The sequence below is a fragment of the Arthrobacter sp. NPDC057013 genome (assembly GCF_042674585.1).
Lineage (GTDB): Bacteria > Actinomycetota > Actinomycetes > Actinomycetales > Micrococcaceae > Arthrobacter.
This window is the reverse complement of the sequence record NZ_JBHUSE010000006.1, coordinates 1-112,772: the sequence shown is the minus strand read 5'-3', so window position 1 is coordinate 112,772 and position 112,772 is coordinate 1. Positions and strand designations below refer to the sequence as shown.

Annotated in this window: 104 protein-coding genes, 1 tRNA gene, 1 other RNA gene, 1 pseudogene and 1 riboswitch (1 of these 108 running past the window's edge); of the genes and pseudogenes, 34 read left to right on the top strand and 73 right to left on the bottom strand. The window is 66.0% G+C overall.

Going from position 1 to position 112,772, the window contains the following annotated elements:
* Together ACFTSA_RS10635 and ACFTSA_RS10630 are read right to left on the bottom strand one after the other, a co-directional pair.
* Positions 1 to 377, bottom strand: partial view of an alpha/beta hydrolase gene (locus ACFTSA_RS10635; RefSeq protein WP_377951228.1) — the beginning only. Its footprint begins 421 nt before the window's first position; only the first 377 of its 798 coding nucleotides appear in the window; it begins with the start codon at positions 375 to 377; its stop codon lies beyond the left edge, outside the window.
* A 69-nt stretch (positions 378 to 446) separates the two neighbouring features.
* Entirely contained in the window at positions 447 to 803 is a 357-nt protein-coding gene (locus ACFTSA_RS10630; RefSeq protein WP_354258593.1) for an ATP/GTP-binding protein, read from the bottom strand.
* Between the two features lie 119 nt (positions 804 to 922).
* Between ACFTSA_RS10630 and nucS the strand changes: the two genes are divergently transcribed.
* Both nucS and ACFTSA_RS10620 read left to right on the top strand, forming a co-directional pair.
* Positions 923 to 1,618: an endonuclease NucS gene (nucS, locus tag ACFTSA_RS10625; RefSeq protein ID WP_377951227.1), complete on the top strand. Its 696-nt coding sequence runs from the start codon at positions 923 to 925 to the stop codon at positions 1,616 to 1,618.
* 295 nt (positions 1,619 to 1,913) lie between these two features.
* Positions 1,914 to 2,117 carry a cold-shock protein gene (locus ACFTSA_RS10620; RefSeq protein ID WP_003804766.1) on the top strand — a complete coding sequence of 68 codons (204 nt, stop codon included), beginning with the start codon at positions 1,914 to 1,916 and terminating at the stop codon, positions 2,115 to 2,117.
* 124 nt (positions 2,118 to 2,241) lie between these two features.
* Here ACFTSA_RS10620 and ACFTSA_RS10615 read toward each other — a convergent pair whose 3' ends face one another.
* From ACFTSA_RS10615 to ACFTSA_RS10560, 12 genes are all read right to left on the bottom strand, one after another.
* Positions 2,242 to 2,673: a DUF2550 domain-containing protein gene (locus ACFTSA_RS10615; protein ID WP_377951225.1), complete on the bottom strand. Its 432-nt coding sequence runs from the start codon at positions 2,671 to 2,673 to the stop codon at positions 2,242 to 2,244.
* A 10-nt stretch (positions 2,674 to 2,683) separates the two neighbouring features.
* Positions 2,684 to 2,968 carry a F0F1 ATP synthase subunit epsilon gene (locus tag ACFTSA_RS10610; protein WP_306924356.1) on the bottom strand — a complete coding sequence of 95 codons (285 nt, stop codon included), beginning with the start codon at positions 2,966 to 2,968 and terminating at the stop codon, positions 2,684 to 2,686.
* Between the two features lies 1 nt (position 2,969).
* The gene (gene atpD / locus ACFTSA_RS10605) at positions 2,970 to 4,424 is read right to left on the bottom strand and encodes a F0F1 ATP synthase subunit beta (protein WP_377951224.1); all 1,455 of its coding nucleotides are present in this window, start codon (positions 4,422 to 4,424) and stop codon (positions 2,970 to 2,972) included.
* 72 nt (positions 4,425 to 4,496) lie between these two features.
* Entirely contained in the window at positions 4,497 to 5,387 is an 891-nt protein-coding gene (locus ACFTSA_RS10600) for a F0F1 ATP synthase subunit gamma (protein WP_377951223.1), read from the bottom strand.
* A gap of 76 nt (positions 5,388 to 5,463) precedes the next feature.
* Positions 5,464 to 7,101: a F0F1 ATP synthase subunit alpha gene (gene atpA / locus ACFTSA_RS10595; RefSeq protein WP_377951347.1), complete on the bottom strand. Its 1,638-nt coding sequence runs from the start codon at positions 7,099 to 7,101 to the stop codon at positions 5,464 to 5,466.
* Between the two features lie 83 nt (positions 7,102 to 7,184).
* Entirely contained in the window at positions 7,185 to 8,012 is an 828-nt protein-coding gene (locus tag ACFTSA_RS10590) for a F0F1 ATP synthase subunit delta (protein WP_377951222.1), read from the bottom strand.
* The gene (locus tag ACFTSA_RS10585; RefSeq protein WP_377951221.1) at positions 8,012 to 8,569 is read right to left on the bottom strand and encodes a F0F1 ATP synthase subunit B; all 558 of its coding nucleotides are present in this window, start codon (positions 8,567 to 8,569) and stop codon (positions 8,012 to 8,014) included. The genes ACFTSA_RS10590 and ACFTSA_RS10585 overlap by 1 nt, the downstream gene beginning before the upstream one ends.
* A gap of 53 nt (positions 8,570 to 8,622) precedes the next feature.
* Positions 8,623 to 8,841, bottom strand: a complete 219-nt coding sequence (gene atpE / locus ACFTSA_RS10580) for an ATP synthase F0 subunit C (protein WP_003804776.1) — start codon at positions 8,839 to 8,841, stop codon at positions 8,623 to 8,625.
* A 78-nt stretch (positions 8,842 to 8,919) separates the two neighbouring features.
* Complete coding sequence (gene atpB, locus ACFTSA_RS10575; protein ID WP_102972065.1) at positions 8,920 to 9,720, bottom strand: F0F1 ATP synthase subunit A; 801 nt, start codon at positions 9,718 to 9,720, stop codon at positions 8,920 to 8,922.
* 81 nt (positions 9,721 to 9,801) lie between these two features.
* Complete coding sequence (locus ACFTSA_RS10570; RefSeq protein ID WP_377951220.1) at positions 9,802 to 10,140, bottom strand: hypothetical protein; 339 nt, start codon at positions 10,138 to 10,140, stop codon at positions 9,802 to 9,804.
* Positions 10,133 to 10,636: a hypothetical protein gene (locus ACFTSA_RS10565; RefSeq protein WP_377951219.1), complete on the bottom strand. Its 504-nt coding sequence runs from the start codon at positions 10,634 to 10,636 to the stop codon at positions 10,133 to 10,135. The genes ACFTSA_RS10570 and ACFTSA_RS10565 overlap by 8 nt, the downstream gene beginning before the upstream one ends.
* 91 nt (positions 10,637 to 10,727) lie before the next feature.
* Entirely contained in the window at positions 10,728 to 11,855 is a 1,128-nt protein-coding gene (locus ACFTSA_RS10560) for an MraY family glycosyltransferase (RefSeq protein ID WP_331574934.1), read from the bottom strand.
* 312 nt (positions 11,856 to 12,167) lie between these two features.
* On the opposite strand from ACFTSA_RS10560, the gene ACFTSA_RS10555 reads away from it, so the two are divergent.
* The gene (locus tag ACFTSA_RS10555) at positions 12,168 to 13,064 is read left to right on the top strand and encodes a glycosyltransferase (RefSeq protein WP_377951218.1); all 897 of its coding nucleotides are present in this window, start codon (positions 12,168 to 12,170) and stop codon (positions 13,062 to 13,064) included.
* 20 nt (positions 13,065 to 13,084) lie between these two features.
* On the opposite strand, the gene ACFTSA_RS10550 is transcribed toward ACFTSA_RS10555, so the two are convergent.
* The 10 genes from ACFTSA_RS10550 to argS all read right to left on the bottom strand — a co-directional run bounded on the left by ACFTSA_RS10550 (position 13,085) and on the right by argS (position 26,101).
* A complete protein-coding gene (locus tag ACFTSA_RS10550; protein ID WP_377951217.1) occupies positions 13,085 to 13,861 on the bottom strand; it encodes a WecB/TagA/CpsF family glycosyltransferase in 777 nt (258 codons plus the stop codon).
* Positions 13,858 to 14,682 carry an L-threonylcarbamoyladenylate synthase gene (locus ACFTSA_RS10545; RefSeq protein WP_377951216.1) on the bottom strand — a complete coding sequence of 275 codons (825 nt, stop codon included), beginning with the start codon at positions 14,680 to 14,682 and terminating at the stop codon, positions 13,858 to 13,860. The genes ACFTSA_RS10550 and ACFTSA_RS10545 overlap by 4 nt, the downstream gene beginning before the upstream one ends.
* A 15-nt stretch (positions 14,683 to 14,697) precedes the next feature.
* Positions 14,698 to 15,612 carry a peptide chain release factor N(5)-glutamine methyltransferase gene (gene prmC, locus ACFTSA_RS10540; RefSeq protein WP_377951215.1) on the bottom strand — a complete coding sequence of 305 codons (915 nt, stop codon included), beginning with the start codon at positions 15,610 to 15,612 and terminating at the stop codon, positions 14,698 to 14,700.
* A 15-nt stretch (positions 15,613 to 15,627) separates the two neighbouring features.
* The gene (gene prfA, locus ACFTSA_RS10535; RefSeq protein ID WP_377951214.1) at positions 15,628 to 16,701 is read right to left on the bottom strand and encodes a peptide chain release factor 1; all 1,074 of its coding nucleotides are present in this window, start codon (positions 16,699 to 16,701) and stop codon (positions 15,628 to 15,630) included.
* 255 nt (positions 16,702 to 16,956) lie between these two features.
* Entirely contained in the window at positions 16,957 to 19,116 is a 2,160-nt protein-coding gene (rho, locus tag ACFTSA_RS10530) for a transcription termination factor Rho (RefSeq protein ID WP_377951213.1), read from the bottom strand.
* Between the two features lie 438 nt (positions 19,117 to 19,554).
* Entirely contained in the window at positions 19,555 to 20,520 is a 966-nt protein-coding gene (thrB, locus tag ACFTSA_RS10525; protein ID WP_377951346.1) for a homoserine kinase, read from the bottom strand.
* An 11-nt stretch (positions 20,521 to 20,531) separates the two neighbouring features.
* Positions 20,532 to 21,638: a threonine synthase gene (thrC, locus tag ACFTSA_RS10520; protein ID WP_377951212.1), complete on the bottom strand. Its 1,107-nt coding sequence runs from the start codon at positions 21,636 to 21,638 to the stop codon at positions 20,532 to 20,534.
* Positions 21,639 to 22,967, bottom strand: a complete 1,329-nt coding sequence (locus tag ACFTSA_RS10515) for a homoserine dehydrogenase (protein WP_377951211.1) — start codon at positions 22,965 to 22,967, stop codon at positions 21,639 to 21,641.
* A complete protein-coding gene (gene lysA / locus ACFTSA_RS10510; protein WP_377951210.1) occupies positions 22,968 to 24,452 on the bottom strand; it encodes a diaminopimelate decarboxylase in 1,485 nt (494 codons plus the stop codon). It abuts the gene before it with no gap.
* Positions 24,452 to 26,101, bottom strand: a complete 1,650-nt coding sequence (gene argS, locus ACFTSA_RS10505; RefSeq protein WP_377951209.1) for an arginine--tRNA ligase — start codon at positions 26,099 to 26,101, stop codon at positions 24,452 to 24,454. Before argS ends, lysA begins: the two co-directional genes overlap by 1 nt.
* A 310-nt stretch (positions 26,102 to 26,411) precedes the next feature.
* Between argS and ACFTSA_RS10500 the strand changes: the two are divergent.
* From ACFTSA_RS10500 to ACFTSA_RS10485, 4 genes and pseudogenes are all read left to right on the top strand, one after another.
* Positions 26,412 to 27,251 (top strand): annotated as a pseudogene (locus ACFTSA_RS10500) (FAD-dependent oxidoreductase); the annotation flags it as partial.
* A gap of 81 nt (positions 27,252 to 27,332) precedes the next feature.
* Positions 27,333 to 27,405 (top strand) — tRNA-Arg (locus ACFTSA_RS10495).
* Between the two features lie 99 nt (positions 27,406 to 27,504).
* Positions 27,505 to 28,545, top strand: coding sequence for a M4 family metallopeptidase (locus ACFTSA_RS10490; RefSeq protein ID WP_377951208.1), 1,041 nt, complete (start codon positions 27,505 to 27,507; stop codon positions 28,543 to 28,545).
* Between the two features lie 60 nt (positions 28,546 to 28,605).
* A complete protein-coding gene (locus ACFTSA_RS10485; RefSeq protein WP_377951207.1) occupies positions 28,606 to 28,896 on the top strand; it encodes a protealysin inhibitor emfourin in 291 nt (96 codons plus the stop codon).
* A 14-nt stretch (positions 28,897 to 28,910) separates the two neighbouring features.
* Here ACFTSA_RS10485 and ACFTSA_RS10480 read toward each other — a convergent pair whose 3' ends face one another.
* Entirely contained in the window at positions 28,911 to 29,879 is a 969-nt protein-coding gene (locus ACFTSA_RS10480; protein WP_377951206.1) for a GlxA family transcriptional regulator, read from the bottom strand.
* 81 nt (positions 29,880 to 29,960) lie between these two features.
* Here ACFTSA_RS10480 and ACFTSA_RS10475 point away from each other — a divergent pair, with 81 nt between their 5' ends.
* The 3 genes from ACFTSA_RS10475 to ACFTSA_RS10465 all read left to right on the top strand — a co-directional run bounded on the left by ACFTSA_RS10475 (position 29,961) and on the right by ACFTSA_RS10465 (position 36,157).
* Positions 29,961 to 30,128 carry a hypothetical protein gene (locus ACFTSA_RS10475; protein WP_307103811.1) on the top strand — a complete coding sequence of 56 codons (168 nt, stop codon included), beginning with the start codon at positions 29,961 to 29,963 and terminating at the stop codon, positions 30,126 to 30,128.
* A gap of 100 nt (positions 30,129 to 30,228) precedes the next feature.
* The gene (gene hrpA / locus ACFTSA_RS10470; RefSeq protein ID WP_377951205.1) at positions 30,229 to 34,236 is read left to right on the top strand and encodes an ATP-dependent RNA helicase HrpA; all 4,008 of its coding nucleotides are present in this window, start codon (positions 30,229 to 30,231) and stop codon (positions 34,234 to 34,236) included.
* 133 nt (positions 34,237 to 34,369) lie between these two features.
* Positions 34,370 to 36,157, top strand: coding sequence for an HNH endonuclease (locus ACFTSA_RS10465; protein WP_377951204.1), 1,788 nt, complete (start codon positions 34,370 to 34,372; stop codon positions 36,155 to 36,157).
* Positions 36,158 to 36,175: 18 nt separating this feature from the next.
* On the opposite strand, the gene ACFTSA_RS10460 is transcribed toward ACFTSA_RS10465, so the two are convergent.
* From ACFTSA_RS10460 to ACFTSA_RS10450, 3 genes are all read right to left on the bottom strand, one after another.
* On the bottom strand, positions 36,176 to 36,604 hold the full coding sequence (locus ACFTSA_RS10460) for an HIT family protein (protein WP_377951203.1): 429 nt from the start codon (positions 36,602 to 36,604) through the stop codon (positions 36,176 to 36,178).
* Positions 36,601 to 37,755 carry an NAD(P)-dependent alcohol dehydrogenase gene (locus ACFTSA_RS10455; protein WP_377951202.1) on the bottom strand — a complete coding sequence of 385 codons (1,155 nt, stop codon included), beginning with the start codon at positions 37,753 to 37,755 and terminating at the stop codon, positions 36,601 to 36,603. The genes ACFTSA_RS10460 and ACFTSA_RS10455 overlap by 4 nt, the downstream gene beginning before the upstream one ends.
* Positions 37,756 to 37,824: 69 nt before the next feature.
* Complete coding sequence (locus tag ACFTSA_RS10450; RefSeq protein ID WP_377951201.1) at positions 37,825 to 38,667, bottom strand: sulfurtransferase; 843 nt, start codon at positions 38,665 to 38,667, stop codon at positions 37,825 to 37,827.
* Between the two features lie 69 nt (positions 38,668 to 38,736).
* On the opposite strand from ACFTSA_RS10450, the gene ACFTSA_RS10445 reads away from it, so the two are divergent.
* The gene (locus ACFTSA_RS10445; protein ID WP_377951200.1) at positions 38,737 to 39,816 is read left to right on the top strand and encodes a PLP-dependent cysteine synthase family protein; all 1,080 of its coding nucleotides are present in this window, start codon (positions 38,737 to 38,739) and stop codon (positions 39,814 to 39,816) included.
* On the opposite strand, the gene ACFTSA_RS10440 is transcribed toward ACFTSA_RS10445, so the two are convergent.
* Entirely contained in the window at positions 39,813 to 40,469 is a 657-nt protein-coding gene (locus tag ACFTSA_RS10440) for an MBL fold metallo-hydrolase (protein WP_377951199.1), read from the bottom strand. The genes ACFTSA_RS10445 and ACFTSA_RS10440 overlap by 4 nt on opposite strands.
* Positions 40,470 to 40,564: 95 nt before the next feature.
* Between ACFTSA_RS10440 and ACFTSA_RS10435 the strand changes: the two genes are divergently transcribed.
* A complete protein-coding gene (locus ACFTSA_RS10435) occupies positions 40,565 to 41,029 on the top strand; it encodes a Fur family transcriptional regulator (protein ID WP_377951198.1) in 465 nt (154 codons plus the stop codon).
* A 31-nt stretch (positions 41,030 to 41,060) separates the two neighbouring features.
* Here the strand turns inward: ACFTSA_RS10435 and ACFTSA_RS10430 are convergent, their stop codons facing one another.
* The 5 genes from ACFTSA_RS10430 to ACFTSA_RS10410 form a co-directional block, all read right to left on the bottom strand.
* Positions 41,061 to 41,936: a metal ABC transporter permease gene (locus ACFTSA_RS10430; protein ID WP_377951197.1), complete on the bottom strand. Its 876-nt coding sequence runs from the start codon at positions 41,934 to 41,936 to the stop codon at positions 41,061 to 41,063.
* Positions 41,936 to 42,751 (bottom strand): metal ABC transporter ATP-binding protein, encoded by an 816-nt coding sequence (locus ACFTSA_RS10425; protein WP_377951196.1) that lies wholly within the window; start codon positions 42,749 to 42,751, stop codon positions 41,936 to 41,938. The genes ACFTSA_RS10430 and ACFTSA_RS10425 overlap by 1 nt, the downstream gene beginning before the upstream one ends.
* The gene (locus tag ACFTSA_RS10420) at positions 42,748 to 43,734 is read right to left on the bottom strand and encodes a metal ABC transporter solute-binding protein, Zn/Mn family (RefSeq protein ID WP_377951195.1); all 987 of its coding nucleotides are present in this window, start codon (positions 43,732 to 43,734) and stop codon (positions 42,748 to 42,750) included. Before ACFTSA_RS10420 ends, ACFTSA_RS10425 begins: the two co-directional genes overlap by 4 nt.
* 129 nt (positions 43,735 to 43,863) lie before the next feature.
* A complete protein-coding gene (locus ACFTSA_RS10415) occupies positions 43,864 to 44,934 on the bottom strand; it encodes a hemolysin family protein (RefSeq protein ID WP_377951194.1) in 1,071 nt (356 codons plus the stop codon).
* Positions 44,931 to 46,385, bottom strand: coding sequence for a hemolysin family protein (locus ACFTSA_RS10410; protein ID WP_377951345.1), 1,455 nt, complete (start codon positions 46,383 to 46,385; stop codon positions 44,931 to 44,933). The genes ACFTSA_RS10415 and ACFTSA_RS10410 overlap by 4 nt, the downstream gene beginning before the upstream one ends.
* A 370-nt stretch (positions 46,386 to 46,755) precedes the next feature.
* On the opposite strand from ACFTSA_RS10410, the gene ACFTSA_RS10405 reads away from it, so the two are divergent.
* From ACFTSA_RS10405 to ACFTSA_RS10385, 5 genes are all read left to right on the top strand, one after another.
* Positions 46,756 to 50,583 carry a multifunctional oxoglutarate decarboxylase/oxoglutarate dehydrogenase thiamine pyrophosphate-binding subunit/dihydrolipoyllysine-residue succinyltransferase subunit gene (locus ACFTSA_RS10405; RefSeq protein WP_377951193.1) on the top strand — a complete coding sequence of 1,276 codons (3,828 nt, stop codon included), beginning with the start codon at positions 46,756 to 46,758 and terminating at the stop codon, positions 50,581 to 50,583.
* A 141-nt stretch (positions 50,584 to 50,724) separates the two neighbouring features.
* Entirely contained in the window at positions 50,725 to 51,324 is a 600-nt protein-coding gene (locus ACFTSA_RS10400; protein WP_377951192.1) for a GDSL-type esterase/lipase family protein, read from the top strand.
* A gap of 90 nt (positions 51,325 to 51,414) precedes the next feature.
* On the top strand, positions 51,415 to 52,242 hold the full coding sequence (locus ACFTSA_RS10395) for a DUF4097 family beta strand repeat-containing protein (protein ID WP_377951191.1): 828 nt from the start codon (positions 51,415 to 51,417) through the stop codon (positions 52,240 to 52,242).
* Positions 52,242 to 52,847 (top strand): PadR family transcriptional regulator, encoded by a 606-nt coding sequence (locus ACFTSA_RS10390; RefSeq protein WP_377951190.1) that lies wholly within the window; start codon positions 52,242 to 52,244, stop codon positions 52,845 to 52,847. Before ACFTSA_RS10395 ends, ACFTSA_RS10390 begins: the two co-directional genes overlap by 1 nt.
* 86 nt (positions 52,848 to 52,933) lie before the next feature.
* The gene (locus tag ACFTSA_RS10385) at positions 52,934 to 53,008 is read left to right on the top strand and encodes a 50S ribosomal protein bL37 (protein ID WP_369299106.1); all 75 of its coding nucleotides are present in this window, start codon (positions 52,934 to 52,936) and stop codon (positions 53,006 to 53,008) included.
* 85 nt (positions 53,009 to 53,093) lie between these two features.
* Here the strand turns inward: ACFTSA_RS10385 and rsrA are convergent, their stop codons facing one another.
* On the bottom strand, positions 53,094 to 53,354 hold the full coding sequence (rsrA, locus tag ACFTSA_RS10380) for a mycothiol system anti-sigma-R factor (RefSeq protein ID WP_377951189.1): 261 nt from the start codon (positions 53,352 to 53,354) through the stop codon (positions 53,094 to 53,096).
* On the bottom strand, positions 53,351 to 54,079 hold the full coding sequence (locus ACFTSA_RS10375; protein WP_377951344.1) for a sigma-70 family RNA polymerase sigma factor: 729 nt from the start codon (positions 54,077 to 54,079) through the stop codon (positions 53,351 to 53,353). Before ACFTSA_RS10375 ends, rsrA begins: the two co-directional genes overlap by 4 nt.
* Before the next feature lie 420 nt (positions 54,080 to 54,499).
* On the opposite strand from ACFTSA_RS10375, the gene ACFTSA_RS10370 reads away from it, so the two are divergent.
* From ACFTSA_RS10370 to ACFTSA_RS10330, 9 genes are all read left to right on the top strand, one after another.
* Entirely contained in the window at positions 54,500 to 55,069 is a 570-nt protein-coding gene (locus tag ACFTSA_RS10370; RefSeq protein WP_377951188.1) for a DoxX family protein, read from the top strand.
* Positions 55,070 to 55,075: 6 nt separating this feature from the next.
* A complete protein-coding gene (gene aroA, locus ACFTSA_RS10365; RefSeq protein WP_377951187.1) occupies positions 55,076 to 56,482 on the top strand; it encodes a 3-phosphoshikimate 1-carboxyvinyltransferase in 1,407 nt (468 codons plus the stop codon).
* Positions 56,466 to 57,581, top strand: a complete 1,116-nt coding sequence (locus ACFTSA_RS10360; RefSeq protein WP_377951186.1) for a ribosome small subunit-dependent GTPase A — start codon at positions 56,466 to 56,468, stop codon at positions 57,579 to 57,581. The genes aroA and ACFTSA_RS10360 overlap by 17 nt, the downstream gene beginning before the upstream one ends.
* Before the next feature lie 66 nt (positions 57,582 to 57,647).
* Entirely contained in the window at positions 57,648 to 58,460 is an 813-nt protein-coding gene (gene hisN / locus ACFTSA_RS10355) for a histidinol-phosphatase (RefSeq protein WP_377951185.1), read from the top strand.
* A 181-nt stretch (positions 58,461 to 58,641) separates the two neighbouring features.
* A riboswitch (SAM riboswitch) is annotated at positions 58,642 to 58,755 on the top strand.
* Positions 58,756 to 58,789: 34 nt separating this feature from the next.
* The gene (locus ACFTSA_RS10350) at positions 58,790 to 60,208 is read left to right on the top strand and encodes an aminotransferase class V-fold PLP-dependent enzyme (protein WP_377951184.1); all 1,419 of its coding nucleotides are present in this window, start codon (positions 58,790 to 58,792) and stop codon (positions 60,206 to 60,208) included.
* Between the two features lie 100 nt (positions 60,209 to 60,308).
* Positions 60,309 to 61,103 carry a class I SAM-dependent methyltransferase gene (locus tag ACFTSA_RS10345; protein WP_377951183.1) on the top strand — a complete coding sequence of 265 codons (795 nt, stop codon included), beginning with the start codon at positions 60,309 to 60,311 and terminating at the stop codon, positions 61,101 to 61,103.
* 10 nt (positions 61,104 to 61,113) lie between these two features.
* The gene (locus tag ACFTSA_RS10340; RefSeq protein ID WP_377951182.1) at positions 61,114 to 61,827 is read left to right on the top strand and encodes a metal-dependent transcriptional regulator; all 714 of its coding nucleotides are present in this window, start codon (positions 61,114 to 61,116) and stop codon (positions 61,825 to 61,827) included.
* A gap of 6 nt (positions 61,828 to 61,833) precedes the next feature.
* Positions 61,834 to 62,307, top strand: a complete 474-nt coding sequence (locus ACFTSA_RS10335; RefSeq protein WP_377951181.1) for a fluoride efflux transporter FluC — start codon at positions 61,834 to 61,836, stop codon at positions 62,305 to 62,307.
* Positions 62,304 to 62,669, top strand: a complete 366-nt coding sequence (locus ACFTSA_RS10330) for a fluoride efflux transporter FluC (RefSeq protein WP_377951180.1) — start codon at positions 62,304 to 62,306, stop codon at positions 62,667 to 62,669. The genes ACFTSA_RS10335 and ACFTSA_RS10330 overlap by 4 nt, the downstream gene beginning before the upstream one ends.
* Here ACFTSA_RS10330 and ACFTSA_RS10325 read toward each other — a convergent pair.
* Positions 62,656 to 64,044: an MFS transporter gene (locus ACFTSA_RS10325; RefSeq protein WP_377951179.1), complete on the bottom strand. Its 1,389-nt coding sequence runs from the start codon at positions 64,042 to 64,044 to the stop codon at positions 62,656 to 62,658. The genes ACFTSA_RS10330 and ACFTSA_RS10325 overlap by 14 nt on opposite strands.
* A 22-nt stretch (positions 64,045 to 64,066) precedes the next feature.
* On the opposite strand from ACFTSA_RS10325, the gene ACFTSA_RS10320 reads away from it, so the two are divergent.
* Together ACFTSA_RS10320 and ACFTSA_RS10315 are read left to right on the top strand one after the other, a co-directional pair.
* Complete coding sequence (locus ACFTSA_RS10320) at positions 64,067 to 64,429, top strand: hypothetical protein (RefSeq protein WP_377951178.1); 363 nt, start codon at positions 64,067 to 64,069, stop codon at positions 64,427 to 64,429.
* An 84-nt stretch (positions 64,430 to 64,513) separates the two neighbouring features.
* Entirely contained in the window at positions 64,514 to 64,645 is a 132-nt protein-coding gene (locus tag ACFTSA_RS10315) for a hypothetical protein (protein WP_377951177.1), read from the top strand.
* A 59-nt stretch (positions 64,646 to 64,704) separates the two neighbouring features.
* Here ACFTSA_RS10315 and ACFTSA_RS10310 read toward each other — a convergent pair whose 3' ends face one another.
* The 16 genes from ACFTSA_RS10310 to galE form a co-directional block, all read right to left on the bottom strand.
* Complete coding sequence (locus ACFTSA_RS10310; RefSeq protein WP_377951176.1) at positions 64,705 to 65,685, bottom strand: S1C family serine protease; 981 nt, start codon at positions 65,683 to 65,685, stop codon at positions 64,705 to 64,707.
* Between the two features lie 175 nt (positions 65,686 to 65,860).
* Positions 65,861 to 66,229: a transfer-messenger RNA gene (gene ssrA / locus ACFTSA_RS10305) on the bottom strand.
* Positions 66,230 to 66,349: 120 nt separating this feature from the next.
* Positions 66,350 to 66,820 carry an SsrA-binding protein SmpB gene (smpB, locus tag ACFTSA_RS10300; RefSeq protein WP_377951175.1) on the bottom strand — a complete coding sequence of 157 codons (471 nt, stop codon included), beginning with the start codon at positions 66,818 to 66,820 and terminating at the stop codon, positions 66,350 to 66,352.
* Between the two features lie 114 nt (positions 66,821 to 66,934).
* Positions 66,935 to 68,302: a peptidoglycan DD-metalloendopeptidase family protein gene (locus ACFTSA_RS10295; protein ID WP_377951343.1), complete on the bottom strand. Its 1,368-nt coding sequence runs from the start codon at positions 68,300 to 68,302 to the stop codon at positions 66,935 to 66,937.
* A gap of 45 nt (positions 68,303 to 68,347) precedes the next feature.
* Entirely contained in the window at positions 68,348 to 69,262 is a 915-nt protein-coding gene (ftsX, locus tag ACFTSA_RS10290) for a permease-like cell division protein FtsX (protein ID WP_331574978.1), read from the bottom strand.
* Positions 69,259 to 70,050 carry a cell division ATP-binding protein FtsE gene (ftsE, locus tag ACFTSA_RS10285; RefSeq protein WP_377951174.1) on the bottom strand — a complete coding sequence of 264 codons (792 nt, stop codon included), beginning with the start codon at positions 70,048 to 70,050 and terminating at the stop codon, positions 69,259 to 69,261. The genes ftsX and ftsE overlap by 4 nt, the downstream gene beginning before the upstream one ends.
* A gap of 171 nt (positions 70,051 to 70,221) precedes the next feature.
* On the bottom strand, positions 70,222 to 71,337 hold the full coding sequence (prfB, locus tag ACFTSA_RS10280) for a peptide chain release factor 2 (RefSeq protein WP_377951173.1): 1,116 nt from the start codon (positions 71,335 to 71,337) through the stop codon (positions 70,222 to 70,224).
* 58 nt (positions 71,338 to 71,395) lie between these two features.
* Positions 71,396 to 71,809 carry a pilus assembly protein TadG-related protein gene (locus ACFTSA_RS10275; protein WP_377951172.1) on the bottom strand — a complete coding sequence of 138 codons (414 nt, stop codon included), beginning with the start codon at positions 71,807 to 71,809 and terminating at the stop codon, positions 71,396 to 71,398.
* A gap of 65 nt (positions 71,810 to 71,874) precedes the next feature.
* Complete coding sequence (locus ACFTSA_RS10270) at positions 71,875 to 72,483, bottom strand: hypothetical protein (protein ID WP_377951171.1); 609 nt, start codon at positions 72,481 to 72,483, stop codon at positions 71,875 to 71,877.
* Positions 72,464 to 72,859, bottom strand: coding sequence for a TadE family protein (locus ACFTSA_RS10265; RefSeq protein WP_377951170.1), 396 nt, complete (start codon positions 72,857 to 72,859; stop codon positions 72,464 to 72,466). The genes ACFTSA_RS10270 and ACFTSA_RS10265 overlap by 20 nt, the downstream gene beginning before the upstream one ends.
* Positions 72,860 to 72,863: 4 nt before the next feature.
* Positions 72,864 to 73,112 carry a hypothetical protein gene (locus ACFTSA_RS10260; protein WP_377951169.1) on the bottom strand — a complete coding sequence of 83 codons (249 nt, stop codon included), beginning with the start codon at positions 73,110 to 73,112 and terminating at the stop codon, positions 72,864 to 72,866.
* Positions 73,113 to 73,215: 103 nt separating this feature from the next.
* The gene (locus ACFTSA_RS10255; protein WP_377951168.1) at positions 73,216 to 74,157 is read right to left on the bottom strand and encodes a type II secretion system F family protein; all 942 of its coding nucleotides are present in this window, start codon (positions 74,155 to 74,157) and stop codon (positions 73,216 to 73,218) included.
* Positions 74,154 to 75,008, bottom strand: a complete 855-nt coding sequence (locus ACFTSA_RS10250; protein ID WP_377951167.1) for a type II secretion system F family protein — start codon at positions 75,006 to 75,008, stop codon at positions 74,154 to 74,156. Before ACFTSA_RS10250 ends, ACFTSA_RS10255 begins: the two co-directional genes overlap by 4 nt.
* Positions 75,008 to 76,231 (bottom strand): CpaF family protein, encoded by a 1,224-nt coding sequence (locus ACFTSA_RS10245; RefSeq protein WP_377951166.1) that lies wholly within the window; start codon positions 76,229 to 76,231, stop codon positions 75,008 to 75,010. The genes ACFTSA_RS10250 and ACFTSA_RS10245 overlap by 1 nt, the downstream gene beginning before the upstream one ends.
* Positions 76,232 to 76,337: 106 nt before the next feature.
* Positions 76,338 to 77,417 carry an acyltransferase family protein gene (locus tag ACFTSA_RS10240; protein ID WP_377951165.1) on the bottom strand — a complete coding sequence of 360 codons (1,080 nt, stop codon included), beginning with the start codon at positions 77,415 to 77,417 and terminating at the stop codon, positions 76,338 to 76,340.
* A 5-nt stretch (positions 77,418 to 77,422) separates the two neighbouring features.
* Positions 77,423 to 78,475 carry a UDP-glucose 4-epimerase GalE gene (galE, locus tag ACFTSA_RS10235; protein ID WP_377951164.1) on the bottom strand — a complete coding sequence of 351 codons (1,053 nt, stop codon included), beginning with the start codon at positions 78,473 to 78,475 and terminating at the stop codon, positions 77,423 to 77,425.
* Positions 78,476 to 78,820: 345 nt separating this feature from the next.
* Here galE and ACFTSA_RS10230 point away from each other — a divergent pair, with 345 nt between their 5' ends.
* Complete coding sequence (locus tag ACFTSA_RS10230; RefSeq protein WP_377951163.1) at positions 78,821 to 82,111, top strand: GH25 family lysozyme; 3,291 nt, start codon at positions 78,821 to 78,823, stop codon at positions 82,109 to 82,111.
* Positions 82,112 to 82,189: 78 nt separating this feature from the next.
* On the opposite strand, the gene ACFTSA_RS10225 is transcribed toward ACFTSA_RS10230, so the two are convergent.
* The 6 genes from ACFTSA_RS10225 to ACFTSA_RS10200 are packed head-to-tail and all read right to left on the bottom strand — an operon-like array spanning position 82,190 to position 87,279.
* Positions 82,190 to 83,332, bottom strand: coding sequence for a glycosyltransferase family 1 protein (locus tag ACFTSA_RS10225; RefSeq protein WP_377951162.1), 1,143 nt, complete (start codon positions 83,330 to 83,332; stop codon positions 82,190 to 82,192).
* 11 nt (positions 83,333 to 83,343) lie between these two features.
* Entirely contained in the window at positions 83,344 to 83,754 is a 411-nt protein-coding gene (locus ACFTSA_RS10220; RefSeq protein ID WP_377951161.1) for a DUF2304 domain-containing protein, read from the bottom strand.
* A 4-nt stretch (positions 83,755 to 83,758) separates the two neighbouring features.
* Complete coding sequence (locus ACFTSA_RS10215) at positions 83,759 to 84,424, bottom strand: glycosyltransferase family 2 protein (RefSeq protein ID WP_377951160.1); 666 nt, start codon at positions 84,422 to 84,424, stop codon at positions 83,759 to 83,761.
* 58 nt (positions 84,425 to 84,482) lie between these two features.
* Entirely contained in the window at positions 84,483 to 84,977 is a 495-nt protein-coding gene (locus ACFTSA_RS10210; RefSeq protein WP_377951158.1) for a hypothetical protein, read from the bottom strand.
* The gene (locus ACFTSA_RS10205; RefSeq protein ID WP_377951157.1) at positions 84,974 to 86,317 is read right to left on the bottom strand and encodes a glycosyltransferase; all 1,344 of its coding nucleotides are present in this window, start codon (positions 86,315 to 86,317) and stop codon (positions 84,974 to 84,976) included. The genes ACFTSA_RS10210 and ACFTSA_RS10205 overlap by 4 nt, the downstream gene beginning before the upstream one ends.
* A complete protein-coding gene (locus ACFTSA_RS10200) occupies positions 86,314 to 87,279 on the bottom strand; it encodes a hypothetical protein (protein WP_377951156.1) in 966 nt (321 codons plus the stop codon). The genes ACFTSA_RS10205 and ACFTSA_RS10200 overlap by 4 nt, the downstream gene beginning before the upstream one ends.
* A 154-nt stretch (positions 87,280 to 87,433) precedes the next feature.
* Here ACFTSA_RS10200 and ACFTSA_RS10195 point away from each other — a divergent pair, with 154 nt between their 5' ends.
* Positions 87,434 to 89,242: an ABC transporter ATP-binding protein gene (locus tag ACFTSA_RS10195; RefSeq protein ID WP_377951155.1), complete on the top strand. Its 1,809-nt coding sequence runs from the start codon at positions 87,434 to 87,436 to the stop codon at positions 89,240 to 89,242.
* Positions 89,243 to 89,275: 33 nt separating this feature from the next.
* On the opposite strand, the gene ACFTSA_RS10190 is transcribed toward ACFTSA_RS10195, so the two are convergent.
* The 3 genes from ACFTSA_RS10190 to ACFTSA_RS10180 are packed head-to-tail and all read right to left on the bottom strand — an operon-like array spanning position 89,276 to position 92,585.
* Positions 89,276 to 90,280, bottom strand: coding sequence for a glycosyltransferase (locus ACFTSA_RS10190; RefSeq protein ID WP_377951154.1), 1,005 nt, complete (start codon positions 90,278 to 90,280; stop codon positions 89,276 to 89,278).
* Positions 90,281 to 90,316: 36 nt separating this feature from the next.
* Complete coding sequence (locus ACFTSA_RS10185) at positions 90,317 to 91,438, bottom strand: glycosyltransferase (RefSeq protein WP_377951153.1); 1,122 nt, start codon at positions 91,436 to 91,438, stop codon at positions 90,317 to 90,319.
* 40 nt (positions 91,439 to 91,478) lie between these two features.
* On the bottom strand, positions 91,479 to 92,585 hold the full coding sequence (locus tag ACFTSA_RS10180; protein WP_377951152.1) for a glycosyltransferase: 1,107 nt from the start codon (positions 92,583 to 92,585) through the stop codon (positions 91,479 to 91,481).
* Between the two features lie 55 nt (positions 92,586 to 92,640).
* Here ACFTSA_RS10180 and ACFTSA_RS10175 point away from each other — a divergent pair, with 55 nt between their 5' ends.
* Positions 92,641 to 93,789: a hypothetical protein gene (locus ACFTSA_RS10175; RefSeq protein ID WP_377951151.1), complete on the top strand. Its 1,149-nt coding sequence runs from the start codon at positions 92,641 to 92,643 to the stop codon at positions 93,787 to 93,789.
* Positions 93,790 to 93,846: 57 nt separating this feature from the next.
* Positions 93,847 to 94,911 (top strand): non-hydrolyzing UDP-N-acetylglucosamine 2-epimerase, encoded by a 1,065-nt coding sequence (gene wecB, locus ACFTSA_RS10170; protein WP_377951150.1) that lies wholly within the window; start codon positions 93,847 to 93,849, stop codon positions 94,909 to 94,911.
* 71 nt (positions 94,912 to 94,982) lie between these two features.
* Here the strand turns inward: wecB and ACFTSA_RS10165 are convergent, their stop codons facing one another.
* The 10 genes from ACFTSA_RS10165 to ACFTSA_RS10120 form a co-directional block, all read right to left on the bottom strand.
* Positions 94,983 to 96,986, bottom strand: a complete 2,004-nt coding sequence (locus tag ACFTSA_RS10165) for a DUF6541 family protein (RefSeq protein WP_377951149.1) — start codon at positions 96,984 to 96,986, stop codon at positions 94,983 to 94,985.
* Positions 96,987 to 97,094: 108 nt separating this feature from the next.
* The gene (locus ACFTSA_RS10160) at positions 97,095 to 97,823 is read right to left on the bottom strand and encodes an ABC transporter ATP-binding protein (RefSeq protein WP_377951148.1); all 729 of its coding nucleotides are present in this window, start codon (positions 97,821 to 97,823) and stop codon (positions 97,095 to 97,097) included.
* Positions 97,824 to 97,826: 3 nt separating this feature from the next.
* Entirely contained in the window at positions 97,827 to 98,732 is a 906-nt protein-coding gene (locus tag ACFTSA_RS10155) for an ABC transporter permease (protein WP_377951147.1), read from the bottom strand.
* Positions 98,729 to 100,756, bottom strand: a complete 2,028-nt coding sequence (locus ACFTSA_RS10150) for a glycosyltransferase (RefSeq protein ID WP_377951146.1) — start codon at positions 100,754 to 100,756, stop codon at positions 98,729 to 98,731. Before ACFTSA_RS10150 ends, ACFTSA_RS10155 begins: the two co-directional genes overlap by 4 nt.
* Entirely contained in the window at positions 100,753 to 101,937 is a 1,185-nt protein-coding gene (gene glf, locus ACFTSA_RS10145) for a UDP-galactopyranose mutase (protein ID WP_377951145.1), read from the bottom strand. Before glf ends, ACFTSA_RS10150 begins: the two co-directional genes overlap by 4 nt.
* Before the next feature lie 111 nt (positions 101,938 to 102,048).
* Positions 102,049 to 103,227, bottom strand: coding sequence for a glycosyltransferase family 4 protein (locus ACFTSA_RS10140; RefSeq protein WP_377951144.1), 1,179 nt, complete (start codon positions 103,225 to 103,227; stop codon positions 102,049 to 102,051).
* The gene (locus ACFTSA_RS10135; protein ID WP_377951143.1) at positions 103,224 to 104,219 is read right to left on the bottom strand and encodes a Gfo/Idh/MocA family oxidoreductase; all 996 of its coding nucleotides are present in this window, start codon (positions 104,217 to 104,219) and stop codon (positions 103,224 to 103,226) included. The genes ACFTSA_RS10140 and ACFTSA_RS10135 overlap by 4 nt, the downstream gene beginning before the upstream one ends.
* Positions 104,219 to 105,310, bottom strand: a complete 1,092-nt coding sequence (locus tag ACFTSA_RS10130; RefSeq protein WP_377951142.1) for a DegT/DnrJ/EryC1/StrS family aminotransferase — start codon at positions 105,308 to 105,310, stop codon at positions 104,219 to 104,221. Before ACFTSA_RS10130 ends, ACFTSA_RS10135 begins: the two co-directional genes overlap by 1 nt.
* Entirely contained in the window at positions 105,307 to 105,906 is a 600-nt protein-coding gene (locus tag ACFTSA_RS10125; RefSeq protein ID WP_377951141.1) for an acyltransferase, read from the bottom strand. The genes ACFTSA_RS10130 and ACFTSA_RS10125 overlap by 4 nt, the downstream gene beginning before the upstream one ends.
* Positions 105,907 to 105,972: 66 nt before the next feature.
* Complete coding sequence (locus ACFTSA_RS10120) at positions 105,973 to 107,262, bottom strand: nucleotide sugar dehydrogenase (RefSeq protein WP_377951140.1); 1,290 nt, start codon at positions 107,260 to 107,262, stop codon at positions 105,973 to 105,975.
* 157 nt (positions 107,263 to 107,419) lie between these two features.
* Here ACFTSA_RS10120 and ACFTSA_RS10115 point away from each other — a divergent pair, with 157 nt between their 5' ends.
* Positions 107,420 to 111,754: an FtsK/SpoIIIE domain-containing protein gene (locus ACFTSA_RS10115; RefSeq protein WP_377951139.1), complete on the top strand. Its 4,335-nt coding sequence runs from the start codon at positions 107,420 to 107,422 to the stop codon at positions 111,752 to 111,754.
* Here ACFTSA_RS10115 and ACFTSA_RS10110 read toward each other — a convergent pair.
* Positions 111,751 to 112,122 carry a hypothetical protein gene (locus ACFTSA_RS10110; protein WP_377951342.1) on the bottom strand — a complete coding sequence of 124 codons (372 nt, stop codon included), beginning with the start codon at positions 112,120 to 112,122 and terminating at the stop codon, positions 111,751 to 111,753. The genes ACFTSA_RS10115 and ACFTSA_RS10110 overlap by 4 nt on opposite strands.
* A gap of 359 nt (positions 112,123 to 112,481) precedes the next feature.
* Here ACFTSA_RS10110 and ACFTSA_RS10105 point away from each other — a divergent pair, with 359 nt between their 5' ends.
* Entirely contained in the window at positions 112,482 to 112,730 is a 249-nt protein-coding gene (locus ACFTSA_RS10105) for a WhiB family transcriptional regulator (RefSeq protein WP_003804966.1), read from the top strand.
* Positions 112,731 to 112,772 lie beyond the last annotated feature (42 nt).

Genomic DNA, 112,772 nt, shown 5'->3' with positions numbered 1-112,772 from the left:
AAACGCACCGCCGCCTCGACGTCGTACCGCTCGCCGATGCCCTCCTCGAACGTCCCGTCGCTGGTTCCGCGCGGCGAGGACGTGCCCCGGGTGTTGAAGCGCAGCACGGCGACGCCTGCCAGCGCAGGCAGCCGGTAGGAGGCCTTGCGGTACACGTGCGAATCCATGAACCCGCCGTGCGTGGGCAGCGGGTGGAGGGTGATCAGCGTGGCGGTGACCGGACCCGATTCCGGCAGGGCCAGTTCGCCCACAAGTGTGTGGCCGTCCTCGGTGCGGATTTCGATGTTTTCGCGCCGGGCGGGGAGCACCGTGGAGGCACGGATCGCGGTGGCTGCTGATGGCTGGCTGAAAACGTACGACGCCGGGTCAAAAGTCATGCGAACCAGCTTATCTTCCGGCCGGGTTGCTCCGGACCCGGGCCCCCTGGCGTTACTGGTCACCTTGGGCTACCGGTAGCGGAAGTTGCGCGACGTCCAACAGTTGGTGTGCCAGTGGCGCCGCTCGGCAAGTCCCGCGGCAGCTCCGAACAGGTGATCGTCGGCCCAGACCACAAGGTGGGCGATTCCGGGCAGCACGGCCGTGGAGCAGCCCGGGCAGATGTACGTCTTTTCGGCATTGCGGGCCGTCATGGTCCGCACCATCCAGTCGCCGTCCGGCGCGCTTTCCCGGCGGGCGATCCCTGCGCGGGCCCGCTCCAGGTCAAGTTCCGGTGCGGGACCGGTGCCGTGCTTTCCGCCGCCCGGGGCGTTCCCGGCCGCACCGCGCCCGGTCTTGGGTCGGCGGGGACGGTTGGAGCGGGGCATGACTCCATTCTGCCTCAGCCGGCGCCCCCGCCCCGCCCAGCATGACACCGTGCTAAGGGACGGCCTCTGCAGGGAAGGCACGGCAGGAAAGGCACAGCGGAGAAGGTATGGTGTAGGGCGTGCGTCTCGTCATAGCCCGTTGCTCCGTTGATTATGTTGGCCGGCTCAAAGCCCATCTCCCCCTCGCCACCCGGCTCCTACTGGTGAAGGCCGACGGTTCCGTGCTGGTGCACTCCGACGGCGGCTCCTACAAGCCGCTGAACTGGATGAGCCCGCCCGCCGTCCTCCGCGTCACCTCCCCGGAGGAGGCCGACGTCGAGGTGGGCGTCGTCGAACAGTGGACGGTGCAGTCGGCCAAGACGGACGACAGGCTGATCATCAACATTCATGAGCAGATCCACGACAGCTCCCACGAGCTGGGCCAGGACCCCGGTCTGATCAAGGACGGCGTCGAGGCCGACCTGCAGCGGCTCCTCGCCGACCAGATTGAGACCCTGGGCGAGGGATTCTCGCTGATCCGGCGGGAGTACTTCACAGCCATCGGACCCGTGGACATCCTGGCCCGCGATGCCGACGGCGCCACCGTGGCCATCGAGCTGAAGCGCCGCGGGGACATCGACGGCGTGGAGCAGCTGACGCGGTACCTTGAGCTCCTCAACCGCGATCCGCTGCTGGCGCCGGTGCGGGGCATCTTTGCCGCGCAGCAGATCAAACCGCAGGCCAGGGTGCTCGCCACCGACCGTGGCATTGACTGCGTGACCCTTGATTACGACGCGATGCGGGGCGTCGACGATATCGAATCCCGGCTTTTCTGACCGCCCTTCCGGCCGGCACAGCGGTAGCCGAGGGGTGATCAGGCGTTTACTCGGGATTTGCCCAAAATTTGTCGGAATTCCCGTTTTGCCCGTTGACCAGACGGTTTGCCCATGAAATTCTTGTATCAGTCTTTGTGTAGGTGTTTTTCATGCTCGCAAGACATGTTGCGAGCGCGAAGCTCCTGCAACGCAATTCCGGTTATCGGAGGTGCAGGCCAGGATTCTTCTCGCGGAGTAACCCAAGACCAGTACGAGGTGTGCTGGCCTTAAGCAGTTCCATACTGAGGAGAAATAAATGGCACAGGGAACCGTCAAGTGGTTCAACGCTGAAAAGGGCTTCGGCTTCATCACCCCGGACGACTCCGATGGCGATGTCTTCGTTCACTACTCCGAGATCCAGACCGGCGGCTTCAAGACCCTCGACGAGAACCAGCGCGTTCAGTTCGAAATCGGCCAGGGCGCCAAGGGCCCCCAGGCCACGGGCGTAACCGTCGTCTGATTAGTCTCAAAACAAATGATCCTCGGCATTCGTGCCGGGGATCATTTTTTGTGTCACTAATATTTTCAGATCTTGAAACATTCACGGGTAGGCGCGGGATTGCCGCCTGGCGGGGCCCTAAACCTCAGCGCCAGGTGCCCACTCCGATGACCGGCCCGGCCTCAAGCCAGGAGGACAAACCGGTGTAGGCATCGAACTTCATGGCCAGGAAGACGTCCTCGCCCTCGTAGCGAAGCTCCACGATCACGACGTCGGGCTGCACCTTGACCAGCTCCGCCTCCGTGGGCTGGCGACGGCCCAGCAGCTCAAGCGAGCTCCGCTTGAAGCGGTGGCGTGGCCGGACGCTCAGCGACAGGAGTTTGAACCACTCAAGCTCATTGTCCTGATAACGACAAACCCCCATCCGCCAGCTCTTTCCAGCCGTACGAATGGAGGCGTCCACCGTGCCCAGGGCGCGCCGCAGGTTGAAGCGGCGCACCCCAAACAGGCACAGCGTAAAAATCAGCACCGCAAACACGGTTGCTATGGCGATGAACGGAAAGTAAGTAACGTCCATCAGGGTTGTGCTATCGGATCCCCGCAGTGGCCGCGTCACCCAGCTGGGCGTTGTCAGCAACAATTACCACCCGATTGTTGTCGACGGAGAAGAACCCGCCGTCAACGTCTACGGCAATGCGGTCGCCGGAGACCGGCTCGATCGCCAGCTGACCCTCGGCCAAAATCGCCAGCACGGGCGAGTGGCCGGGCAGGATTCCGATTTCACCATCGCTGGTGCGGGCCTTGACCATCTTGGCCGCCCCGGACCACACGAAGTGGTCCGCTGCGACAATCTCAACCTCAAGCTCAGCCATATTACTTGGTCTGTTCCTGAATCTTGGCCCACTGGCGCTCGACGTCGTCCAGGCCGCCGACGTTGAAGAACGCCTGCTCTGCAACGTGGTCAAGTTCACCGTCGCAGATGGCCGCGAAGCCTTCAACGGTGTCCTTGATGGAAACGGTGGAGCCCTCAACGCCGGTGAACTGCTTGGCGGTGTAGGTGTTCTGGGAGAGGAACTGCTGGATGCGGCGCGCACGCGACACGACGATCTTGTCCTCTTCAGAAAGTTCGTCAACACCGAGGATGGCGATGATGTCCTGGAGTTCCTTGTTCTTCTGCAGGATCTGCTTCACACGGACAGCCGTGTTGTAGTGGTCCTTGCCGATGTACTGCGGGTCCAGGATTCGGGACGTGGACGTCAGCGGGTCCACGGCCGGGTACAGGCCACGGGAGGCGATTTCACGGGAAAGTTCCGTGGTCGCATCCAGGTGCGCGAAGGTGGTGGCCGGTGCCGGGTCGGTGTAGTCATCTGCGGGGACGTAGATGGCCTGCATCGAGGTGATGGAGTGGCCCTTGGTGGACGTGATGCGCTCCTGCAGGAGGCCCATCTCGTCGGCCAGGTTCGGCTGGTAACCCACGGCGGAAGGCATGCGGCCCAGCAGCGTGGAAACCTCGGAACCTGCCTGCGTGAAACGGAAGATGTTGTCGATGAAGAGCAGCACGTCCTGGTTTTGGACATCGCGGAAGTACTCCGCCATGGTCAGGGCGGTCAGGGCCACCCGCAGACGCGTTCCCGGCGGCTCATCCATCTGGCCGAACACAAGGGCGGTGTCCTTAAGAACGCCTGCCTCTTCCATTTCAACCCAGAGGTCGTTGCCTTCACGGGTACGCTCACCAACACCGGCGAACACGGAAGTACCACCGAAGTTGCGGGCAACACGGGTGATCATTTCCTGGATCAGCACGGTCTTGCCCACGCCGGCGCCGCCGAACAGGCCGATCTTTCCACCCTTGATGTACGGGGTGAGGAGGTCGATGACCTTGATGCCCGTTTCGAGCATCTCGGTGGAACCCTCGAGGGACGCGAAGGACGGGGCCTTGCGGTGGATCGGCCAGTAGTCCGAAGCCTGAATCTCGGACTCGTCGACGTCCAGCGGCTTGCCGAGGACGTTGAAGATGTGGCCCTTGACGCCGTCGCCAACGGGCACGGTGATCGGGGAACCGCTGTCCACCACGGACGTGCCGCGGACCAGGCCGTCGGTTGCCTGCAGGGAAATAGCGCGGACGAGGTTGTCACCCAGGTGCTGGGAGGTCTCGAACGTGATGGTCTTGGTCTCACCGTTGAGAGTGATCTCGGTGGTGAGTGCGTTGTAAATCGAGGGGATTGCGTCAGCCGGGAATTCGACGTCGACAACCGGGCCAATGACACGTGCGATACGGCCGGTGGCACCGGCCGTTGCTGCTACGTGTTCGGTAGCGGTGGCAGTCATCTCTCTCACTTCACTCGTAGATGGCGTGGGGTTAAGTTTATCTTTTGTTGCAGGGGTCCGGGACCGGTCCGGCTACGACGCGAGCGCGTCGGCGCCGGCCACGATTTCGGAAAGCTCCTGCGTAATCTCTGCCTGGCGCGCGGTGTTGCGCAGACGCGTGTACTTCTTGATGAGGTCCGTGGCGTTGTCACCGGCGGATTTCATCGCCCGCTGGCGTGCAGCAAGCTCGGAAGCCGCTGCCTGCAGCATGGCCGCGAAGATACGGGATTCGATGTAGCGCGGCAGCAGCGCGTTGAGCACCTGTTCCGGCTCCGGTTCGAATTCGTAAAGCGGCAGAAGTTCCGACTCGGAGACTGCCTGCTCTTCCACAACTTCGAGGGGAAGAAGGCGGATGACGGTTGGCTCCTGCGTCACCATGGACTTGAAGCGGGTGTACACAACGTGGATCTCGTCCACGCCGCCCTCTTCGAAATCAATGGCGAAGTCCTCGAGGAGTGCCGCGCCGATTTCCTGCGCCGTGGCGAACTCAGGGGCATCCGTGTTGCCGGTCCAGACTCGCCCGTAGGGACGATTCCGGAAATCGAAGTAAGCCTGCGCCTTGCGTCCCACGAGGTACGTCTTGACTTCCTTGCCTTCGGCGCGGAGCAGTTCGTTCAGGCCTTCGGCCTGCTTGAGCACGCTGGCGGAGTAGGAACCTGCAAGGCCGCGGTCTGAGGTGATAACCAGAACGGCGGCCCGGCGGATCTGCTCCGGCTCGGTGGTCAAGGGGTGGTCGATTTCGCTTTGGCTTGCAACGGCGGAAACGGCGCGCGTGATCGCGTTCGCGTAAGGCAGTGAAGCTGCTACCCGGGCACGGGCCTTGCCAATGCGCGATGTAGCGATCAGTTCCATCGCCTTGAAGATCTTGCGCATCGACGTCGTCGAGCTGATCTTCTGGCGGTAGACCCGGATCTGGGCTCCCATACTTATCCTTTCCTAAGATCCCGGTGGCCGGGACTGCCGGACCCCCGAAGGGCTCCGGCAGTCCCTGCCAGCGAAACTAGCGCTTCTGCCTGACGATTTTTTCCTGGTCGACCTGACCCTCGGAGATAGCTTCATGCTCCTCGTGGCCGGCGCCTACCAGCTTGTCGTCCCCCTCGCCGAAGAAACCCTTCTTGAAGTCCACAATGGCGGTCTTCAGCGCTTCGACGGTGTCGTCGTCCAGGACGTTGGTCTGAGCCAGCGTCGTGAGGATCGAGGACTTGTGCTTGAGGTGCTCCAGGAATTCGGACTCGAAGCGGCTGATGTCCTCAACCGGGACGTCGTCCAGGTAGCCCTGGGTACCGGCCCAGATGGACACGACCTGGTTCTCGACCGGGAACGGCGAGTACTGGCCCTGCTTGAGCAGTTCCATCAGGCGGGCACCGCGGGTCAGCTGCTGGCGGGATGCGGCATCGAGATCCGATGCGAACATCGCGAACGCCTGCATGTCGCGGTACTGGGCGAGGTCCAGCTTCAAGGTACCGGAGACCTTCTTCATGGACTTGACCTGGGCGGCACCGCCAACGCGGGACACCGAGACACCAACGTCAACAGCGGGACGCTGGTTGGCGTTGAAGAGGTCCGACTGCAGGAAGATCTGGCCATCGGTAATGGAGATCACGTTGGTCGGGATGTAGGCGGAAACGTCGTTTGCCTTGGTTTCGATGAGCGGCAGGCCGGTCATCGAGCCTGCACCGAGCTCGTCGGAGAGCTTGGCACAACGCTCCAGCAGGCGGGAGTGCAGGTAGAAGACGTCGCCCGGGTAGGCTTCGCGTCCCGGCGGGCGGCGGAGCAGCAGCGACACGGCGCGGTAGGCTTCGGCCTGCTTGGACAGGTCATCGAACACGATCAGGACGTGCTTGCCGCCGTACATCCAGTGCTGGCCGATGGCCGAGCCGGCGTAGGGAGCGAGGTACTTGAAGCCGGCCGGGTCGGAGGCCGGGGAGGCGACGATCGTGGTGTACTCGAGCGCGCCGTTGTCCTCCAGAGTCTGGCGGATAGCGGCAATCGTCGAAGCCTTCTGGCCGATCGCGACGTAAACGCAGCGGACCTGCTTCGTCACATCACCGGAAGCCCAGTTGTCCTTCTGGTTGATGATCGTGTCGATGGCAATGGCGGACTTGCCCGTCTGGCGGTCACCAATGATCAGCTGGCGCTGGCCGCGGCCGATCGGAATCATGGCGTCGATGGCCTTCAGGCCGGTCTGCATCGGCTCGTGCACAGACTTACGCTGGGTAACGCCCGGTGCCTGGAGTTCCAGGGCACGGGTGGTCTCGGCCTTGATCTCGCCGAGGTCGTCGATGGGAACACCCAGGGGGTCCACAACGCGGCCGAGGAAGGCGTCGCCGACCGGCACGGACAGAACCTGTCCGGTGCGGTGGACTTCCTGGCCTTCTTCGATGCCAGTGAAGTCACCGAGTACGATGACACCGATCTCGCGCACGTCGAGGTTCTGGGCGAGGCCCAGCGTGCCGTCTTCGAAGCGAAGCAGCTCGTTCGCCATGACCGAGGGAAGGCCCTCAACACGGGCGATGCCGTCACTTGCGGTGGTCACACGGCCGACCTCTACGCGCTCTGCGTTTCCGGGTTCGTAGGACGCCGCGAATTCGTTCAACGCATTACGGACGTCGTCGGCGTTGATGGTCAATTCGGCCATCTGCAGTCCCTGCTCTCCTGTATTCGTGATCATCGTTGCTCACGATGACCGGGGTTTCTATCAGTTGTGTTGTGCTTGTCCGGCTAGCCGGCCAGCTGGCGCTGAAGCTCGTTCAGGCGGGTGAGGACCGAAGCGTCGAGCACTTCGTCCCCCACCTGAACCCGGATGCCGCCGATCAGCATGGGATCAACCTTGACGTTGACCTTCAGTTCGCGCCCGTAGAGGGAGTTCAATCCCGCCTGCAGACGGCCTGCCTGGGTCTCCGTCAGGGGACGAGTAACGCTGACCGTCGCAATCCAGCGCTGCTGGCGCTTGGCGGCGAGCTCGGCGAAACGGCTGACGAGCCTGGTTGCCTTGATGCCACGGGGCTGGGCCACTGCCTGTCCGATGAGGACCTTGGCTTCCTCACTTGCGGAAGGAACCAGCCTTTCGGCCAGGGCGATCTTGGCGGCGGCGCTGGCCTGCGGTTCAGACAGGGCACGCTGCACCTCGTGGCTGGCAGCCACAGCCTGGTTGAAGGAGAACAGATCGTTCTCGAGTTCTTCCAGGCCAGTGATACCGGAGGCAGAAACGGCCGACTTGTTCTCAGCAACGGCGATGACCACCGTTGCGGCAAGCGTCTCGAGTGCATCGCCGATGTCCCGCGCCGATGCCCAGCGTGAGCTGGCCAGACCGGCAGCGATGTCCACAGCTTCGGCGGAAGCTTTTCCGCTGAAGAGCTGCTTGATCAACGCCGACTTTTCCTCACCGCTGCGGGAGGGGTCAGTCAGGGCGCGGCGCAAGCCAGCCGAACTGTCCACCGTGCCCAGGATCCCGAAAAGTTCCTTTGCCAACTGCAGCGATGCAAACGGAAGCTTTGGCTCCAGCTCGGTCAGCGCCTTGGTCAGCGATTCGCTCGATACACCTGCCATTACTTAGCTACACCTGCGTTCTGGGTCTCCAGATCGGCCAGGAAGCGGTCAACAACGCGTGCTGCGCGTGCGTCGTCCTCGAGGCTTTCCCCAACGATGCGGCCCGCAAGCGTGGTGGCGAGGGTGCCCACCTCCGAACGCAGCGACACAACTGCCGCCTGGCGCTCGGATTCGATCTGCACGTGTGCCTGAGCGGTGATGCGTGCAGACTCAGCTGCCGCCTTCTCCTTCAGTTCCGCCAGGATCTGGGCACCTTCGGCGCGTGCTTCCTCGCGGATCCGGTTGGCCTCGGCACGGGCATCAGTGAGCTGCTGCTTGTACTCTTCGAGTGCGGCAGAAGCCTCAGCCTGGGCCTTCTCAGCCTTGGCGATGCCGCCCTCGATGGCCTCGGCACGCTCTGCGAACGTCTTCTCGAACATCGGGACAACGAACTTGACCACGATGAAAAAGAGGACAGCAAAGCCGGCGAGGACGACGCCCATTTCCCAAACATTGGGAACGAGCGGGTTAGCCGCCGCGGCGCCTTCAGTGGCGGCTGAGATGATCAGCTGATTCATGTTTCACCCGTCCTTATCTACTCGGTTCTGAATGTTCGCTAGGTTCTGAAGGTTTACTTGAGAACGAAAGCGAAGACCAGGCCCAGGATGGCGAGGGCTTCAGTCAGCGCAAGGCCGAGGAATGCGATCGGCTGCAGGACGCGCTGGGCTTCCGGCTGACGAGCCACGCCGTTGATGTAGGCAGCGAACACGAGTCCCACACCGATACCACCGCCGATGGCCGAGAGGCCGTAGCCGATGAGGTTGAGGGAGCCGTTGATGGAGCCTTCCATTTTTCTTCCTTTCAAGATGCCATGTATATGGCAGGTTGTTTGGGTTGCTTCATCCCCACGAGGGGAAGTTTGAGGTGCCTAGTGGCTGTCGGCGTGAAGTGCGCCTTCGATGTAGATCGCGGTCAGCAGTGTGAACACGTAGGCCTGCAGCGCCATGATCAGCGCTTCCAGCATGTACATGGCAATCGCGCCGGCGAGAACCAGCACAGAGGTGCCCTTGAGGAGGACGTTCTCCTGCATGACGAGGTATTCGATGCCCGATCCGGCAATCATGACGATCAGGTGACCGGCCAGCATGGTGGCGAAGAGACGCAGGCTGTGCGTGACCGGACGGACCAGGAAGTTGGAGATGATCTCGATCGGAATGACGATCGGGAGAATGTAGACCGGGACACCGGAGGGAACGGTGGCCAGCTTGAAGTAGCGCAGGCCGTTCTTCTTGATGCCGATGCCGATCCAGGTGACGTACACGATGGCTGCGAGCACATAGGCGCCGCCGACGTGCGAGAAGCTCGGGAGCTGGATCACCGGAATGGCGCCGTAGATGTTGTTCACCAGGATGAAGAAGAACAGGCTGAACAGCAGCGGGACGTACTTGATGAAGTCCCTGCCACCGATGATGTCCTTGGCGATGCTGTTACGGACGAAGCCGTAGGCGGCTTCACCAGCGAACTGCAGCTTGCCGGGAACGAGCTGCTGCTTCCGCGCAGCGAGCACAAAGAATGTGGCAATAATGACGACGGACAGGATAACCAGCAGCATCTGCTTGGAGAATCCGTCTGCCGCACCCCACGGCAGGATTGCCGGCAGGTGCATTTCTTCAATTCCGGGAGGTGTGAACTCTCCTGAATTTTGGGCCGGGAGCGCAAGCGCGATCAACGCGTTTCCTCTCTGCAGTGTCCATCGTTGGGCGTTGGTCGGGTTCCGGCGCGCGTCATGCTTGCCCTCCCCCGCGTGAAATTATTTGGCATTACTGTTCCCGTCCCCCGACGGGCCGCTGGCTGCACCGTTCCCGCCAGTTGGTTTCCTTGAACTGGTGAGGCCGTGCATATGGGACAGATAGAACCCTCCCGCGGCTCCAAGCAGAGCGCCTGCGAGCACAATCCAGCGGGTTCCCCACAGATAATCCAGTCCCCACCCTATCAAACTCCAGACGATGATTCCGCCAATTATGTAGCTAAAGACGGCCATTCCAGCGTTGTAACCGCCGTCGGAATTCTCGCCGGGTACAGCGGCAGAACCGGGCGTCGGTTCGGGTGTCCCGGGCTGGTTTTTTCCAGGGTGATTTGGCTTAGACATCGGTGCTGCCGCCGTTCCGTTTGGAGTCGCCGGCTGGCTCGGGGTCGTTGAAGATCTGCAGCCGGGCTTTGCTAAAGCCGTAGATCTCGGCCGCCTGCCAGGTGACCACAGCCACGACGGCGCCAATAACGAACCAGCGCCCGTGCAGCCAGTCGGGGGCACCGAGGACGAACAGCACCACGGCGAAACCGATGACCTTGACGAAGTAAGTCGCCACGAACAGGCCGACGGCACCCGAGGGGTTGTTGCGCCCCACAAAGTGGCCGATCAGGAGGCTGATCGCGAAGAACACAGCCACGAGCAGGCCACCGAGGCTGCTGGACACAACACCGGTCCAGCCGTTCAGCAGGGCGGCAACCACGCCGGTAAGAACGAGGGCGCCGCCGGCGGCTGCGGAACTGAGTCCCAGCAGACCGAGCCAGAGCGACCGCGTGGGCCCGGAGACGCCAACGGATCCTTTGCCGGACGCAGGTCCGGGCTCGGCGTTGGAGGTCATGCGAACCCAATCTTCGGGGCAGGGTGGAGTGGTGCAGGAAAGGCCTGCAGTCGAATTCTACACGAGATAGAAATTTTCCGAAAAGCGCGTGTTACTCCTGCGCCTGACCCACTCCCGTGTTTTCGCCGCGGCGGCTCAGGTACGGCCACGCTGTGACCAGGCCCATGATCAGCGTGGCGGCGACCATTATTGCCAGCACAACCTGCCAGGGGTAGACGGCAAACGCCAGGCCGCCGAAGGACAGCACCGCCGCCCACAGATACAGGAGCATGACCGCGGTGCGGTGGGAGTAACCGATGTCCATGAGCTTGTGGTGCAGGTGCCCGCGGTCCGCGGACCACGGTGAACGGCCGACGGCGGTGCGCCGCACCACCGCAAGGCACAGGTCCAGGAGCGGCAGGAACAGCACCGCAAAGGGCAGCAGGATGGGAATGATCGTGGGGATACCGTTCACGCGGTCATACAGCCCCGACGTGATCTGCCCGGTGGAGACCACACCGGCCGACGCCATCAGCAGGCCTATCAGCATCGCGCCGGAATCGCCCATGAAGATCTTGGAGGGAAACCAGTTGTGCGGCAGGAAGCCCAGGCAACTCCCCACCAGGACTGCCGTCAGCAGTGTGGCGAGGTCTGAACGGTCCAGGATCGGAGCGTTCCGGTGGACCCAGTAGGCCGTGAGGAAGAACGCGGACCCGCCGATGATGGCCACCCCGGCCGCCAGTCCGTCCAGCCCGTCGATGAAGTTGAACGCGTTCATTGTGACGACAATGAGGCCGGTGGTGAGGGCGATGTTGACCGGGTCGGACTCGAAGCGGATCGGCTCCGGAACGAACGGGATGATGGTCATGCGGACCCCCCAGACGGCCACCACGAGTGCGGCGAAGGCCTGGCCGATCAGTTTGACCCACCAGCGAAGGTCCAGGAGGTCGTCCGCCACGCCCACCAGCACGATCACGGCGGCACCCGCCAGCACACCCCACGGAGAGCCGTTGTTCCGGAAGATGTCCTTGACGAAGAAGGACTGGCTTGAAACGGCCAGCGCCACGAGCACGCCGGCAAAGATTCCCAGACCGCCAAGACGCGAGACCGGGCTGGAATGCATGTCGCGGCTGCGGATCGGGGCGAACAGCTCAAGCCTGTTGCCGATCAGGCGGGCACCCCACGTTGCGCCGTAGGAGACGATGGCGGCTGTCAGCATCATGGACAGGTACATGATCATGGTGCTGCCACCGTTCCCGTGGCATTGAGATTGCTGCCTCGGTGCATGCTGCCATGCTGCAGGCTACTCTGATGCGGATTCGGGGTCAGGCCGGGCGGACCATGCGGGCTCGTTAGGTGTGGATCTGACGTGCAATAAATGAAAGTTCTCCGTCGCCATGCGCGCACAGACAGGCAGTGCATAGTGCCTGACGGGGCTGTATTACAGTGGACTCTAGTCAAGATACTAACGCCAACGGGTACTTCGCTTCGCGTCACACGGCCTTACGCCGGCGGGAAACTTGCCGACGGCTGTGCTGAAAGGATCCCCGAAATGCCAGTGTCGGTCGCAGTTGCCGCCGTGACGTTTGACCGTCCCAATGAGCTCGCCGTCCTGCTCAATGCCATCAACGGCCAGACGGCCGCCGTGTCCACCATCTGCCTCGTTGACAGCGGCACGGTGCCGTCGAAAGACGTCGCGGCCCAGCACGAAAACGTGGACTACATCCGTTCGGAAGCCAACCTTGGCGGCGCCGGAGGCTTCTCCCTGGCGGCGCTGAAGGCCGTGGCCAGCGGCGCCGACTGGGTCTGGATGATGGACGACGACGCCGAGCCTGCGGACGCCGAATGCCTGGCCACGCTGATCCGGGAAGCGGAAGCCCGGGACCTGGAGGCTGTTGTGCCCCTGGTGGTGGCTCCGGGCCATCCCGACCAGCTCTCCTTCTTCTTTCGGCTGGACGGCAAGGTCTCCCATGACCGGGCCGCGCTGGAGAAGGTTGGATTCCTGCCGAACGACGGCCATTTCTTCAACGGCGCCCTTATCCGGTCCGATGTGTTCTTCAAGGTGGGGCTGCCGGACATGCGCCTCTTCATCCGTGGCGACGAGGTGGACTTCACCATCCGGTTGCGCAAGGCCGGCATCCGTTTCGGCACCGTCACCACGGCCGCGATCATGCACCCGCACGCGTTTTCCGAAACGAAGCACGTGTTTGGAGCCCGCTGGCACGTCATCGTCCCGGAGGGCGCCTTCAAGCGCTACTTCTACTACCGCAACCGCGGCTATCTCATTCGCCGCCACTTCCGCGTGAAGTCCCTGGTGGCCGATGTGGGCGGCTACCTCGGCTATTTCCTTCGCCGGGGCGATCTCCGCGGGCTGGCTGACTGGTTCCGGGCGTTCTCCACGGGGCTCCGCGGCAAGGGGTTTGGCCCGCTGAAGGACCAGAAGTTCTGACGTAGGCGGGCTGCGGCCTGTCAGCCCTGGCCGCGCAGCCGGCGCCGCAGCAGCAGCCCCAGCAGGACCCACGGCTCGCCAAACACCCGGTACGCCACGCGGCGCGGATGCAGCAGCAGCCGCCAGGCCCACTCCAGACCCATCCGGCCAAGCCAGCGGGGCGCGAGCTTCTGGATGCCGGCGATCTGCTCGATGGCTCCCCCGACGGCGCAGTACACAGCGGGCGGCAGCGACGGCAGTCGCCGCCACAGCACCTCTTCCTGCAACGGCATGCCCAGGCCAATCAGCACCAGCTGCGGCTGGACTTCGGCCAGCCACGCGGCGGCCTTCTCTTCCAAGTCCGGATCCCAACCCTCCCCCGGCATTCCGGACACCGCGGCTCCGGGCACGATGGCCTGCAGCTTCGCCACAGCCTTGGCGTTGGCAGCCGCGCCGGCGCCAAGGACAGCGATGCGGTGGAGGCCGTTCACCCGGCCCAGCGCGGGAATCCAGTCCGTTGAACCAAGCCGGTAGTCCATGACGGGCCGCGCACTGGCTTCCCCTCCCGCCTTTTGCCGGCCCCTCCCCCACAGCCAGAGGACGGGCGCACCGTCGAGAAGGACAACGTCGCTGTTCTGGTAGAACTTCCGGAATTCGGGTTCAGAGTGGAACAGCGTCACGCTGTGGAGATTGTGTCCGACGACGGTCCTGGTGGTGCCGTCAGCCACGAATCCGTTGAGGACGGCGGTCAGTCCGTCGACGTCCAGGGGCGTGGCATCCACGCCAAGGATCGGGACGGCTTGCCTCTGCAGCGTCATTCGGCGCTTGCGGGCTTTTCGCCGGCGTCGGGCTGTACGGCGCTTGCGGGCTTTTCGCCGGCCTCGGGCTGTACGGCCTCGGACTGCACGGCCTCGGACTCCACGGCGTCAGACTCCACAGGTGCTTCCGCAGTGGTGACCTCAGCCGCATCCCCAGCATTGCCGTTGATGTCGAGAACCCCCGGAACCACCTCACGCAGCCGCTCGATGCTGATGGCCCCCTCACGGACCACGCGCAGCGGCAGCGAGGTGGCATCCACGATGGTGGACGGCCGGGCGTCGGTTCCCTCGACCGGCCGGAAGCCGCCCTCAAGGTAGACCTCCACGGACTCCGCAAGCTGGGACCGCGCTTCGAAGGCCGTCTGGGCCGGCGCCTGGCCGGTCCGGTTTGCCGAGGACACGGCGAGTGGTCCGGTCACGGTCAGGAGGTCGATCGCCACCTCATCGTCCGGAATGCGAAGTGCCACGGTGCCCTTGGTCTCGCCCAGGTCCCAGTCGAGGGACGGCTGTGCGTGGAAGATCAGGGTCAGCCCGCCGGGCCAGAACGCCTCGGCCAGGTCACGGGCGTCCGGGTAGACGTCGGTGGCCAGCCCGTCGAGCGCAGTCAGGCGGGGAATGAGGACGGGCGGCGGCATGTTCCTGCCACGGCCTTTGGAGACCAGCAGCATGGTGACTGCCTGCGGGGAAAAGGCATCGGCAGCGATTCCGTAGACGGTGTCCGTCGGAAGGACAACGCACTTCTTCTCGAGGATCGCCCGGCGCGCGTGGGCGATTCCGGCGGTCCGCTCGTCGTCGGCCGTGCAGTTGTACGTAGTGGTCACTGCCTCATTCTTTCATTACTCCGGGTGCGGGAAGGCAAGGACGGCACTGGTGGCGCGTTCCTTGCCGTTAAGGTCAAAATGCGTGGTGACGTCGTTCCACAGCCCGGTCCGCTTCAGCATCGTGGATATCCAGCCGGCCTGGACTTCGGCGTGTTCCATCACGAAGTAGCCGCCGGGGACCAGGAGCCGCGCCGCCGAGGCGGCGGCCGCCGTCGGCAGTTCCATGCCGTCCGCTCCTCCGCCGTAGAGCGCTTCCGGAGGGTCGTGGAGCGCCACTTCCGGTTCGTTGGGGATTGCTTCGGCGGGGATGTACGGCGGGTTGGAAACCACGACGTCGAATGTTCCGTTGAGCTCCGGCAGAGCGTTACGCAGGTCCCCCAGCAGGAGGGTGACCCCCAGCGGCCGGAGGTTCTTCGCCGCCCAGGCGTGCGCGAACTCGCTGAACTCCACCGCGAAAACCTCGGCCTCGGGCACCTCGTGCGCGATCGATCCGGCGATCGCGCCGGACCCGGTGCCCAGGTCCACCACCTTGGGGCGGACCAGGCCGGCCCGTTCCAGCGCCCGCAGCCGGTCGATGACCAGTTGCACGACGGACTCGGTTTCCGGGCGGGGAATGAAGACGCCGGGCCCCACCGCGAGCTGGAGGTAGCGGAAGTGCGCCACGCCGGTGATGTGCTGAAGCGGAATCCGCGTGGCGCGCTCGGCCACGAGTTCGGCGTAGCCTTCCGGGGCGGGGGCATCACCGAGCATCATGGCCCGCAGCCGGCCCAGGCCCACACCCAGCAAATGGTCGGCCAGCAGCTCGGCGTCCACCCGGGGGCTGGGGACGCCTGCCTCGGTCAGCCGCTCTGTCGCCTCGCGGACGGCGTCCGCCAGGGACTGGCCGGACGACGATTGGGCAGGCGGCTCCGCGGTGTGCTCGGACGTCATGTGATCCGGGGGCTCCTAGTCGCCGATGGCGTCCAGCCGCGCCTGCTCGTCCATCTCGATGGCGGACTGGATGACCGGCTCGAGGTCACCGTTCATGACCTGGTCAAGGTTGTACGCCTTGTAGCCGGTGCGGTGGTCGGCGATCCGGTTTTCCGGGTAGTTGTACGTGCGGATCCGCTCGGAACGGTCCATGGTACGGATCTGGGACTTCCGCTGCTCGGAGTTGGCGGCGTCGATCTGCTCCTGCTGGTGGGCCAGAATGCGGGCACGGAGCACGCGCATGCCGGCTTCCCGGTTCTGCAGCTGGGACTTTTCGTTCTGCATGGCCACGACGATGCCGGTGGGAAGGTGCGTGATGCGGACGGCGGAGTCGGTGGTGTTGACGGACTGGCCGCCGGGACCCGAGGACCGGTACACGTCGATTTTGAGGTCGTTCTGGTTGATCTCGAGCTCTTCAGGCTCGTCGACCTCGGGCAGGACAAGAACGCCTGCGGCCGACGTGTGGATGCGGCCCTGCGATTCGGTCACGGGAACACGCTGGACGCGGTGCACGCCGCCCTCGAACTTGAGCCGGGCGTAAACGCCTTCGGCGGGGTCATTGGAGCTGCCCTTGACGGCAACCTGGACGTCCTTGTAGCCGCCGAGGTCGGACTCGGTGGAGGAGATGATCTCGGTCTTCCAGCCGCGGGACTCCGCATAGCGGGTGTACATGCGCAGCAGGTCGCCGGCGAACAGGGCAGCCTCGTCTCCGCCTTCGCCGCCCTTGACCTCAAGGATCACGTTGCGTGCATCGTCCGGGTCGCGGGGAATGAGCAGGCGCCGCAGCCGCGCCGCCGCGGTCTCCAGGGAAGCCTCAAGTTCCGGCACCTCGGCCGCGAACTCGGGATCCTCGTCAGCCATCTCCTTGGCAGCTGCAAGATCATCCCGGAGGGCCTCCCACTTGTGGTAGGCGTCCACGATGCCGTTCAGCTGCGCAGACCGCCGCCCCAGCTTCCGTGCCAGCTTCTGGTCAGCATAGACAGCCGGATCCCCCAACTGCGCCTGAATGGCATCATGCTCATCCAACAGGCCCTGTACGGACTCAAACATTCTCAAAACCTCTTTCGACTTGTAACCAAGTCTAGTTACTGCAACGCGCGGTCACTTACAGCCCGATTCCAAGGCTCTGAAGGGCCTATGACCCTGCGCTGCTCGGGCCAAGGACTCCGGTTAAACCAAAAGCCGCTCAAAATATGCCGGCCCGGGAGTGGCTTCGGGCCTGCCGGAGCCGGGTGGCGGACGATCGTAGATCGGGAGCCACCCGGCGTAGGGGCGGGGCCGGCATATTTTGAGCGGCGCGCGCAGCTACTTGTCGTTATCCGACTTCGCACCAAGCGTCGTCTTCTGAACCTGCATGAGGAACTCGACGTTGCTTTGGGTCTCGCGGATCTTGTTGGTCAGGAGTTCCAGGCTCTGCTGGGTCTCCAGGCCCGAGAGTACGCGGCGCAGCTTCCACATGATCTTGACCTCTTCGGCCGAGAGCAGGTTCTCTTCGCGGCGAGTACCGGAGGCGTTGACGTCCACGGCGGGGAAGATGCGCTTGTCGGCCAGCTGGCGGGAAAGGCGGAGCTCCATGTTGCCGGTGCCCTTGAACTCTTCGAAGATGACCTCGTCCATCTTGGATCCGGTCTCCACGAGGGCCGTTGCCAGGATGGTCAGCGAGCCGCCGTTTTCGATGTTGCGGGCAGCACCGAAGAACCGCTTGGGCGGGTACAGCGCGGCGGAGTCCACGCCACCGGACAGGATGCGGCCGGAGGCCGGGGCTGCCAGGTTGTAGGCGCGGCCAAGACGGGTCATGGAGTCCAAAAGCACCACGACGTCCATGCCCATTTCCACGAGGCGCTTGGCGCGTTCGATGGAAAGTTCGGCCACGGTGGTGTGGTCGTCGGCCGGACGGTCGAAGGTGGAGGCAATGACCTCGCCCTTGACGGTGCGCTGCATGTCCGTGACTTCTTCGGGACGTTCATCAACCAGCACCATCATGAGGTGGACCTCAGGGTTGTTGGTGGTGATCGCGTTGGCGATGGACTGCAGGATGAGCGTCTTGCCGGCCTTGGGCGGGGAGACGATCAGGCCACGCTGGCCCTTGCCGATCGGGGCAACCAGGTCGATGACGCGGGGGCCGATCTTCTTGGGGTCGGTCTCGAGGCGCAGGCGCTCGGACGGGTACAGCGGAACCAGCTTGGCAAACTCCACGCGGTCCTTGAGGTCCTCGGCGGTCTTGCCGTTCACCGAGGTGACGCGGACCAGCGCGTTGAACTTCTGGCGGGCGGACTGCTGGCCGCGGTCCTCGCCGTCGCGGGGTGCACGGATGGCGCCCACAACAGCGTCGCCCTTGCGCAGGTTGTACTTCTTGACCTGGGCCAGGGAGACGTACACGTCGTTCGGGCCCGGCAGGTAACCGGACGTACGGATGAACGCGTAGTTTTCCAGGACATCCAGGATGCCGGCCACCGGCAGCAGCACGTCGTCGTCGGTGACCTCGACGTCGTCGACGTCGGGCCCCTGGCTGCGCCCGCGGCGGCGGTCGTTGCGGTCGCGGAACCGGTCGTTGCGGCCGCCGTCGCGGCTGTCCGAACGCTCGTTGCGGTCATTCCGGTCGCGGCGGTTACGCCGGTTGCGGCGGCTGCCGCCGTCTTCGTCGGCGTCGCGGCTGTCGTCACGGCGGGTGTCGTCGCGGCGGGTGTCGTCGCGGCGGGTGTCGTCGCGGCGGGTGTCGCGTCCGCCAGCTTCGCCGGCGTCACGGCCACCGCGGCTGCGGGTGTCGCGGCGTTCGCGCTGGCCGGCTTCGCCTTCGGGTGCCTGCTCGCGGGTCTCGGCCCCGCGGGTCTCGGCCCCGCGGGTCTCGGCGCCTCGTGCCTCGGGGGCAGCCTCGGCAGGGGCGGCGGGGGCCTCGGCGGGAGCAGCTGCGGCTGCTTCGCCACGGCGGCGGTTGCGGGTGCGCGGCTGGCGGCGTTCTGCGCCTTCTGCCTCGGCAACAGCGCCCTCGGCAGGAGCAGCGGCGGGAGCCTCGGCGGCGGCCGGTGCTTCTGCCGGTGCGGAGGCCGGAGCCTCGGTAGCCGCTTCGGCAGCAGTTGCGGCAACGATTCCGTCGCTCACTGCCCGGCGGCTGCGGCCACGGCCACGTGCACGGGTTTCCTGCGCCGGAGCCTCGGCTGCTTCAGCGGCCGGGGCTGCTGCGGCAGTTTCGGCGGGGGCAACCGGCGCAGCAGCCTTGGCGGCAGTCCGCGCCGGTGCCTTGGTGGCGGTGGCGGACGTGCCTGCACGGTGCGCGGAAATGGCCGTCACCAGGTCGCCCTTACGCATGCGGGATCCGCCGGAGATACCGAGCTGGCTGGCAAGCGCCTGCAGCTGGGCAAGCTTCAGGCCGGCAAGGCCGCTGCTCTTGGCGGGAGCTTCCGTCAACGATCCGGAAGCAGAAGATGGTGTGTCCACAGCTGGCGACAGCTCAGTGGTTTCGGTCACGAAGGATCCTTCCCCCTCGACGGCGTCCAGACTGTGAGCTGGACGCGATGATTGGATCTGGGCTGCAGTTCAGATCTGCAGCCGGGATGTCGGCCTTGCCGGTTGGAGTTCGGCCAGCAGGGCCGGATACTGATCACCTTCAGATGCTCCGCATAGCTGGCGGGGCGGCGGACTGGCGGTCAGGGAACAGAAATCCATCTGTAGGTTCCTGGCCAGGCCAAGCAGGTGGCACCGGAGGATATTGCGCAATAAGAGATCGAAGCAGCAGATCGAAGCAGATTCTGACCCGATGACCGATCAAGGCCATTCTCGGAGTCGTTGACTGCACGGTCTCTTGGCTGCAGGGCCCTCTCGACTGCAGAGTCGCCGTCTGGCTGCATCAATGAATGCCGTTATGACTCAGTGAATGCGGTGTGACTGCGGAGACTGCATGCGGTGTTACCGCCGGTGCACTCCCACTTTAGCACCTTCGACGTCGACTGCCAGCTTCATCACACGCCAGCTGATGTCCGGCGTGTTTGCCTCGGAAAACGCGGCAATGAATTCCAGGACGACGGCGGCCTCTTCCCAGCCGTTGGCCAGGACCAGAACCGTGGGGCCCGCTCCTGAGACAACGGCCGCGTGGCCGGCTTCGCGGAGGGCCTTGATCAGGCTGGCGCTGGGCCTCATGGCCTCTGCGCGGTAGCTCTGGTGCAGGAAGTCCTCGGTGCCGGCGAGCAGGAATTCAGGCTTCTGCGTGAGGGCATGGATCAGAAGCGCTGCGCGGCCGGAGTTCATTGCGGCGGCGTGGTGTCCGATGGAGGCAGGCAACAGGGCGCGCGCGGCCTCGGTGGAGAGCTCGTAGTCCGGAACTGCCACGATGGGAACAACCGCAGCGTCGACAGTGGTGCAGGTGCTGCTGTACTGGTCACTGTCCTGCCACGACAGCGCCAGTCCGCCGTAGATCGCCGGAGCGACGTTGTCCGGGTGGCCTTCCAGCTCGCTGGTCAGCTGCAGGATCCAGTTCTTGTCCTGCTGCTCCCCCGCCGGCAGCAGCGCGTTGGCCGCCGTCACGGCTGCCACGACTGCGGAGGCCGACGATCCCAGGCCACGGCCGTGCGGAACGACGTTTTCGGCCGTGATCTTCAGGCCGGTGTGGCGGTAGCCCAGCCGTCCGAAGGCGGCATTCATCGCGCGGACCACCAGGTGGCTGGCGTCCCGCGGAAGGGAGTCCGCACCCTCGCCGCTGAGCTCGAAGACCAGCTCGTCGCTGTCGAGGCTCTCCACGGTGAGGGTGTCGTGCAAGCTCAGTGCCAACCCGAGGCTGTCATAGCCGGGGCCGAGGTTGGCGCTGGTGGCCGGAACCCGGACCGTCACCTGCTGCCCGGCCTGGATGGCGGGCAGCTGGGCGGTCTGCGGCAGCATGGTTTCCACGGTTATTTGTCTTCCAGTCCCAGTTCCGCAGCAACGGTCACGACGTCGTTCGGCACCTTGACGGGCTGGACGTCGCTGCCGTCCCCGGTCCGGAGGGCCCACTGCGGGTCCTTGAGGCCGTGGCCGGTGACGGTGATGGCGATGGTCTTGCCGGAGGGCACCTCACCTGCGGCGTGCTTCTTGAGCAGGCCGGCGACGCCTGCGGCCGATCCGGGCTCCACGAAGACGCCTTCACGGGAGGAGAGCCAGCGGTGGGCGGCCAGGATCTCCTCGTCGGTGACGGAATCGATGAATCCGCCGGACTCATCGCGGGCGGCGATGGCGCCGTCCCAGGAGGCGGGGTTGCCGATCCGGATGGCGGTGGCAATGGTGTCGGGTTCCGTGATGGGGTGGCCGGCGACGAACGGCGCGGCGCCCGCGGCCTGGAAGCCCCACATGGCGGGGGTCTTGGTGGCGACGGGAGCGAGCGTGCCGGCGGTCTCGGACTCGAACGGGGCGGAGTACTCCTTGTAGCCCTTCCAGTAGGCCGTGATGTTTCCGGCGTTGCCGACCGGGAGCACGTGGATGTCCGGGGCGTCGCCCAGGGCGTCGACGATCTCGAAGGCGCCGGTCTTCTGGCCCTGGATGCGGGCCGGGTTCACGGAGTTGACCAGGAACACCGGGTAGGACTCGCCCAGTTTGCGGGCGATGTCCAGGCAGTTGTCGAAGTTGCCGTCAACCTGCAGGAGCGTGGCGCCGTGGGCGATTGCCTGGCTCAGCTTGCCCATGGAGATCTTGCCCTCGGGTACCAGCACGGCACACGTCAGGCCGGCGGCGGTTGCGTACGCGGCAGCGGAAGCGGACGTGTTGCCGGTGGAGGCGCACACCACGGCCTTGGCCCCGGCCTCGACGGCAGCGGTCATGGCCATGGTCATGCCGCGGTCCTTGAAGGACCCGGTGGGGTTCATGCCCTCGACCTTGAGGTAGACGTCAGAGCCCGTCAGCTCGGACAGCTTCTGGGCGTGGACCAGGGGCGTGCCGCCCTCGCCGAGCGTGATGACCCGGGTGGCCGCCGTGACGGGCAGACGGTCAGCGTATTCGCGGATGACACCGCGCCATTGGTGAGCCACTTAAGCTCCTTCTACCCGCAGTACGGATGTAACGGAATTGATCACGTCCAGGCCCTTCACGGCCTCGACGGTTGCTGCCAGTGCAGCTTCGCTTGCGCGGTGGGTGACGATCCGAAGCTCGGCCGATTCCACGTTGGAGTCGGCATCGCGGTGGATGGTCTGGCGCATGATTTCGATGGAAACGCCGTGCTCGGCGAACAGCTGGGCGATCTTCGCCAGCACGCCGGGCTGGTCGGCAACGTCCAGGCCGATGTAGTAGCTGGTGGTCGCGGCGTCGATCGGCAGCGCCGGAACGTGGCCGGTGGTGGACTCGATGCGTCCGGGACCGCCCAGGACAATGCGGCGGGCTGCCGAGACGAGGTCACCCAGCACGGCAGACGCCGTCGGGGTTCCGCCGGCGCCCTGGCCGTAGAACATCAGCTCGCCGGCGTTCTCCGCCTCGACGAAGACGGCGTTGAACGCACCGCGGACGGCTGCCAGCGGGTGTTCGCGCGGCAGGAGCGTCGGGTGGACGCGCACGGAAACGCCCTCGCTGCCGTCTGTTTCTGTGCCGGTTACGGCAATCTTCTCGGCGATCGCCAGCAGCTTGATGACAAAGCCGGCTTCCTTCGCCGCCGCAATGTCGGCGGCGCTGACGCGGGTGATGCCCTCGCAGTAGACATGCTCCAGGTCGAAGCGCGTGTGGAAGGACAGGGACGCCAGGATGGCTGCCTTGGCGGCGGCATCGTGGCCCTCGACGTCGGCCGTGGGGTCGGCTTCGGCGTAGCCGAGCCGCTGGGCTTCGGCCAGGGCATCGGCGAACTGCGCGCCGGTGGAGTCCATCTGGTCCAGGATGAAGTTGGTGGTGCCGTTGACGATGCCCAGCACACGGGTGATGCGGTCACCGGACAGGCTGTCCCGGATGGGGCGCAGGATGGGGATGGCGCCTGCCACGGCGGCTTCATAAGACAGCTCGACGCCGGCCTTGTCCGCCTCCTCGTAGAGGGCCGGGCCGTCGGCAGCGAGCAGGGCCTTGTTGCCCGTGACCACACTGGCGCCGTTCTGGATGGCGGAGAGGATCAGCGACCGGGCCGGCTCGATGCCGCCCATCAGCTCGATCACGAGGTCGGCGTCCTTGACCAGCGTTTCACCGTCAGTGGTGAACAGTTCGCGCGGAAGGTCCACTTCGCGCTCGGCGTCGAGGTTCCGCACGGCGATGCCGGCAAGTTCCAGGCGGGCACCGGTGCGCGGCGCCAGGGTGCCGGCGTCGTCAATCAGAATCCGCGCCACCTGAGCCCCGACGTTGCCACAGCCCAGCAGGGCGACTTTCAGGGTTCGCAATTCGGTCATTCAGGCTCCCATGTCGCGGTTCAGCAGATCTTCTTCGGTTTCCCCGCGGACAATCAGCCGGGGAGATCCGTCGCGCACAGCGACAACGCCCGGCCGGGCCAGATAGTTGTAGTTGCTTGACAGGGCCCAGCAGTAGGCGCCGGTCCCCGGTACAGCGAGCAGATCACCGGCTGCCACGTCCTCGGGCAGATATACATCTCTAACAACTATGTCGCCGCTCTCGCAATGTTTGCCCACTACGCGGGACAGCTGCGGGGCCGCCGCGGAGGTCCGTGAGGCGAGAATGGCCGAATAATCCGCGTCGTACAGCACCGGACGGGCGTTGTCGCTCATGCCGCCGTCCACTGACACATAGCGGCGCGGGTGCGTAACGTTTTTAGCGTTCTTCTCACCGGCTGCGCCGGCGTCACCGGCCGGGGCGTCCACGCGGACGGTTTTCAGCGTGCCCACCTCGTACAGCGTGAAGGTGCTGCTGCCCACGATCGCGCGTCCGGGCTCGATCGAAATCCGGGGTGCTGTGATCCCCAGTTCGGTGCACTTGGAACGCACGACGGCGGCCATCGCCTGCGCGATGTCGGCTGCCGGGCGGGGCGTGTCCACCGGCGTATAGGCGATGCCGTAGCCGCCGCCGAGGTCAAGCTCGGGCAGGGTGATGGAATATTTGGCCTGCACTGCGGCCAGGAAGGTCAGGAGTTTCTGGGCGGCCAGCGCGAAGCCGTCCGGCTCGAAAATCTGCGACCCGATGTGGCAGTGCAGGCCCAGCAGCTCCACGCTGTCGTAGGACGCTGCCGCAGCCACGGCCTCCTCGGCGGCGGACAGGCCCGCTTCGTCCGTGGAATCCTCCGCCATGGAGAGGCCGAATTTCTGGTCTTCGTGGGCGGTGGCGATGAACTCGTGGGTGTGGGCGTGCACGCCCGGCGTCAGCCGCAGCATGACGTTGGCCTTCTCCCCGCGGCCGGAGGCGATCTTGGCCACGCGGTCCAGCTCGTCCAGGCTGTCCACCACGATGCGGCCGATGTTCATGTCCAGCGCCCGGTTGATCTCGGCGTCGGATTTGTTGTTGCCGTGCAGCGACAGGTTGGCACCGTCGATGCCGGCACGGGCGGCGACCGCAAGCTCGCCGCCGGAACACGTGTCCAGCCGCAGCCCCTCTTCGGCCACCCACGTCGCGACGGCAGTGCAGAGGAAGGACTTGCCGGCGTAGTAGACGTCCACTCCCCCGCAGATGTCCGCGAAGGCGTCGTCGAACGCATCCTTGAAGGCACGGGCGCGGGCGCGGAAATCCGATTCGCTCATGACGAACAGCGGCGTGCCGTACTGCTCCTTGAGGGCGCTGACCGGGATGCCGTCAATGGCAAGTTCGCCGCCGTCGTTCCGCTCCACCCCGCCGGCCCACACCGGCGTGTGGAGGGCGTTGAGGTCCGCGGGGACGGCAAGCCACTCCGGAGCCAGCGGCGAGGCTGCGTTGTTCGTGTGCACGTCCATCACATCCGTTCCGGCGCCGAGACGCCCAGCAGTTCGAGCCCGTTGGCGAGCACCTGGCTGGTGGCGTCATTGAGCCACAGCCTGGTGCGGTTGGTGTCCGTGACGGGTTCGTCGCCCATGGGGGCAATGCGGCAGGCGTCGTACCAGCGGTGGTAGGCGCCGGCGATGAGTTCCAGGTGGCGTGCCACGCGGTGCGGCTCGCGCAGCTCCGCGGCCTTGGCCACGATCGAGGGGTAACTGCCGAGGTAGGACAGCAGTTCGTTTTCCGTTGCGTGGTCCAGCAGGGAAGCCTCGAAGGCGCTCCGGTCCACGCCTGCAGCCACTGCGTTCCGCGCCGCGCCCCGGGACCGCGCGTGCGCGTACTGGACATAGAACACAGGGTTCTCGTTGGAGTGCTTCTTGAGCAGCTCCGGGTCCAGCGTCAGCGGGGAGTCAGCCGGGAAGCGCGCCAGCGAGTAGCGCACCGCATCGGTGCCCAGCCAGGAGATCAGGTCCTTCAGCTCGATGATGTTGCCGGCGCGCTTGGAGAGCTTGGCTCCGTTGACGGAGACCAGCTGGCCGATCAGGACCTCGATGTTGACCTCGGGGTCATCCCCGGCCGCGGCAGCGATGGCCTTAAGCCGGTTGATGTAGCCGTGGTGGTCGGCTCCCAGCAGGTAGATCTTCTCCGTGTAGCCGCGGTCCTTCTTGGACAGGTAGTACGCGGCGTCGGCGGCGAAGTAGGTCGGTTCGCCGTTCGCGCGGATCATGACACGGTCTTTGTCATCGCCGAAGTCGGTGGTGCGCAGCCAGACGGCACCGCCGTCGTCGAACACGTGGCCCTGCTCGCGAAGGCGGGCAACGGCATTTTCGATGGCGCCGGCATCGTGCAGTTCCTGCTCGGAGAAGAACACGTCGAAGGAAACCCCGAAGTCCGCCAGGGTGTCCTTGATGTCCTTGAGCTGGGCCTCGTAGGCCGCGGCGCGGATGACGGGCAGGGCCGCCGCGTCCGTCAGTTCACGGATGTCCGGGTGCTTCGTCAGCACCTCATGGCCGAGATCGCGGATGTATTCGCCCGGGTAGCCGCCTTCAGGCACGTCGCGGCCGTGAAGGCGCGACAGCACCGAGTTGGCAAAGACGTTCATCTGGGAGCCGGCGTCGTTGATGTAGTACTCGGCGGTGACGTCGGCACCGGAGGCGCGCAGCACCCTGGCGATCGAGTCGCCCAGGGCTGCCCAGCGAGTGTGGCCGATGTGCAGCGGCCCGGTCGGGTTGGCGGACACGAATTCCATGTTCACCGTGTGGCCGGCGAGCGCATCGTTGGTGCCGTACTCCCTGCCCTTTTCAACGATGACCTTGGCCAGCGCGCCGGCGGCTGCAGCGTCAACCGTGATGTTGAGGAAGCCGGGGCCCGCGATGTCCACGCCGTCGACGCCGTTGATGTCCTTGAGCCGCGCGCTGAGGAGGGTGGCGAATTCGCGCGGGTTGGTGCCGGCCTTCTTGGCCAGCTGCAAAGCAATATTGGTTGCCCAGTCGCCGTGCTCCCGGTTCTTGGGACGCTCCACCAGGACGGAGTCCGGTATAGCCGCCTCGGCAAGGGCGATGTCGCCGGCGGCGACGGCGTCTTTCAGGCAGGCGGATATTGCGAGGGAGAGTTCTTCGGGAGTCACACTCCTAGACTACCGGGGAGCCCGTCGCGGCGCGGAATCCGGCGACCCGCACCACGAAAAGAGACCCCGTGAAGCCTTCAATCCGCAAAACTCTTTTCGCCGGAATGGCCGGACTGCCCCGCGCCGGAACGGTGGCAGGCTGGGCGCCTTCCGCCCAACAGCCCGCAGAGCAGGAGACCGAACCGTCGGCGGCAAGCGCTTCGGCGTCGGGAACAGCCTCGGCTCCTTCTTCCTCGTCGGGCTCCGCAGCTGGCTATAAGGACGGAACCTACAGCGCGGACGGCAACTACAGGTCCGAGCACCCGTCGGCACGCCGGCCATGCTGTGGCTCCTGGTCCCGGGCGTCCTGCTGGTGCTCTACCGCACCCGGAAAACGCTCATGGCCGCCGTCTTCATCCTGGTGGCCACCGCCGTCGTGGCAGCGGTGCAAATGCCTACCGGCGTCGACCTCGGAAGTGCTGTGTGGCAGAGCCTGGCGCAGGGCCCGGTGCTGTTCTTTGCCGGTTTCATGCTCACCGAACCGCTCACGCTGCCGCCGCGGCGCTGGCAGCAGTTGGCGACGGCCGCCGTCGGAATCCTTCTGGCCACGCCGTCCAACTTCAGCTTCGTGGCGAACTCCCCCGAGCTGGCACTGCTGATCGGCAACCTGCTGGCGTTCCTGTCGGGCCAGCGCGGCAGCCTCCGGGCTGCTGTTCAGCCACTCCCGCGGTCTCACGCCCACGCCGACGGAATTCGTGTTCCGCCCGCAGGGCCCGCTCCGCCATGCGCCCGGCCAGCACCTCGAACTGGATCTTCCGCACAGCAGGCCGGACGGGCGGGGCAGGCGCCGCGTCTTCAGCCTGACCAGCCACCCGGAGTCAAAACATGTGAAGATCGGCGTCGGCACCGCCGACCCCGCCTCCGCCGCCAAGCGCAAGCTGCTGTCTCAAGCCGGGCGAGGAGCTCATGGCCACCACGGTGGCGGGCGACTTCGTGCTGCCGAAGGGCTCGGACCCTGTGCTGTTCATCGCCGCCGGGATCGGCATCACGCCGTATTCGGCGCACCTGATCTTCATTTCGGGCTCACCGGCCAGCGTCGGCTCGCTGCGCCGTGCCGCCCGGCATGCCGGCGCCCGAACGTATCCACGTGGATTCGTTCGCGGGATACTAAAGGTGGGGTCCGTTTTCCTTTCCGGCCCACCTTCCTGCTAAGCTCTAGGACGTCCGGCCGGGAACGGCAGGATCCCTGGATGCCCTCGTAGCTCAGGGGATAGAGCGTCTGCCTCCGGAGCAGAAGGCCGTAGGTTCGAATCCTATCGAGGGCACAGCCGAAACCCCCGCCGCTTACTCAAAGCGGCGGGGGTTTTCTGCATTTCCAGTGCGCCTGACGCAGAATGTCAGAGGCCGTTCGTAGTGTGAGTTGCATGGTCTGCTCAATTGTTCCGCCGTATATCCTCCGCCGCCTGGCCGCCCAGGGATCCCCCCGGTTCTCGGCAGTTGCCCGCGCCGCCAGGGAAGCCCTGCTCCACGTTGGAGCCGTGCACGCCGCCCGCATGTCGGCGCCGTCGGCTCCCGCCGGTGTCAGGCAGATGGAGCCCGCTCCGGCCAACAGGTCCGTCTTCGACGCACAGTCCGGCGAGTCGCTGCCCGGGCAGGTTGTCCGGAAAGAGGGGGACGCCGCCACCGGCGACCCCGCCGTGGACGAGGCCTATGACGGCCTGGGCCACACGCACAGCCTCTACGCGGATGCGTTCGGGCGGAATTCGATAGACGGCCTGGGAATGCCGCTGAAGGCCAGCGTCCACTTCGGAAAGCTGTATGACAACGCGTTCTGGGATGGCCAGCAGATGGTGTTTGGCGACGGCGACGGCGAGGTCTTCGAACGCTTCACCAGCTCGCTCAGCGTGATCGGCCACGAACTGGCCCATGGCGTGACGCAGTTTTCAGCCGGGCTCGCGTACCGCAACCAGGCCGGGGCCCTCAACGAATCCGTCTCCGACGTCTTCGGCGCCCTCGTGGAGCAGTATTTCCGGAAGCAAACCACCGCCGAGGCATCCTGGCTGATCGGCGAGGGTCTGTTCACGCCCCAGGTCCAGGGATCCGCCCTGCGCTCCATGAAGGCACCGGGAACGGCTTACGACGACGACGTCCTCGGCAAGGACCCGCAGCCGGACTCCATGGATTCCTACGTCCGCACCCGGTCAGACAACGGCGGCGTCCACATCAACTCCGGCATTCCGAACCGGGCGTTCTGCCTCCTCGCCCAGACGCTCGGCGGGAACGCCTGGGATGCGCCGGGCCAGATCTGGTACGACACGCTGACAGGCGGCTCGCTGAGCCCCACCACCACGTTCACAGCCTTCGCCAAAGCCACCGCAGCAACGGCGAAGGAGCTGTTCGGAGAGGAGTCCGCAGAGCATGACGCCGTGCGCGGGGCGTGGGAGACTGTGAAGGTAAAGCTCTAACCGACGCCGGGCATGTGACACTCCGCTTCCCGGCAGCCGCGGAAACCCGGGAACCTCGCCATGAAAATCACAGTCGAGCGCAGCGGCGGAATAGCCGCAGCCACCCGTGTCTGGACGGTGCTGGCCGTGACGTCCACTGACAAAAGCCGATGGCAGCCGCTCGTCGAAGCGTGCCCATGGGACGCCGTCGACGATCCCCGGCAGGCGGCGGACGGGCAGCCGGACCGCTTCATGTACTCCATCCGCGCCGGCCAGCGCCGCGCCACGCTGCCGGAGACGGCAGTCACCGGGCCGTGGCGCGTCCTCGTGGAGTCGACCCGGGCGGCTGCCGAAGAATCACACTCCGGCTGAAGACCGGGACCTAGCTAGCCCGCCGGGGCCATCTGGCCGCGGAAGGCCCGGCGGTAGGACTGCGGACTCGTGTCCAGCACCTTGGCGAAGTGGTGCCGGAGCAGCACTGGGTGGCCAAACCCCGACTGCCGCGCCACCTCGTCGATATTCAGCTCCGTGGACTCCAGCAGCTCCTGGGCGCGCAGGACACGCTGCGAGTTGAGCCACGCAGCCGGGGTGGCCCCTGTTTCAGCGCGGAACCGCCGGGCAAAGGTGCGCGGCGACATGTGCACGCGGGCGGCGAGCTCCTGGACGGGATGTTCCTCGTCCAGGTTCTCCACCATCCACCGGAGGAGTTCCTCCATGGGCTGGGAGCCGCACTCGGGCATGGGCCTGTCAATGAACTGGGCCTGGCCGCCGTCGCGGTGCGGCGGAACCACCATGTCCCTGGCGATGGCGGCTGCCACGGCGGCACCGAACTCGATCCTCACCAGATGCAGGCAGGCGTCAATACCCGCTGCTGTTCCGGCACTGGTGATGATCCTGCTGTCCTCGACATAAAGGACGTTCTCGTCCACCAGGACTTTGGGGTACTGGGCGGCCAGCTCTCCTGAGTAGTGCCAATGCGTGGTGCAACGGCGTCCGTCCAGCAGCCCGGCCCGGGCCAAGGCAAAAGCGCCGGAGCAAATCGACATTACCCAGGCCCCCCGGGCGTGTGCGGCCCGCAGTGCATCAAGGACCGACTCCGGTACATCTTCCTCCCGGCCGTAAGGCGTCATGATCACCAGGTCGGCATCGGCGGCGGCTTCCAAGCCGAGGCTGACGTTCATGGTGAGGCCTGACTTCAAAGGAATGTCCCCGGGCACCGGTGCGCACACGCGGAAGTCGAACTGCGGCACGCCGCTTCCCCGGTCCGATCGGTCGATGCCAAACACCTCAAAAGCGGTACCGAACTCGAAGATCGAGAAGTTGGGAACCGCTATAACTGCCACTGTCTTAAGCATGTTTCCAGTATGGCAGAAAATTGTACTTTTTAGGCATTTCTGCCACTTCTTTCGAAGGCCCCACGGGAGAACCATGGAGACATGGAAATCTTCGGAATCGCCCTCCTCGTCCTGGTCCTCGTTGCAGCAGCAGCCACCGTCGGCGCCATCCTCCGGGACGGCCGCGGCCACACCCCGCCCGAGCACTCGGCCCGGGACTGGTCCGCACTGGACCTGCCCAGCAGCAACTACACGATGCGCATCTTCTAGGGGCGCATGGCTGCCAGTCTCACCAACCACAATCCGTCCACCCAATCAAGGACCCGGCGCACGCCGGGTCCTTTTACGCGGCAGTAGACTTGGAGGAGCCATGACTTTTCACATCTCCTACCCCGCCGGGCTGCCGGTTTCCGAGCGCCGCGAGGACCTGATGGCCGCGATTGCCGCCAACCAGGTGACAATCATTGCCGGCGAGACCGGCTCCGGAAAGACCACCCAGATCCCAAAGATGTGCTTGGAGCTGGGCCTGGGCGAGAACGGCCTGATCGGCCACACCCAGCCGCGGCGCCTCGCGGCCCGCACGGTGGCCGAACGCATCGCCTCCGAACTCGGCGTGGACATCGGACAGGAAGTGGGCTTCCAGGTCCGTTTCACCGGTGAGGTGAGCAAGTCCACCAAGGTCAAACTAATGACCGACGGCATCCTGCTGGCCGAAATCCAGCGCGACAAGCTGCTCCGCAAATACAATGCGATCATCATCGATGAGGCCCACGAACGCAGCCTGAACATCGACTTCATCCTCGGCTACCTCAAGCGGATCCTGCCGCAGCGGCCGGACCTGAAGGTGATCATTACCTCCGCCACCATCGATCCCGAGCGCTTCGCGAGGCACTTCGGCTCGGACGAGGAACCTGCGCCCATCGTTGAGGTTTCCGGCCGCACTTTCCCGGTGGAGATCCGCTACCGGCCGCTCTCCCAGCCGGCCGGCGGCCCGTCCGCCGGCGATGACGAGGACAACTCCTCCGACGATGAACTCGAGGAGGACCGGGACCCGCTGGACGCGGTCTGCGACGCCGTCGACGAGCTCGCCCTGGAGGCGCCGGGCGACATCCTCATCTTCTTCTCCGGTGAGCGGGAGATCCGGGACGCCGCGGACGCGCTGCAGGCCAGGATCCAGTCCAACCGGCGGCTGGCCGGCACCGAGGTCCTGCCACTGTTCGCGCGGCTGAGCCTGCAGGACCAGCACCGGGTCTTCAATCCGGGCAGCAAGCGGAGGATCGTGCTGGCCACCAACGTGGCCGAGACCTCCCTGACCGTGCCGGGTATCAAGTACGTCGTCGACACAGGCACCGCCCGCATCTCGCGCTATTCGCACCGCACCAAGGTGCAGCGACTGCCCATCGAGCGCGTGTCGCAGGCGTCTGCCAACCAGCGTTCCGGACGGTGTGGCCGTGTGTCGGACGGCATCGCCATCCGGCTGTATTCCGAGGAGGACTTCGAGTCCCGGCCGCTCTACACCGATCCGGAAATCCTGCGCACCAACCTGGCGGCCGTCATCCTGCAGATGACCGCCATGGGGGTCGCGCGCGGGCCCAAGGACATTGAGAACTTTCCGTTCGTGGAGCCGCCGGATTCGCGGGCAATTAACGACGGCGTGACCCTCCTGCGTGAGCTCGGTGCCCTGAGTTCGCCGCAGGCAGCCGCTGGTGCGCCCCAGGCATCAAGTGGGACGCCGCAGGCGGCCAATGGCGAAAACGGCAAAGGTGGCGGCCGCAACGGCGGTGGCCTGACCGCCGTCGGACAGAAACTTGCCCAGCTTCCGGTGGATCCGCGGCTCGGCCGCATGATCGTGGAGGCCGGCAAGCGCGGCTGCGTGCGTGAAGTCATGATTCTGGCGGCGGCCCTGACCATTCAGGATCCGCGCGAACGCCCGACGGACAAACAGCAGCTGGCGGCGGAGAAGCACGCCCGTTTCCGCGACCAGAATTCAGATTTCACCGGTTACCTGAACCTCTGGAATTACATCCACGAGAAGCAGCAGGAGCTTTCCTCAACCCAGTTCCGCCGCCTGTGCCGCAACGAATTCATCAACTACCTGCGCGTGCGGGAGTGGCAGGATCTGTTTACGCAGCTCCGGCAGCTGGCCCGGCCTCTGGGCATCAGCCTGGACAACAAGCGCGAGGCCGACGCCGTGGGCAACCACGAGGGCATCCATATCAGCCTTCTTTCCGGCCTGTTGAGCCACATTGGCATCCTTGACGAGCGCAAGCGGGAATACGCGGGCGCCCGTGGCAGCCGGTTTGCCATCTTCCCGGGCTCGGCGCTGTTCAAGAAGTCGCCCACGTTTGTCATGGCCGCCGAGCTCGTCGAAACCAGCCGGCTATGGGCACGGGTCGCCGCCAAGTTCGAGCCTGTGTGGGCCGAACAGGTGGCGCCGCACCTGATCAAGCGGAGCTACAGCGAACCCCACTGGTCCACCAAGATGGGCGCCGTGATGGCCTACGAAAAGGTCACCCTCTACGGCGTGCCCATCATCGCGCAGCGCCGGATCAACTTCGGCAGGGTCGATCCTGTCCTGGCCCGGGAGCTGTTCATCAGGCACGCACTGGTTCAGGGCGAATGGAAGACGCACCACAAGTTCTTCCACCGCAACCGGGCCCTGCTGCAGGAAGTGGAAGAACTCGAGGCGCGGATGCGCCGCCGGGACCTGCTGGTGGACGACGAGACGCTCTTCGAGTTCTATGACGCACGCGTCGGCAAGGACGTCGTCTCGGAACGGCACTTCGACAAGTGGTGGAAGGAAGCCCGGCAGCAGGATCCGGCGCTGCTGGACTTCGATCAGGCCCTGCTTTTGAGCGAGGACGCCGACGCGCTCGACGAGTCCGCCTACCCGAAGACGTGGCTGCACAAGGGCTTTGAACTGCCCCTGAGCTACGAATTCCATCCCGTGGCAGCCGGCTCGACACCCAACCCGTCTGACGGCGTCACGGCGGAGGTTCCGGTCCTGTTCCTAAACCAGCTCGACGACGCGCCCTTCCGCTGGCTGATCCCCGGCCAGCGCGTGGAACTTGTCACCGCGCTGATCAAGTCGCTGCCGAAGCAGGTACGCAAGAGCTTCGTTCCGGCCCCGGACGTCGCCCGGCAGGCTGTAGCCGCACTCGAAGCCGATTTCGAACCCGCCGAAGACGAATTGGAAAGTTCGCTGGAGCTGGTCCTGCGCCGCCTGAAGGGCCAGATCATCCCGCCCGGGTCGTGGAACTGGGATGCGGTCCCGCCGCACCTGCGGGTGAGTTTCAAGGTGGTGGACAGCCGGGGCAAGGTCCTGGACGAGGGCAAGGATCTCGAAGCCCTGCAGGAACAGCTCGCGCCAGCCACGCGCCGGGCCATCGCAGAGTCGCTGGGCGCCACCCCCGCCACCGCAGGGCCGCGCTCACCAAGCGCACGGGCCCCGAAGAAGAACCAGCAGCAGGTTGCCCCCAAGGACGGCCGGGCGCAGGCTCACGCCGGATTCACGGAACAATCCGGGATGACCGAGTGGCGGTTCGGCACCCTTCAGCGCCAAGCCAGCGTCACCGTCAAGGGTCACACCGTTACCGGTTTTCCCGCGCTGGTGGACGAAGGCAAATCCGTTGGCCTGCGGGTTTTCCAGACGGCATCGGAGCAGCAGGAGGCGATGCGGGGCGGTGTCATCCGGCTCCTCGCACTGCGGCTGCCCGCGCCGGACCGCTACGTCCTCGAACACCTGAACAACACGGAAAAGCTGACGTTCAGCCAGAACCCGCACGGGTCCGTCTCGGCCCTGATCGCCGACTGCGTCCTGGCCGCCGTGGACAAGCTGACCCCAGCCGAGCTCCCGTGGGACCAGGCAGCATTCGACGCGCTGTACGAGCATGTCCGCGCGGAGCTGATAGACACCGTCTTCAGCGTTACCGCCGTCGTGGAGCGAATCCTCGCCAGCACGCGCCGGATCGAGAAGCAACTCAGGGGCACCACCAGCCTGGCGCTCATCAGCGCGCTCAACGATGTCCGCAGCCAGCTTGAACAGCTGGTCTTCCCCGGCTTTGTTGCCAGGACAGGCTATGCGCAGCTGAGTCAGCTCCCCCGGTACCTCACCGCCATCGAAAAGCGCCTGGAGAAGCTGCCCGGCAACGTCCAGCGCGATGCGCTGAACATGGCGGCGGTCCAGCAGCTGGAGGATGATTACGACGACGCCGTGTCGGCGTTGCTGCCCGGCCGCCGGGCAGGTGCCGAGCTGACACAGGTGCGCTGGATGATCGAAGAGCTTCGGGTGAGCCTCTTCGCCGTCGAACTTGGGACGGCCTACTCGGTGTCTGAGAAGCGGATCCGGACGGCGCTGAACAAGGTGCTGGCGGCGTAGCGTCAGCATTTTGAGAAGGCCCTGACCTGCTACCTGGGTTCGTTCTGGGGTGATTCAAAGAAGTTTTTGGATCCCGCCCAAACTTGTGCCGGATCGGCCCTTTAATGTCAGTGGCCGTTGGCAGACTGTGTTTATGGACAGCTTCGGGAATTTGGCACTGACAGCGGGGGCGCTGCGCGGCGTTGTCCTGCATGCTGCCGCGGTTCCTCACGCCCTACTTACCGACGCCGTTTTACCCGGTGCCGGTTTCCCCTTCGGTGCGTTCTCCGACCATGGGTTTACCGGCGACGGGCTTCCGTATGACGATGATCTCGATGCCGTGTATCCGGCGTCGTTTCCGGAGGACCCGTTTCCCGAAGCCCTGTTTGCCGACCGTCCTTTCGACGGAGACCTCTTGGACGACAGACCTTTGGATGACGGCACTTTCCACAGCGGCGCTTTTGACGACGGCGTTCCCTCCGACGCCGCCGCTGCCTGGCACGTCGCGCCCGGTTCCGGCGACCCTGACCGTGGATCGACGCCCGGGTGGTTTCTGCCACCAGCCGACCTCACGGCCGACAATGCCGGGCTGATCGATCAGGTCCGCGGGTACGAGAACGTCAAGTGCTGGGCTGCCGGGCAGCAGGCGCGGCTGTCGGTGACCTTCGAGGCCCGGCTCCGGCAGGAATCCACCGACCGCCCGCCCCTGGCCCCCGAAGACCTGGGCAAAGAACTGGGCGAGGCCCGCGGCAAAGACCGTGACCTGGGTGCGGCCGAGCAGATCGCACTCGCCCGGGGCGAATCCCCCAACCGCGGGCACCGGCTGCTCGGCACGGCCAAAGCGCTGGTGCAGATGCCCCACACCCAGACCGCCCTGGACACCGGGCAGCTGAACGAAGAACGCGTCACCCACATCGCGAAAGAGACCGCCTGTTTGAGCGTCGAAGACCGGGCCGCGGTTGATGAGGAACTCGCCGCCGACACCGGAACGTTCACCGGCGCCGGAACCCGGACCGTCATTGCAGCCGTCCGCGCCGCCGCCATCCGCAAGGACCCCCGTTCCGTCGCCCAACGCACCAGCCACGCCCCCGCCGAACGCAGGGTGAGCCTGCGCCCCGCACCGGACTGCATGACCCACCTGTCAGCGCTGCTGCCCGTCCACGAAGGCGTCGCAGTTTTCGCGGCGCTCACCCGGAACGCCGACACCCTCACCGCCGCCGGCGACCCACGCACCCGCGACCAGATCAAAGCCGACACCCTCGTCGAAAGGACCACCGGCACCCCCGGCGGCATCACCGGCATCGAACTCAACCTCGTCATCACCGACCGCTCCCTCCTCCAAGGCGACAGCGAACCCGCCCACATACCGGGCTACGGCACCGTCCCCGGTGCCTGGGCCCGAGAGCTCATCGTGCAAAGACAAGGACAAGGACAAGGGGAACGAGGACAAGACGGGCAGGGTCGCGTCCAGCCTGCGGCGCACGATTCAGCGGTGGGCGATTCAGCCAAGAGCCTGAAAGAACTCAAAACCTGGGTCCGTCGGCTCTACACCGCCCCGGGCACCGGAGACTTGGTGGCCATGGAGTCGAGACGGCGCCTTTTCCCGGCCCCGCTGCGCCGCTTCATCCAAATCAGGGACGACACGTGCCGAACCCCGTATTGCGACGCCCCGATCCGCCACCACGACCACATCATCCCCTGGCACAACGGCGGAACCACCTCGTTAAGCAACGGCGCCGGACTCTGCGAAGCCTGCAACCACACCAAAGAACTCCCCGGCTGGACAGTGAAACCCCGACCAGGACCCCGCCACACCATCGAAATCACCACACCCACCGGCCACAGCTACCAATCCACCGCACCGCCCCTACCGGGGACCAGACTGCCCGGAACCGGTTTGCGCGAAGCACCTCAGTCCGAACAGCCCGGCCCAGCCCCATAAGCGAGGTTGGGGAACGGCCTAGGCCTCCGGCACGAACTCCCCATAGCCGGCGTCGCGCAGGCCTGCGCGCAGCTTGTCGGCGTTGGCGTCCAGCCGCGCCGGGTCCGGGTTGTGCTCGGCGGTGGCGAAATTGAACTCCGCCATACTGTTGGAAGGCCACACGTGGACGTGCATGTGGTTAATCTCGTAACCGGCCACGATGAGTCCTGCCCGGGCTGCCCCGAACGTGTCCACCTGCACCGCGCCGATGCGCCGCGCCACTTCCATGACCCTGGCCAGGGTCTCGGGCGAAGCGTCCGTCCAGCGGTCCACTTCCTCGGTCGGGACCACCAGCGTGTGCCCGTCGGCAAGCGGACCCATGGTCAGGAATGCGGAGACGTCCGGCTCGCGCCAGACAAACCGGCCTGGGATCTCCCCGTTGAGAATCTTGGTGAACAGCGTGCTCATGCGTCAGCCCTTTCCGACGGTTCGTGCAAGGTGGATGTATCCAGGACAAAACGGTACTTCACGTCACCTGCAACCATCCGGTCATAGGCATCGTTAAGCTGCTCGGCTCCGACGAGTTCGATGTCGGAGACGACCCCGTGCTCGGCGCAGAAGTCGAGCATCTCCTGTGTCTCGGCGATACCCCCGATCAGAGACCCGGCGTATGAGATCCGCCTTCTGATCAGGGCACCGGGGTTAACAGGCGGCATGGCATCGGAGGGCAGCCCCAGCTGGAACAGCGCGCCGTCCCGGCGCAGGGTGCGGAAGAACGGATTGAGGTCATGTGGTGCCGCTACCGTATCGATGATGACGTCGATGCTCCGGTTCTCAGTTGCCATCGCTTCCCCGTCGCGGGACAGCACTACCGCGTCGGCGCCCAGTTCCAGTGCCGCCGACACCTTGGACTCAGAAGTAGTGAAGACCTTGACCTCAGCGCCCATGGCTTTGGCCAGCTTGACGGCCATGTGGCCCAGGCCGCCCAGGCCCACGACGCCGACCACGTGGCCTTCCCGGACACCGAAGTGGCGCAGCGGCGAGAAGGTGGTGATACCCGCACAGAGCAGCGGGGCAGCCGCCGCGGGGTCCACGTTTTCCGGCACCCGCAGGACGTACCGCCGGTCCACCACCACGGAGGACGCGTAACCGCCCTGCGTCACGGCATCCCCGTTCCTGGCGTCCTTGGCCCCGTACGTCCCGGTCATGCCGCGTTCGCAGTACTGTTCCAGCCCTTCGAGGCAGCTCTCGCATTCGCGGCACGAGTCCACCATGCAGCCCACGCCCACCCTGTCGCCCGGCTGAAAGTCCTTCACGTCCGAACCGACGCGGCTGACCCGGCCCACAATCTCGTGCCCGGGTACCAGCGGGTAGTTCTGGCTGCCCCACTCCCCCCGGGTGGCGTGAACGTCCGAGTGGCAGAGCCCGCAGAACTCGATGGCGATCTCGACGTCGTCGGCTTTGGGAGCACGGCGGGAAATTGTCAGCTCGACCAGGCCACCCGTGGCCGAAGATGCACCGCGGGCAGCAGCAAGGCGTCCCTCAAGGGGTCCGGCGGCGGTCTCTTCCAGCGGGATCCGCAGGTTCAGCGGCGGGGGTACAGGGCGTCCAGGAGTCATATGGCGACGCTACCGCGGCTCCCGGGTGAGTTCCAATCGCCGGTGCGCTCCTACCGGGCACACCGCCACTTACTTCCCGGCTTCGGCGCCTGTAGCCACCCGACGGGACGCATCGTTGGACCATTCGGAGAACGACCCGGGGAACAGTGCGGCGCTAAAGCCGGCGATCTCCAGGGCCGCAATCTCGTGCGAGGCCGTGACGCCGCTGCCGCAATAGACGGCGGTGGGCGTCGTGGCGTCGACGCCCAGGCTCGCAAAGCGCTCCCGCAGCTTCTCCGCCGGCAGGAAGCGGCCGTCGTCGTCGAGGTTGCCGGTAGTGGGGGCGCTGACGGCCCCGGGGATGTGGCCGGCCCGCGGATCCACCGGTTCAATTTCGCCGCGGTACCGTTCTCCGGCACGGGCATCCAGCAGCACTCCCGCGGCCGACCAGCCGGCGGCACCGTCGGCGTCGGTCACCGCCATGCCGCCGCCGGCGAGCGTCACGTCGCCCGTTTCCGGCTCCACCGGGCCACCCTCCAACGGCAACCCTGCCGAACGCCAGGCGGCCAGGCCGCCGTCGAGCAGGTAAACAGTGCGCACGCCGGCGTCCCGGAGCATCCACCACACCCGGGCGGCGGAGGTGTTGCCGGCATCGTCGTACGCCACCACGACGTCGCCGTCGCAAAGGCCCCAGGACCGGGCCGCCTCCTGGAACCGGGCCAGTGAAGGCAACGGGTGGCGTCCGCGGCCAGGATCCGCCGGATCCGCCAGCTGGGTGGGCAGGTCGACGTACACAGCACCCGGGATGTGCTCCTTGAGGTAATGGCTGCGGCCCTCGGTATCCCCCAGCGCCCAGCGGACATCCAGCACCACTGTGCGCTGACCGGCCGCCATCCGGGCGTTCAGCCCTGCCACGTCAATAAGGGTGTCCATCTGTCTCCTTGGGCATGCCGGCAAATCAACACCAACTCTAGCCGCCGCCCTCGCCGGTAGGCTGATTCCGTGAGCAGGCGATTCAGTGCACGGGCATGGGCGGACGAGGCAGTCCGGAAGATCAACGCGGAGAACAACCGCTCGGCAGACACCCACTTGTACTCGGTGCCGCTCCCGGAACACTGGGGAGTCCAGCTGTACCTCAAGGACGAATCCACTCACAGGTCAGGAAGCCTCAAACACCGGCTGGCACGTTCCCTCTTCCTGTTCGGGCTGGTGAACGGCTGGATCCGCGAGGGGACCACCATCGTGGAGGCCTCCAGCGGCAGTACGGCGGTTTCCGAGGCGTACTTCGCGCAACTCCTGGGCCTGCCGTTCGTCGCCGTGATGACCCGCACCACCAGCCCGGAAAAGATAGCCCTGATCGAACAGTTCGGCGGCTCCTGCCTCCTGGTGGACCATGCCTCGGAGGTGTACGCGGCGGCCGCCGAGGTTGCCGCCACGAGCGGCGGTCATTACATGGACCAGTTCACCTACGCCGAGCGCGCCACGGACTGGCGCGGCAACAACAACATTGCCGAGTCCATCTTCGAACAGCTGGCGCTGGAGGAGCATCCGGTCCCGCGCTGGATCGTGGTGGGAGCCGGCACCGGCGGAACCAGCGCCACCATTGGCCGCTACCTCCGGTACCACCGCCACGCCACGTCCCTGGCTGTGGTCGACCCGGAGAACTCCGCCTTCTACCCCGGCTGGAAGAGCGGCGCCGCGGACTTCAGTACCGGCATGCCTTCCCGGATCGAGGGCATCGGCCGGCCCCGCATGGAGCCGAGCTTCGTCCCGTCGGTCATCGACCACATGATCCAGGTTCCCGACGCCGCGTCGGTCGCAGCCATGCGGCACCTGCATTCGCTGGCCGGACTGCATGCCGGGCCGTCCACGGGCACCAACCTCTGGGGTGTCTGGCAGCTCGTCGCACGAATGGTGGCGGACGGCGAACGGGGCAGCGTGGTGTCCCTGATGTGCGACGGCGGTGACCGGTACGCCGGCAGCCACTACAGCCCGGCGTGGCTGGTGGCCCAGGGACTGGATCCGCGGCCACACGAGGCTACGCTGACGTCGTTCTTCGAAACGGGCGTCTGGCGGGGCTAAAGCTCCACGGATTCCCGGCTGGCAAGATGCGTGTATTCGGTGCCGTATTTGGCCCCGATCCGCTTGACATGGCCCTCCACCAGGCCGAGGCCGGTGTCATTCAGCAGCCCGTCGTGGATGTTGTAGGCGCGCTCCGCGCGGACGCCGATCACGAAGTCGACCACTTCGCTGACCTTGTTCCACGGGGCATGGACGGGGACCAGGAGCGTGCGCACGCTGATGCCGTCCGGGATGATGAATGAGTCACCCGGGTGGTACACGTTCTCGTCCACGAGGTAGCCGATGTTGGCGACCACCGGAATCTGGGGGTGAATCAGCGCGTGCTGGCCGCCGAAACTACGGACCGCAAAGCCTGCGGCGTCAAAGGACGTTCCCGGCTCCACGGCGTGCACGCGGTCCGCGGCGTCCGGCGCTTCCTTGCGGACATTCCGCGCCACGCCCTCCGGTGCGAAGAGCTCCAGCCCGCCGTTGTCCCCGAGCGCAGCCGTGACAGCCGGAACGTCGATGTGGTCGGCGTGCTCATGCGTGATGAGGACGGCGTGTGCACCATCCAGCGCCTCCCCGGTTTCAGAGAAGTTCCCGGGATCCAGGACCAGCACCCGGCCGTCCTTTTCGAGCCGGACACAGGCATGCGTGTATTTTGTCAGCTTCATGAGGCCAGCCTAGGGACGGGCCCGATCAGTGTCCACGCGGCTCCGGCTGGTAACGTTAAAGCTTGTCATTACCCGAAAGAAAAGCGAGTTCATCCATGCCACAACGCGCCAGCGCTGACGGCAGACCACAGGCACCTTCGACGGCGGCTGCCGGGAAAGAGCAGCGCGTCACCAAGCAGCGGATAGCTGTCAGCGCCGCCCTGGACGAGCTCAATGACTTCGTGAGCACCCAGGAACTGTACCGGATCCTCCAGAACAAGGGCGTGTCCGTCTCCCTGGCCACTGCCTACCGGATCCTGCAGTCGCTGGCCGACGAGGAACTCGTGGACGTGCTCCGCAACGGTGACGGCGAGGCCGTCTACCGCCGCTGCGCCGTGACTGTGCACCACCACCATCTTTTGTGCCGCAACTGCGGCAAGGCCGTGGAAGTGGAGGCGCCCGCCGTCGAGACTTGGGCCGCGCGGACCGCGCAGGAGCACGGCTTCACGGAAGTGGCCCACACGGTCGAGATCTACGGCCTCTGCCCCGAATGCTCCGCACGCAAGGCTGCCGCGCAATAAGCCGCGCCGTGGCCTACGCCCCGCAAAGTATCTAGGCGGTCCGCATGACCCGGCCGTTGAGGCCGCGCTTGGCGCGGACGCTGCCGATGACCCGGCACACGACGTAGATCAGGAACGACAGCGTGGTGACGTAGGGGCTGATGGGGATGCGGCCGCCGAGGGCCAGCAGTATTCCGCCGACCGTCGCCGAAACGGCGAAGACCACGCTCAGCAGGACCACGAGCCGCGGCGAGGACGTCACCCGCAGGGCCGCAGCGGCCGGCGTGATCAGCAGGGCAAGAACCAGCAGGGCGCCCACGATCTGGATGGACAGCGCCACGCTGACGCCCAGGAGCACCATAAAAACCAGGGCAAGCGTCCGAACCGGAACGCCGCGGGCCTCGGCGAGCTCCGGATCGACGCTGGCGAAGCTCAGCGGGCGCCAGATAAAGCACAGCGCCGCCATCACCGCCACCGCGGTCCCGGCCAGAACCTGGAGCTGGACGGTGTCCACCGACACAATCTGCCCGGTGAGGAGCCCGAACTTGTTGGCGGCCCTGCCCTCATAGAGCGACAGGAAAAGAATCCCGAGGCCCAGGCCGAAGGGCATGATGACGCCGATGATCGAATTCTTGTCGCGCGCCCGGACACCCATGAGCCCGAGCAGCAGCGCGGCCGCCACGGACCCCACCAGGGAGCCGAACACCACGTCGGTGCCGATGAGGAGCGCGAAGGCGGCGCCCGCGAACGACAGCTCGGAAATTCCGTGGACGGCAAACGCCAGGTCGCGCTTCATCACGAAGGTCCCCACAAGGCCGCCGAGGAGTCCAAGCACTGCGCCGGCCCACAGCGAGTTCTGCACCAGCGCCAGCAGTTCCCCATAGTTCTCAAAGTTGAACACCGATTGCAGGATCGATTCCAGGTCCATCAGGAACCCTCCCCCGCAGCGGCGTGCGCGTCGTCATGGTGGTGCGTGGTGGCGTCGGGCAGACCGACGACGACGATCCGGCCGTTGGCATGGATCACTTCCACGTTGCTGTCATACAGGTCGGAGAGGACCTCGGTGGTCATCACCTCATGCGGCGTCCCCACGCTGAACCTGCCGCCGGCCAGGTACAGGATCCGGTCCACGTAGTCGATGATCGGATTGATCTCGTGGGTCACGAACACGACGGCGCTCTTCCGGTCGTGGCACTGCTTGTTGATGAGTGCGCTGACGGCCTGCTGGTGGTGCAGGTCCAGCGACAGGAGCGGCTCGTCGCACAGCAGCACCTTCGGGTCGGTGGCAAGGGCCTGGGCCACGCGCAGGCGCTGCTGCTCGCCGCCGGACAGCTGCCCGACGGGAACCCTGGCGTAGTCGCTTGCCCCGACGAGCTCCAGCAGTTCGTCAATCTTGCGGTTGGCCTTGGCGGTGCCGAGCCGGATTCCCCAGCGGTGCCCGTCGACGCCCAGTCCCACCAGGTCACGCGCGCGCATGGGGGTGTCGGGCGGGAACGGCTTCTGCTGCGGGATGTAGCCGATCATGTGGCTTCCCCGCTCCACGGGGTGCCCGCCAAGGCTGGCCTGGCCGGAGTGCAGCTCCTGCAGCCCCAGCAGGACCTTGAGGAAGCTGGTCTTGCCGCTGCCGTTGGGCCCCAGCACCGCGAAGAACTCCCCCGGGTTGATGTCCAGGTTCAGGTCTTCCCAGAGCGCACGGCGGCCGAACTTCAGCGACGCCTGCTTCAGGCTGATGACTGGGTTCAACGCTGGCTCTTCAGTGCGTTGCCGACATTTTCCACGTTGTCCGCCATCCATTGCAGGTAGGTCTTGCCGTCCGGCAGCGTTTCAGTGAAGTTCACCACCGGCGTTCCCGCGGCACTGGCTGCATTTTTGACGGCCTGGGTTTGCGGGCCTTCCGTCTGCTCGTTGTAGGCGAGGAAACGGGTGTCCTTGGCGGCGGCCGTCGAGGTGGCCGCCCTGAGGACTGCAGGCGGAACGTCGGCGCCTTCCTCCACGGCGGCGGTGTACTCGGCAGGGGTGCGGTTCTCCAGTCCGGCCGCTTCCAGCAGGTAGAGGGGCACCGGTTCGGTCACGGCGACGCCGGCACCGCCGTGCGAGGTCTTCATTGCCGAAATCTTACTCTCCAGCTTGGCGAGACCCGACTTGAACTCCGCTGCGTTTGCCTTGAACTGGGGGGCCGAGGAGGCGTCGAGCGCGCCGAGGCGGGCTGCCACGGCATCTGCGAGGTGCGTCATGGCGTCAAAGCTGTACCAGACGTGCTCATTGAAGTCGCCGTGGTTATGGGAGTGCCCGTCCGCTGCGTGGGCAGTCTCGGAATGGGCGGGTGCTGTGGCTGCCGATTCCGGCGCAAGCCCCGACACCTCAACGGCACTGATGATGTTTTCGTGCGGTACGTTGCTGTCGTCCGCCAGGGTGTGGATGAAGTCGTCATAGCCGCCGCCATTTTCCACCACCAGCTTGGCCTTGGAGACGGTCAGCCGGTCCTGGGCGTTGGCCTCGTAGGAATGCGGGTCCTGGCTTGGACGGGAGATGATGGCCGACACGTTGACCTTGTCCCCGCCGATGGCCTCAACAATGTCCCCGTAGACGTTGGTGGACGTGACGACGGAGATGCGTCCGCCGGCCTCTGCGCCTGCGGTCTGGGCCGCCGGCGAGCCACAGCCGGTGAGGAGCAGGCCGACCCCGGCCAGGGCGGCGGTCAAAAAAGTGCGGGCGTTGCTGGGCACGGAAATACCTCGGTTCTGGACAGGTCAGGTTGCGGGGAGGGGGCAACCCCTAGTCGAGTGTATCCCTAAATAGGAATGATTCCTATTTAGAACTTACGACGGCGGAGGGCCGCCGGGCGCCCGGGCCGGCTATTCGCCGTCGGGCCTGCCCAGCCGCCTGATGCCTTTGGCTTGGGTAGCATCCCGGATCTCGCCAACGAGCTGCTCGATCACGTCCTCCAGGAACAGCACGCCCTCGGTCTGGCCGCCCGGTCCGATAACGCGGGCAAGGTGCGAGCCGGAGCGCTGCATCACGGACATCGCCTTTTCAATCTCGTCGTCACGCGTGAGGTTGGCCAGTGACCGGATGCGGCTCTCCGCGATGGGCAGCTCATAACCGGATTCCGGGATGGCGAGCACGTCCTTGATGTGGAGGTAGCCGGCCAGCAGGCCCTCGTCGTCGAGCATCGGAAAGCGGGAGAACCCGGTGCGGCTGACAGCCTTTTCAAACTCCAGCGGGGAGGTCGAAGACCGCAGCATGACCAGCCGTTCCAGCGGCACCATGACATTGCCCGCGGTGTACTCCGAAAATTCGAGGGCACCGGTGATCAGGCCGGCGTCGTCATCCACCAGGCCATGCCGCGTGGACTCCTGCACGATGGACTGCACCTCCTCCAGCGTAAACGTGGAGGTGACCTCGTCCTTGGGCTCGATGCGCATCAGCCTCAGGATGTGGTTAGCGGACCAGTTCAGTGCGGCGATGACCGGGTTGACGAGCCTCGCAATGAACATCAGCGGCGGAGCCAGCAGCAGCGCTGCCTTGTCAGCAACGGACACGGAAATGTTCTTGGGCACCATCTCGCCGAACGTCACATGCAGGAACGTCACCAGCATCAGGGCCACCGCGAACGCCGAGACGTCGGCAATTTCGGTGGGCACGCCCAGCCCGGCTAGCGGCACTGCCAGCAAGTGGTGGATGGCCGGCTCCGCCACCAGCAGGATCAGCAGCGAACAGACGGTGATGCCCAGTTGCGCGCACGCCAGCATCAGTGAGACGTTCTCCATCGCCCGAAGGGTGGTCTGGGCGCGCAGGACTCCCTCGTCCGCAAGTGGCTCAATCTGGCTACGGCGTGCGGACATGACGGCGAACTCCGCGGCCACGAAGAAGGCGTTGCCCAGGAGCAGCAGCACCAGCCAGAGCAGTCCTGCCCAGTCGCTCATGGCCGGCCGCCGTTCCCGGACTTGCCGTTACCCGGCCTGCCGTTGCCCGATTTACCGGTTCCGGACTTGCTGTTTCCCGGCTTGCCGTAATTGCCCGCCCCGTGCTTAACCGCCGTGCTTCTGCCGGGCTGGTCCTCGGCCGCGCCGTCCTGCGGTTCACGGTGCGGCCTGAAGCAGATGCGGTCAATGCGCCGGCCGTCCATCCTGGTCACGCTGAGCGTCCCGCCGCCCGCTTCCACCACGTCCCCCACCTGGGGTATCCGTCCAAGCTCGCTCATGACGTACCCGCCCACCGTCTCGTACGCGGCTTCGTCGGGAACGGTGAGGCCCGGAATCTGTTCCGAGAGCTCATCCGGCCGCATCAGGCCCGGAAAGTACCAGTCACCGGAGGCGCTTTGCAGCAGCCCGGGGCGGACCTTGTCGTGCTCGTCGGCCACCTCGCCCACGATTTCCTCGACCAGGTCCTCCAGCGTTGCGATCCCGGCGGTGCCGCCATATTCATCGAGGACGACGGCAAGTTGCAGGTTGCCCTCCCGCAGTTCGGCAAGCAGGGCGTCGAGGTGGATGGTTTCGGGCACCCTGAGGACGTCCGTCATGATCGCGCCCGCCTCAAGCTTTCGCCGCCGGTTTGGAGGAACCGCAATGGCCTTCTTGACGTGCACCAGCCCGCGGATGTCGTCCGCCGATTCTCCGATGACGGGGAAGCGCGAATATCCGCTGCGGCGGGCCGCATCGATGATGTCCGACACCGGCTGGTCGGCGTCGATGGTTTCGACGCGGATCCGCGGCGTCATGACGTCAGCGGCAGTGCGGCCGGAGAAGTTCAGGGTGCGGGCGATGAAGTTCGCGGTCCCCGGATCGAGCGTGCCCATGGCCGCCGACCTGCGCACCAGGGAGGCAAGCTCCGCCGGCGTGCGGGCTCCGGAAATCTCCTCCTTGGCCTCCAGCCCGAAGACGTTCAGGACCTTGTTGGAAAATCCGTTCAGGACCACGATGGCAGGCTTGAAAATGGCGGTGAAGACCAGCTGCGGCCCGGCCAGGGTGCGGCCGATGCGGAACGCCAGGGCAATGGCCATGTTTTTGGGAACGAGCTCGCCCAGAAGCATGGAGAGCCCGGTCGCGATCACCATGGCGACGACGAGGGAGACGGACCCGGCCACCGGTTCCGGGATGCCGACGGCGGCAATCGGCACCTGGAGCAGCGCCCCCACGGACGGCTCCATCACGTAGCCCGTCAGAAGCGTGGTCATGGTGATGCCGAGCTGGCAGCTGGACAGCTGCGTGGACAGGGATTTCAGGCACTTGAGCAGCGGCACTGCGGCGGTATCGCCGTCGTCAACGGCACGCTGCACCGTTGGCTGGTCCAGTGCAATAAGGGAAAACTCGACGGCGACGAAGAAGCCGGTTCCAAGGATGAGCAGCAGGCCGGCGGCAACGAGGAGCCACTCCATCATGGGTGGGTGCCCCCAGGCCGGCACCTGGATCTACCGTCCATGGCACCTATATTCACTGTCCATAAGGATTGCAGTCTACAGGAGCAACGTCCCGTCGCGGAGGACTGAAGCGGCTCATCTGGGCGCCCGGAACCGGTATCCGCGCAGGTCGGAAAGGATGCCGTTGGAGGCCCGCCCGGACGGCCATTTCGCCACAATTCAGGAGGTACATGATTTGGGTCACGGTTATTGGCAGTTAAGCGGAAACGGTCACTAGACTGGCAATGGTCTGGGTTCATAGGACACAGAAAAAACTGGTTCGATCGTTGTGCCGTGGCACCTTAGGCGACCAGAGGGAAATCAAACTCATGGAAGAGGCGTATTTCAAGTGCCAGAGCAGCCTAGCCACCGTCTGCCAGAGGAATTTGGTGGAAACGAGTGGCTCGTTGACGAACTGTACGAGCGTTACCAACAGGACAAGAATACGGTCGATGCCAAATGGTGGCCCCTGTTCGAATCATTCGACAGCGGCAACGGTCCATCTTCCAACGGCCTTCCTGCCGTGACAGCCCCGGCGGCCAACCCGGCCACCCGTGAACTGCCCATTGTCACTCCCCCGGCGCCCGCGCAGGCACCGGCATCCGCTACTCCCGCGGCCCAGGCGCCTGCGGCAGCTCCGGCACCGGCGCCGGCAGCGGCCCCCGCCCAGCCCGCACCCGCCAAGAAGGCTCCGGCAACGGTGGCCCGCGACGGCGCCAAGAAGACCGAGGCGGGCACCGGCGCCCAGCCCATTCCGGCCCAGCTGCCGAAGAACGTCAAGGCTCCCACCGCGCCCGAGGAAGACGTCGTGTCCGTCCTTCGCGGACCGGCCAAGGCCATTGCGTCCAACATGGTCACCAGCCTTGAGGTTCCCACGGCCACCAGCGTCAGGGCAGTTCCGGCCAAGCTCCTGATCGACAACCGGGTTGTCATCAACTCCAACCTGGCCCGCGCACGCGGCGGCAAGGTCTCCTTCACCCACCTCATCGGCTACGCCGTTGTCCGGGCGCTCTCCCAGTTCCCGTCCATGAACGTGTACTACGACGAGGTCGACGGCAAGCCCGTGGCTGTCCAGCCGGCGCACGTCAACTTCGGCATCGCCATTGACATGCCCAAGCCCGACGGCACCCGCCTTCTGATGGTTCCCAACATCAAGAAGGCCGAAACCATGAACTTCGCGGAGTTCTGGCACACCTACGAAGACCTAATCAAGCGTGCCCGCAACGGCAAGCTGACCGCGGACGACCACGCCGGCACCACGGTCTCGCTGACCAACCCGGGCGGCATCGGCACGGTGCATTCCGTGCCCCGCCTGTCGAAGGGCCAGGCCGCCATCATCGGCGTCGGCGCCCTTGACTACCCGGCCGAATGGCAGGGCGCGAGCGAGAAGATCATCGCCCAGAACGCCATCAGCAAGATCCTCACCCTGACCTCCACCTACGACCACCGCGTCATCCAGGGTGCTGGCAGCGGCGAATTCCTCAAGCTCGTCCACTCGCTGCTCCTCGGCGCGCAGAACTTCTACGACGAGATCTTCGAAGCCCTGCGCATCCCGTACGAGCCCGTGCGCTGGAGCCCGGACCTGCAGGTGGATCCGTCCGACCAGATCAACAAGGTCGCCCGGATTCAGCAGCTGATCCACTCCTACCGCGTTCGCGGCCACCTCATGGCGGACACCGATCCCCTCGAGTACGTCCAGCGCAAACACCCCGACCTCGACGTCCTCACCTACGGCCTGACCCTGTGGGACCTCGACCGCGAGTGGCCCACGGGCGGTTTCGGCGGCAAGCCGATGCTCAAGTTCCGGGACATCCTCGGCGTGCTCCGCGACGCCTACTGCCGCACCACCGGCATCGAGTACATGCACATCCAGGACCCGGCCGAGCGCAAGTGGTTCCAGGACCAGCTGGAGCACCCGTACTCCAAGCCGAGCCGCGACGAGCAGCTGCGCATCGTCTCCAAGCTGAACGCCGCAGAAGCTTTCGAGACCTTCCTGCAGACCAAGTTCGTGGGCCAGAAGCGGTTCTCGCTTGAGGGCGGCGAATCGCTGATTCCGCTGCTGGATGCGATCATCTCCGACGCTGCCGACGACGCCCTGGACGAGGTTGCCATCGGCATGGCCCACCGCGGCCGCCTGAACGTGCTGACCAACATCGCCGGCAAGACCTACGCCCAGGTCTTCCGCGAGTTCGAAGGCACCCAGGACCCGCGCTCGGTGCAGGGTTCCGGCGACGTCAAGTACCACCTCGGCACCGAGGGCACGTTCACGTCGGACAACGGCAAGGAGACCAAGGTCTACCTCGCCGCCAACCCGTCCCACCTCGAGGCCGTCGACTCGGTCCTGGAAGGCATCGTCCGCGCCAAGCAGGACCGCCTGGACCAGGGACAGTCGTTCCCCGTGCTGCCCATCATGGTTCACGGTGACGCTGCCTTCGCCGGCCAGGGCGTGGTGGCGGAAACGCTCAACCTGTCCCAGCTGCGCGGCTACCGTACCGGCGGAACCATCCACATCGTGGTCAACAACCAGGTCGGCTTCACGACGGCGCCGTCCTCGTCGCGTTCGTCCACGTACTCCACGGACGTCGCCAAGATGATCCAGGCTCCTGTGTTCCACGTGAACGGTGACGACCCCGAGGCAGTTGTCCGCATTGGCCAGCTCGCCTACGAGTTCCGCCAGCGGTTCCACAAGGACGTTGTCATCGACATGGTCTGCTACCGCCGCCGTGGCCACAACGAGGGCGACGACCCCTCGATGACGCAGCCGCTGATGTACAACCTCATCGAGGCCAAGCGCTCCGTCCGCAAGCTCTACACCGAGTCGCTCATTGGCCGCGGTGACATCACCGAGGAAGAAGCGGAGCAGCTGCTCCGCGACTACCAGGAACGCCTCGAGCGCGTCTTCGCCGAGACCCACGCGGCCCAGACCTCGCCCATCCCGATCATCACCGCCGACTCGGCAGCGGTATCGGACATCGAGCGTCCCCAGGCACAGCAGTCGGACATCGGAACGAACGCCCCGGCGTCGACGGCCATCTCGGCCGAAACGCTTGCCCGTATCGGCAAGGCGCACGTGGAAATCCCCGAGGGCTTCACCGTCCACGCCAAGCTCAGGCAGCTGCTGGAGAAGCGTGAACAGATGTCCCGTGAAGGCGGCATCGACTGGGGCTTCGGCGAAATCGCCGCGTTCGGCTCGCTGATCATGGAGGGCGTGCCCGTCCGCCTTGCCGGCCAGGATTCACGCCGCGGCACGTTCGTGCAGCGCCACGCCGTGTTCCACGACCGCGCCAACGGCAACGAATGGCTGCCGCTGGGCAACCTGTCGGACAACCAGGCCAAGCTCTGGATCTACGATTCCCTGCTGTCCGAATACGCGGCCATGGGCTTCGAATACGGCTATTCCGTGGAGCGCCCCGACGCCCTGGTCCTGTGGGAAGCGCAGTTCGGGGACTTCGTCAACGGCGCTCAGACCATCATCGATGAGTTCATCTCGTCCGCCGAGCAGAAGTGGGGCCAGCGCTCGTCGCTCGTGCTGATGCTTCCGCACGGCTACGAGGGACAGGGCCCGGACCACTCCTCCGCCCGCATCGAACGCTTCCTGCAGCTGTGTGCCGAGGAAAACATGATCGTCGCCAACCCGACGACGGCGGCCTCGCACTTCCACCTGCTGCGCCGCCAGGCCTACAGCCGGCCCCGCAAGCCGCTCATCATCTTCACGCCGAAGCAGCTGCTGCGCCTCAAGGCCGCTGCCTCGTCCGTGGAGGACTTCACCACCGGCGGTTTCCGCCCGGTGATCGGCGAACACGAGCTGCTGCAGGCGGACGCCGTCGAACGCGTACTCCTGGTTTCCGGACGCCTGTACTACGACCTGCTGTCCACCCGGCAGAAGACGGGCGACAAGTCGACGGCGATCGTCCGTGTCGAGCAGCTCTACCCGCTGCCGCAGGCGGAGATCGAAGCCGAGCTGGCCAAGTACCCGAACGCGGAAGTTGTGTGGGCGCAGGACGAGCCCGCCAACCAGGGTCCGTGGCCGTTCATGGGTCTGCACCTGCCGACCGCCCTGGACCGGCAGGTGCGCCTGGTTTCACGCCCGGCCTCTGCTTCCACTGCGGCCGGCTCCATGAAGCGCCACGCTGCGGAGCAGGACGCGCTGCTGAAGCAGGCTTTCGCCCGTAAGTAGCAGAACAGCTGCCCGGCCGGACGGTGACATACCGTTCCAGCCGGGCAGTTCTGTTTAATCGGCGTGAGTTAATGGACCTTTAGTGTTGGCACGCAAACGGTCCGTATCCGGGACACGCCCTCCCCAAGTGAAGAGGTTGTAGTGGAAGACAGGAAGCTGCGGATTGCAGCTGTTGGAGATGAACTGCTCGCCGGGCTCGGCGATCCCCGGGCGCTGGGATGGCTGGGCCGGGTGCTCGCCCGTACGCCCCAGGACGGCATGACGGTGGAGAGCTTCTCCCTTCCGTGCCCGCAGGAGGGCACCGAGGGCCTGTCGGCGCGCTGGCTCGAGGAGGCCGGCCGCAGGTTCAGCGATCTCCATGAGAACCGCCTCGTCATCGGGCTCTCCGGCCGGGACATTGAGTTCGGCCTGTCCACCGCCCGGAGCCGGCTCAATCTGGCCAACATCCTGGATTCGGCTACTCAGAAACGGCTGGAGGTCTTCGTCGTGGGGCCGCCGCCCACGCTGGATCCGGTCCAGAACCACCGCCTCGGCGAGCTGAACACCGCCTTTGCCGACGTGACCACCCGGCGCAAGCACCTCTACGTGGACACGTTCTCACCGTTGCTGAATCATGAGCAGTGGCGCCAGGACCTCGCAGCCAACGGCGGCTCGCCGGGGCAGGCAGGGTACGGGCTGATGGCCTGGCTGGTGCTCCACCGCGGGTGGTTCCAGTGGCTGGGAATGGACACGCCCGAGTAGGAAAATCCTCTCGCGATATATCTTGATCTTCCGGCGCCGGCGTACTAGCGTGGCTCCCAGAGTCACGATATATCGCAAGTGGAGGGGATCATGGAAGAGAACTCCTGGACCGTCACCGGCCCGCAGACCATTGATGTCGACGGCGTCTCCCACCTTAAGGTGGGCATCGTCCGGGGCAGGCTGGACATCGTCACGCACGATGACGCCGTGGTCCGCATCGAGGTGTCGGAGGTGGTCGGGGATCCGCTGGCGGTCTCCGTGACGGGCGGGCGCCTCGAAGTCCGCCATCAGCTACACGGACCGCAGGGCTGGTTCAAGAACCTGATGGAGTCAGTCAACAACAGCAGCAACAACTCCGTGGTCATCAGCATCGCGGTCCCCGCCGGCGTGGAAGTCGAGGCGGGCACCGTCAGCGGGGACGGCCTGGTCTCGGGTGTCCGCGGACGGACCCGGCTTAACACCGTGACCGGCTCGCTGCTGGCCGACGGGACCTCCGGTGAACTGCACGTCAACACCGTCAGCGGCGAAGTGATCGCCCGCAACCACAGCGGCGTCCTGACAGCCAAGAGCGTCTCGGGCGAGGTCACGGCGTCCGGCCGATTCACCAACATCCGGGCCAACACCGTCAGCGGCGACATGAGCTTTGACCTGCACGGCTTCACCCACGACTTCGGCGCGAACTCGGTGTCCGGGGACCTGACCGTCCGCGTGCCGCATGACGTCGGCGTGGACATCGTGGCCCAGTCGGCCAGCGGGCCGGTGATCATCGACGACCGGAGGTACGGCCACCCGGGCGGCAAGGTGCAGACCATCTCGGGCCCGGACGCCAACCTCATGCTGGTCCGGACCAACTCGGTATCCGGGAAGACATCCATCTTCCACGGACAGGCACCGGCCACCGAGAAACAGGCGCTCTGATGCCTCCCGTCTTTGCCCACGGCGCCCTCCGGCTCTATCTGCTGGCACTCCTGGAGGCTGGCCCCAAGCACGGGTACGAACTCATCAAGGCGCTCAGCGACCGCTTCGGCGGCACCTACTCCCCCAGCGCCGGCACCATCTATCCCCGCCTGGGCAAACTGGAGGAGGAAGGCCTCGTGGCCACCGAAAGCCAAGGGCGCCGCACCAACTACCGCATCACCGCCGCGGGCCTGGCTGAGCTGGACAGCCGGCGCGAGGAGCTGGAGACCGTGGAGAACGACATTGCGGCCTCCGTCCGCCGGCTCGCCGATGACCTCCGCGCCGAAATCCGCGGCAACATGCGCGGGCTCCGCGCGGACCTGGCGGCCACCGCGGAGGCGGCTCGCGCCGCTGCCCGAACGGCGGACCTGTCCGGCCAGGGCCGCTACACAGCCGAGGGGCAGCGCATGCTCAAGGAAGCGGAGATGCTGCTGCAGGCGTTCCGCGACGACATGCGCACCGAGCTTCGCCTGCACACCAGCGCCCGGCCCATGACGCCCGTCGCCCTGGAAACGGTGCGGACAGTCCTGGACCAGGCCCGCGTCTCGATCCGCAACTGCCTGTAGGGCAACCCGCCCGGTTCGCGGCCTGTCCGCTGATATGGGAGACTGGAGGGCAACTCTTTTGGGTAACGAAATTAAGGAGGCCAGCTATGAGCAAGCGTGCACGTAAGCGTCGTGACCGTAAGCGCGGCGGCGCGAACCACGGGAAGCGCCCCAACACCTAAGCCACGGCTTGAACCGAAGCTTAAACGCGATGCCCCCGCTACCGGCAAGGTAGCGGGGGCATCGCGTTTTAAGTAGGGAATCCCGTCAGGCGTCCACCGGCCGGATGGTGTGGATCCGTTCCAGAATCGCGTTCTTGAGGTTTTCCGGCGCCGCCTCGGTGCAGGAGCGCTTCACCACTTTGCGGATGACACACTCAAAATCGTACTGCTCGGCGCATTCCGGGCACTCGTCGAGGTGCTGCTTGATCTCCGCAAGGTCGCCGCGGGTCAAAGCTCCGTCCAGATACTCGTAGATGCGCTGCATCCTTGTGTCATCGCAATCGCCCAATCCCTGGCAGTCGCTCATTTCCCGTTCTCCTGTTTGTTGCTTTCCGTTGCCGCCGTGGCGTCTGCAGCAGCCTTGAATCCCCGGTCCGCGGCATAGTCCGCCAGCATGTCACGCAGCATCTTCCGGCCCCGGTGGAGCCGGGACATCACGGTGCCAATGGGGGTGTTCATGATGTCCGAAATTTCCTTGTACGCGAAGCCCTCAACGTCGGCGAAGTACACGGCCAGCCGGAACTCCTCCGGGATGGCCTGCAGGGCACGCTTGACGTCCGAATCCGGCAGGTGGTCCAAAGCCTCCGCCTCGGCGGACCGAAGACCGCTGGAGGTGTGGGACTCGGCACGGGCAAGCTGCCAGTCCTCGATGGTGTCCGAATTGGACTGCAAGGGCTCCCGCTGCCGCTTCCGGTACAGGTTGATGTAGGTGTTCGTCAGGATCCGGTACAGCCAGGCCTTCAGGTTGGTGCCCGGCTTGTACTGATGGAACGCCGAGAACGCCTTTGTGTACGCCTCCTGCACGAGGTCCTCGGCATCGGCAGGGTTCCGCGCCATGCGCATGGCCGCCGAATACAGCTGGTCCACGTACTGCATGGCGTCACGCTCAAACCGGGCCCGGCGCGCTTCCGCGCTCTCGGAGCCGACGTCGATAGCCTCTGCAGCTTCGGCGGCGGGTGACGTGCCATTCTCCGGGATGCCGTTGGCGGCGTCCTCCTGTGTGGCCTGTAGGGCCGGATCCACGGTGCTCATTGCCTTCAAGTCTACGTTGATCAGCGGCGTCCGCCCCTGACGGCGTGCCGTGCCGTACCCGGTGCCCGGGAAAGCACTCCCGGCCTCAAGCTCGTCGGCTTCCGGCACCACAAACGGCCCCATCCTGGCGGTCCTTCGCACCCCCACAGCTTCCTTCACCAAAGTCAATGCTCCATCTCCACTCCGCCTGATAAGACCTGCCCGATGAGACCCGCGTTCGAGCGGCGGTCCGCGCTCCTGCCGGTTTCCGGCCATGCCCCAGCCGCCGCTGAACACCGGAAACTGTTCAGAACGCCGCCTGCAGACTGCTTCCGGCCTAAGGTGCACAACGACGCGCGGTGGGCAAATATTCCGCAAAAGTGCAAGACTAGAACCGACTCCGCCGCGGCCACCGCGGCTCGGCCATCCAGGAGGAAATTCATGTCCTTTGTCCGCTTTTTTGCCCGGCCGATGCTGGCCTCAAGTTTCATCCTCGCCGGAACGGACAAGCTCAGGAATGCGGACGACACCGCGCAGCAACTGTCGCCCCTCCTGCGCCGTGCCTCTGAAGCCCTGCCGTTCCAGACGGACGAGAAGGTGCTGGCCCGGATCATCGGCGGCACGCAGGTGGGCGCCGGCGTCCTCTTCGCGCTCGGCAAATCCGCCCGGCTGGCGGCTTCGGTGCTGGCCGTCATCTCGGCGCTGAACGCCTTCGTTGAATGGCGCAGCGCCGACATCAGCACCAAGGAGGGCCGCCAAGCCCGCCGCACCCAGCTGCTCAAGAACATCACCCTCACCGGCGGAGTGCTGCTCGCGTCCGTGGACACGGCCGGCAAGCCCAGCCTTGCCTGGCGCGCGGAGCACGTCGCTGCCGACGCGCGGAAAACCGCCAGCCACCTCGCCGCCGACGCACGCAAGACCACCGGCAAGAAGCTGCACAGCGCCAACAAAGTGGTCCGCAAGGCCGACAAGGCAGTCCGCAAGGCTGTTGACCACGCAGTGGGGGCATAAACAGGAATGACAGCATCACCCATGGGCGCGTCCGCTGACACCTCCGGCGCTGCTCCGCACTGGCCCGCGCCGTTTGCGGAGCAGCCGGTTGACGCCACGGTCCGCGTGCCGGGCTCCAAGTCGCTGACCAACAGGTACCTGGTGCTCGCCGCACTGGCCGACGGACCGTCCAGGCTCCGGGCGCCGCTGCATTCCCGCGACTCGGCGCTGATGATCGCCGCCCTGCGGCAGCTTGGCGCGGACATCCGGGAAGTGCCGGGCGATGGCGCCTTCGGCCCGGACCTGGAGGTGACGCCGATTCCGGCCGGCGCCGGCGGTGCCGACGTCGCCATCGACTGCGGCCTGGCCGGGACTGTTATGAGGTTTGTTCCGCCGCTGGCCGCGCTCCGCAGCGGTGCCACGTTATTCGACGGCGATCCCCACGCCAGGGAGCGCCCGATGGGGACCATCATCGAGGCACTTGCGGGCCTCGGCGTACCCATCAGCGGCAAGGACGGCGGAACGCCCGCTTCGCTTCCGTTCCGCGTTGAAGGCACCGGGCAGGTGCGCGGCGGGCACCTCGTCATTGACGCCAGCGCCTCCTCCCAGTTCGTCTCCGCGCTGCTGCTGGTGGGGGCACGGTTTACGGACGGCCTGCATCTGGAGCACTCCGGCAGCACCGTGCCGAGCCTGGACCACATCAACATGACCATCGCCACCCTGCGAGGCGCTGGTGTGGTGGTGGATGACTCCACGCCCAACCACTGGATTGTGAACCCCGGCCCGATCCGCGCCTTCGACCAGCGGATCGAGCAGGACCTGTCCAACGCCGGCCCGTTCCTGGCGGCCGCGCTGGCCACCGGGGGCACGGTACGGATTCCGGACTGGCCGGAGCGCACCACTCAGGTGGGTGACATGTGGCGCAGCATCCTCAGCGACATGGGCGCGGCCGTCACCCTGCAGGACGGCACCCTGACCGTGACCGGCGGCAGCGAAATCAAGGGCGCGGACTTCGACGAAACCAGCGAACTGGCGCCTACCGTCGCCGCACTCTGTGCGCTGGCGTCCGGGCCCTCGCGGCTGAGCGGCATTGCCCACCTCCGGGGCCATGAGACGGACCGGCTCGCCGCGCTCGTCACGGAAATCAACCGCCTCGGCGGCGATGCCGAGGAAACCGCCGACGGACTCGTCATCCGGCCCGCGGAACTGCACGCCGGTGTGGTGCACAGCTACGCGGACCACCGGATGGCCACCGCAGGGGCCATCCTCGGCCTGGCGGTCCGGGGCGTGGAAGTGCAGGACATCGCCACCACATCCAAAACCATGCCGGACTTCCCCAAGCTGTGGGCGGACATGCTCGGCCAGCGGACCGGCGCTGTGACAAACACAGCAATGACCAACACCGCGGGGACCACCGGTGGCACGCAGCACTGATTCCTGGGACGAATCCGACGTCCGGATCCGGCCGAACAAAAAAGGCTCCCGGCCCCGGACGAAGGACCGCCCCAGCCATGAGGACGCAGTCACCGGGCGGATCATCACCGTCGACCGGGGGCGTTACACGGCAGTCGTCGGCGAGGACTCCGGGCACGAGCGGACGGTCATCGCCGCCCGCGCGCGGGAACTGCGCCGCTCCCCCGTCGTCGCCGGCGATTTCGTGTCCCTCGTGGGCGACGTGTCCGGCGCGCCGGACACCCTCGCCCGGCTCGTGAAAATCCAGGACCGCAAGACCCTGCTGCGCCGCAGCGCCGACGACACCGATCCGGTGGAACGCGCCGTTGTGGCCAACGCGGACCAGTTGGTGGTGGTGGTCGCCGCCGCCAACCCCGAACCCCGCACCGGCTTCATCGACCGGGCACTGGTGGCGGCCTACGACGCCGGCATCGAACCGCTGCTGCTTGTCACCAAGGCGGATGTCAAGGACCCCACCGAGCTGCTGGGCAACTACCGGCACCTCGACTTCCCCGTCATCATCAGCCGCACCGCCGATTCCGACGCGTCCGGCATCGATGCCCGGTCCGACGACGGCCTCTCCGCCCGGCTCGACGTGGCCGCCGTGTCCGAACTCCGCGCCCACCTGGACGGCAAAGTGACAGTGATGCTGGGCCATTCCGGCGTCGGAAAATCCACCATGGTCAACGCGCTGACCGGCGCCGAACGCGCCACCGGCGGCGTCAACGCCGTGACGGGCCGCGGACGGCACACGTCGTCGTCGGCCCTCGCCCTCAAGCTCGCTGACGCCCCCGCCGGGAGCTGGATCATCGACACGCCGGGCATCCGTTCCTTCGGGCTGGCCCACGTGGACCCGGACCGGATCCTGCATTCCTTCCCCGACCTTGAGCCGGGCACCGAGGCCTGCGAACGCGGCTGCAAGCACGACGCCGCCGCCGTCAACTGCGGCGTGGATGCCTGGGTCGCGGCTGGCAACGCCGGCCCCACGGGAGCGGCCAGGCTCGCGTCCCTGCGCCGCCTGCTGGGCACCGACCCGCGCACGGAGGGCCAGGAGACCAAGGAACTCGGCAGCGTCGGCTAGCCTTCCGTGGCGCAGCCCGGCGGCTGCCTCCCCGCCCCGCCGGGCCTTTGAGGGTAGTTTGGAACCATGACCCAACCCGCTTCAACGTACAACGATGACCTGCGTCTGGCCCATGTGCTGGCCGATTCCGTGGACGACCAGACCATGAGCCGGTTCAAGGCGCTGGACCTCAAGATCGAGACGAAGCCTGATCTGACGCCGGTCACCGATGCGGACAAGGCCGCCGAGGAGTCCATCCGCGGCCAGCTGTCCCGTTCCCGCCCCCGTGACGCCGTGCTCGGTGAGGAGTTCGGAAGTTCCGGCCACGGTTCCCGCCGCTGGATCATCGACCCCATCGACGGCACCAAGAACTTCGTCCGCGGGGTGCCGGTGTGGGCCACATTGATCGCCCTCGTCGACGAGGGCGAACCCGTCGTGGGCGTGGTCAGCGCCCCGGCGCTCGGCAAGCGCTGGTGGGCCGCCAAGGGCGCCGGCGCCTACTCGGGCCGTTCCCTGGCCGCCGCCACCCGGCTCAAGGTATCCAATGTGTCCAGCCTCGCCGACGCCTCGCTGTCCTATTCCAGCCTCGGCGGCTGGAAGGACCGCGGCAACCTCGGCGAGTTCCTGCAGCTCACCGAGGATGTGTGGCGCACCCGCGCCTTCGGCGACTTCTGGTCCTACTGCATGGTGGCCGAAGGCGCGGTGGACATCGCCTGCGAACCGGAACTGAACCTCTACGACATGGCGGCGCTGGTGCCGATCGTGACCGAGGCAGGGGGCCGTTTCACCTCCCTCGAAGGCACGGATGGCCCGTTCGGCGGCAACGCCCTCGCCACCAACTCGATCCTGCACTCGGAAGTCCTGAAGCGGCTGAACCCGCAGCTGGACGATTTGCTCTAGCCCTACCCCGGAGCCGGCCCGGCGCCATTGTGCTGAATATTACGACGGCGGTCGCCCCCTTTTGGTGGCGGCCGCCGTCGTTTATTCGGCCGAAGGCCCGATATCCGGGTTGCGTAATAATCCACTTAACATTCCGGAGCGGCTTTTTCATCGGCCGGCCAGATGTCTTAGTCTCGTAACAGGTCACGAGTGCCAGCGCTAAACCCCGGTTAGCTGGCCGGCAACCCTCCATTCGCGGTGGGGTGCCCCGGGTGACGACCAGGCCGATCCGGAACGGACCCGGCAAGCGCGGATCCCCGTCACGTGGGGTCCTTTCCCAGTGAGGTCCCATGACGACTGCGATCATTTCATCCACCGAGTCTTCTGCCGCGGACGCGGCCCTGCTGGACGGCCGATTCGCCGCCGCCGGCCGTCCCCTGGCCGCCGTCACCGGCGCGGAAATCCAGGCTCCGCTGATCCAGGGCGGCCACGTCCGCTACGCCAACCTCGACTACGGCGCCTCCGCGCCCGCCCTGTCCGTGGTCTCTGCCTACCTCAACGAGATCCTGCCCTACTACGCGAGCGTGCACCGGGGCGCCGGCTACGCCTCGCAGATCAGCACCTCCGTGTACGAGAACGCGCGCGACATCGTGCGGGAGTTCGTGGGCGGCCGCGCCGATGACGCCGTCATCTTCACCCGGAACACCACCGACTCCCTCAACCTCCTGGCCGGCTGCCTGCCGGTGGAGGACCACCACCACACCGGTGAAGTGCTGTATCTGGACATCGAGCACCACGCCAACCTGCTGCCGTGGCAGGGCGTGCCGCACCGCAGCGTGGTGGCCTCGGAAACGCTGGAAGCCACCATCAGCAGCCTGCGTGCGGAGCTGGAGCACGGCGATGTCAGCCTCCTGGCCGTGACCGGCGCGTCCAACGTCACCGGCGAAATCCTTCCGATCCGGCGCCTCGCTGCACTGGCCCACGAATACGGCGCACGGATCGTGGTGGACGCCGCTCAGCTCGCGCCGCACCGCCGCGTCAACATCGCCGCGGACGACGTCGACTACCTCGCCTTCTCCGGCCACAAGCTCTACGCCCCCTTCGGCGCCGGCGTGCTCATCGGCCGTCCCGACTGGCTCGACGCCGGCACGCCCCATCTCGCGGGCGGCGGCGCGGTCAGCGAGGCAAGGCTCGACGGCGTCAGCTGGGCCACCGGCCCCGCCCGCCACGAGGGCGGCTCACCCAACGTGCTCGGCGCAGCCACCCTGGCCCGGGCAACCCAGGTCATCGCTGCCCTGGATCCGCAGAGCTGGCACGCCCATGAGGCTGCCATCCGGTCCTTCCTCGTCGAGGGGCTGCGCAGGATCGGCGGCGTCACCGTCCACCAGATCTTCGAGGACAGTGACCCGGACGATGCCATTGGCGTGGTCAACTTCTCCGTGGAGGGCTACGACGCCGGGCTCGTGGCCGCTTACCTGTCGGCCGAACACGGCGTGGGCCTGCGCGACGGCCGCTTCTGCGCGCACCCGCTGCTGAAGCGCCTCGGCCTGCCGTCCGGTTCCCTGCGCGCCAGCTTCGGTGTGGGATCACGGCTCGAGGACGCCCAGCGGCTGCTCGCCGGCATCGAGGAGCTCCGCCGCTCCGGCCTCGGCTGGGACTACGTGGTGGATGCCGGACGCTGGGTTCCGGCGAACGACACCCGCACCTACCCCGAGTGGGCACCCAACACGCCAGGCACTGCCGGCGCCGCGCCCTGCATCCAAGACTGACGGGCATCCAAGACTAAGCGCCACCCGGGCTCCCCTGCCAGCGGCCTCCGTACGGTAAATTCGAAAGGTAATTTTCGACGTCGGGCTAAGGAGACTGTGCGTGGCACGGGGCGGTCCCAAACTTCATCACGTGCGCCGGCGGGAGCTTGGGCAGAGCTTCCAGGACGGCGGCGAACACTATCACCGCGTCCGTCCCGGCTACCCTGACGATTCCGCGGACTGGCTCATCCCGGCCGGGGCCAGCACGGCCGCCGACATCGGCGCCGGAACCGGTAAATTCACGGCCCTTCTGGTGGAACGCGGGCTCAGCGTCAGCGCGGTGGACCCTTCCGTGGACATGCTGGAACAGCTCAGCCGTGTCTTTCCAAGCGGCGCCTACCCCGGTGTCCAAATTCTGGAAGGGACCGCGGAGGCGACCGGACTGCCCGGGGCCGCGTTCGACGTCGTCTGCGTTGCCCAGGCCTGGCACTGGTGCGACCCGCTGCTGGCCAGCACCGAGATTGCGCGGATCCTCAAGCCCCGCGGTGTGCTGGGCCTCATCTGGAACCAACTGGACACCTCCGTGCCGTGGGTGCACCGGCTGTCCCGCATCATGCACGCCGGCGACGTCCACAAACCCGATTTCCGCCCCAAAATCGGCCCGGAATTCACGTCACTGGAAAGCCACCTGACGCGGTGGGAGGATCCTGTCACCCCGGACGACATCCTCGAACTGGCCAAGTCGCGCAGCTATTACCTCGCGGCCAACGACGCCACCCGCGCCAAGGTGACCCACAACCTGTCCTGGTACCTGCACGAGCACCTCGGGCATGCCGAAGGCGAACTGCTGCGGCTCCCCTACCTCACCCAGACCTGGCGGGCCGTTCGGGCTGAGCGCCCTGGCGGCAGCAGGTAGGCTTGAAGCTGTGAAGACCAGTACGCCCTCCTCCTCGATCGAGGACTACGTTAAGGTCATCTATTCCTTCACGGAATGGCAGGAGAAGCCCATCACCTCAACCCAGCTTGCACAGCGCCTCGGGGTGGCCAACTCCTCCGTCTCAGAAATGGTGCGCAAGCTCAAGGACCAGGGCCTGGTCCTCCACAAGCCGTACAGCGCCATCACACTCACGCCCCAGGGCGTCCGGCTTGCCCTCTCCATGGTCCGGCGGCACCGCCTGATTGAGACATACCTGGTCAAGGACCTCGGATACAGCTGGGACGAAGTCCACGACGAGGCAGAGCAGCTGGAACATGCGGTCTCGGACACGTTCATTGAGCGGTTGGCAGCCCGGCTGGGCAACCCGTCCAGGGACCCGCACGGCGATCCCATCCCCGCGGCTGACGGAACGGTCCGGATGCCGTCCGCGCACCGGATGATCGAGCTCGACGACGGCCACACCGGCAGGATCACCCGGATCAGCGACGAAAATCCCGAGCTGCTGCGCTACCTTGCCGCGGAAAAGATCAGCCTGGACGCCGACGTCGAGGTGCGCGGCCGCAAGCCCTTCGGTGGCGCGCTCGTGGTCCGGATCGGTTCCCCCGGGACCAGCCGGGAAGTTGACCTGGCCGACGAAGTGGCCGCTGCGCTCTGGATCCACAGCGATTCGGCGCATCCCGGCTGCCGCATGGCCGGCCTGTAGGCACAGGTGCGCGCTCCCCTCACCGGCCGCACCGGCACAGCTTCCAGGTCGGGCTCCGGCTACGGCTGGCGGGTCTGGGCCGCTGTGGCGGCCGGCGGGCTGCTGGGCACGGAACTCCGTTACGTGCTGGGACTGCTGTTTCCGGACCGGCAGGGAGACCTGCCGTGGGCAACGCTTTCCATCAACATTGCAGGCAGCTTCGTGCTGGCGGCCCTCACCACCATCTGGATCGCGCGGCCGCACACCGCGTTCTGGCTCCGTGCCGCCATCGGGCCGGGCGTGCTGGGCTCATTCACCACCTTCTCCGCCGTCGTGTTTTCCACGGACCAGCTGACCCGCGGTGGCGTCCCCGGCCTCGCGCTCCTCTATCTGGGGCTGTCCGTGCTGCTGGGCCTCGCGGCGGCGGCCGCGGGCTGGCGGGCCGGCAAGCTGCTCGGGGATCCCAGTGCTTTCCCCGGCACCGGCGGGAGGCGTCCGTGACGGCGCTTCTGGTGGGTTTGTTTGGCATCGCCGGAGCCCTTCTCAGGTTCGCCGTGGACGGCTGGCTCGCCGGTTTCCCGTCGCCGCGGCGCCACTGGCCCTGGGCAACACTGCTGGTCAATGTGGCCGGCTCATTCGTGATCGGCGTGTCCGTCGGCGCCGCTGCGGTGTTCGGCCCCGAGTGGCACGCTGCCCTGGCCACCGGGTTCGCCGGCGGCCTCACCACTTTCAGTTCCTGGACCACCGCCACGGTCCGGCTGGCCAGTGAACGGCGCTATCTCGCCGCCGCTGCCAACATCCTCGCCAACCTGCTGCTGGGGTTGGCTGCGGCCGCGGCCGGAATCGCGGTCAGCGGCGGCTAACCGGCACCGGGTTGCGGATTCCGACGGCGGAACTGGCCGCTCCCAGCAGCAACAGCGCAGCCGTCGCCAACAGCGCGCGGTGCAGACCCGGCGTCGTCAGTTCCGGACCGACGATGAAGCCCGCAAACGCGATGCAGACCAGGCCGGCGATCCTCGAAACCGCGTTGTTCACCGCGGAACCCACGCCGGCCTGCCTCTCCGGGACCGATCCCAGGATGGCTGCCGTCAGCGGTGCCACGGTCATGGAAAGGCCGAGGCCGAAGACCAGCTGCCCGGGCAGGACCTGGGTCCAGTAGTTCAGGGAGCCGCCAACGGACAGGGTGAGCAGGAAGCCGGACGCACACAGCACCGGCCCGGCGGTCATGAACCACCGCGGCCCGTACTTGCCGGCGAGGCCGCCGAAGGCGGATGCCAGCAACATCAGGATCACCGTCGAGGGCAGCAGTGCCAGGCCGGCGGTGGTCGCCTTCATGCCGCCAACCTGCTGGATGTAGATGCCCAGCGCAAAGAACCCGAGCGAGAACCCGCCGTAGATCGCGGCCGTGGCGATGTTGCCCCAGCCGAAGTTCCGCACCGTGAACATGCCCAAGGGCAGGAGCGGCGCGGCGGTCCGCGATTCATGGCGAAGGAAAAGCACCGTGGCCGCAACGCCGGCGGCCAGCGGCAGCCAGACCTGCGGGCTGCCCCAGCCTGCAGTCCCCTGCTCGATCAGGGCGTAGACCGGACCGCCCAGCGCGACGACAGCAAGGAGAGCCCCCGCAATGTCGATGCGGCCGGCAGCGTCGGGGCCGCCGTCGGCCTTCCGCAGCCGGGCCAGCACGGGCCAGATGGCCACCGCCGGCAGGACGTTGATGAAGAAGATGACCCGCCACGAGAGCAGGTCCACCGATACCCCGCCGATCAAGGGGGCCACGATGGCGGCGGCGCTTGTCCAAGCCGACCATTTCCCGATGGCCGCACCTTGTCTGCCGCTGTCGAAGTGGCTGACGATCAGCGCCAGCGAGCTGGGCACCAGGAGCGCACCGGCCACTCCCTGCAGCCCCCGGCTGACCACCAGTACTTCGGCGGTCCATGCTGCACCGCAGAGGACCGAGGTGAGGGCAAACCCGCCCAGGCCCCACTGCAGCACACGCACCCGTCCGAAATGGTCTGAGAGCGAACCGGCCGCCAGGATGAGTGCGCCCAGCGTCAGGAGGTAGGCATCCACCACCCACTGCTGGATGCGGAGTCCGCCGCCGAGGTCCCGGCCGATGGCTGGCAGCGCCAGGCTGACGACAAAGCTGTCCAGGATCGCCATGAAGGACGCCACGATCGCCACAGTCAATACCTGTCGCTGGAGGCGCGTGGGCGCGGTGGTCTGGCTGGCATCGCTCATGACTTACCGTATCGTGGACTGGATGATCAGCAGACGTGATGCGGCAATTGCCCTGGATGTACCACTGGAAATGGCCCAGCGCCACGGCATTCCGAAGCTACTGACCGAAGCCGAGCTGGGCGAGCTGCTGGACAATCCCCCCGCCTGGCTCGTCCAGTCCCGCGCCAACCGGACCGGGAAAAGGCCGGTGTGGGTGCACCTCGTCTGCGCGGTCTGCGGATACGAGGAGGCGGCCCGGCCCAAGAAGTGGTGGCCCGATTTCACGTACGTCGTGTGCGACCATCACCGCACCTCCGAGGTTCCGCCGCCGGCGCCCGGATCCGTGCGGAGCGAGTTCGACGGCGTGGGCACCAGGTTCGTGGGAATCGCCGACGTCGCGGGCTGACAGGGCAGTTACATTTGGGCTGCAACAGGCGTAACTTACGTAGGGAGGGGCACCCTCCTGGCCCCTCGGACGAGGGAGCACGCCATGCCGGACAAGTCGCCGCACCAGCAGCAGAAAAAAGCAGGCAAAACCATCAAACAGAAACGCGCGGACAAGAAGGCCAAGGCCCCGCATGAAGGAGCCGCGGACCCTGTGGCGCATTTGAAGAAACGCTGATTGCCTAACAGCACCGAACGGGGTGGCCAGGGATTTCCTGGCCACCCCGTCGTTAAGGCCTAGCCCCAGTCCGCCATTTCGCCGGGCACAGCAGCGATGTCGGTTACGTGTCCGTCGCGCAGGACGGCTATATTCATCGGGACGCCGATGGCCTCGGCGAAGAGCAGTTTCTGCAGGCTCTCGGCATTGCTGACAGCTCGGGAGCCTGCCCGCAGCAGCACATCCCCGGTCCGGAGCCCTGCCTGCTCCGCAGGGGAACCGGACAGGACCTCCACCACACGCAGCCCCTCCCGCTGGCCCGTGCGGACCACATCGCTGGCACCCAGCCGGATTGGTGTGCTAACCACGCCGAGGTAGGCGCGCCGGACCCGGCCGTCCGACAGGAGCGCGGAGATGATCCGGCGTGAGGTGCTGTTGATGGGCACGGCCAGCCCCAGCCCGGCGCCGGCCACTGCGGTGTTGATTCCGACGATCCGGCTTCGTGAGTCGGCCAGTGCCCCGCCCGAACTGCCGGCGTTCAAGGCGGCATCGGTCTGGATGACGTCCTCAATGACCCTGCGGTTGCGTCCGGCCCAGACAGGGATGGCGCGGCCCAGTCCGCTGACCACACCTGCCGTCACCGAGCCCGAGAGCCCCAGCGGGTTCCCGACGGCAATCACCAGCTGCCCCACCTGCAATGACTCGGCGTCACCGAACTCCGCTGGCGCGACATGCGGGGCACGGCCCCGCACCACCGCCAGATCGGACAACGGATCCGCGCCCACCACCTCAAGATCGGTACCCGACCCATCAGCGAAGACAGCCCGGCCCTTCTGCGTCCCGGCCACCACGTGGGCGTTGGTCAGCAGGTAGCCGTCCTCGGTGAACAGGACCGCGGATCCGGCGCCGACCCGGAACCGTCCGTTGCGCCGGTTCCCCGTCATCTCGATGGCAGCCACGTGGGGTGTGACGGTTTTGGCCACCCTGATGACTGTCTCCGAATAGGAGTCCAGGGCCGCGTCGTCGACGGGACCCGGTTCGTTTGCAGCCGCCGTGGACATGGCATGCCTCCCTGCCGCTCAGTTCGTGATACCTGTCACAACCCCGATGGCAGGGCGGGTAGTCCCGTACTGGCTACGCCGTCGGTGAACAGCTACAGGGCCCCGGCTTCACCGCATCTGCTTAAACAAAGAACGCCCGGACCGAAGTCCGGGCGTTCGTCGTCAAAATGACGGGATGTGGAGATGGGGGGAATTGAACCCCCGTCCGATGTCGTGTTGTCAGGGCTTCTCCGGGCGCAGTTTGCGTCGGATTTTCTCGGCCCCAGCCGTCCTGCAAACAGGCGGCTGATCCGGGCCCAGTCATCTAAAAGTCCCGTTTACTCCGATGACGGGAGCAAACAGCAGTGGCTATCTAAATGACGCCAGGATCCGGGGCGATAGCATCCCCGGGCTGACGGACTGAACTACTGCTTAAGCAGCGAGTTCGAAGTCAGTGCGCTTAGATTCGGCACTTATTGGTTTGCAGACAGCGTTTACGAGATAATTCTGCATCCTCGGCCCGCTTCACCTGTCGCGACTAACATCGTCGAAACCGATCATCCCCGTATTTTGTTACCAAACCGGCGGGCCCAGGTTGTGGACCAGTTCCCTGCCGGACTACCTATCATAACGCATCTGCGCGGCCAATCATTCCACCGGCTGCACCTGCGTCGCTCTTTCGGTTCTAGCGCCGGTTGCGTTCCCGCATGACACGCTGGGCCTCGCGCTTGTCCTGCTGTTCGCGAAGGGTCTGCCGCTTGTCGTAGTCCTTCTTGCCGCGTGCGATGCCGATCTCCACCTTGGCGCGCCCATCAACGAAGTACAGCTGCAGGGGCACAATGGTGAAGCCCGATTCGCGGATCTTGTGCGAGATCTTGATGAGCTCCTCGCGGTGCAGCAGGAGTTTCCGCCGCCGGCGCGCCGCATGGTTGGTCCAGCTCCCCTGGTTGTACTCAGGGATGTGGATGCCTTCCATCCAGAGCTCGTCGTTGTAGAACGTGCAGAAGCCATCAACCATGGATGCGTGGCCCTCGCGGAGGGACTTCACTTCCGTCCCCATGAGTGCGATGCCCGCCTCATAGGTGTCCAGGACGTGGTAGTCGTGCCGGGCCTTCCGGTTGGTGGCCACGACTTTACGGCCACTTTCTTTGGGCACGGTTCAACTCCTCAGTTCTCGGTACTGGCTGTCCCGGCGGCGCCGGGACAGTCTTACTATTCTACGGCAGCTGCGCCGGCGGTCCTGCGTCGTCAGGTGGCCGGCACTCCCTTGTCAGAGCAGGCGCATCGGGTCGACCGCTTCACCGTTCAGCCAGGTCTCAAAATGCGAGTGGCAGCCAGTGGAGTTGCCGGTGGTGCCCGAGTAGGCGATGAGCTGGCCCTGGCTGACCTGCTGCCCCACCGAGACCACCACGCTGGTGTTGTGGTAGTAGATCGTGGTCAGCGAGTTGCCCTGCACCACGCCGTGCGAGATCTTGACGTTGTTTCCGCCGCCGTCGTCCGCCCAGCCCGCTGAGAACACCGTACCGGCTGCGGCCGCGTACACCGGGGTGCCACACGCGGCACCAAAGTCAATGCCGGTGTGCATGTAGCCGCCGGTGCCGTAAAAGTCGATGGTTCCGGGCGGCGTCGAGCGCCATCCAAAACCGGAGGTGATGGGAACGCTGTCGGGGAACGGGTGGCGGAGGCCAAAGGCCGACGGCGGTCCCGCCACGGGCGGCACGTAAGGCGCAGGTTGCTCCCCCTTGGCCTTCGCTGCCGCGGCGGCTGCGGCTGCGATCCGCCGCTGCTCGGCGAGCCACGCCTCGCGCAGCTTGCGGTCTCGCTCTTTGATTTCGGCGGCAACGGCGTCCTGGCGCGCCTTGACGCCGGCCAGCTTCTTCTGGATTCCGGGCCTGGCCGCCTCGAGTTCGTTGTTCAGGCGGGTGGTGTCGGCGATGAGCTTGTCCACCTTGGCCTTCTTGGCTGCGGCTTCGTCGCGCGCGGCCTTCTCTTTAACGAGTGCCGCGTCTGCCTTGGCCTTCAGGTCCTTGATCTCGGCTTCCACCGCCTGCAGCCGGGCCTGCGAGTTCACGTTGGTGGCGTTCTGCTGGGTGAGCTTGTCCATGGCGGAGTTCTGGCTGCGCAATGCCTGGTCCGCCATGTCCATCGTGTCGGTGAGACTGCCGGTGTTGTTGGAACCGAAGAAGAGGGTGAGGTCTGAGGGAACGCCGCCGGATTTGTAGGCCTGGGTGGCAATTTGGCCGATCAGCTTCTTCGTGCTGGCGATCTTCTGCTTGTCCGCGTCCAGCTGCTGGGTAATCTTGGCCTTGCTCTGCTGGGCGAGATCCACCCGGGCGGCCAGGGCTTCCACTTCCTTGACGGCACTCGCTACGCGGCCCTGGGCCTCGAGCAATGCCTGCTGCGCGGCCGGAAGCTGTCCGCGATAGATCACGAGATCCCCGGCTGCTTTGGAAATCTTTGCATCGACGAATTCGAGCGACTCCTGGACCCTGGCGGCTTCGGCCTTCAGTGCGGCCTGCTGGTCCTCGAGGTCGTCCGCGTAAGCGGCCGGGGCTGACGCGCCCAGGCTCGCGGCCAGCACCAGCGCCACTGCGGCACTGAGAATCCTGTGCTGGCGCCCTACCGGGCTCTTTCGCATGGGCCTGCCGGAACTCATCATGGGCATTCCTTCGGTGAGCATGGCCTACACCCTCAAGTATCGGCGGAGCGTGAGCAGAGATGAAGTGCCCGCCAGAACAACACCCAGCCCGACCAGGGCGGGGGCAAGGAGCAGGGTTTGTGCCGGCGAGATGAACGCTGTGTCCGGATACTGCTTGGAGAGGTATTCGCCCAGGAAGAAGTGGGCCACGGCCCACAGCGTTCCGGACGCGAGGGCGGCGCCGATGACCGCGGCGATCACGCCTTCGAGGATGAAGGGCAGCTGGATCACTGTCTTGGACGCTCCCACGAGCCGCATGATGCCGGTTTCCCGCCGCCGGCTGAACGCCGACAGCCGGATGGTGGTGGCGATGAGCAAGATGGCGCACACTGTCATCACTCCGGCGATGATCACTGCGACGAGGGACGCCGCGTTCATGACGGAGAAGAGCCGCTCCAGGACCTGCCGCTGGTCGATGACAGTTTCCACGCCCGGCTGCGAGGAAAAGGTCTCGCTGATGATCTGGTACTTCTCCGGGTCCTTCATGTTGATCCTGAATGAGGCGGGAAGCTGGTCCGGCGTCACCGAATCGACGATGGGAGAGTTCGAGAACTGCTCCTTGAAGTGCTTGTAGGCGTCGTCCTTGGACTCGAACTGGAAGTCGTTGATGTACTGGGCCACTGCGGGCGATTGCAGCAGGGTCCGCACGTTGTCCTGCTGTTCGGCCGTCACCGGTCCGGAAGCGCAGCCGGCCGCCGTCGATCCTTCACCGCAGAGGAAGATGGCCACCTGGACTTTGTCGTACCAGTAGCCCTTCATCTGGTTGATCTGCAGCTGGAGCATCCCGGCGGCACCCACGAAGGTCAGGGACACGAACGTCACCAGGATGACGGAAACCACCATCGACAAGTTGCGCCGCAGGCCGCCGCCGATCTCGCCGAGGATAAACTGGAGCCTCACAGCCGGCCCTCCCCTGCCTGGTCAGGCATTGCCTGGTCGGGTACTGCCGCGTCTTCGCGTCCGCTGGCGTCCTTGAGCCTCCGGGACTGGCCGACCACAGGCATCATCGATGTGTAGAGGGCGCGGGCTTCGTCGCGGATGACCTTGCCGTTCTTGAGCTCCACCACACGTTTGCGCATCTCGTTGACGATGTCGTCGTCGTGCGTGGCCATGACCACGGTGGTGCCGTTCTGGTTGATCTTGTCCAGCACGCCCATGATTCCCATGGACGTGGTGGGGTCCAGGTTCCCGGTGGGTTCGTCGGCCAGCAGGATCCCGGGGCGGTTGACCACTGCACGGGCGATGGCCACGCGCTGCTGCTCACCACCGGAGAGCTCGTGCGGCATGCGCTTCTCTTTGCCTTCGAGGCCCACGGTCTTGAGCACCTCCGGGACGGTGTCCCGGATGACGCTGCGGCTCTTGCCGATGACCTGCATGGCGAAGGCGACGTTGGCGAAGACGTTTTTCTGCGGCAGCAGGCGGAAGTCCTGGAACACCACGCCGATTCCGCGGCGCAGGCGGGGCACGCGCCAGCTGGAGATGTTGGCTACGTTCTGGCCGGCGACGTACACGGTGCCGGAGGTGGCGCGGTCCTCCTTGAGGACCAGGCGCAGGAACGTGGACTTGCCTGATCCTGACGCGCCGACGAGGAAGGCGAATTCACCACGGTCAATTTCAAGGCTGACAGAATCCAGGGCGGGCCTGGCTTTCTGGTCGTAGACCTTGGTGACATTTTCGAAACGGATCATGACCCTAAAACCCTGCAGGACACGGCTTTAAGGGCATGGTCTGCAACCGGTGCGGGGGCTTTCGCTAGGGGAAGTAGAGCTCCGGCCTCTCGACTATACGCACGGGCTGCCATGCTCAGGCGGGAGTCAGAGGGGCGTGTCGCGGGATTGGGTCCCGCGCCCCTGGCGCGTCTAGCGTTCGGCGTTGCGGTTGTCGGTGCGCCAGCGGATGCCGGCTTCGATGAAGTCGTCAATGGCGCCGTCCAACACGGCGGTGGTGTTCCCCACCTCGTGCTCGGTCCGGAGGTCCTTGACCATCTGGTACGGGTTCAGGACGTAGGAGCGCATCTGGTCGCCCCAGGACGCCTTGACGTCGCCTGCGAATGCCTTCTTCTCCGCGTCCTCCTGCTCCTTCTTGAGCAGCAGGAGCCTCGACTGGAGCACCCGCATCGCGGCGGCGCGGTTCTGCAGCTGCGACTTTTCGTTCTGCATGGACACCACCGTGCCGGTGGGAATGTGCGTCAGGCGGACGGCGGAGTCCGTGGTGTTGACCGACTGGCCGCCGGGGCCGGACGAGCGGAAGACGTCCACGCGGATTTCGTTGTCCGGGATGTCAATGGAGTCCGTCTGTTCGATGAGCGGAATGACTTCCACGGCTGCGAAGGAGGTCTGCCGCCGTCCCTGGTTGTCGAACGGGCTGATCCTGACCAGCCGGTGTGTCCCGGCCTCGACGCTTAGCGTGCCGAAAGCGTACGGCGCGTTGACCTCGAAGGTGGCGGACTTGAGGCCGGCTTCCTCCGCATAGGAGGTGTCCATGACGGTGGTGGGGTAGCCATGGCGCTCCGCCCACCGCAAGTACATGCGCAGCAGCATCTCGGCGAAGTCCGCGGCGTCGACGCCGCCGGCGCCGGAGCGGATGGTGACCACGGCCTCGCGCTCGTCGTACTCGCCGGAGAGCAGGGTGACGACCTCCAGGTCCTTCAGCGACTTGCGGATGGACTCCAGCTCGGCCTCCGCTTCCCCCATGGAGTCGGCGTCGTCCTCGTCCTGGCCGAGTTCCACCAGCACCTCAAGGTCATCGATGCGGGCAGCCAGGGTGTTCAGGCGCTCCAGCTCGGACTGCCGGTGGGAAAGGCGCGAGGTGATGACCTGGGCAGCCGCCGGGTCGTCCCAGAGGTCCGGCTCGCCGGCCCGCTCGCTCAGTTCTGCGATCTCTTCCTTGAGCGCCTCGACATTGGTGACGTTCTCGATGGAGGTATAGGTGCCGCGCAGTGCGCGGATTTCTGCAGCAAAATCAATTTGAGCCATGGTTGTTTAAGCGTACGCTATCCGTCCTGACCGGCCGGACGGCAGTCGGCGGGCCGGGTTAACGGGTCAGCCGCGAGCGGGCGGTGGATGAGGCTGCGATGGTGATGCCGTCCGGGATGAGGAAGTTGACCACCGGCGGGTGCACGGTGGCAGTGAGAACCACGACGGCGGTGGAACCGTCGGGCGTCCCTGTTCCGGGCGCAACGGCCAGCCCGTCGACACGGCCGAAAGCGCCGTTGCGGCTGAGATAGTCGGCAGCGACGTTCCGGACCCTGTCCCCGTTCAGCAGTGCCGAGGGAGTGCCGCCTGCCGTTTCGACCTGGCCGAGCGTGTAGGAGTCGGCGGCGGCTACCGATGCGCCGTCCGCGAGCGACAGGAGCTTCTTGTGCTCGATGTATAGGCCGGATGCGGCCATGACCACGGTGCTGACAAGCAGGGCGAGCATGACGAACCCGATGATGAGGACCGTCATTTGCCCGTCCTCATCACGGCCCGTTTCCGCTGGTCCAGCGGGCGTGCGGCGGGCAGGAGGCGGCGTCAACGGAACCTGCCGACAATCTGGGTGGCCGAAGCGTTCAACTCGCTTGCATTGAGCCGAAGTGCTTCCCCAAAGGGCACGAAAGGCAGCGGCACCGTGAGCCGTACGGTCACGGTGACCGCCGAGCCCGCCGCCATGCAGTCCCCGCCGGAGTCACAGCGGATTTCCACGCTGGCGTTCGCGGCAGGATGTCCATAGTCGGCAAGGGCAACCATGGTGGCCTGCTCTGCTGCCACCCGGCCGGACGACGCATCGGGCTGGGTTACGAAGACCTTGGCCGCCTGGTCCGCTGCTCCCACCACGGCGAAGGAACCGCCTTGGATCTGGCCAACCGTGATGATGAAGTAGACCACGGGGACCATGAGGAGCAGTCCGAGGAACGTGAACTCCACGACTGCGCTCCCCCGCTGCCCTTCGTCACCCCTTGCGGTTTCAGGGTCGCAGCCGCCGTGCGTGCTGCGGGCACCGTGCGTGCCGCAGGGGCCTGCAAGGCCGCGGCACGCCCGGCCGTCGCACGTCCGGCCGTCGAGGCACAGCGCCTCGCGGAGCCGGCCCGCAACTCTAAAGTGCAGGTGCCGCATATAGCGGTCAGCTTGTGATCGCGGCATGTCCGGTGACCTCCAGCCCTTCGCGCGGACCGATCAGGCCGATGATCGGCAAGGGCGCCCTGACGGTCACTTCCAGCGTCCGCAGCCCTTGGAATGTGACTTCGCGCGTTTCGATGTCGCGGGCGAAGTCGGCGTTGAGCGCCGTGCCGATCAGTTCGCCGGCGCGGCGCCGGGCGTCGTCGGCGCTGCGGTCGGCCAAGGTACCGTACCGGGCACCGGATGCCGCGGCGTCGATAAGTGTGTTCCGGACGTGCAGGATGAGGGCGAGCTGGATGATGGACACAAAAAACATGGTCAGCAAGGCACCCACGAGCACAAAGTCGACCACAGCAGCACCGCGCTCGCGCCCGGAGGTGTCCGCGCCGGTCCCGTCCACGAAGCTACTTTCCGACCGTGTCCATTGCCTGGTTAAACATGGCTTCGAGGGCAGGACCGGCCAGGGCCAGCAGCGCGGCAACAAGCACCGCCGACATGAGGGTGATCATGACCCACCCGGGCACATCCCCGCGCTCAGGGTGGTCCGCGAGTGCGGCGGTCTTCCGGGCGCGCGGGACTGCAGCCAAGGAGTGGCCGATCAGCGCCGCCATTGCGGCGACAAGTGCAAGTCCGTGCCTGGCCATGAATGTCATGTGCTTCCCTTTTCTCCGAGTTGTTTCTTTGTGGGCGGTGCTTGTCTGTTGGGCGGTATTAGCTTGTCGCGGGGCCCTGCCGGCGGTTGCCGCAGCAATGGCGTCAAAAACTGAGGCTAAGTGCCGCTATTCCGGGGAACACGGCGAACACGACGGTCAGGGGCAGCACGCCGAAGACGAGCGGCACCATCATTGCGATTTCCTTCTTGCCGGCCGACTCCATCAGCTCGCGTTTGGCTGTATCGCGGACGTCCTGGGCCTGGGCCCTCAGGACTTCGGCCAGCGGCGTTCCCCGCTCCACCGCGACGATGATGCCATCGACAAAGCGGACGAGAGGTCCCAGGTCCGTGCGGCCGGAAAACTCCTGCAGAGCCTCAACCAGCGGCTTGCCCGCCCGGGTTTCGGCCAGGACCCTGCCAAATTCCTTGGAGAGCTCGCCGCGGGCTGTCCTGCACACACGATCGAGGGCGCCGGTGGCGCTTTCGCCGGCGCCCACGGCGAGCGCAATCATTTCGGCCAGGCTCGGGAATTCCGCCAGCATGCGTTCCTCCCGCCGCCGGATCTGCACGCCCAGCCAGTAATCCCGGAAAAGGAAGCCGCCGATGCCGCTGCCGAGTGAAACTGCCACGGCCAGAACGGGACTGAACCTGCCGGCCAGTGCTGCCAGAACGATGACGCTGACGGCAGCGATGAACGCGCAGAGTGCCCAGAAGAGCTGCTGGGCCCGGAAGTCCAGGGGCGTCTTGTCGATTCGTGCCTGGGCGAGCCTGCGGCTGAGTGCAGCCGAGCCGAGGTTGAACCGGGCCAGCCTGCCAGTGGCTTCCCTGATCAGCGGACGGAGTATGCGTTCAAGTGGTCCAAACGGAGTGAGGGCGCGTTCTTCCACGCGCAGGAGTCTAGATTCGAGGTTTTGGGACCTGAGCTGAGGTTCGATGCGTTCCACGAAGCTGACGGACCGCATGAACGGGAGCCTGACAAGGAGGAGCCAGAGACCGGCGCCGAGGACTGCCCCGCAGACGATTGCGGCTGCTGGCACGGTGCTCATCGCAACACCCGCTCTTCTTCCGGGAGGGCCCCGATCTTCAGCATGACCGAGTAGCACACCAGCGACACCACCAGGCCTCCCAACAGCACAGCCGCCCCCATGGGGGTGTTGTATGCAGCCACGGCCTCCGGACGGCTGACCAGCAGCAGCATGACAATCCATGGAGCCGCCACGGCAAGCCTCGCAGCGTTGACCGTCCAAGACTGCCGGGCTTCAAGCTCGCTGCGGGTCCGGGCGCTTTCGCGCAGGAACTCGGCAAGGGTGCCGAGCAGCTTGCCGAGGTCGGAGCCGCCCACCTCCCGGGTCAGCCTGAGTGCCTCGATGATGCGGTCCGCGACGGGGTCCGCGAGCCGTTCCTTGAGCCTGTTGAGGGAAGCGTCGAACTGGCCGCCGGAACGGTAATCCGACCCGAAGTCGCGGAATACTTGCCGAAGCTCCTCGGGTCCCTTGTCGCCCAGCTGGATCAATGCTTCAGGCAGTGACAGCCCGGCGCGGATGGCCGACCGCAGGTGATCAACGACGTCGGGCCACACTCGGCGGAGGACGGCGGCGCGTCGCTTGGCCCGCCACTTCACCACCGCCACGGGAAGCCAGCCACCGAACAGGCCGAAGCAAATCGAAATAGGCCAGGACCTGCTCACCACGAAGAATGCCAGCGTCGCGAAAGCGCCAAGGCCCAGGCAGCTGCCGATGAGGCCGGCCGCGGTGACCTTTTCAACGCCGGCGGACAGCAGCAGGTCCTGAAGGCGGCTTGTCCGCGGTCCGCGCTTGGGGCGCGCGGGCTGGTCCCAGGCAGACCACCAGATGAGAAATAGCCCGGCACCTGTCAAAACCCCCAGCAGCGCAGCCATCAGCGCGGATCCAAAAGCGCCGCGACCTCATAGCCGGCCCTGGCGAATTTTTCCGCCGCCGGCATGGTGTTGGCCGTCGGTTCCAACAGGCCGCCGATCATCGAAAAGATCATGGAGGACTCAATGATCCCGTTCTCAACCCGTCTGCCCAGGGAGAGGATTTCCGTGACCTGCCGCCGCCCGTTCGCGAGGCGGCTGCAGTGAACAACAAGATCAATGCATGAGGCCACGGTGGGGACCACGAATGCGCTGGAAATGTTGTCCCCTGCGAGGAGAGGGAGCGTGCACATCTTGGTCACGGCGTCGTGAGCTGAATTTGCGTGGACGGTACACATCCCCGGCAACCCGCTGTTAAGGGCGATGAGCATGTCGAGGCTCTCGGCTTCCCGGACCTCGCCCACCACCAGGCGGTCGGGCCGCATCCGGAGGGCTTCCTTGACCAGCCGGCGCAGCGGAATCTCCCCTTCGCCTTCCAAATTGGGTTGCCGGCATTGCAGGCCGACGACATCGCGGAGCGGAAACTGCAGTTCGAAGATCTCCTCGACCGTAACGACGCGCTCCCGGCTGCCGATGCTGGCTGCGAGGCAGTTCAGCAGCGTGGTCTTCCCGGCGTGCGTGGCACCTGAGACCAGGATGTTGAGGCCGCTCGCGACGGCGGCACCCAGGAACTGGCCGGACTGCGGGGTTAGGGTGCCGAGTTCCACGAGGTGGTCCAGCCGGGTCGCCTTCACAACGAACTTGCGGATGTTGACGGCCCAGTGGCGCCTGGTGACGTCGGGGATGACCACGTGCAGGCGGGACCCGTCGGGCAGGGACGCATCCACGAACGGCGATGAGATGTCCAGCCGCCTGCCCGAGCTCTTTAGCATGCGCTCAACCAGATCCCGGACCTGCTGATCCGTCAGGCTCAGCGATGTAAGTTCGGATTCGCCATTCCGGGCAACGTAGATTTCTGTCGGTGCATTGATCCAGATTTCCTCGATCCCCGGATCATCCAGCAAAGGTTGGAGCGCACCGAACCCGGCGACAGCATCAAAGACATGCCGCCTTGCTGACTCCAGTGGCCCAAGCGGCGGAAGCGGACCCATGAGGGCGCGCTCATCGTAGTCGGTGACGGCCGCTTCCACGAGCCGCCTGACCTCCGCGGTCTGGTGCAACGGATCGAGACCCCGCCGACGAATCAGCTCCCGGACTTCATCTTCGACAATGCGTACTGCATCCATGAATTCCCCCGAACGACTGCCGCCCCCAGCGGAAGCAGTACATCTGGGTTAAAGCTAAGGGATTGGTTCCGATGAATACAGAGAAAAAGCGCAATTGTGGATAACTCTAGGGCTGGATGGACAACGGATCCGGTCGGACCAAGCGTGGCTTAACCGCCTTGGGAGTGCCAAGCATCAACGGCGACAGGGGCGTCCGCAGAACGAGCACGCCAGCCAGCCAAGGTATGACGAGTGACCCGGCAAAGACGAGCCATGGCGCGGCACCCAACTGCATCAGAACTATCAGAAGCCATGCATGGGTAAGAACAACTAAGAAACCGCACCTGGCCAACATGGTTACCCCAGCAGCAAACCTCTGGCCAGCCATCGGCACGAGGGTCTCAGCAAGAAGAACCATCCCCGCGCAAATGGCGACGGCAACGACCACTGTGACTATGGGAACTCCGAGCTTTGCGTTCTTCAGGTCAAAGTACGACGACCAGTCGGCCAAGATCGCGCAGATAGAGCCCAAGATCAGAAGAGATCCCGTTAGCAAGGGCCTCTTCAGCCGGCTCCGCACCCGCTTAAACGCTTGGCCTGCCAAAACAAAGACAAGGCAGGTGCATCCCACGCCGGCAGCTAATGGAATTTTCGCGACCAAATTGCTGTCTGCATACGTGACAGCCAAGGCACCGAGCGAAATCGCCCATTGAAGCCAAAGCGGGAATCGGTGAATAGCGCGAAGAAGAACTACTGTCACGAAAAGTGCTGTGACGAACCAGAAAGCCGCGAACGGGCCGGTAAGCTTGGATCCCCCCTGCAGAAGTCTGCTGAAGGTGGAAAGCCCAATAGTGTCCAGCTGCGAAACCCACCAGACCCCTATTACTACCAGCCAGAACAGGTATGGAACTAGCAGGGACTTCGCACGATTCCTGACCTCAGACTTCAACGTCCGGTTTTTTGACCAGAAGTAGCCTGATAGAAAGAAGAACAAGGGCACATGCCACGGGTAGAGCGTCTCCCGGGTCAGCGGACCGGCCCATGCTGTTACATGCCCGGCAACGACCGCTGTTATGCCCAGAACTCGAAGAAAGTCCACGGCCCCGGAACGGGGAGGTATGAGGGGTTTGCCGTGCAAGGTGTCCCCCAAGGGCTTGGACTCGCCGGTGTGCCCGTCGTTCGAGATCTGTCCGCGAATGGGTTCCATGATGTCTACGCCGTGCCGGAAGCGGCCACCGGTTCAGCTGCTTCGGCGCCGGCGTAGCCGTAGGGGTTTGCGCTCTGCCAGCGCCAGTGGTCAGCGCACATCTGCGCCAGGTCACGGTGCGCGGACCAGCCCAGGTCCGCCAAGGCCGCCGAGGCGTCGGCGTAACTCACGGCCGCATCCCCCGGCCGCCGGGGTGCAAACTCATAGGGAACCGGATGCCCTGCAGCGGCGCCGAAGGCGTCGATGACCTCCAGGACGGACGAACCACGGCCGGTGCCAAGGTTCCAGCGGAATGCGCCTGTCTTCGTTTGAAGGTAGTTCAGCGCTGCCAGGTGCCCGGCCGCGAGGTCCATGACATGGATGTAGTCGCGGACCCCGGTGCCGTCGGGCGTGGGGTAATCGTTGCCGAACACCATGACCTTCTCACGGCGACCCACCGCAACTTGGGCGACAAAAGGCAGAAGGTTGTTGGGGATACCGTGAGGGTCCTCGCCGATGCGACCTGATTCGTGCGCACCCACGGGATTGAAGTAACGCAGCAGCGCGATGCTCCACCGCGGGTCGGCGTCGCTCAGGTCGGACAGGATGTCCTCGATCTGTTCTTTCGTCCTGCCGTAGGGGTTCGTTGCGTCCAGCGGCGACTTCTCGATTAGGGGAACATGCTCCGAGGCTCCGTAAACGGTTGCCGACGAGCTGAAGACCAGCCGCCGAACACCCGCCTTCTCCATGCTCTCGAGGAGGTTGAGCGTGCCCACCACGTTGTTCTTGTAGTACCAGAGCGGCTTCGCCACGGACTCGCCTACGGCCTTCAGGCCCGCGAAGTGGATGACGGCGTCGAACCCTCCCTCCGCGAAGACCTGGTCGACAGCCTCAGCGTCGAGCAGGTCGGCCTCGCGGAACTCCACCTTCTTGCCGGCCAGTTCTTCGACACGGCGGACTGCCTCGATGTTCGAATTCATGAGATTGTCCAGCACGACGACGTCGTGTCCGTCCTCGAGCAGGCAAAGAGCCGTATGTGAACCGATGTAGCCGGCGCCGCCGGTAACCAAAACCTTCATGGGCCCCATTTTATGCGGGGTCCCGGCCGCGCCGTTAACTAAGACGCGCGTCCCAGCCCGTGCTTGGACGTGAGCCGCGCGGCGGGTGCACATTTGGTTACGGGCATCACACAAGCACCATTAGTAACATCAGCACCTTCAGTGTTAGGATGGGCCGCCTACATCGCCGCCGGCGTGATGGGACTCAAGACGGCGAAGACGTCAGCCACGAGCCGGCTCTCTGCCCGGAATTTGAAGGCTACGGAGTGTCACATGAATTGTTCCCCGAATAGCAAAATCTCCGCGGCAGTCGCCTTGAAGGCAAGGCGCGTTGCCCGTTTAAGCGGCACGGCCCTCCTATCCACGATGCTCTGCCTGGGGGCGGGTCTTCCGGCCCAAGCAGCTCCCGCTTCCCCGACGGCTCCGCCGTCTCCCGAGGTCCCGGCGTCGACCGCGCCAGCGTCGCCCTCAGCCACCACCACGGCCACTCCCTCCCAGACGACGGAGCAGAGTGCCGCCGAACCGGGTGCGGCGGAGGCAGGCCAGACTTCGCCACAGCCCGAGCCGGGCCAGATCGACATGGCTGCCCTGCGCGCCGAGATCGGAAAAGACGGTGCCTACCTTGGGCAGGGCGTCAAGCGCCGGGCCGCGACGTTCGCAAAGCAGTCCACCGCATCGTCGCTGAATGCGATCTCCACTGAAGCGGCCAACACGTGGATGGCACCCGGCGTGCAGGGATTGGACGTCAGCAGCCACCAGACCGCTGTCAACTGGGCAGCCCAGTACAGCATGGGGGCACGGTTCGCCTACGTGAAGGCCACCGAGGGGACCACCTACAAGAACCCGTACTTCGGCGCCCAGTACGGCGGCGCACTCGCCTCTGGCATCATTCGCGGGGCATACCACTTTGCCCTTCCCGGGGTTTCGACGGCCGCGGCCCAGGCTGACTATTTCGTCAACAACGGCGGCGGCTGGACAGGGGACGGAAAGACCATGCCCCCGCTTCTCGATATCGAGTACAACCCCTACACTTCGCTGGGAAACACCTGCTACGACATGAGCCAGGCGGCGATGGTCAACTGGATCGCAGCCTTCTCCAACCGGGTGCTGGCAAGGACCGGGCGCCTGCCCATGATCTACACGACCACCGACTGGTGGACCCAGTGCACGGGCAACTCCGGCGCATTCAGTCGCCAACCGCTGCATCTGGCTTCCTATTCGCGCTACGTGGGATCCATGCCAAACGGCTGGGGTACGTACAGTGTTTGGCAGTACAGCGCCACCGGGCCCTTCGCCGGGGACTCCAACGCCTGGAACGGAACGCTCGCCAGCCTGCAGAAGTTTGCCGCAACGGCCGACGGCACCGTACCAACACCCTCCATCACGTCGTTGGGAGATGTGGTGGCGGCGGACTCCTCCGGCATCCTCTGGGATTATCCGGCCACCGGCAGCGGGACGTTCCGCACGCGCAAACAGATAGGCGTCGGCTGGAGCGGGCTGCGGTCCATCAATGCCATCGACTGGAACGCTGACGGCGTCCTTGACCTCGTCGCCCAATGGAACACAGGACGGGTCAACGTCTATCTGGGGATTGCTGCCGGCGGATTTGCCACCGGCCCGGTGCTCGCGGCTTCGGGCTGGGGCAACTACCAACTGACGATCGGCTACTGGTACAACAGCAGCTACTACCCGCAAATTATCAGCCGCGACGACTCAGGCGTACTGCGCCTGTGGCAAAACACCTCGGGCGCCGGTGTGAGCGGCGGAACAGCCATCGCCCAGGGCTGGGGCGGCCTCAACCTCACCATGATCGACTTTGACGGTGACGGCAACCAGGACATTCTGGCCCAGAACCCGGCCGGCCAGATGCTGCTGTACCGCACGAACGGCAGCGGGCTCTTCGTCGCCGAGGCCCGCAGGACCATCGGCAGCGGCTGGCACAACATGACAAGTGTCACCGTCACCACGAACTTCAAGGGGGCCGCCACGAACGGCCTCATGGCCCGCAATACCAGCGGACAGCTCTACTACTATCCGGTGCCCGGCAACTCCGCTTGGGGTACGGTCACCGCCATCGGAACGGGCTGGAACAATTACCTTATCGCCGGCGGCGAAACCATCAACGTCACCACGGCCCCGCCAACACCGCCGGCTGCGACACCTTCGATCACCTCGGCTTCCGACGTCGTAACCGTCGATGCTGCAGGCAATGTCTACCGCCGCAGCTCGGGTGCCGGAACGCTGGGAACCGCCACCAAGATCGGTACCGGCTTTACCGGGGTGGCATCTATCCACGTCATCGACTGGAACGCCGACGGCATCCAGGACCTGGCCACACTGAGCACCACAGGAGTGCTGGGAATCCAAACCGGGCTGGCGGCCGGCGGCTTTGCAGCACGGACTGTTCTCGCCACGGGCTTGTCCGGAGCCGATGTCACCTTCGGACCCTGGGTCAAGGCCGCCAAGTATCCCGGCGTGGTCGTCCGCACCGCCGCCGGCACACTCCAGTTCCGGGCGAACCCATCGGGCGGCGTGCTCGCCCCTGCCACAACCGTCGCCTCCGGTTTCGCGCGGACGGACGTCTCCATGGCGGATGCCGACGGCGACGGGAACCAGGATCTTGTGGCAGTTGATTACCTGGGCCGGATGACGCTCTACCGCTCCGGCGGAACAGGAACGCTGGTCTCAGAACCCCGCAAGCTGATGGCCAGCGGCTGGAATACCTTGAACAGCATCAGCCCGGCCAGGGGCTTCGCAGCGGCCGGATCGGACGGGCTGCTCGCACGCGACCGCTCGGGGGAGTTGAGCTACTATCCACTGACGGGTGGCGCCCTCGGTGCCAAGTCCGTGCTGCCCTCGGGCTGGAACGGTCTCCTCATCGGCGGCAGCGGGCTCCTTGTGCCAGAACGGGCCATCACCAGCACCGCAGACGTCCTGACCGTTGACGCCGCCGGCGGGCTCTGGAACCGCCCGGCCGGAAATTCCTCGGTTGGCAGCCCTTACCAGATCGGCGTGGGGTGGTCCGGAATGAAGTCCCTGAACGTGGTGGACTGGAACGGTGATGGCGTCGCCGACGTCCTGGCCCAGAGGTCCAACGGCGTGTTGTCCCTGTATCCAGGTTCGGCGTCCGGCGGGTTTTCGGCGCCCTTCACCGTTGCTTCCTCAGGCTTCGCCCAGACCACCCTGGTCACCGGCAAGTGGGTCTCCGGATCCCGGTACCCGGGCCTGGTGGGTTATGGCTCCGACGGCGCCCTCTATTACTGGGCAAATGCCACCGGACGCACCTTCAGTACACCCGTCCGGATCGGAGCCGGCTGGTCGGGCCTGAAGCTGGCCATGATTGACTACGATTCAGACGGCAAGCAGGACCTGCTGGCCGTCAACTCCACAGGAGCCATGCGGCTCTACCGCTCCACCGGCGCGAACAGGTTCATCTCAGAAACCAGGAAAACCGTCGGCAGCGGCTGGCAATCATTCCGCCAGTTCTCGGCAAACAGGGGCTTTGCCGGAAACACCAGCAAGGGCGTGATGGCCGTTCAGGCCGATGGACAGTTGCGCTACTACCCGGTGACGGCCGGAAGCCAGTGGGGTACGTCCTTCATCGCCGGATCGGTGGGAACGGTTTCCGTGGTGTCGTCCACCTCCGGCGCCAGCTAAAGTCCCCGAACACAAAGGCGGCTTCCCGATCATCCGGGGAAGCCGCCTTTCTGTTTAACTGTCCGGGGCCGCTACGGCTCAGGCACGCGTTGTCTGAGCAGCCACAATCGCTTCAACGGCCTTCTGCCACGCCAGCACCTGGGACTCGGCCGAGAGTGGACGGGCTGCTGCGTCCGCTGCGCGCTTCCACTCGGAAATCTTCTCCGCCGTCAGCCCGTGCAGGGTGTTCCGCAGCGAGTCCGCCGAGAAGTCAGACGTCACAGCACCCAATCCGTACTGCTCCACGAGAGCGACCATCGCCGGCGACGGGCCGACGATGAGGCCAATGCGCGCCTGGACGGCTTCGAAAAACTTATTCGGCAGGGCGTTCTTAAGGTTGAAGTTCGTGGGCGGCAGAAACACCAGGGAGACATCGTACTCGCTGAGCGTAGCCACGAGCTGGCTGTAGGGTACGGGGTCACGGAACCGGATGGCAGGCACTGAAGCTGCCTTCTCCTTGAGCTCGGCCACATAATCCGGTTCATTGGGCATCACGATCATGTCCAGGGTCAGCCAGTCCGGCGCATCCCGCATGGCCTCAATGAAGTTTTCAAGCTTGCGGTAACGCTGGCCCGCAGCGCTGTGGATGAGGCGGACCGGGGTGCCTACGGCCCGCACCTCACGTTCGGAGTAGGGTGCCGCGTTGGTCACCACGCCCGCAGCCACCCTGTAGTCCTTGGTGTATTCGTCTGCAATTCCCTGGGATACAGTGGTGACCGATTCGGCCAAGGGAAGGTATCGCCGGCAGAGCCAGCGCATGAACGGCGCCACGAACAGCCGCCACTTGAGGTCATCCTCTTTTTCTCGGGGGGCAAATTCGTGCAGGTCGGCATGGACACCCAGCCTCGGCTGAAGCTCCAGCGCAAGCGGAAGCGTGTTCAAATCGTTGGCGAGAATAACGTCGAATTCCCCGCGCGGAAGGATGCCGCGCGCAGCCGAGACAGCGGTCAGCCCGTCGTAGACGCGCGGATAGCGGCGCGTGACGAGGCCCAGCTTGTCGGAGGGCCAGCCGCGGGAATCGGCGGGCAACGCGAAATGGCTGTCCACCCCATCGGGGGCGTCACCGTAGCCGCACGTTGAAACGCGGTACTTGCCTTTAAAAAGCTCAACCTGCTTGAGGACCCTGGGATCCGAGCGAATGGGCGAAAAGGTCAGGATCAACAGCGAGGGCAGCTCAGTCATATGGTCCAACATTACTGCCCTCCGTGGGCCGGTGGTGTCAGGCGCCGGTCAGGCTCCGCATCCTTGCGTTCGAGGGGCCCGTCATTGCCGGGGGGCGGCGTCTCGTCCAAGGCAATCCTCCGGGAAAGCTTGGTCAGGGTGGATTCCATGTGCCGGAAGCGCTGGTAGGTCGTAGCCATGAAGACCAGGAAACTCACGATCAGGCCATAAAGCACCAGGTCTGTTCCGCGGCCGATGCCGAGCAGTCGGGCCACACGGGTCAGCAGTTCCGGGAAGAAGATCGAAAGTGCTGCCAGGCAGGCGAAGAGAACCAGCATGATGCGGCGGATGGCAAGATGCCTGGCATTGGAGCCGCCTCGCATCAGTGCAAGCGAGACAATGATGACGGCAAGGACAAGTGCTACCTGGACAATGATCTGCACAATTTCACCTAAAGAAGAGGTCGGCGACGATATTGACCGAGTTCAGCAACGACTGGCCTTTGGATTTCGAGTAGTCCGTGTAGATGATCTCCACCGGGTGCTCCACCCAGCGCGGGTTCATCTCGGCAAGCTGATGGACCAGCTCGGAGGCGTGAGCCATCCGGTTCTGCTGCAGATGGATGTTCCGGGCGACGTTGGGGCTGAACGCGCGAAGGCCGTTATGGGCGTCCGTCAGAGCCATTCCCGTAGACATCCGGGACTGAACAGCGGCCGTCCGCAGAACCAGCCGTTTCAGGGGTGAGAGCTTGGTGCGGTTGTCGAGGAACCGGGACCCGAGCACGACGTCGGCTTCGCCCGAACGGATCCGGTCGGCCATGGCCAGTGCGTCTACCACGCGGTGCTGGCCGTCGGCGTCGAAAGTAACAATGCAGTCCAGCTGCGGGTCCTGCAGCGAATACTCGATTCCCGTCTGCAGCGCCGCCCCCTGGCCCAGGTTTACCGGGTGCTGGACAACGACGGCGCCGGCCTGGCGGGCGATGTCCTGCGAGCCGTCGGTGCTGCCGTCATCAACACAAACAACGTGCGGAAATTCCTTCCGCAGCCCCTCGATGACGGTGCCGACGACGGACGCTTCGTTGTACATGGGTATGACTATCCAGGTTCGACTCACCCGTCAAGTATTCCACAGGCGACATGCCATGGACTCATCGGCGGGGTCTGACGGACGATCACTTCCGCAGTGCCTCGCGGAGTGCGTGCAGCATGGCGATGGGTCCGTGCACCAGCCCGGCACCTGTGTTGTTCCGCAGATGCCAAACGGAGCGGTCAGCGGTAAGGTCAGCGGCCACGACGACGTCCGAGCTCCGGAACTTTTCCTGAAGGTCCACCCGGCCGGCGAGGGTCCGCGCAAGGCGCCTGGACTCGAGATTGTCCCTCAGAAGCCGTCCGGCAACACCAACCGGGCCGGGCTTTCCTGCGGCGGCTGACACCAGCGAGGCGAACCGGCTGCCGCGTGGTTTTGCCAACGGCACCACGGTCAGACGGTCGTCCCCGGCCGTGACGGTCGGCTCGCGGTCATACGCGTAGACTGCCGTCCCGGTCATCTCGCCAGCATGCTGACCTACGGCGCCCAGTGCACGGTTCCACAAATCATCAATGACGGCCTGCGGGTGGCTGCTGCGGCCGACGACGATACTTACGTGCAGCGGTTTGGCGGGAGTCACGCCTGGCTCCTTTCCTCGGTGGCCGGCTGCGGATTGACCGCGCCGTGCCCTGCAATTCCCCGCAGCTCGGCAATGACCGGCTCCAGGATCGTGCTGCGGAGGAACTGCTGGCCGTAGGCCCAGGCAGCGGCCCAGCGCTTTTCGTCCGGCTCCTGCAGTGCGTCGGCGCAATCACGAAGGGCAATGGCTATCCCTTCGGGGGTAAGTTCCTCCGCAGGGAACCACAGCGGGTAATCCCGCAGGAGGTCCGTGGCGGCGTTCTCCATGTCGTGCACGGAGACGATCGGCAGCCCGGTGGCCAGGTACTCAGTGGTCTTGCCGCCCGTCACGTATTTGCCGCTGGACAGCAGGAGAATCAGGGCATCCATGCTGCCGTAGAACCCGGCGACGTCGCGCTTGGAGATTGGGCCGTCGTACCGGAGGCCGTTCTGGCGCCCGGATCCGAAGATTTCGAGAATTTCTGCGCCGGCCGCCCCGGAAGCGCTCAGCTTCCCGCGGAACACCGCCTCCGCCTGCGGGCTGTCCGGACCGAAGGCGGCGCTCCACCCGTCCAGGAATTCCTGCAGCGGCATGTTCACGTACTGTAGCGTGCCGAGGTAACCAAAGCGTGGGCGTTCAGCAGGCTGTGCGGCAGGTCTGGCGTGCCCTGGCTGGGGATCGAAGCCGTTGGCGACCACCCGCATCAGATGGGCCGACTCCGGATAGCGGCGTGCATACTCGTCCCGGATCTGGTTGTTGACGAACCAGACCTGGGCGGCATCGCGCAGGTATTCGGCTTCGCGCTTCCCCACGGCACTGTCCGGGGTGAAGTCTTCGGCCCCGGAAATGGTGTTAAAAGCCCATGCGTCGCGGTAGTCCATGACGTACGGGACGCCCTCAAGCGCCCGGGCAACGCCAAATGCCACGTATGGGCTGGCCGATGCCATGACCAGGTCAACGGGCTTGTCCGCGTGGATGTTTCGGGCAGCCTCGCTGGCGGGCTTCAGCCACGCCCCGTGGAAGTCCTCGGGGAAGTTCCGCCGGCTGCGGCGGCGCAGGGCATCCTTCCAGAGGTAGGGAGCCTCGATCCTGAACCGCGAGTACCGGCGCAGGTCTCCCTTGGCCGGTTCCTCCGCGCCCCCGTCGTCCACTGCGACAACCCGGATGGCCGGGTGGACCGATTCCGCCAGCTTCTCATCCACTCCCGAGATCTGAGACCAGACCTGCGGGTCGACTGTGAGGACCGTGACGTCCCATCCGTCCTCGGCGAACGCATTGGCTACCGCTGTGCAGCGGTAAACGGATGATGCGGTACTCGGGGGAAAGGCGAAAGCGATGTAGAGCAGGTGGGGCTTGGTCATCGAGCGTTCTCCAGCGCTTTGGCGTAGCCCGCTTCCAGTCTAGGCAGCATGACCTCAGCGCTGTGATTTCTGCGCACATACGCCGGGCCGTCAAGGCGTTGGGACAGCCCGCGGGGGTCCTGCAGCGATTCCAGCACCGCCTGGCCGACGTCCGCCCGCGCTACCGACACCGTTGCCAGGTCGTCCGGGTAGCCGGACACCGGATCGGCGACGACGACGGGAACACCGATCCCCAGCGCCTCCAACTCGCTCGTGGCGAGGATGCCGGCCACCTGTCCCACTGCCACGTGGGCGCTGGCCATCTCCAGCAGGAATCTGTCCTTGGGCATCTTGGGCAGCAGGGTCACCCCCAGTGCCGCGACCTCGGCGGCCCGGTCTCCCCAGTCCAGTCCAACAATGTCGACGTCGTTCCGCCCGATTGCGGCAACCACGTCTGCCGCTGTCTTGACTAAGGCGTCACCACCCTTGGAAGCGTCCCAACGTGACGGAAAGAACACCCGCGGCCTGGCCGCGGGATTCCAGGCCGGCAGTTCGTCCGGCTCCACGGGAATCGGGAAGTACTCGGCGTCGGGCCTGACGCTTTCCGCCTTCTCCCGGACGTCAGGAGTCATGTACCACACGTGCCCGGCGCCGTCGATGTCGCTCTTCATCACGGCGTGGTGCTGGTCCTGCCAGTAGTTCTCCCGGATGTCCGTTCCGTGCAGGGTAAGGGCGTAGGGGCGGGAGAACACGCCGCGCGCCCACTTGGCCCGTCCGCCCATGTTCACGTGCCACAGCTGGGTACGGGGGTAAGCCGCTGCCTGCTCAAGCCGGAACCGGTAATAAGCCGCTTTGGTTCCGCCCCTGGTCCACGGGCCCTGGATAATTTTCCAAGGCTTCCCATGGCTGACGCCCGCTTTCACGATGGTCTTTCCCACGTCAGCGCAGTCAAACAGTTGGGTCACCCTGATTTGGTCGCTCATGCCTTCATCCTCTCATTGAGACCCTGCCGGGGCCGATTTCAGACATCCCCGCGACCCGATCCCCGGCATTGGCCACGGCCCGGCCCATCACAGCCGGAGCGGAGCCCGGCGGTAGTATGGAGGGACTCTTCCCCTTCCGTTCTGGAGTAATTTCTTGAGACAACTGCGCCGCACCATGCGCGAACTGCTGCCGCTTCTGCCTATGAATGCGCGGAGATTCCTCCTGCTTTTCGGCGTCCTCTCAGCAGTTCTGGCGCTTCTCGACGCAGCCGCCCTCGGCGTGTTCGCCCTCGTGCTTAACCAGATCCTCAAGGGCGGACAGATGAGCCTGCCCCTGATCGGGTCCATGAGCCAGGAGTTCGGGCTGCTGTTGCTCGTCGGGTCCGCCATGGTGATGATCCTGAAGTCGGTGCTGAACATCTGGCTGCAATGGGTCTCCACCAGGAAATTCGCCGATTACGAACTCGAGATCGGCACGGTGCTGTTCCAGAGCTACATCCGGGCTCCGTGGACCGAACGCATGAAGCGATCCACGGCTGAGCTGGTGCGAATGATCGACGTCGGCATTGCCAACACGGTATCGGGCGTACTCCTTCCGGCGGTTACGCTGCCTGCCATGGCGCTGACCTTTGTTTCGGTCCTGGTGGTCCTGATCGGCGCGTCGTGGCAGACGGCGCTGGCGACGCTCGTCTACCTCGGCGCCATCGCAGCATTCCTTTACTTGTGGCTCTCCAAGAAGTCCTACGAGGCCGGCAAGGTGAACCGCGACGCCGCCATGCGGATGTCCACCCTGGTGTCCGAAATGCTGGCTGCACTGAAGGAAATCACCCTCCGCGACAAGGCGGACGAGGTGGGCGGCATCGTGATGGAGAGCCGTGAGACCGCCGCACGGTCCCGCTCGAACATCCGGTTCATGGGCGCGGTGCCGAAGTTCGTGATCGACATGGCCCTCATTGGCGGCTTCCTTCTCATCGGTACCGTCGGCTACCTCATCGGAGGTATCGAAGCCGCGATGTCGTCCGTGGCGATCTTCGGCCTGGCAGGCTTCAAGATGGTCCCCGCGCTTACCGCCATGCAGTCACAGCTGACGGTTGTTCAGTCCACTCTCCCCTACACCGAGACAGTGATGCGGGACATCAAGGACGCCGCCGAGTTCCGCAAGCACGCGGAAAAGCTGGGCAAGACTCCTATCCGGCACGAGCCGAAAATGCTGGAACTCAAAAACGTCGAGTTCACGTATCCCGGTGCCGGCCAGCCCGCCGTCCGGAACATCAACCTGCAGCTGCCCATGGGCTCCTCCATTGGAGTGGTGGGACAGTCGGGTGCAGGCAAGTCCACACTGATCGACATCTTCTTGGGCCTGCTGACCCCTTCCGCCGGAACCATGACCCTCGACGGCGTTCCGCTCCAGGATGTACTGGCCGACTGGCGTAAACGCGTTGGCTACGTGCCTCAGGAAGTCGCCATCTTCGACGGCACCGTGGCCCAGAACGTCGCCCTGACCTGGGGCAGTGACGTCGACGAGGACCGCGTCCGCACCGCATTGCAGCGCGCCCAGCTCCTGGAGACCATCGAGTCCCGCAAGGACGGCATCAACGGCCGGGTCGGCGAACGCGGCCTAGCCTTGTCAGGCGGCCAGCGCCAGCGCCTCGGTATTGCCCGCGCCCTGTACATGGATCCGCTCGTTCTGGTGCTGGACGAGGCGACGAGCGCACTCGACACGGCCACCGAGGCGGCCGTAGCCCAGGCCATCAGTGAATTGCACGGCGAAATCACCGTCATCTCCGTGGCGCACCGCCTGTCGACCATCCGCAACAACGATCAGGTGTGCTTCATGAAGGAAGGAACCATCCTCACCCAGGGCACGTTCGACGAGGTTGTCCGCGCGAACCCGGACTTTGCCCAGCAGGCAGCCCTTGCGGGGCTGCACTCACCGGCCGGAGTGACGGCAGCCGGCAGCTAACGGGCCGGCCGGCAGCTGCTCCTCTGCCGGCTGCTAGGCCTTGCCGGCCGAGATCCTGGCATACAGCGTCGTCAGTCGCGGCACAAAGGCTGCCGCGTCGTAGCGGGGCAGTGCCCAGTCCCGTCCGCCCAGCTGTTGGGTGACCGCCACGGGGTCATCCAGGGCTGCCACGACCTGCTCCACCACGTCCTCATCGGTTCCCTCGATCACTGGAGGCGTGGTGCCGTCGTCGGGCCTCGGGAGCCGGGAGCCCAAGGCGGCGAGGGGGGCACCCATGCAGAGGGCCTCGAACTCGCTGGTGGCGAAGTTATTGGTTGCCTGGCCAACGGTCACGTGTGCCTGTGCCATGATCCTGTGGAAGTCATCCTGCGGCATCCGTTCCAGCAGGGTCACCCCGTTCCGGCGGGCAGCTTCGGCGCCGGGACCCCAGTTCAGGCCAAGGATTTCTGCACGGTTTCCGACGGCGGCGCTCAGCTTGCGCGCCAGCTCCAGCTGCCGCTCGACGCCTTTGTCGTCATCCCAGCGCGAGACGAAAAGTATGGAAGGCCGCCCGCCGGGATGCCACGAGGGCAGCGCCGCCGCGTCCACGAGAGCAGGAAGGAACTCGGCATCTGGACGGGCGCGGCGGGCGTTCTCCGCGGTGTCGTTGTTGGCGAAGAAAACGTGGGCGGCCCCGTCGATCGCCTGCTGGATCTCGCCGTGGAACTGCGGGTCCGTCCACTGCTTGCGGATATCGGTCCCGTGGAGGGTCAGCGCGTACGGCCGGCGCGGCATGCCGCGCTCCCGCAGCAGCCGTGCGCTCGTCCCGTAGTGGACATGCACGACGTCGGCCGCGCGAAGGCGGAGCGCCCGGCGCGCGACGAAGGGAACGAACCGTGCCCGGGCGAGGAGCGGGTTCCTTGGGGCAGCGGTCATGGGCCGGACCTGCTCCGGCGGCATGTAAGACCATTCGATGCCGGCCCTCGCCGCGGCCCGCACCATGTTGCGGGCCACGAAGGCGCAGTCGTTGAACTGAAGAACCCTGGGTTCGGACTTCAATAATTTCCCTAACGCGTAGTTGTAGACAGTCGCTTTTCAGGCACGGGCCAGCGCCGCCGTATAGGCACGGTCGAACAGCTCGCCCACGGCCTCCGGTGAGAACCTCTCCCGGATGGGGCGCGCGATGTCCTCCGCGGGCACGTCCTTGAACGCCTCCCTCGCGTCCAGCACCGCCCGTCCCAGCGATTCGGGTGTCACGTCCTCCACCAGCCTGCTGTTGGAGGCATCCGCGTAATCGCTGAAGCCTCCCACCCTCGTGGCAACGACGGCGCGGCCGGCGGCGAGCGCCTCGGCCGCCGACGTGAAGAAGTTCTCCTGGGCGGTCGGAAGGAAGAAGAGGTCGGCTGCCGACAGGTGCCGGGCCACCTCGGCAGGCAGAACCGAGCCAGCAAGCGTGACGTGGTCTCCCAGTCCGAGCTCCGCAATGCGGGACTCAACCGCTGCCCGCAGCGGTCCGTCCCCCACCCAGGTCAGGTGCGCCGCCGTGCCGTGGTCCCTCAGCCAAGCGATGGTGTCCACCGCTTCCAGCGGGCGCTTTCTGGCAACCAGTCCCCCGACGGCGGCCAGCCGGAGCGGATTCCCGAAAGAGGCAGGAACGACGGCGCCCCGCCCCTTGACAACGCACGGCACCACCGTTGCGGCGCCCGGCCGGGCAAAGCGCTGCATCTCCGTGCTCAGCTGTCCGGTAACACCGGTAACCACATGGGGCAGTCGCAGGACCGCCCGGATTCCGGCCAGCTTTTCCCACAGGGGCGAAACACTCGCCGGGTTGACCACGCCGTTCCAGTGTTCCGTGTGCACCCAGGCCCGTCCCCGGCCCGCAAGAGTCCGGGCGGCCCAGGGCAGCATCGTGACGAGGACGGAGGAGAACGCCATCGTGTGGACGGCGTCCGCCCAGGCCATTTCCCGCGCCAGCGTCCTTGCCGCCTGCACGAGCGTGAAGGGGCGTTTGGGGTCGGCAGCAATGCGCCGCACCGGTGTTCCCTCCCACAGGCCTGACGACTTCCCCGGCATGCCAAGCGCGCTTCCGAGCCGCACATGGACCACCCGCACATCGTGTCCCCGGCCGCGGATCGCCTCCACATGTTCGGCGTTGAACGGCGCCTCGGTGGGGTTTTCGTCATGGGGGTACCACGTGGCAACTACCAGGATCTTCATGTGTTCCTTTGGCGTGTCTGGAATTTTAGGCGGGCGGGCGCTACACGAGGGCCGAGGCGCTCATGAACCGGAAGGGGGCTTCCGGGTGCAGCACCCTGGTGACGTCGCGGGGCACCCACGTCTGCGGGCTGGTAAAGCGGCGCCGGGCCCTGGCCAGCGACTTCATCACGTCCACGTCCGGTTCCTCGCGTGCGACGGCGTCGAGCAGTTTTCTGTCCGCCAGCGAGAGCGGACGGGCAGCATGCGGCGCACGGAACAGCAGCTTCCGCAGCTCCTGGGCCATCTCCCGCGCGTCCTCCTTGTCCCATGTCCCGGCCTCGGCCCGCAGCAGGACGTGCCCAAAGACGTGCACGCGGATAATCTTGGTAACGATCGCTTCCCTGGCGCGCTGCGGAAGCCCCGCAAACCACTCGGACAGCACGAGGTCGGTGGCGAAGGCCAGGTCCTCCGTGACCGGCCGCGGGGTGTGGGTCACCCGGACGGCGGCGTCGGCGTGCACGAGGTAGCGCGGCAGGCCCCGCCCGTAGCTGATTTTGGCGCCGGAGAACCACAGCTTCGCGGAGAAGGACTGGTCCTCCCCCGTGGCGTAGCGCGGCGGGAACGTGAGGCCGAGTTGCCGCACGAGTGAGAGTTTCAGCAGGCCCAGCGGCGCGGTCCGGTACGTGAGTCGGTCCGCCACCGGATCCAGGTGGCCGCGCCGGGTACGCCGGACCACCGGGGTGCGGATCACGCCGCCCCCTGCATGCGCCATGGGGGCGATCAGGACGTCGGCCCCGCCGCGTTCGGCAGCATCCACCCACTGCGCCAGGGCGCCGGGTTCGATGGAATCATCGCTGCCCATAATGGCCACCCAGGTGCCGGTGGCTTCGGCAATGCCGTGGTTGAAGGGACCCGCCGGGCTCTTGATGCCGTCCACGTAGTGCAGGAAGCGGACCAGCTCCCGGTGTCCGGGAGCCACGCGGTCCCGGATCGGTTCCACGTCCGTGTTGTGGCAGACAACGTTGATCCGCAGGCGCCGCGGCGCTCCGGCCTCCGCGGCCAGGCCGCCCTCCAGCAGGGACGCAACGGCGCGCCCCACCGGCCGGTCCGGGGTGTGCACGGCAATCACCACGTCGAGCAGCACGGAATCCTGTGTTTTGTTGTCCACCCAGTAAGGTTATCGCGGGTCCAATGAAACCTTGCCGAGGAGCACGCACACCCCCATGAGCCAGAGCATCGAAGTGGTCATTCCCGTCCATGATGTAGAACGACCCTTCAAACGCGCTGTCAGCTCCGCCCTGGCACAGCGGGCCGAGTTGTCCCGGCTGGGCGTTGAGCTCCGGGTGACAGTGGTGCTGCACAACCTCGGCGCCGCAGCCGCGGAGGTCAGCACGGGCGCCGGGCCTGCGGCCGGCGACGCCGAGTTCGACGGCGTCACCTGGCTGACGTGCGACGACGGCGTCAGGTCCCCCGCAGGACCCCGCAACCGTGCGCTGGACGCAACCACGGCAACGTTTCTGAGCTTCCTTGACTCGGATGACCACCTGGAGCCCGGTTCCCTGGCCGCGTGGTGGAAGGCAGCCCAGCCGAACAGCGCTTCCGTGGTCATCGCGCCGCTGCGCACCCCGGAAGGAACCATCCTTCCGGCGCCCCGCATCCGGCCTTCGAAGCCGGCCGTCCTGGATCCCCTCAAGGACGGGCTCGCCTACCGGAGCGTCCCGTACGGACTGCTCCGGCGCTCCGCTCTCACCGACGTCGGCTTCCGCTATGCGGAGGGGCTGCGGACCGGCGAGGACATCGAGGCAACCCTAAAGCTCTGGTTCCGCTCCGGCCCCGTCTGCTACCCGTACGGCGCCCCCGCTTATCACCAGACCGACGACTCCGGCGCCGGCCGCGTCACCAGCTCCCTGAGCAGCCTGGCGGACGAGTTCAGGTGGCTGGAGCGGCTGCTCGCGTCCGAATGGCTGCAGCAGGCCACGCTGGCTGAGCGCAGGGCCGTGGCACTGAAGGTTCTGCGGGTGCACGGCATCGGTGCGCTGCTTCGCCGGGCCGGCGCCTCCGGCGTCCCGGATAATGCCCTGTGGAATGAGGCGGAGCGTGCCTACTGGGCGGACATATCCTCCCGGCTGTACGCCTTTGCCGGCGGCCAGCTGCCGGAACTGAGCCGTCGGGACGCGGAACTGACCCGGGCGGCCGCCGCAGCGGCCGATGTTCAGTCGCTGCGAACCGCCGTCGAACGCCACCGGACGGCGGGCCGCCTGGGTGATTTAGTCCCGGCGCGTCCCGCCGCGATCCTGTCCCGGGACTCAGTGCTGCGGCACTACCTGATGGAACGGCAGCGCGCCCGGGCCGGCGTCTTTTCCCCGTCCTGACCCCGTGCAGGCGGCCCCGGGCGGAAATCTGCGCGGCCTGCAACTAAACTGGAACCCATGCGAATTCTCAGCGTCGTTGGCGCACGTCCCCAGTTTGTGAAACTTGCGCCGATTGCGGCGGCCATGAAGGGCCAGGCAGAACACCTGATCGCCCACACGGGCCAGCACTATGACGAGCTCATGAGCGATGTGTTCTTCCGCGACCTCGGCATCCCCGCACCGGACTTCAACCTTGGCGTGGGCTCGGGCAAGCACGGAGCCCAGACCGGTGCCATGCTGCACGGGCTCGAAGAAATCCTGGAACAGTCTGCCCCTGATTGCGTCCTCGTTTACGGTGACACCAACTCCACCCTCGCCGCGGCCATCGCCGCCATCAAGATGCACATCCCTGTCGCGCACCTTGAGGCGGGCCTGCGGTCCTTCAACCGCCGGATGCCCGAAGAGCACAACCGTGTCCTGACCGACCACAGCGCCGACCTCCTGCTCGCCCCCACCGAGGTGGCTGTCAAGCACCTCGCCACCGAGGGCCTCGCCGAGAGGACGGTCCTGGTGGGAGACGTCATGACCGACGTCCTCTTCAAGGTCCGCGACATGCTCGACGGCGGCGACCAGCCCCTCCCGGTCGACGCGGCCCCGGGCGAATACTACGTCTGCACCATCCACCGGCCGGACAACACCGATTCCCCGGAACGCCTCTCCGCCATCGTCGGGTCCTTGGCCAGCCTGCAGAAGCCGGTCTTCCTGCTGGCCCACCCCCGGCTCGTCAACCTTGCGGCCAAGCACGGCATTGAGCTGGAGCAGGGGGCGGTGCGCGTTGCGTCGCCGCTCGCCTACCCGCAGCTGGTCCACGCCGTCCGGAACAGCGCCGGCGTCATCACCGACTCCGGCGGACTGCAGAAGGAAGCCTTCCTGCTCCGCACCCCTTGTACGACGATCCGCCCCGAAACTGAATGGGTGGAGACCGTCGAACTCGGCTGGAACGTGCTGGTGAGCAAGGACCTGACCGTCCTTGCGGACACGGTGCAGCGTCCGGCGCCGGCGGCGACGGATGCCACTCCCTACGGCGACGGCCATGCCGCCGAACGCACCGTGGCAGCCCTGATTGAGGCCTTCGGAAGCTGACAAGCCCTTAAGAACAGAGACCTCCGGAACCGGCGCGGGACGCCCGTTCCGGAGGTCTTCCTTTTGCAGTGCTAGCTGCAGGCCACCACTTTGAACAGCTTCGCGTTGCCCTGCTGGTCCACGAGCTGGACCGCTCGCGAGGATGCGAGGTTCTGCAGGCCCTGGTACGTCCTGCTCTGCGGGTGGTTCAAGAGATACTGGGTGCCAAAGTCCAGGGCGTAGGAAACCTTCGTCGCCTTCACTGCGTCACACACCGCGGGTGAGGTGCCCGCGTCCGCGAGGGACTCCGCCACGACCCGCATGCTCTTGCTCTCCCGCTGGCCCATGTGGAATTCGAGCACCTTGCGGTCCGCGAAAGCGTAGGCAAGCGAGCCGCCGTTCCACGGGTTCACCGCGATGACAGCGTCCTCGGGAACCTCGGAATCAAGGCGGTCCAACAGGGCATATTCGTCGGATGACAGGATGGAGTCCTTCGTGTCGCGCTCGAAGTAGTACTGGCTGGACGCCACATATCCCCGCACCGGACCGGCCTGCGCGGCCCAGCCAAGGGCAAGGCAGACCGCCAGGATGCCGGCGAAGCCCGCAACGCCGGTCAGCCGCAGCCGGCGGATCCCAGCGGTTGGCAGCTTCAGGGCAAGGACGCCGGCGGCCGCCTTGGCGGTGTCAGCCGTGGCCAGCACGCCCAGGGCGGCAAGCACCACGGCGAAAATGGGAAGGTAGGCCGCGAGGCGGTAGGTGTCCTGGTACCAGGTTCCGGTGAAGAACGCCCGGGCCCAGCCGGCGGCAAAACCGGCGTCCACAACGTACAGGAACCCGGCCACGACGTAGCACCCAAGCAACCAGAGCTGTGTCCGCCGCCGAATGATCCTGGCGATGCCAATCAGCGCCAACACCGAAATCAGGACAGCGGCGTCCGTCTTCATGGGCCCGTTCGCAATCACTTCGCCGATGGCCCCGGGCACCGTCTGGTGCGGGGTCCAGCCGTTGTACGGCGCCGGGCGGAGCTTCTGCCACGCCACCACAACGGCAACCGCGCCCGCCACCGTGGCAAGGGCGACGACCGCGAATTTCTTCGGCGCCGCCTTGGTACGGATCAGCTCCCGGAAGTAGCGGAAAAGCCGTGCCAGAATGACCGGAATGCTGAAGGCCAGAAGTGCGTTGACGGCGCTCATGTGCGACAGGGCCAGCCCGGGAACTGCCACGAGGAGGGCAAGCCAGGCCCGCAGCGGAGGTTCACGGAGCGTCGGTGACAGCCGGCAGACGAAGATAACCGCGGCGACGCCGGCGGGCAGCGCGCTGACGGAGAGCAGATTGGGGAACAGCGGACCCCACACCAGCAACAGGTACGGAAAGGCGAGGAAACCCGCCGACAGGACGCCCGCGGCCATGAGGCCAACAGGGCGCGGCCCAATGACAACACGCGTCAGGAACACCACGGAAACGGGCCAGATTACCGCCGAAGCCACGAGGTTGACGGCGTTCACCGAGACAGGCACGGACGCGCCGGTCAGCTGGGTCACGAGGGCGGCCAGCGAATGCCACACCGCGGGATACACGGAAGAGAGCCCTCCGGTCCCGCCGGCCATGCTGCCGAGGTTCAACGTTGAGGCGTTGCCCGTGTCCAGCACATAGCGGACCGCGTTCAGATGGAAGACGTTGTCGTAGCGCTGGGAGATATTGTCGGGTTCACCGATCAGCTGGATGACCCGGCGGGCGATGAGCAGTGCACCGACGGCAACACCGATGGCGCCGGCCGCCAGGGTCGGCCAGCCGTCACTCTGCTGCACCGCATGCTGGAGAGCCGTGGCCTCCTGGCGCCGCCATGGGCGGCGGGTCACGGCCCATGCTGCCACGGACGCCAGGGCAGCGGTTCCAAGCACGACGCCGATCCCCCACTCCAGGTGGACGAACGGCGCGAGTACGGCGCCAACGCCCGCGATCGACAGGGACAGCACGGGAGCCAGTCCCAGCAGGCTGGTGCGCCGGAACCCGAGAGACCAGGCAAGCGCAGCACCGGGAAGGAGAACCACGGCCCCGGCCGCTAGCAGGGCCGGCAGCGAAGTCAGCCAGGACAATTTTCCTCCAAGAGTGATTACGGATCGGGCCGGGTTCGGCTGGGCGGTCGCAGCGGTGAAGCTTGCGGCAGCAGTTGAAGCTTACGGCAGTGCGAGGATTGCGGGACGCTAGTTTCCGCGGAGCCGGCTGATCACGTCAGCCACCGGGCCGTCCATGATGACCCGCCCGTGTTCCAGAAGCACTCCGCGTTCGCAGACATGGGCCACCAGGTCGAGGTCATGGCTGACCACCACCAGCGTCTTGCCGGCCGCCGCGAGTTCCTTGATCTTGGCGAGGCACTTCTTTTGGAAGGGCTCGTCGCCCACGGCAAGGATCTCATCAACCAGGAACACGTCGGGGTCCGTGTGGACTGCCACCGAGAACGCCAGCCGAAGGTACATTCCCGAGGAGTAGAACTTCACCTCGGTGTCGATGAACTCCCCGATCTCGGCAAACTCGACGATGGAGTCGAATTTTTCCTTGATCTGGGCTTCTGTCATCCCGAGGATCGCGCCATTCAGGAAGACGTTGTCCCGCCCCGAGAGGTCAGGGTGGAACCCTGCGCCCACTTCGATGAGGCCGGCGACGCGTCCGCCGGTGCGGACGGTGCCGGAATCGGGGAGCATGACGCCGGAGATGTGCTTGAGCAGCGTTGACTTTCCTGAGCCGTTCAGTCCCAGGAGGGCCACCGTCTCGCCGTGTTCGACGTCGATGGACAGGTCCCGGAGGGCATGGAACTTCTTCGACAGATCACCTTTGCGGCCCCGCAGAAGCCACACGAGGGCTTCCTTGAGTGACCGGGTGTGCCGCAGGACGAACTGCTTGTTGATGTTGCGGATTTCAATTGCGGTGGTCAAGGCTCACAGCTCCTGTGCGAAGCGGCCCTCGAGCCGCCGGAAAGTCCACTGGCCGAGGAAAAGGATGGCAAGCGAGACCAGCAGCCCCACGGGAACCCACACGGTGACCAGATTGGGCGGGCTTCCCTCTGCCCCGGCCGTGGTGGGCAGCCAGAAGGCATGGTGGAAGCACTCCACCGCTATCGTGATCGGGTTGAGCTGGTAAACCGCGAACCAGGTTTCGCCGGCCTTGTCCAGCACCATCCGCCAGGAGTACAGCACCGGGGCAACCCAGGTGGCGATCAGCAGAATCAGGTCAACGAGGTTCTCCGAATCGCGGAAATACACGTTGACCGAGCCGAAGAAGAGGCCCAGACCGGTGGCAAGCAGCGCAATCATGACAAAGCCCGCGACGGCCGTGACCGCCTCCAGCAGGCCGGGACGCCAGCCGCTGAACAGGCAGGCCACCACCAGGACGAACAGCTGCGGGAAGAAATGGACCGCCGAGACCCACACCGAGGACACCGGAAACAGTTCCCTCGGCAGGTAGATCTTGTTGATCAGCCCGCTGTTGTTGACGATCGACCGTGTAGCCGTGCTCAGGGACTCCGTGAAGAAGTTCACCAGGATGATGCCGGAAAACAGGTAGACCGCATAGTTGGGCAGCCCTCCCCTGTTGGTCGGGCTCTGCTCCAGGCCCAGGAAAACACCCAGGGCAATGTAGAAGGCGATGAACTGGACCCCGGGCTTGACGTAGGTCCACAGCAGTCCGAGCACCGAACCCCGGTACCTGATCCTGAGCTCCTTGCGGACAAGGAGCTTCAGGAGGAACCGGGAACGGAACACGTCAACGAGCCCGTTCCCGGTTCCCGGAGCCACCAGCGCCCGGCCGGCGTCCTGTTGGATAGGAGAGGTGCGTCCGTTTGTCACTGACCGGGCTTCTGCTGGTCAGCCTCGGAGCCGGAGTTGGCCGCGAAGGTCTTGCGCCAGGCATCCGGAGACGTGAAGTTGGGCAGTTCCTTCTTGTAGGACGCGGAGAGGTCGTCCCACCGGGCCAGCACGCGGGTGTGCAGGGCAAGGCTGCGCAGCAGCTCTTTGCGGAAGCGCACGTTGTCGCGGCGGTACCAGGAGGCGCCTGTGCCGTCGGATGCCGACACCAGCGCGGAATCCAGGTGCGAAAGGCGCCACCAGCGGGCGTCGGCCGCCGGTACCACTGCCTCGGGGTGCTCAGCTGCGGCCGGGTCCACGGGGCGGAGCTGGCGGATCGCGCCGGACAGGGCGCTGGACAGGGTCTGCGCGAAGTTCTTGGGCCGGGTGGGAACCATGCCGAACTTCGGCAGGTGCAGCCGCTTGACGGCAGGGAACGCGGTGATGTCCTTGCTGACCTGGGCATCCGGGAATTCCGAACGGACCTTGCGGATCTCGGGGAGTTTGCCGCCGATGGTCCGGTGCAGATGCGAGGGCCCGTCGAGCAGGTCCTTGAGCGCACGGTTCCGCAGCTCCACGGCCGAGTACTGAAGGGAGAGCAGGTGCCGGACATCCTGGAGGAAGCTCTCGATGGGAAGGCGGCCGCCCTTTTCGTACTGCGAGTACAGCATTGCCGCCACCCAGCGGTTCCGCTGGTGGAAGTAGGCCTGCCAGTCGATGGTGTCGTCTTTTTCGGTCCAGGGCATGTGCCAGACGGCAGCGCCGGGCAGGCTCACCGTCGTGTAGCCGTTTGCCTTGGCACGGATGCCGTACTCGACGTCGTCCCACTTGATGAAGACGGGCAGTGCCAGCCCGATTTCCCTGATGATCGACGTCGGGATCAGGCACATCCACCAGCCGTTGTAATCGACGTCGATCCTGCGGTGCATCCACGGGGTGGTGCGCAGGTTGCTGGCCGCGAAGTCATGGGCGCTCTGACCTTCGGACATCGGCTCGTACTGGAACCGGTACTCGTTGATGCCCTCGCCGAAGTTGTGGATCACGGAGCGTTCAAAGAGGTTGAACATGTGGCCGCCCACGATGGTGGCGCTGCGGGTGAAGTCGGCGAAGTTGACGGCCCGGAGGACGCCTTCGGTCTCCACGACGACGTCGTCGTCAAGGAGCATGACGTACTTGCTCTCGCCGCCCTCGACGGCCTCGTGCATGCCCCGGGCGAAGCCGCCGGATCCGCCGAGGTTGCCCTGCTCAACGAGCTTGAACTTGTCGCCGAGCACAGCCGCGGCTTCGTCGAAGCCGGGCTCGTCGCGGACCTTCTGGTTGCCTTGGTCGGTGACGATCAGCCGGTCCATGACCGCCAGCAGGTCCTCGGATTCGGCGAAGGTCCGCAGGTGCTTGACGCAGTAGTCCGGCCGGTTGAACGTGGTGACCGCGATGGACAGTGAGCCGGGGGTGAACCCCTCGGGCTGGGGCACAGACCAGTCGGCCTGCTTCAGCTTCACATCGTCGCCGTGGGCGACGAGGTCGAACCAGTACCAGCCGCCGTCGGCGAACGTGGTGAGCGAAAGGTCGCAGGTGGCCGTGGTGCCGCCCGTGACGTGCAGGCTCTGGACGCGGTTCGAGCTGCCGCGGGGGCTGGACTTGTAGACGATGACCGTAGCCTCGGCGTCCACCTCGATGCTCAGGCGGACCTGCTGCACGTCGGTGTGGGCCCGCCAGTAGCTGGCCGGGAACGCGTTGAAGTACGTTCCGAAGGAAACGCGCCGGTGCGCTGGCAGGGACAGTTCGCGGCGGCCAAGGATGAAGTCCGAACGCATCTCGCTGCGCTGGGACACCAGGGGTGAGGCTGCGCTGCGCTTGCTGCTGGTGTCCTGCGACTCCACCACACGGCGGGCGGCGTCGAAGTCGACGTACAGCGGGAGGGTGTCGGTATCGCCGTCGACCGGGAAAACAACACGGTGGACTGTCTTCCACACGGTCCCGTCAGTGCCCGGTTCGGTTCCCTGCCGGAACTCCGTCGCTACGCTCATGCGTCTACTCCTCCGCTTTCCAGCTTCGCGCCGCCGCTGAAGTGCGGCTTGATCTTGTTATCGAACATGCTCAGGGCCGATCCAATGGCCATGTGCATGTCGAGGTATTTGTAGGTTCCCAGCCGGCCGCCGAACAGCACGGATTCCTCGCCCCTGGCGAGGTCGCGGTAGGCCAGGAGCTTCTCGCGGTCGACGGCGGTGTTCACCGGGTAGTAGGGCTCATCGCCCTTCTCGGCAAAGCGGGAGAACTCCCGCATGATGACCGTGGCGTCCTTGGTGTACTCACGCTCAGGATGGAAGTGCCGGAACTCGTGGATCCGGGTGTACGGGACGTCCTCGTCCGGGTAGTTCATCACCGAGCAGCCCTGGAAGTCCTCGATCGGGAGGACTTCTTCCTCGAGGTCGATGGTTCGCCAGGACAGGTCGCCCTCGGCGTAGTCGAAGTACCGGTCCACTGGGCCGGTGTAGATGACCGGCACCTGGCCGCGCACGGCGTCCCGGCCGAATTCGCCGCCGTCGAAGAAGTCGGTGTTGAGGTGGACCTCGATGTTCGGGTGGTCGGCCATCCGCTCGATCCACGCCGTGTAGCCGTCAACGGGCAGGCCTTCATACGTGTCGTTGAAGTAGCGGTTGTCGTAGTTGTAGCGGACCGGAAGCCGGGAAATGATTTCCGCGGGCAGGTCCTTGGGGTCGGTCTGCCACTGCTTGCCCGTGTAGTACTTGATGAACGCCTCGTACAGGGGCCGGCCGATCAGCTGGATCCCCTTGTCGTTCAGGTTCTGCGGGTCGGTGCCCGCGAGTTCGCCGGCCTGCTCCTGGATGAGGGCGCGGGCCTCGCCCGGGCCCATCGAGGACCGGAAGAACTGGTTGATGGTGCCCAGGTTGATGGGCATGGAATACACCTCGCCCTTGTGGCTGGTGTAGACCTTGTGCTGGTAGTTGGTGAACGCCGTGAAGCGGTTGACGTACTCCCAGACGCGCTCGTTGGAGGTGTGGAAGAGGTGGGCACCGTACCGGTGGACCTCGATGCCGGTCTTGGCCTCATTTTCGCTGTACGCGTTACCGCCAATGTGGTGGCGGCGGTCCAGGACGGCGACCTTCAGCCCCAGCTCCGTGGCGGCGCGTTCCGCGATTGTCAGGCCAAAAAAACCCGAACCGACTACGACGAGATCAGCGTTCACAACTCTCCTGTGTGTTTTGGTGGCAGGGTTCAGCAGCCCTATCTGCCGGGTCTAGACTACCCGAAGTTAAAAAGCGTCCCGTATTCCGGGGTGGCTGGCGCATGCCGCAAACTATGCCCGGGATGGGGCGGCGGCGAGCACTTCAGCGGCGGCATGCTGCCCCGAGGTTGCCAGCGACGCGTGCTGCAAAACCCAGCCAGCCCTGGCGTCCCGGCCGTCTGCGTTGCCGCCGGACTGTACCGCAGACGCCACACGGCACATGGCCGCGGCAACGCTGTCCACGTCGTAGCTGGCCGCTTCGCCGAGTCCGTTGCCGGAGACGAGCGCCGCGCCCTCCCCCGTTCCGGCGAAGACCACGGGCGTCCCGCAGCCTGCGGCTGCGTAGATCTTGGTGGGCTTGGCAAAGTCGTAGCCCTGGCCCGGTTTGATGCTGACCAGGGCCGCGGCGGCTCCCCGGATCCAGCGGGCCGCGTCAGCGGGGGGAATGACACCGCCAAAAGTCACGTGGCCGGGTGCCATTTCCTCAGCAAGCCCCCTGAGGTGGGGCTCATCGGCCCCTTGGCCGAAGAAGCGGATGCTGGCGCCCGGGTGCTCGGCGAGCACGGCGGGAAGCGCACGGATGAAGATGTCGGCACCCTGCCACTCGGACATGGTTCCGGTGTACACGAAGTACGGTCCGTCGGACCCGGCGGTCTCTCCCTCGGGCCCGAACACCGAGGTGTCAATCCCGTTGCCGACAACGGTGACGCGGTTCGGCCGAACGCCGAACTGCTCAACCTTCTGGGCCACGGCATCCGAGATGGCGATGACCCTGGCTGCCCGGCGCAGTGCAAACCCTTCGGCGGCCCGCATGACGCGGATGACGACGCCGGGAACGTCCGTTGCGGACAGCGCTTCAGTCCAGATGTCCGCGGCGTAGTAGACAAACGGCCTGCGCCGCAGCGCTGATGTCAGGGCCACGACAACGCCTGTGGTGGGCGGCGGCTCTGACACGACGACGTCTGCCCGCGAAAACAGCAGTCGGAAGAACACGGGCACGTCGAAGCTCATGTACTGCACATAACCGCGCACGTTGCCTCCGGCGTCCCGCAGCACGGGCCATCGGGACACCTTGTACCGGGGCCTGAACCCCGGTGACCCCTTGGGCGGCCTGGTGGTGAGGACGCTGACGTCCGCGCCCTTGGCCGCCAGGCCGTCCACGAGGGCTTTCAGCCGGAACGAGGCCGCGCCCACTTCCGGCGTGAAGAGCCGTGTTGCCACGGTGACCCTGACAGGTCGGTTTTCACTCACGAAGCAGCAATCTTCACGATCTGCCGGTTGGTGGCGGACTCCAGCACGGCTTCGGCCACGCGAAGCGTGTCCAGGCCTTCGCGCATGGTGACGACGTCGCTGCGCAGTCCGAGGACGGCGTCGCGGAAGGCTTCGTGTTCGGTGCGCAGCGGTTCCGGCTTGGCGATGGCGAGCCTGGTGACGTTGCCTTCGGAAACGCCCCGGAACGCGGCCATGGACTCCCATTCGGTGGCGACTGTGCCGTTCTCGAAGAACGTCAGGTCCGCCGTAATGGTGTCAGCCACGAAGGCACCCTTTTCACCGGTGACGATGGTGAGGCGTTCCTTCATGGGTGAGAGCCAGTTGACCAGGTGGTTGGTGATGACGCCGTTGCCCAGCTGGCCTGTCGCGGCGACCATGTCCTCGTGCGGGCGGCCGCTGCGGGTGGTGGTGCGGGCGAAGATCGACTCAAAGCGGCTCTGCGCCAGCCATGCGGTCAGGTCGATGTCGTGCGTGCCGAGGTCCTTGACCACGCCGACGTCGGCGATCCGGGCCGGGAAGGGGCCCTGGCGGCGGGTGGCGATCTGGTAGACGTCGCCGAGCTCGCCGGCTTCGATACGCTTGCGCAAGGACTGCAGTGCGGGGTTGAACCGTTCGATGTGGCCGACGGCGCCCACGAGCCCCTTGGCTTCGAAGGCGTCGACGAGGCGCTGGCCGGCCTCAGCGCTGGAGGCGATGGGCTTCTCCACGAGGGTGTGGACGCCGGCGTCGGCAAGGGCCAGGCCGACTTCCTCGTGCAGTCCGGTGGGAACAGCCACCACGGCCATGTCGATGCCGGCGGCGATGAGCTCCTCCACGGACGACAGGACGCCGAGCTGGCCGGCAACGCCGTGCGGGTCGCCGAAGGAGTCGGCGACGGCGACCAGGTCGACGCCGTCGAGCTCACGCACCACGCGTGCGTGGTGGCGGCCCATCATGCCAAGCCCAATAAGGCCGACGCGCAGGTTAGCCATCAGGCACCTGCCTGGACGAGCTTGTTGACCGCGGTGACGATGCGGTCCAGGTCGTTCTGGCTCAGGGACGGGTGAACCGGCAGGGACAGGACTTCCCTGGCAGCGGTTTCCGTGTTCGGCAGGTCCTCGGTGCGGTTGAACGAGGGCAGGCGGTGGTTCGGAACCGGGTAGTACACGCCGGTGCCGATGTTGTATTCCTCGCGGAGTGCCTTGGCCAGCCCGTCGCGGTCCTCCGGGACACGGATCGTGTACTGGTGGTAGACGTGGGACGCGCCCTCGGCAACCTTCGGCGTGCCGACGCCCTGGAGGTTGGCGGTCAGGAAGGCGGCATTCTGCTGGCGCTGTTCCGTCCAGCCGAGGACCTTCTTGAGCTGGACCCGGCCGATGGAGGCGTGCAGGTCCGTCATCCGGGCGTTGAAGCCCACGAGCTCGTTTTCGTACTGCTTTTCCATGCCCTGGTTCCGCAGCAGGCGCAGGTTCCGCTCCACACCGGCGTCGGGGGTGGAGACCATGCCGCCCTCGCCGGAGGTCATGTTCTTCGTGGGGTACAGGCTGAACATGGCGAACTTGCCGAACGTTCCGACCTTCTGGCCGTTGAAGCTGGCACCGTGGGCCTGGGCGGCGTCCTCGTACAGGTCGATCCCGCGCTCGGCGGCGAGCTTCCCGAGACCCTCGACGTCGAACGGGTGGCCGTACAGGTGCACGGGCATGATGCCCTTGGTCTTGTCCGTGATCAGCGAGGCGACGTGGTCCACGTCCAGGGTGTAGTGGTCCAGTTCGATGTCGGCAAACACGGGTGTGGCCCCGGCCAGTGCCACGGAGTTGCCGGTGGCGGCAAAGGTGAACGAGGGAACGATGACTTCATCGCCCGCCTTCACGCCGGCGGCCAGGAGACCGAGGTGCAGTCCCGAGGTGCCGGAGTTCACGGCCACGGACGAGCGGCCATCGAGGAGAACCTCGGAGAATTCCTTCTCGAATTCGGCGACCTGCTGGCCCTGGGCCAGCATTCCGGTGGCCAGAACAGCGTCGACGGCGGCCCGCTCGTCGTCGCCGATGATCGGCTTCGCCGCGGGGATAAAGTCGTAGCTCATGCGTTCTCCTCAGACTCTTTCAGGGAATTTCCGTCTTCAATGTATTTGGCGCCGGTGGCAGGGCAGACCCAGAAGCCGCCCTCCTGGCGCAGCGGCTCGCCTGCCTTGCCCACCCAGCCAAGGCGGCGGGCCGGGACACCGGCGACCAGGGCAAAAGCCGGCACGTCCTTGGTGACGACAGCGCCGGCCGCAACCGTGGCCCAGCGGCCCACCGTCAGCGGCGCAACGCACACGGCGCGGGCGCCGATGGACGCCCCGTCCTCGATGGTCACGCCCACCGGGGTCCAGTCGTGGGCGCTCTTGAGGGAGCCGTCCGGGCTGACCGACCGCGGGTAGGTGTCGTTGGTCAGGACCACGGCCGGACCAATGAAAACACCCTTGCCGAGCTTGGCCGGCTCGTACACCAGGGCGTAGTTCTGGATCTTGGTGTTCTCGCCGATCTGCACGCCGGTGCCGACGTAGGCGCCGCGTCCCACGATGCAGTTCGCACCGAGGTTCGCCTGTTCGCGCACCTGGGCCAGGTGCCAGATTTTCGTTCCCTCACCGAGGATGGCCTGGTCCGAAACGTCGGCGCTCGGAGCAATGGTCGTCGTCATACTTTGGTTCCTCTCAGAAGTGCCGCTGCGGCCCGGCCACAGCGGCAGAGACTGCCGCGAAGTGCTCTAGGCCTTGCCGATAACGCGGTAAACGACGCCGTCCCACTGGTCCGCGGAGCTCACCCGGCGGCCATCGATGAACGCCTTGACGCCGGGCAGGTCAGCAGGGGACAGCGTGCGGTATTCAGCGTGGTCGGCCTGGACGATGGCTGCGTCAACGGGCTCACCAACGTGGTACGCGGTGAAGCCGAGCTTCTCGAGTTCGGCGTCCGTGTAGAGCGGGTCGTGGACCGAGACCACAGCCCCGCGCTTCTCGAGGCTGGTCACGGCGTCGAAAACGCCGGAGAAGGCCGTTTCCTTCACGCCGCCGCGGTAGGCTGCGCCCAGCACCACCACACGGGCACCGGTGAGGTCGCCGTAGGCGCCTTCAAGGAGGCCCACGGTGTAGTCCGGCATGTCTGCGTTGGCGGCACGGGCAGCCCGGACCACCGTCGCCTCGGGATCGTTCCAGAGGTACAGGCGCGGGTAAACCGGGATGCAGTGGCCGCCGACGGCGATTCCCGGCTGGTGGATGTGGCTGTACGGCTGCGAGTTGGAGGCCTCGATGACCTGGTAGATGTCAATGCCCGCAGTTCCGGCGAACCGGGCGAACTGGTTGGCCAGCCCGATATTCACGTCGCGGTACGTGGTCTCGGCCAGCTTGGCCAGCTCAGAGGCTTCAGCCGAACCCAGGTCCCACACGCCGTTCGGCCGGCGAAGGTCGGCACGCTCGTCGAAGTCCAGCACGGCTTCGTAGAACTCAACGGCCTTGGCCGCCCCTGCTTCGGACAGGCCGCCCACCAGCTTGGGGTACTTGCGCAGATCTTCGAACACCCGTCCGGTGAGCACGCGCTCCGGGGAGAAGACGAGGTGGAAGTCCTGGCCTTCAACCAGCCCGGAGCCCGCCTCGAGCGCAGGCTTCCAGCGCGTGCGGGTGGTTCCGACCGGCAGGGTTGTCTCATAGGACACGAGAGTGCCAGGGGTCAGGTGCTTGGCCAGCTCGGCGGTTGCGCCGTCCATCCAGCCGAAATCCGGCTTGGCGTCGGCGTCCACGAACAGCGGGACTACCAGTACGACGGCATCGGCGCCGGGGACAGCCTCGGCATAGTCCGTGGTGGCCCGCAGCTTGCCCGACGGCACCAGCTCAGAAAGTTTCTCCTGCAGGTGGGCCTCGCCCGGAAACGGCTCGGTCCCCGCGTTGATAAGCTCCACGACCTGCTGGTTGACGTCGACGCCGACGACGTCATGGCCCTTGGAAGCAAACTGGACGGCCAGCGGCAGCCCGATTTTTCCCAACGCAATTACAGCAATCTTCACGAGTCAGAAGCCTTTTCTCTCAGGACTGGCAGGCGGCAGCCACGCTGCCACACCCGGTTTTGCTTAACACTATCCGCTGACCGGACCTTACGCCGATTCGGCGACCGCTTAGGCGTAGCAGTCCCTTGTGCTGGGGGAAGGCGTCCGGGTTATCCACATGGACGAATTCATCGCAGCCATTCCGGCCGCGCCGTCACTAGCGTGGTGCCCAGGTTTTCCCGAAGAACGGAGGTCGCCGGTGCAGCTGGAGTGCACGCTCGTCCGCGGCCCCGGGGCCGTTTCCGCCGTCTCCGGTTCCTCTGCCCGGCCGGTAGAGCTTACGGTCGCAGCGCCGGACGGTTGCCCGGGGGCCGACCTTGACGCGGAGCTTTCGCGCCGCTTCCTCACGCGCGGGCTGACCGTAGCCGGCCTGCCACTCAGGGGGCTGACGCTGGGCAGGCCGCCGCTGGTCAATGGGGCTGTCCTGGTCGACGGCCATGGCGCCGGGTCCGCCCCGGGAGCTGCCGGCGAGCCGCCGGCGGCTGTGCTCCTCGTGGTGGACAGCGGCCCGGCCGCCGGAACTGTCCTGCCGCTGCGCCGGGGAAGCTACCGGATCGGCCGGACCAACGCCGAGCTGACCATTCCTGATGCGGATCTGTCCCGGGAGCACGCCAGAATCGAGGTTTCGGACACAGCTCTGACCCTTGTGGACCTTGGCAGCATCAACGGGACCGAGGTGGACGGCGAACGGGTGTCAAAAAAGGCCGTCGCGATCGGCTCCCGCATCCGCTGCGGCAACTCCTCCATGTCAGTTGTGCTGGCTGCGCCGCCAGAGGCAGGGAATGCTGACTTGGGATTTGCGGGGAGCCCCGTGGTGGACCCCCTGACCGTCTCGCGCGCGGCCGGGCCGGCGGGCCGGTCCGCGCTGATTCTTGGGGCCGTCCTCCCCGTGGTCATGGGTGTGGGGCTTGCACTGGTGACGGGGTCATGGATGTTTCTGGCCTTCACCGCTGTATCTGCCGCGACGTTCCTTGTCCCCGTGGTCTCGGGCGCCCGGCAGCGCCGTGAACTCAGAGCGGCGGTAGCGGCAGCAGCTGCCCAGGATCTGGATCGACGACGACGGTCGGCACCGTCCGCTGCCGTCCTCGCGCTGTGCGCTGCGTTTGACGCGCGTTCCCCTGCCGGCACCGGCCGGAGCAATGCCGCAACCCGCGGGAGCCCGGACGCAACCGGCGGGGCGGCCGAACGGGAAATGTCAATGTCCGCGGAAGAGCCAGGGCCGGGACGTGCGCCCGGCGTCTGGCTCCGCCTCGGCCTGGCCGATCAACCGGCCAACATACGTCTCGCGCCGGATCAGCCGGGCTTCAAACCCCCTCGGCTGGGGCCGGTGCCGCTGCTCCTTGACCCGGGCCATGCGGTGGTTTCCATCCGGGGGCCGGAGCCCGAGGTTCACGGCCTGGCCCGCTCGTTCCTCATGCAGCTCACTGGGTATCCGCTGGCCTGGGGTACCCGGATCGCGGTCCATGGGCCGGCTTCCGTCCTGCCGCTCGCGGCGCGGTTCCTTCCCGGCGTCTCACTCCATTCGAGGACTCCTGACGCCATATCAGCCCTGACAGACACTTCCGGCGGTACGGGCCTGCCCCGCATCCTGCTGCTCTTCGGTGAAGCGGGATCCGACGAAACAGGATCCTACGAAAGAGCGTTCGCCGGAACAGCAGACGGCGCCCCCGAGTCCGGCATCATCGCAACTGCGCGGGGGCTGGGCTGGCGCGTAATTCATCTCACGGATCGGGAACAGCAGCCATCGGAAGCCGATATTGAGCTCGGCGAGCGCGGGGCCGTGCTTCGGAGCCGCGGTTCATGTTCCCGCTTCATGGCAGACCTGGTGCCGTCGGGCGTTTTCGACCGGTACTGCCGGGCGTACCGGCAGTACCTCCCGGACGTGCCGGCCGACGCCCAATCGGTGCCTGTGCGCTGCGGGCTTGGCGATCTCCTTGACCAGTCGGCCGGTGCAACGGCCAAACGGTGGGCGGCAGGCAGGCTGGAGCCGGGACTCACCATTCCCCTGGGCCGCACTGCTTGGGGCGTGCGCGTCCTCGACCTGGAAGCAGATGGTCCGCACGTCCTCGTTGCGGGCACCACAGGTTCCGGGAAGTCGGAGCTGCTTCGCACCATCACCGCCGGGCTCGCGCTGTGCTATCCGCCGGACCGCGTCAATGTCCTCTTCTTCGACTTCAAGGGCGGGTCCGGACTCAGCCCGCTGACTGGCATCCCGCACTGTGTCGGCATGCTGACGGACCTTGCCAGCGGCCAGTTAGAGCGCACGATTGTTTCACTGCGGGCAGAAGTTCACAGGCGTGAGCAGCTGCTGGCCGCCGCCAACGCCCCGGACCTGGGCGCCTACCGTCGGTCCCCGTCCGGCGGTCCGCCCCTCCCCCAGCTGGTCCTCATCATCGATGAGTTCCGAATGCTCGTCGAGGAAGCTTCCGGAACCCTGACCGAGCTGATGAGGATCGCGTCCATCGGCCGGTCGCTGGGCATTCACCTGATCATGGCCACCCAGCGCCCGCAGGGGGCTCTTACGGCGGACATCCGTGCGAACGTCACAACGAGCATCGCCCTCCGCGTGCAGTCCACGCACGAATCGGCCGATGTGATCGGCAGCAATGCGGCTTCGGCGATACCCGTCCACCGGCCAGGCCGAGCCTACCTGGCCAGGGGCACCGAAGCTGCCGAAGAGTTCCAGTCGGCATCAATTGCCGGCCCCAGCAACGAGGATTCTGCCTCTTGCCGGGTCAGGGTGCTTGAGACCACGGCGGCCCTGGAGACGCAGCCTTCTGTGAGTGACAGCAAACCTCCGCCGGTGTCCCCGTCGGACGCCGCCAGGCCCGTGGTGGAGCTGACTGACTCCCTGTGGGCCGGGATGGGCGGTTCCGCGGCGCACCGCCCGGTGGCTCCGCCGCTACCGGATGTGCTGGCGGGGCCCTCTGACGTAGCCGCACTCACCGCAGATAGTCCCGTCCCTGCAAGTCCCGTCCCGGAAGGTCCCGTCCCGGCAGGCACCCTCTCCGGAGACCCCGTTGCAGCAGGCACCATGCCGGGAGCGGACCCAGACTGGGCGGTAGGGATGGGCGTTCTGGACCTGCCTGAGGAGCAGCGGCTTGCAGCCCTCACCTGGCGGCCGGGAGCCGATGGGCATCTCGCGCTGATCGGCGCGGGATCCAGTGATGCCGCCCATGCAATGTCAACGGCAATGCGTCAGCTCCTGTCTCATCCCGCGGAATGCCACTTCTACGTCCTCGACGCGGATGGTTCCCTGGCTGGCCTTGCCGGTACGCAATGCACCGGATCTTTCGTGAACCTCTACGACGTCCGCCGCGGCGTGCGCCTCCTGGAACGCCTGGCGGCCGAAATGTCCCGTCGGCTCAGCCGGCTCCCGGCAGCCTCCGGTCCGCCGCTGATTCTGGTCATTTCGGGCTGGGGCTCGTGGCTGTCCGCCCTCCGCGCCGGCCCCCTGACCCGCGCCGAAGAGCATCTCCAGGACATCATCCGGGACGGCAGCGCTGCCGGCATCACCGTCGTGATCTCCGGCGACCGCGAACTCGTGACGTCGCGGTTCTTTCCGGCCATCCCCAACCGCGTCTACTGCCCGCGGGGCACCAGCGCCGAGAGCAGGCTGGTGTGGCCCAAGATGCCCGACCTTCCGCCGGTTCCGGGCCGCGCGGTCGCATCAGGTGCCTTGTCCGCCGGGCGCCAGGCGGTCTGCCAGCTCTATGCCCCGGAGGAGGGAGGTGCCGGTCCAGGGAAAGCCCCGGCCCTCGGCGGCGGGATGCAGGGTCCTGTGCGGGTCAGGCCCTTCCGTGTGGACCCCCTTCCGGTGCGCCTCTCCGTAGCGGACGTGCTGTCCCGGATGCCTAGGGCCGGGAGTTCAGCTCAGCCTGTGCGCACAGCCCGGCGCCTGGTGGTCGGCGTGGGCGGGGACGAGCCCGCCCCTGCCGCGGTGCGCCTGCCGCCGGGGTCTGTCCTTGCCGTGCTGGGCAGTGCCGGTTCGGGCAAGTCCTCGTTCCTGGCATCCCTGCCGGCGCTTAACCCGTCGGTGTCCGGATGGCAGCACCCGGGTCCGGTGCCGGGTCCTGGTGACTTTTGGAGCGAGGTCCACCGCAACGCTGTGGAAGGACGCCTGCCGAAGGACGCCATACTCCTCGTCGATGATGCCGACATGCTGCCTCCCGCCCCACAGCACAACCTCATGGACCTGAACAGCCGCGGCTGGGCAGTAATCTTCTCGGCCGCGTTCAGCCAGTCACTGATGCAGCGTGTTCCGCTCGCGCTGGCAGCCCGCAGTGGCGGCAGAGGCATCCTCATTGCGCCGCGCAGTCCCCTTGACGGCGACATCTTCGGCCTGCGGATAGACCCGGATTCCCATCCCCCGCCAGGACGCGGACTGCTCGTGGCGGACGGCGCGGCGGTGCCCGTCCAGCTGGCTGTGGCCGAGGATGTCAGAAGGCTCTAGAGTGCAGGCGGATCGGACGCGGCGCGGGAGGCGAAACGAATCACACGCTTGTCGAACAGCAGGACGATGGCCGTGGCGGCAGGGATCAGCATTGCGGCGCCCGCCAGCGGGAGTCCGCCGGTGAGCGTGGGGAAGCCGATGGTCAGCACGAACAGCTGGGCCACCAGGGCACCGGCTCTCGGCCAGCGGAAACCTCGGAACAGGAACACAGCAACGGCATAAAGCCACGCCGCAAACGCCAGCAGCAGGCCGAGCGTGAAAACGGCACCCCAAAACGACATGACGGGTGCCCCGCTGGCCAGCTGAAATCCGTACCAGCCTGCTGCGGCCAGCAGGGCCGTGGCCTCGGCTGCCACGATCCCGGAGATCACGGGGACGGCACCGGGACGAACCCGAGTCGATGGCTCAGTTCCGCCTGAGCCCCGGCCCTCGGGCGTTCCACCGTCTCCGGCGTCAGCGACTGGTCCGGACGGGTCTTTTGGGGGTCTTGACACACTGGCACACTACCCGACATAGTCGACACACGGCGGGGCGGCCAGCTGATGTGATGCATCGCTCACGTTTCTTGGCGATTTCGTGGCCCACTACCCCTTGTTTACACAGCGTTAACATGAAACGCTTGATCCAGATGACCAAGGGGGCCCTCCAGGGCCCCTTTCCTATGTAAGCCCTAGTGAATATTTTCACAAAGGGCATTGACTTCCCAGGAATGGAGTGACTGATCAGCATGGATTGGCGTAATCGCGCGGCCTGCCTCGACAAGGACCCGGAGCTGTTTTTCCCCGTGGGCAACACCGGCCCCGCTCTTTTGCAGATCGAAGAAGCGAAGAGCGTTTGCCGCCGGTGCCCCGTCGTTGACACCTGCCTGCAGTGGGCATTGGAGTCCGGACAGGATGCAGGCGTGTGGGGCGGCATGAGCGAGGACGAGCGCCGTGCACTGAAGCGCCGGGCCGCCAGGGCCCGCCGCGCTTCCTAACCCGGACACAAAGCAAAAGGCGACGGCCGCGGACCCATGGTC

What these genes read in the sequence shown, in the direction of transcription:
- ACFTSA_RS10175 (WP_377951151.1), top strand. Translation starts at nt 92,641, where the DNA reads ATGAGCCAGAGCATCGAAGTGGTCATTCCCGTCCATGATGTAGAACGA.
- hrpA (WP_377951205.1), top strand. Translation starts at nt 30,229, where the DNA reads ATGACTTTTCACATCTCCTACCCCGCCGGGCTGCCGGTTTCCGAGCGC.
- ACFTSA_RS10270 (WP_377951171.1), bottom strand. Translation starts at nt 72,483, where the DNA reads ATGCCGCGATCACAAGCTGACCGCTATATGCGGCACCTGCACTTTAGA.
- ACFTSA_RS10375 (WP_377951344.1), bottom strand. Translation starts at nt 54,079, where the DNA reads ATGAGCACCGTGGATCCGGCCCTACAGGCCACACAGGAGGACGCCGCC.
- rsrA (WP_377951189.1), bottom strand. Translation starts at nt 53,354, where the DNA reads ATGAGCGACTGCCAGGGATTGGGCGATTGCGATGACACAAGGATGCAG.
- atpE (WP_003804776.1), bottom strand. Translation starts at nt 8,841, where the DNA reads ATGGAAGGCTCCATCAACGGCTCCCTCAACCTCATCGGCTACGGCCTC.
- atpD (WP_377951224.1), bottom strand. Translation starts at nt 4,424, where the DNA reads ATGACTGCCACCGCTACCGAACACGTAGCAGCAACGGCCGGTGCCACC.
- ACFTSA_RS10255 (WP_377951168.1), bottom strand. Translation starts at nt 74,157, where the DNA reads ATGAGCACCGTGCCAGCAGCCGCAATCGTCTGCGGGGCAGTCCTCGGC.
- ACFTSA_RS10430 (WP_377951197.1), bottom strand. Translation starts at nt 41,936, where the DNA reads ATGGACCTGGAATCGATCCTGCAATCGGTGTTCAACTTTGAGAACTAT.
- ACFTSA_RS10435 (WP_377951198.1), top strand. Translation starts at nt 40,565, where the DNA reads ATGCCACAACGCGCCAGCGCTGACGGCAGACCACAGGCACCTTCGACG.
- ACFTSA_RS10460 (WP_377951203.1), bottom strand. Translation starts at nt 36,604, where the DNA reads ATGAGCACGCTGTTCACCAAGATTCTCAACGGGGAGATCCCAGGCCGG.
- ACFTSA_RS10620 (WP_003804766.1), top strand. Translation starts at nt 1,914, where the DNA reads ATGGCACAGGGAACCGTCAAGTGGTTCAACGCTGAAAAGGGCTTCGGC.
- ACFTSA_RS10150 (WP_377951146.1), bottom strand. Translation starts at nt 100,756, where the DNA reads ATGAGCGTAGCGACGGAGTTCCGGCAGGGAACCGAACCGGGCACTGAC.
- ACFTSA_RS10585 (WP_377951221.1), bottom strand. Translation starts at nt 8,569, where the DNA reads ATGAATCAGCTGATCATCTCAGCCGCCACTGAAGGCGCCGCGGCGGCT.
- ACFTSA_RS10320 (WP_377951178.1), top strand. Translation starts at nt 64,067, where the DNA reads ATGATCAGCAGACGTGATGCGGCAATTGCCCTGGATGTACCACTGGAA.
- wecB (WP_377951150.1), top strand. Translation starts at nt 93,847, where the DNA reads ATGCGAATTCTCAGCGTCGTTGGCGCACGTCCCCAGTTTGTGAAACTT.
- ACFTSA_RS10275 (WP_377951172.1), bottom strand. Translation starts at nt 71,809, where the DNA reads ATGACGGTCCTCATCATCGGGTTCGTCATGCTCGCCCTGCTTGTCAGC.
- ACFTSA_RS10555 (WP_377951218.1), top strand. Translation starts at nt 12,168, where the DNA reads ATGCCAGTGTCGGTCGCAGTTGCCGCCGTGACGTTTGACCGTCCCAAT.
- ACFTSA_RS10390 (WP_377951190.1), top strand. Translation starts at nt 52,242, where the DNA reads ATGCCTCCCGTCTTTGCCCACGGCGCCCTCCGGCTCTATCTGCTGGCA.
- ACFTSA_RS10615 (WP_377951225.1), bottom strand. Translation starts at nt 2,673, where the DNA reads ATGGACGTTACTTACTTTCCGTTCATCGCCATAGCAACCGTGTTTGCG.
- ACFTSA_RS10515 (WP_377951211.1), bottom strand. Translation starts at nt 22,967, where the DNA reads ATGACCGAATTGCGAACCCTGAAAGTCGCCCTGCTGGGCTGTGGCAAC.
- ACFTSA_RS10315 (WP_377951177.1), top strand. Translation starts at nt 64,514, where the DNA reads ATGCCGGACAAGTCGCCGCACCAGCAGCAGAAAAAAGCAGGCAAAACC.
- ACFTSA_RS10200 (WP_377951156.1), bottom strand. Translation starts at nt 87,279, where the DNA reads ATGAGCGACCAAATCAGGGTGACCCAACTGTTTGACTGCGCTGACGTG.
- ACFTSA_RS10185 (WP_377951153.1), bottom strand. Translation starts at nt 91,438, where the DNA reads ATGAAGATCCTGGTAGTTGCCACGTGGTACCCCCATGACGAAAACCCC.
- ACFTSA_RS10490 (WP_377951208.1), top strand. Translation starts at nt 27,505, where the DNA reads ATGGTCTGCTCAATTGTTCCGCCGTATATCCTCCGCCGCCTGGCCGCC.
- ACFTSA_RS10450 (WP_377951201.1), bottom strand. Translation starts at nt 38,667, where the DNA reads ATGGACACCCTTATTGACGTGGCAGGGCTGAACGCCCGGATGGCGGCC.
- ACFTSA_RS10225 (WP_377951162.1), bottom strand. Translation starts at nt 83,332, where the DNA reads ATGACTGAGCTGCCCTCGCTGTTGATCCTGACCTTTTCGCCCATTCGC.
- ACFTSA_RS10570 (WP_377951220.1), bottom strand. Translation starts at nt 10,140, where the DNA reads ATGTCTAAGCCAAATCACCCTGGAAAAAACCAGCCCGGGACACCCGAA.
- ACFTSA_RS10565 (WP_377951219.1), bottom strand. Translation starts at nt 10,636, where the DNA reads ATGACCTCCAACGCCGAGCCCGGACCTGCGTCCGGCAAAGGATCCGTT.
- ACFTSA_RS10370 (WP_377951188.1), top strand. Translation starts at nt 54,500, where the DNA reads ATGTCCTTTGTCCGCTTTTTTGCCCGGCCGATGCTGGCCTCAAGTTTC.
- thrB (WP_377951346.1), bottom strand. Translation starts at nt 20,520, where the DNA reads ATGCTGCCGCAGACCGCCCAGCTGCCCGCCATCCAGGCCGGGCAGCAG.
- ACFTSA_RS10550 (WP_377951217.1), bottom strand. Translation starts at nt 13,861, where the DNA reads ATGACGCTGCAGAGGCAAGCCGTCCCGATCCTTGGCGTGGATGCCACG.
- ACFTSA_RS10260 (WP_377951169.1), bottom strand. Translation starts at nt 73,112, where the DNA reads ATGACATTCATGGCCAGGCACGGACTTGCACTTGTCGCCGCAATGGCG.
- prfB (WP_377951173.1), bottom strand. Translation starts at nt 71,337, where the DNA reads ATGGCTCAAATTGATTTTGCTGCAGAAATCCGCGCACTGCGCGGCACC.
- ACFTSA_RS10245 (WP_377951166.1), bottom strand. Translation starts at nt 76,231, where the DNA reads ATGGATGCAGTACGCATTGTCGAAGATGAAGTCCGGGAGCTGATTCGT.
- ACFTSA_RS10440 (WP_377951199.1), bottom strand. Translation starts at nt 40,469, where the DNA reads ATGAAGCTGACAAAATACACGCATGCCTGTGTCCGGCTCGAAAAGGAC.
- ACFTSA_RS10135 (WP_377951143.1), bottom strand. Translation starts at nt 104,219, where the DNA reads ATGGCTAACCTGCGCGTCGGCCTTATTGGGCTTGGCATGATGGGCCGC.
- prmC (WP_377951215.1), bottom strand. Translation starts at nt 15,612, where the DNA reads ATGACGTCCGAGCACACCGCGGAGCCGCCTGCCCAATCGTCGTCCGGC.
- ACFTSA_RS10610 (WP_306924356.1), bottom strand. Translation starts at nt 2,968, where the DNA reads ATGGCTGAGCTTGAGGTTGAGATTGTCGCAGCGGACCACTTCGTGTGG.
- lysA (WP_377951210.1), bottom strand. Translation starts at nt 24,452, where the DNA reads ATGGACGTGCACACGAACAACGCAGCCTCGCCGCTGGCTCCGGAGTGG.
- aroA (WP_377951187.1), top strand. Translation starts at nt 55,076, where the DNA reads ATGACAGCATCACCCATGGGCGCGTCCGCTGACACCTCCGGCGCTGCT.
- ACFTSA_RS10600 (WP_377951223.1), bottom strand. Translation starts at nt 5,387, where the DNA reads ATGGGAGCCCAGATCCGGGTCTACCGCCAGAAGATCAGCTCGACGACG.
- ACFTSA_RS10250 (WP_377951167.1), bottom strand. Translation starts at nt 75,008, where the DNA reads ATGGCTGCGCTGCTGGGGGTTTTGACAGGTGCCGGGCTATTTCTCATC.
- ACFTSA_RS10475 (WP_307103811.1), top strand. Translation starts at nt 29,961, where the DNA reads ATGGAAATCTTCGGAATCGCCCTCCTCGTCCTGGTCCTCGTTGCAGCA.
- ACFTSA_RS10485 (WP_377951207.1), top strand. Translation starts at nt 28,606, where the DNA reads ATGAAAATCACAGTCGAGCGCAGCGGCGGAATAGCCGCAGCCACCCGT.
- ACFTSA_RS10560 (WP_331574934.1), bottom strand. Translation starts at nt 11,855, where the DNA reads ATGATCATGTACCTGTCCATGATGCTGACAGCCGCCATCGTCTCCTAC.
- ACFTSA_RS10465 (WP_377951204.1), top strand. Translation starts at nt 34,370, where the DNA reads ATGGACAGCTTCGGGAATTTGGCACTGACAGCGGGGGCGCTGCGCGGC.
- ACFTSA_RS10240 (WP_377951165.1), bottom strand. Translation starts at nt 77,417, where the DNA reads ATGGAACCCATTCGCGGACAGATCTCGAACGACGGGCACACCGGCGAG.
- atpA (WP_377951347.1), bottom strand. Translation starts at nt 7,101, where the DNA reads ATGGCCGAATTGACCATCAACGCCGACGACGTCCGTAATGCGTTGAAC.
- ACFTSA_RS10350 (WP_377951184.1), top strand. Translation starts at nt 58,790, where the DNA reads ATGACGACTGCGATCATTTCATCCACCGAGTCTTCTGCCGCGGACGCG.
- ACFTSA_RS10125 (WP_377951141.1), bottom strand. Translation starts at nt 105,906, where the DNA reads ATGACGACGACCATTGCTCCGAGCGCCGACGTTTCGGACCAGGCCATC.
- ACFTSA_RS10455 (WP_377951202.1), bottom strand. Translation starts at nt 37,755, where the DNA reads ATGACTCCTGGACGCCCTGTACCCCCGCCGCTGAACCTGCGGATCCCG.
- ACFTSA_RS10325 (WP_377951179.1), bottom strand. Translation starts at nt 64,044, where the DNA reads ATGAGCGATGCCAGCCAGACCACCGCGCCCACGCGCCTCCAGCGACAG.
- ACFTSA_RS10415 (WP_377951194.1), bottom strand. Translation starts at nt 44,934, where the DNA reads ATGAGCGACTGGGCAGGACTGCTCTGGCTGGTGCTGCTGCTCCTGGGC.
- ACFTSA_RS10630 (WP_354258593.1), bottom strand. Translation starts at nt 803, where the DNA reads ATGCCCCGCTCCAACCGTCCCCGCCGACCCAAGACCGGGCGCGGTGCG.
- hisN (WP_377951185.1), top strand. Translation starts at nt 57,648, where the DNA reads ATGACCCAACCCGCTTCAACGTACAACGATGACCTGCGTCTGGCCCAT.
- ACFTSA_RS10310 (WP_377951176.1), bottom strand. Translation starts at nt 65,685, where the DNA reads ATGTCCACGGCGGCTGCAAACGAACCGGGTCCCGTCGACGACGCGGCC.
- ACFTSA_RS10105 (WP_003804966.1), top strand. Translation starts at nt 112,482, where the DNA reads ATGGATTGGCGTAATCGCGCGGCCTGCCTCGACAAGGACCCGGAGCTG.
- ACFTSA_RS10590 (WP_377951222.1), bottom strand. Translation starts at nt 8,012, where the DNA reads ATGGCAGGTGTATCGAGCGAATCGCTGACCAAGGCGCTGACCGAGCTG.
- ACFTSA_RS10410 (WP_377951345.1), bottom strand. Translation starts at nt 46,385, where the DNA reads ATGGAGTGGCTCCTCGTTGCCGCCGGCCTGCTGCTCATCCTTGGAACC.
- ACFTSA_RS10230 (WP_377951163.1), top strand. Translation starts at nt 78,821, where the DNA reads ATGCTCTGCCTGGGGGCGGGTCTTCCGGCCCAAGCAGCTCCCGCTTCC.
- ftsE (WP_377951174.1), bottom strand. Translation starts at nt 70,050, where the DNA reads ATGATCCGTTTCGAAAATGTCACCAAGGTCTACGACCAGAAAGCCAGG.
- prfA (WP_377951214.1), bottom strand. Translation starts at nt 16,701, where the DNA reads ATGTTTGAGTCCGTACAGGGCCTGTTGGATGAGCATGATGCCATTCAG.
- ACFTSA_RS10130 (WP_377951142.1), bottom strand. Translation starts at nt 105,310, where the DNA reads ATGAGCTACGACTTTATCCCCGCGGCGAAGCCGATCATCGGCGACGAC.
- ACFTSA_RS10395 (WP_377951191.1), top strand. Translation starts at nt 51,415, where the DNA reads ATGGAAGAGAACTCCTGGACCGTCACCGGCCCGCAGACCATTGATGTC.
- galE (WP_377951164.1), bottom strand. Translation starts at nt 78,475, where the DNA reads ATGAAGGTTTTGGTTACCGGCGGCGCCGGCTACATCGGTTCACATACG.
- ACFTSA_RS10480 (WP_377951206.1), bottom strand. Translation starts at nt 29,879, where the DNA reads ATGCTTAAGACAGTGGCAGTTATAGCGGTTCCCAACTTCTCGATCTTC.
- ACFTSA_RS10205 (WP_377951157.1), bottom strand. Translation starts at nt 86,317, where the DNA reads ATGACCAAGCCCCACCTGCTCTACATCGCTTTCGCCTTTCCCCCGAGT.
- ACFTSA_RS10295 (WP_377951343.1), bottom strand. Translation starts at nt 68,302, where the DNA reads ATGCGAAAGAGCCCGGTAGGGCGCCAGCACAGGATTCTCAGTGCCGCA.
- ACFTSA_RS10115 (WP_377951139.1), top strand. Translation starts at nt 107,420, where the DNA reads ATGGACGAATTCATCGCAGCCATTCCGGCCGCGCCGTCACTAGCGTGG.